General features: G+C 72.2%; 99 protein-coding genes (2 of these 99 only partly in view). 46 read left to right on the top strand and 53 right to left on the bottom strand.

The window, feature by feature from the left end; all coding sequences use genetic code 11:
* Window positions 1-230, bottom strand: the 5' portion of a protein-coding gene (locus ACPPVX_RS18345) for a GYD domain-containing protein (protein WP_426572025.1). It extends 73 nt beyond the left edge of the window; only the first 230 of its 303 coding nucleotides appear in the window; its start codon is at window positions 228-230; its stop codon lies off the left edge, out of view.
* Window positions 231-265: 35 nt separating this feature from the next.
* Between ACPPVX_RS18345 and ACPPVX_RS18340 the strand changes: the two genes are divergently transcribed.
* Window positions 266-2,926 (top strand): alpha-mannosidase, encoded by a 2,661-nt coding sequence (locus ACPPVX_RS18340; protein ID WP_426572024.1) that lies wholly within the window; start codon window positions 266-268, stop codon window positions 2,924-2,926.
* Window positions 2,927-3,139: 213 nt separating this feature from the next.
* On the opposite strand, the gene ACPPVX_RS18335 is transcribed toward ACPPVX_RS18340, so the two are convergent.
* The 4 genes from ACPPVX_RS18335 to ACPPVX_RS18320 are packed head-to-tail and all read right to left on the bottom strand — an operon-like array spanning window position 3,140 to window position 8,232.
* Window positions 3,140-3,940: a L,D-transpeptidase gene (locus ACPPVX_RS18335; RefSeq protein ID WP_426572023.1), complete on the bottom strand. Its 801-nt coding sequence runs from the start codon at window positions 3,938-3,940 to the stop codon at window positions 3,140-3,142.
* Between the two features lie 9 nt (window positions 3,941-3,949).
* The gene (locus ACPPVX_RS18330) at window positions 3,950-5,242 is read right to left on the bottom strand and encodes an adenylate/guanylate cyclase domain-containing protein (protein WP_426572022.1); all 1,293 of its coding nucleotides are present in this window, start codon (window positions 5,240-5,242) and stop codon (window positions 3,950-3,952) included.
* The gene (locus ACPPVX_RS18325) at window positions 5,239-7,206 is read right to left on the bottom strand and encodes a hypothetical protein (protein ID WP_426572021.1); all 1,968 of its coding nucleotides are present in this window, start codon (window positions 7,204-7,206) and stop codon (window positions 5,239-5,241) included. The genes ACPPVX_RS18330 and ACPPVX_RS18325 overlap by 4 nt, the downstream gene beginning before the upstream one ends.
* A gap of 12 nt (window positions 7,207-7,218) precedes the next feature.
* The gene (locus ACPPVX_RS18320) at window positions 7,219-8,232 is read right to left on the bottom strand and encodes an NAD(P)H-dependent glycerol-3-phosphate dehydrogenase (RefSeq protein WP_426572019.1); all 1,014 of its coding nucleotides are present in this window, start codon (window positions 8,230-8,232) and stop codon (window positions 7,219-7,221) included.
* Between the two features lie 22 nt (window positions 8,233-8,254).
* Here ACPPVX_RS18320 and cofC point away from each other — a divergent pair, with 22 nt between their 5' ends.
* A complete protein-coding gene (cofC, locus tag ACPPVX_RS18315) occupies window positions 8,255-8,896 on the top strand; it encodes a 2-phospho-L-lactate guanylyltransferase (RefSeq protein WP_426572018.1) in 642 nt (213 codons plus the stop codon).
* The gene (locus tag ACPPVX_RS18310) at window positions 8,893-9,639 is read left to right on the top strand and encodes a PIG-L deacetylase family protein (RefSeq protein WP_426572017.1); all 747 of its coding nucleotides are present in this window, start codon (window positions 8,893-8,895) and stop codon (window positions 9,637-9,639) included. Before cofC ends, ACPPVX_RS18310 begins: the two co-directional genes overlap by 4 nt.
* 54 nt (window positions 9,640-9,693) lie before the next feature.
* Here ACPPVX_RS18310 and ACPPVX_RS18305 read toward each other — a convergent pair whose 3' ends face one another.
* Complete coding sequence (locus ACPPVX_RS18305) at window positions 9,694-11,097, bottom strand: CoA transferase (protein ID WP_426572016.1); 1,404 nt, start codon at window positions 11,095-11,097, stop codon at window positions 9,694-9,696.
* Window positions 11,098-11,153: 56 nt separating this feature from the next.
* Here ACPPVX_RS18305 and ACPPVX_RS18300 point away from each other — a divergent pair, with 56 nt between their 5' ends.
* Window positions 11,154-12,335: a citrate/2-methylcitrate synthase gene (locus tag ACPPVX_RS18300; RefSeq protein ID WP_426572015.1), complete on the top strand. Its 1,182-nt coding sequence runs from the start codon at window positions 11,154-11,156 to the stop codon at window positions 12,333-12,335.
* A gap of 10 nt (window positions 12,336-12,345) precedes the next feature.
* Here the strand turns inward: ACPPVX_RS18300 and ACPPVX_RS18295 are convergent, their stop codons facing one another.
* Together ACPPVX_RS18295 and ACPPVX_RS18290 are read right to left on the bottom strand one after the other, a co-directional pair.
* Window positions 12,346-13,701 carry a carotenoid oxygenase family protein gene (locus ACPPVX_RS18295; protein ID WP_426572014.1) on the bottom strand — a complete coding sequence of 452 codons (1,356 nt, stop codon included), beginning with the start codon at window positions 13,699-13,701 and terminating at the stop codon, window positions 12,346-12,348.
* Between the two features lie 111 nt (window positions 13,702-13,812).
* Window positions 13,813-14,124 carry an HU family DNA-binding protein gene (locus tag ACPPVX_RS18290; protein ID WP_426572013.1) on the bottom strand — a complete coding sequence of 104 codons (312 nt, stop codon included), beginning with the start codon at window positions 14,122-14,124 and terminating at the stop codon, window positions 13,813-13,815.
* 115 nt (window positions 14,125-14,239) lie between these two features.
* Between ACPPVX_RS18290 and ACPPVX_RS18285 the strand changes: the two genes are divergently transcribed.
* Window positions 14,240-14,455 (top strand): hypothetical protein, encoded by a 216-nt coding sequence (locus tag ACPPVX_RS18285; protein WP_426572012.1) that lies wholly within the window; start codon window positions 14,240-14,242, stop codon window positions 14,453-14,455.
* A gap of 10 nt (window positions 14,456-14,465) precedes the next feature.
* On the opposite strand, the gene ACPPVX_RS18280 is transcribed toward ACPPVX_RS18285, so the two are convergent.
* Window positions 14,466-15,053, bottom strand: coding sequence for a TMEM165/GDT1 family protein (locus tag ACPPVX_RS18280; RefSeq protein WP_426572011.1), 588 nt, complete (start codon window positions 15,051-15,053; stop codon window positions 14,466-14,468).
* 305 nt (window positions 15,054-15,358) lie between these two features.
* On the opposite strand from ACPPVX_RS18280, the gene ACPPVX_RS18275 reads away from it, so the two are divergent.
* Window positions 15,359-16,711, top strand: coding sequence for a PhoH family protein (locus ACPPVX_RS18275; protein ID WP_426572010.1), 1,353 nt, complete (start codon window positions 15,359-15,361; stop codon window positions 16,709-16,711).
* A 113-nt stretch (window positions 16,712-16,824) separates the two neighbouring features.
* On the opposite strand, the gene ACPPVX_RS18270 is transcribed toward ACPPVX_RS18275, so the two are convergent.
* Window positions 16,825-18,498 (bottom strand): copper resistance CopC/CopD family protein, encoded by a 1,674-nt coding sequence (locus ACPPVX_RS18270; protein WP_426572009.1) that lies wholly within the window; start codon window positions 18,496-18,498, stop codon window positions 16,825-16,827.
* Window positions 18,499-18,657: 159 nt separating this feature from the next.
* On the opposite strand from ACPPVX_RS18270, the gene rpmG reads away from it, so the two are divergent.
* The 3 genes from rpmG (at window position 18,658) to ACPPVX_RS18255 (ending at window position 20,717) form a co-directional block, all read left to right on the top strand.
* A complete protein-coding gene (gene rpmG, locus ACPPVX_RS18265) occupies window positions 18,658-18,822 on the top strand; it encodes a 50S ribosomal protein L33 (RefSeq protein WP_426572008.1) in 165 nt (54 codons plus the stop codon).
* Between the two features lie 215 nt (window positions 18,823-19,037).
* Window positions 19,038-19,730, top strand: coding sequence for a hypothetical protein (locus ACPPVX_RS18260; RefSeq protein ID WP_426572007.1), 693 nt, complete (start codon window positions 19,038-19,040; stop codon window positions 19,728-19,730).
* Between the two features lie 111 nt (window positions 19,731-19,841).
* Window positions 19,842-20,717, top strand: a complete 876-nt coding sequence (locus ACPPVX_RS18255; protein WP_426572006.1) for a hypothetical protein — start codon at window positions 19,842-19,844, stop codon at window positions 20,715-20,717.
* An 8-nt stretch (window positions 20,718-20,725) separates the two neighbouring features.
* Here the strand turns inward: ACPPVX_RS18255 and ACPPVX_RS18250 are convergent, their stop codons facing one another.
* From ACPPVX_RS18250 to ACPPVX_RS18230, 5 genes are read right to left on the bottom strand one after another with little or no spacing between them, the layout of a single operon-like run.
* On the bottom strand, window positions 20,726-21,484 hold the full coding sequence (locus tag ACPPVX_RS18250; protein WP_426575054.1) for a ParA family protein: 759 nt from the start codon (window positions 21,482-21,484) through the stop codon (window positions 20,726-20,728).
* A 54-nt stretch (window positions 21,485-21,538) separates the two neighbouring features.
* Window positions 21,539-23,059, bottom strand: a complete 1,521-nt coding sequence (locus ACPPVX_RS18245; RefSeq protein ID WP_426572005.1) for an extracellular solute-binding protein — start codon at window positions 23,057-23,059, stop codon at window positions 21,539-21,541.
* 20 nt (window positions 23,060-23,079) lie between these two features.
* The gene (locus ACPPVX_RS18240) at window positions 23,080-24,315 is read right to left on the bottom strand and encodes a carbohydrate ABC transporter permease (RefSeq protein ID WP_426572004.1); all 1,236 of its coding nucleotides are present in this window, start codon (window positions 24,313-24,315) and stop codon (window positions 23,080-23,082) included.
* Window positions 24,302-25,222: a carbohydrate ABC transporter permease gene (locus ACPPVX_RS18235; protein ID WP_426572003.1), complete on the bottom strand. Its 921-nt coding sequence runs from the start codon at window positions 25,220-25,222 to the stop codon at window positions 24,302-24,304. Before ACPPVX_RS18235 ends, ACPPVX_RS18240 begins: the two co-directional genes overlap by 14 nt.
* Window positions 25,222-26,325, bottom strand: a complete 1,104-nt coding sequence (locus tag ACPPVX_RS18230) for an ABC transporter ATP-binding protein (RefSeq protein WP_426572002.1) — start codon at window positions 26,323-26,325, stop codon at window positions 25,222-25,224. The genes ACPPVX_RS18235 and ACPPVX_RS18230 overlap by 1 nt, the downstream gene beginning before the upstream one ends.
* 215 nt (window positions 26,326-26,540) lie before the next feature.
* On the opposite strand from ACPPVX_RS18230, the gene ACPPVX_RS18225 reads away from it, so the two are divergent.
* Complete coding sequence (locus ACPPVX_RS18225) at window positions 26,541-27,362, top strand: hypothetical protein (protein WP_426572001.1); 822 nt, start codon at window positions 26,541-26,543, stop codon at window positions 27,360-27,362.
* 57 nt (window positions 27,363-27,419) lie between these two features.
* Here the strand turns inward: ACPPVX_RS18225 and ACPPVX_RS18220 are convergent, their stop codons facing one another.
* Window positions 27,420-27,605, bottom strand: a complete 186-nt coding sequence (locus ACPPVX_RS18220; protein WP_426572000.1) for a hypothetical protein — start codon at window positions 27,603-27,605, stop codon at window positions 27,420-27,422.
* A gap of 8 nt (window positions 27,606-27,613) precedes the next feature.
* The gene (gene bioB, locus ACPPVX_RS18215) at window positions 27,614-28,693 is read right to left on the bottom strand and encodes a biotin synthase BioB (RefSeq protein WP_426571999.1); all 1,080 of its coding nucleotides are present in this window, start codon (window positions 28,691-28,693) and stop codon (window positions 27,614-27,616) included.
* An 84-nt stretch (window positions 28,694-28,777) separates the two neighbouring features.
* Between bioB and ACPPVX_RS18210 the strand changes: the two genes are divergently transcribed.
* The 3 genes from ACPPVX_RS18210 (at window position 28,778) to ACPPVX_RS18200 (ending at window position 31,459) form a co-directional block, all read left to right on the top strand.
* The gene (locus ACPPVX_RS18210; protein WP_426571998.1) at window positions 28,778-29,458 is read left to right on the top strand and encodes a PadR family transcriptional regulator; all 681 of its coding nucleotides are present in this window, start codon (window positions 28,778-28,780) and stop codon (window positions 29,456-29,458) included.
* 137 nt (window positions 29,459-29,595) lie between these two features.
* Complete coding sequence (locus tag ACPPVX_RS18205; protein WP_426571997.1) at window positions 29,596-30,573, top strand: ATP-binding cassette domain-containing protein; 978 nt, start codon at window positions 29,596-29,598, stop codon at window positions 30,571-30,573.
* Between the two features lie 13 nt (window positions 30,574-30,586).
* On the top strand, window positions 30,587-31,459 hold the full coding sequence (locus tag ACPPVX_RS18200; protein ID WP_426571996.1) for an ABC transporter permease: 873 nt from the start codon (window positions 30,587-30,589) through the stop codon (window positions 31,457-31,459).
* 27 nt (window positions 31,460-31,486) lie between these two features.
* On the opposite strand, the gene ACPPVX_RS18195 is transcribed toward ACPPVX_RS18200, so the two are convergent.
* Complete coding sequence (locus tag ACPPVX_RS18195; protein ID WP_426571995.1) at window positions 31,487-32,539, bottom strand: LLM class F420-dependent oxidoreductase; 1,053 nt, start codon at window positions 32,537-32,539, stop codon at window positions 31,487-31,489.
* A 59-nt stretch (window positions 32,540-32,598) separates the two neighbouring features.
* On the opposite strand from ACPPVX_RS18195, the gene ACPPVX_RS18190 reads away from it, so the two are divergent.
* Window positions 32,599-33,471: an amidohydrolase family protein gene (locus tag ACPPVX_RS18190; protein ID WP_426571994.1), complete on the top strand. Its 873-nt coding sequence runs from the start codon at window positions 32,599-32,601 to the stop codon at window positions 33,469-33,471.
* Window positions 33,472-33,574: 103 nt separating this feature from the next.
* On the top strand, window positions 33,575-34,642 hold the full coding sequence (locus ACPPVX_RS18185; RefSeq protein ID WP_426571993.1) for a Rieske 2Fe-2S domain-containing protein: 1,068 nt from the start codon (window positions 33,575-33,577) through the stop codon (window positions 34,640-34,642).
* A 22-nt stretch (window positions 34,643-34,664) separates the two neighbouring features.
* On the opposite strand, the gene ACPPVX_RS18180 is transcribed toward ACPPVX_RS18185, so the two are convergent.
* The 4 genes from ACPPVX_RS18180 to ACPPVX_RS18165 form a co-directional block, all read right to left on the bottom strand.
* The gene (locus tag ACPPVX_RS18180; RefSeq protein WP_426571991.1) at window positions 34,665-35,393 is read right to left on the bottom strand and encodes an ABC transporter permease; all 729 of its coding nucleotides are present in this window, start codon (window positions 35,391-35,393) and stop codon (window positions 34,665-34,667) included.
* Window positions 35,390-36,316, bottom strand: a complete 927-nt coding sequence (locus ACPPVX_RS18175; RefSeq protein WP_426571990.1) for an ABC transporter ATP-binding protein — start codon at window positions 36,314-36,316, stop codon at window positions 35,390-35,392. The genes ACPPVX_RS18180 and ACPPVX_RS18175 overlap by 4 nt, the downstream gene beginning before the upstream one ends.
* Before the next feature lie 42 nt (window positions 36,317-36,358).
* The gene (locus ACPPVX_RS18170) at window positions 36,359-38,335 is read right to left on the bottom strand and encodes a CASTOR/POLLUX-related putative ion channel (RefSeq protein WP_426571989.1); all 1,977 of its coding nucleotides are present in this window, start codon (window positions 38,333-38,335) and stop codon (window positions 36,359-36,361) included.
* Between the two features lie 100 nt (window positions 38,336-38,435).
* Window positions 38,436-39,503 carry an oxygenase MpaB family protein gene (locus tag ACPPVX_RS18165; RefSeq protein ID WP_426571988.1) on the bottom strand — a complete coding sequence of 356 codons (1,068 nt, stop codon included), beginning with the start codon at window positions 39,501-39,503 and terminating at the stop codon, window positions 38,436-38,438.
* An 89-nt stretch (window positions 39,504-39,592) separates the two neighbouring features.
* On the opposite strand from ACPPVX_RS18165, the gene ACPPVX_RS18160 reads away from it, so the two are divergent.
* The 4 genes from ACPPVX_RS18160 (at window position 39,593) to ACPPVX_RS18145 (ending at window position 44,021) form a co-directional block, all read left to right on the top strand.
* Window positions 39,593-40,264, top strand: coding sequence for a TetR/AcrR family transcriptional regulator (locus ACPPVX_RS18160; protein WP_426571987.1), 672 nt, complete (start codon window positions 39,593-39,595; stop codon window positions 40,262-40,264).
* Window positions 40,265-40,339: 75 nt separating this feature from the next.
* Entirely contained in the window at window positions 40,340-41,095 is a 756-nt protein-coding gene (locus tag ACPPVX_RS18155; protein ID WP_426571986.1) for an AfsR/SARP family transcriptional regulator, read from the top strand.
* 203 nt (window positions 41,096-41,298) lie between these two features.
* On the top strand, window positions 41,299-42,399 hold the full coding sequence (locus tag ACPPVX_RS18150; protein WP_426571985.1) for a class I SAM-dependent methyltransferase: 1,101 nt from the start codon (window positions 41,299-41,301) through the stop codon (window positions 42,397-42,399).
* A gap of 155 nt (window positions 42,400-42,554) precedes the next feature.
* On the top strand, window positions 42,555-44,021 hold the full coding sequence (locus ACPPVX_RS18145) for a hypothetical protein (RefSeq protein ID WP_426571984.1): 1,467 nt from the start codon (window positions 42,555-42,557) through the stop codon (window positions 44,019-44,021).
* 211 nt (window positions 44,022-44,232) lie between these two features.
* Here the strand turns inward: ACPPVX_RS18145 and ACPPVX_RS18140 are convergent, their stop codons facing one another.
* The 4 genes from ACPPVX_RS18140 to ACPPVX_RS18125 are packed head-to-tail and all read right to left on the bottom strand — an operon-like array spanning window position 44,233 to window position 47,556.
* Window positions 44,233-45,402: a thiolase domain-containing protein gene (locus tag ACPPVX_RS18140; protein ID WP_426571983.1), complete on the bottom strand. Its 1,170-nt coding sequence runs from the start codon at window positions 45,400-45,402 to the stop codon at window positions 44,233-44,235.
* Window positions 45,402-46,460 (bottom strand): thiolase domain-containing protein, encoded by a 1,059-nt coding sequence (locus ACPPVX_RS18135; protein WP_426571982.1) that lies wholly within the window; start codon window positions 46,458-46,460, stop codon window positions 45,402-45,404. The genes ACPPVX_RS18140 and ACPPVX_RS18135 overlap by 1 nt, the downstream gene beginning before the upstream one ends.
* Entirely contained in the window at window positions 46,460-47,089 is a 630-nt protein-coding gene (locus ACPPVX_RS18130) for a Zn-ribbon domain-containing OB-fold protein (protein WP_426571981.1), read from the bottom strand. Before ACPPVX_RS18130 ends, ACPPVX_RS18135 begins: the two co-directional genes overlap by 1 nt.
* Complete coding sequence (locus ACPPVX_RS18125) at window positions 47,089-47,556, bottom strand: Zn-ribbon domain-containing OB-fold protein (RefSeq protein ID WP_426571980.1); 468 nt, start codon at window positions 47,554-47,556, stop codon at window positions 47,089-47,091. The genes ACPPVX_RS18130 and ACPPVX_RS18125 overlap by 1 nt, the downstream gene beginning before the upstream one ends.
* Window positions 47,557-47,858: 302 nt before the next feature.
* Here ACPPVX_RS18125 and ACPPVX_RS18120 point away from each other — a divergent pair, with 302 nt between their 5' ends.
* Window positions 47,859-51,557, top strand: a complete 3,699-nt coding sequence (locus tag ACPPVX_RS18120) for a tetratricopeptide repeat protein (protein ID WP_426571979.1) — start codon at window positions 47,859-47,861, stop codon at window positions 51,555-51,557.
* A gap of 7 nt (window positions 51,558-51,564) precedes the next feature.
* On the opposite strand, the gene ACPPVX_RS18115 is transcribed toward ACPPVX_RS18120, so the two are convergent.
* Window positions 51,565-52,062, bottom strand: coding sequence for a pyridoxamine 5'-phosphate oxidase family protein (locus ACPPVX_RS18115; protein WP_426571978.1), 498 nt, complete (start codon window positions 52,060-52,062; stop codon window positions 51,565-51,567).
* Window positions 52,063-52,185: 123 nt separating this feature from the next.
* Between ACPPVX_RS18115 and ACPPVX_RS18110 the strand changes: the two genes are divergently transcribed.
* Entirely contained in the window at window positions 52,186-52,533 is a 348-nt protein-coding gene (locus tag ACPPVX_RS18110; protein ID WP_426571977.1) for a YciI family protein, read from the top strand.
* A gap of 13 nt (window positions 52,534-52,546) precedes the next feature.
* The gene (locus ACPPVX_RS18105; RefSeq protein WP_426571976.1) at window positions 52,547-53,767 is read left to right on the top strand and encodes an RNA polymerase sigma factor; all 1,221 of its coding nucleotides are present in this window, start codon (window positions 52,547-52,549) and stop codon (window positions 53,765-53,767) included.
* 18 nt (window positions 53,768-53,785) lie between these two features.
* On the opposite strand, the gene ACPPVX_RS18100 is transcribed toward ACPPVX_RS18105, so the two are convergent.
* From ACPPVX_RS18100 to ACPPVX_RS18090, 3 genes are all read right to left on the bottom strand, one after another.
* Complete coding sequence (locus ACPPVX_RS18100; protein WP_426571975.1) at window positions 53,786-55,498, bottom strand: NAD-binding protein; 1,713 nt, start codon at window positions 55,496-55,498, stop codon at window positions 53,786-53,788.
* The gene (locus ACPPVX_RS18095) at window positions 55,495-56,016 is read right to left on the bottom strand and encodes a hypothetical protein (RefSeq protein WP_426571974.1); all 522 of its coding nucleotides are present in this window, start codon (window positions 56,014-56,016) and stop codon (window positions 55,495-55,497) included. The genes ACPPVX_RS18100 and ACPPVX_RS18095 overlap by 4 nt, the downstream gene beginning before the upstream one ends.
* 105 nt (window positions 56,017-56,121) lie before the next feature.
* Complete coding sequence (locus ACPPVX_RS18090) at window positions 56,122-57,201, bottom strand: Zn-dependent alcohol dehydrogenase (protein ID WP_426571973.1); 1,080 nt, start codon at window positions 57,199-57,201, stop codon at window positions 56,122-56,124.
* Window positions 57,202-57,368: 167 nt separating this feature from the next.
* Here ACPPVX_RS18090 and ACPPVX_RS18085 point away from each other — a divergent pair, with 167 nt between their 5' ends.
* Genes ACPPVX_RS18085 through ACPPVX_RS18065 form a run of 5 tightly spaced genes read left to right on the top strand, consistent with a single transcriptional unit; the run spans window position 57,369 to window position 62,886 of the window.
* Entirely contained in the window at window positions 57,369-58,550 is a 1,182-nt protein-coding gene (locus tag ACPPVX_RS18085; RefSeq protein WP_426571972.1) for a hypothetical protein, read from the top strand.
* A gap of 27 nt (window positions 58,551-58,577) precedes the next feature.
* Window positions 58,578-59,585 carry a hypothetical protein gene (locus ACPPVX_RS18080; protein WP_426571971.1) on the top strand — a complete coding sequence of 336 codons (1,008 nt, stop codon included), beginning with the start codon at window positions 58,578-58,580 and terminating at the stop codon, window positions 59,583-59,585.
* Window positions 59,585-60,298: a GNAT family N-acetyltransferase gene (locus ACPPVX_RS18075; RefSeq protein ID WP_426571970.1), complete on the top strand. Its 714-nt coding sequence runs from the start codon at window positions 59,585-59,587 to the stop codon at window positions 60,296-60,298. The genes ACPPVX_RS18080 and ACPPVX_RS18075 overlap by 1 nt, the downstream gene beginning before the upstream one ends.
* Window positions 60,295-61,290 carry a GNAT family N-acetyltransferase gene (locus tag ACPPVX_RS18070; RefSeq protein ID WP_426571969.1) on the top strand — a complete coding sequence of 332 codons (996 nt, stop codon included), beginning with the start codon at window positions 60,295-60,297 and terminating at the stop codon, window positions 61,288-61,290. Before ACPPVX_RS18075 ends, ACPPVX_RS18070 begins: the two co-directional genes overlap by 4 nt.
* A 48-nt stretch (window positions 61,291-61,338) precedes the next feature.
* Complete coding sequence (locus tag ACPPVX_RS18065; RefSeq protein ID WP_426571968.1) at window positions 61,339-62,886, top strand: acyl-CoA synthetase; 1,548 nt, start codon at window positions 61,339-61,341, stop codon at window positions 62,884-62,886.
* A 14-nt stretch (window positions 62,887-62,900) separates the two neighbouring features.
* On the opposite strand, the gene efeB is transcribed toward ACPPVX_RS18065, so the two are convergent.
* The 3 genes from efeB to efeU are packed head-to-tail and all read right to left on the bottom strand — an operon-like array spanning window position 62,901 to window position 66,309.
* Window positions 62,901-64,229: an iron uptake transporter deferrochelatase/peroxidase subunit gene (efeB, locus tag ACPPVX_RS18060; protein WP_426571967.1), complete on the bottom strand. Its 1,329-nt coding sequence runs from the start codon at window positions 64,227-64,229 to the stop codon at window positions 62,901-62,903.
* Window positions 64,230-64,249: 20 nt separating this feature from the next.
* Window positions 64,250-65,431, bottom strand: a complete 1,182-nt coding sequence (gene efeO, locus ACPPVX_RS18055) for an iron uptake system protein EfeO (protein ID WP_426571966.1) — start codon at window positions 65,429-65,431, stop codon at window positions 64,250-64,252.
* Entirely contained in the window at window positions 65,431-66,309 is an 879-nt protein-coding gene (efeU, locus tag ACPPVX_RS18050; RefSeq protein ID WP_426571965.1) for an iron uptake transporter permease EfeU, read from the bottom strand. Before efeU ends, efeO begins: the two co-directional genes overlap by 1 nt.
* A gap of 240 nt (window positions 66,310-66,549) precedes the next feature.
* Between efeU and nirB the strand changes: the two genes are divergently transcribed.
* The 6 genes from nirB (at window position 66,550) to ACPPVX_RS18020 (ending at window position 76,092) form a co-directional block, all read left to right on the top strand.
* Window positions 66,550-69,087 (top strand): nitrite reductase large subunit NirB, encoded by a 2,538-nt coding sequence (gene nirB / locus ACPPVX_RS18045; RefSeq protein WP_426571964.1) that lies wholly within the window; start codon window positions 66,550-66,552, stop codon window positions 69,085-69,087.
* The gene (gene nirD / locus ACPPVX_RS18040; protein ID WP_426571963.1) at window positions 69,084-69,479 is read left to right on the top strand and encodes a nitrite reductase small subunit NirD; all 396 of its coding nucleotides are present in this window, start codon (window positions 69,084-69,086) and stop codon (window positions 69,477-69,479) included. Before nirB ends, nirD begins: the two co-directional genes overlap by 4 nt.
* Window positions 69,480-69,502: 23 nt before the next feature.
* On the top strand, window positions 69,503-70,630 hold the full coding sequence (locus tag ACPPVX_RS18035; RefSeq protein WP_426571962.1) for a uroporphyrinogen-III synthase: 1,128 nt from the start codon (window positions 69,503-69,505) through the stop codon (window positions 70,628-70,630).
* A gap of 118 nt (window positions 70,631-70,748) precedes the next feature.
* Entirely contained in the window at window positions 70,749-72,254 is a 1,506-nt protein-coding gene (locus tag ACPPVX_RS18030; RefSeq protein ID WP_426571961.1) for a NarK family nitrate/nitrite MFS transporter, read from the top strand.
* Window positions 72,251-73,906, top strand: a complete 1,656-nt coding sequence (locus tag ACPPVX_RS18025) for a DmsC/YnfH family molybdoenzyme membrane anchor subunit (RefSeq protein WP_426571960.1) — start codon at window positions 72,251-72,253, stop codon at window positions 73,904-73,906. Before ACPPVX_RS18030 ends, ACPPVX_RS18025 begins: the two co-directional genes overlap by 4 nt.
* Window positions 73,903-76,092 (top strand): molybdopterin oxidoreductase family protein, encoded by a 2,190-nt coding sequence (locus ACPPVX_RS18020; protein ID WP_426571959.1) that lies wholly within the window; start codon window positions 73,903-73,905, stop codon window positions 76,090-76,092. Before ACPPVX_RS18025 ends, ACPPVX_RS18020 begins: the two co-directional genes overlap by 4 nt.
* On the opposite strand, the gene ACPPVX_RS18015 is transcribed toward ACPPVX_RS18020, so the two are convergent.
* Together ACPPVX_RS18015 and ACPPVX_RS18010 are read right to left on the bottom strand one after the other, a co-directional pair.
* Window positions 76,089-76,685: a TetR family transcriptional regulator gene (locus ACPPVX_RS18015; protein WP_426571958.1), complete on the bottom strand. Its 597-nt coding sequence runs from the start codon at window positions 76,683-76,685 to the stop codon at window positions 76,089-76,091. The two genes, ACPPVX_RS18020 and ACPPVX_RS18015, sit on opposite strands and share 4 nt — an antisense overlap.
* A gap of 13 nt (window positions 76,686-76,698) precedes the next feature.
* Window positions 76,699-77,928 (bottom strand): acyl-CoA dehydrogenase family protein, encoded by a 1,230-nt coding sequence (locus ACPPVX_RS18010; RefSeq protein WP_426571957.1) that lies wholly within the window; start codon window positions 77,926-77,928, stop codon window positions 76,699-76,701.
* A gap of 95 nt (window positions 77,929-78,023) precedes the next feature.
* Here ACPPVX_RS18010 and ACPPVX_RS18005 point away from each other — a divergent pair, with 95 nt between their 5' ends.
* From ACPPVX_RS18005 to egtB, 5 genes are all read left to right on the top strand, one after another.
* Window positions 78,024-79,550: a WS/DGAT/MGAT family O-acyltransferase gene (locus ACPPVX_RS18005; protein ID WP_426571956.1), complete on the top strand. Its 1,527-nt coding sequence runs from the start codon at window positions 78,024-78,026 to the stop codon at window positions 79,548-79,550.
* A 54-nt stretch (window positions 79,551-79,604) separates the two neighbouring features.
* Window positions 79,605-81,239 (top strand): acyl-CoA synthetase, encoded by a 1,635-nt coding sequence (locus ACPPVX_RS18000; protein ID WP_426571955.1) that lies wholly within the window; start codon window positions 79,605-79,607, stop codon window positions 81,237-81,239.
* A gap of 62 nt (window positions 81,240-81,301) precedes the next feature.
* Window positions 81,302-81,706 (top strand): PadR family transcriptional regulator, encoded by a 405-nt coding sequence (locus ACPPVX_RS17995; RefSeq protein WP_426571954.1) that lies wholly within the window; start codon window positions 81,302-81,304, stop codon window positions 81,704-81,706.
* Window positions 81,673-82,497, top strand: a complete 825-nt coding sequence (locus ACPPVX_RS17990) for a permease prefix domain 1-containing protein (RefSeq protein ID WP_426571953.1) — start codon at window positions 81,673-81,675, stop codon at window positions 82,495-82,497. The genes ACPPVX_RS17995 and ACPPVX_RS17990 overlap by 34 nt, the downstream gene beginning before the upstream one ends.
* Before the next feature lie 122 nt (window positions 82,498-82,619).
* Window positions 82,620-84,938: an ergothioneine biosynthesis protein EgtB gene (egtB, locus tag ACPPVX_RS17985; protein ID WP_426571952.1), complete on the top strand. Its 2,319-nt coding sequence runs from the start codon at window positions 82,620-82,622 to the stop codon at window positions 84,936-84,938.
* A gap of 28 nt (window positions 84,939-84,966) precedes the next feature.
* On the opposite strand, the gene ACPPVX_RS17980 is transcribed toward egtB, so the two are convergent.
* The 10 genes from ACPPVX_RS17980 to ACPPVX_RS17935 all read right to left on the bottom strand — a co-directional run bounded on the left by ACPPVX_RS17980 (window position 84,967) and on the right by ACPPVX_RS17935 (window position 94,871).
* Complete coding sequence (locus ACPPVX_RS17980) at window positions 84,967-85,776, bottom strand: crotonase/enoyl-CoA hydratase family protein (protein WP_426571951.1); 810 nt, start codon at window positions 85,774-85,776, stop codon at window positions 84,967-84,969.
* 53 nt (window positions 85,777-85,829) lie between these two features.
* Window positions 85,830-86,093 (bottom strand): hypothetical protein, encoded by a 264-nt coding sequence (locus ACPPVX_RS17975; protein ID WP_426575053.1) that lies wholly within the window; start codon window positions 86,091-86,093, stop codon window positions 85,830-85,832.
* Between the two features lie 21 nt (window positions 86,094-86,114).
* Entirely contained in the window at window positions 86,115-86,510 is a 396-nt protein-coding gene (locus tag ACPPVX_RS17970; protein ID WP_426571950.1) for a hypothetical protein, read from the bottom strand.
* Entirely contained in the window at window positions 86,507-87,232 is a 726-nt protein-coding gene (locus tag ACPPVX_RS17965; protein WP_426571949.1) for an ABC transporter ATP-binding protein, read from the bottom strand. The genes ACPPVX_RS17970 and ACPPVX_RS17965 overlap by 4 nt, the downstream gene beginning before the upstream one ends.
* Window positions 87,229-87,948: an ABC transporter ATP-binding protein gene (locus tag ACPPVX_RS17960; RefSeq protein WP_426571948.1), complete on the bottom strand. Its 720-nt coding sequence runs from the start codon at window positions 87,946-87,948 to the stop codon at window positions 87,229-87,231. The genes ACPPVX_RS17965 and ACPPVX_RS17960 overlap by 4 nt, the downstream gene beginning before the upstream one ends.
* Entirely contained in the window at window positions 87,926-90,043 is a 2,118-nt protein-coding gene (locus tag ACPPVX_RS17955) for an ABC transporter permease subunit (RefSeq protein ID WP_426571947.1), read from the bottom strand. Before ACPPVX_RS17955 ends, ACPPVX_RS17960 begins: the two co-directional genes overlap by 23 nt.
* Window positions 90,044-90,077: 34 nt before the next feature.
* Entirely contained in the window at window positions 90,078-91,487 is a 1,410-nt protein-coding gene (locus tag ACPPVX_RS17950; protein ID WP_426571946.1) for an ABC transporter substrate-binding protein, read from the bottom strand.
* A gap of 104 nt (window positions 91,488-91,591) precedes the next feature.
* Window positions 91,592-92,713 carry an acyl-CoA dehydrogenase family protein gene (locus ACPPVX_RS17945; protein ID WP_426571945.1) on the bottom strand — a complete coding sequence of 374 codons (1,122 nt, stop codon included), beginning with the start codon at window positions 92,711-92,713 and terminating at the stop codon, window positions 91,592-91,594.
* 9 nt (window positions 92,714-92,722) lie between these two features.
* Window positions 92,723-93,904, bottom strand: coding sequence for an acyl-CoA dehydrogenase family protein (locus ACPPVX_RS17940; protein WP_426571944.1), 1,182 nt, complete (start codon window positions 93,902-93,904; stop codon window positions 92,723-92,725).
* Between the two features lie 79 nt (window positions 93,905-93,983).
* A complete protein-coding gene (locus tag ACPPVX_RS17935; RefSeq protein ID WP_426571943.1) occupies window positions 93,984-94,871 on the bottom strand; it encodes an alpha/beta fold hydrolase in 888 nt (295 codons plus the stop codon).
* Window positions 94,872-94,914: 43 nt separating this feature from the next.
* Here ACPPVX_RS17935 and ACPPVX_RS17930 point away from each other — a divergent pair, with 43 nt between their 5' ends.
* Window positions 94,915-96,114 carry a cytochrome P450 gene (locus tag ACPPVX_RS17930; RefSeq protein WP_426571942.1) on the top strand — a complete coding sequence of 400 codons (1,200 nt, stop codon included), beginning with the start codon at window positions 94,915-94,917 and terminating at the stop codon, window positions 96,112-96,114.
* Here ACPPVX_RS17930 and ACPPVX_RS17925 read toward each other — a convergent pair.
* A complete protein-coding gene (locus tag ACPPVX_RS17925; RefSeq protein WP_426571941.1) occupies window positions 96,111-98,258 on the bottom strand; it encodes a beta-propeller domain-containing protein in 2,148 nt (715 codons plus the stop codon). The genes ACPPVX_RS17930 and ACPPVX_RS17925 overlap by 4 nt on opposite strands.
* Before the next feature lie 43 nt (window positions 98,259-98,301).
* Window positions 98,302-99,960, bottom strand: coding sequence for an acyl-CoA synthetase (locus tag ACPPVX_RS17920; protein ID WP_426571940.1), 1,659 nt, complete (start codon window positions 99,958-99,960; stop codon window positions 98,302-98,304).
* A 96-nt stretch (window positions 99,961-100,056) separates the two neighbouring features.
* On the opposite strand from ACPPVX_RS17920, the gene ACPPVX_RS17915 reads away from it, so the two are divergent.
* The gene (locus ACPPVX_RS17915) at window positions 100,057-101,751 is read left to right on the top strand and encodes a hypothetical protein (RefSeq protein WP_426571939.1); all 1,695 of its coding nucleotides are present in this window, start codon (window positions 100,057-100,059) and stop codon (window positions 101,749-101,751) included.
* A gap of 3 nt (window positions 101,752-101,754) precedes the next feature.
* On the opposite strand, the gene ACPPVX_RS17910 is transcribed toward ACPPVX_RS17915, so the two are convergent.
* From ACPPVX_RS17910 to ACPPVX_RS17900, 3 genes are all read right to left on the bottom strand, one after another.
* A complete protein-coding gene (locus ACPPVX_RS17910; RefSeq protein WP_426571938.1) occupies window positions 101,755-102,249 on the bottom strand; it encodes a DUF4262 domain-containing protein in 495 nt (164 codons plus the stop codon).
* Between the two features lie 20 nt (window positions 102,250-102,269).
* Window positions 102,270-103,013 (bottom strand): hypothetical protein, encoded by a 744-nt coding sequence (locus ACPPVX_RS17905; RefSeq protein WP_426571937.1) that lies wholly within the window; start codon window positions 103,011-103,013, stop codon window positions 102,270-102,272.
* 62 nt (window positions 103,014-103,075) lie between these two features.
* Entirely contained in the window at window positions 103,076-104,254 is a 1,179-nt protein-coding gene (locus ACPPVX_RS17900) for an amidohydrolase family protein (RefSeq protein ID WP_426571936.1), read from the bottom strand.
* 238 nt (window positions 104,255-104,492) lie between these two features.
* On the opposite strand from ACPPVX_RS17900, the gene ACPPVX_RS17895 reads away from it, so the two are divergent.
* Together ACPPVX_RS17895 and ACPPVX_RS17890 are read left to right on the top strand one after the other, a co-directional pair.
* A complete protein-coding gene (locus tag ACPPVX_RS17895; protein ID WP_426571935.1) occupies window positions 104,493-105,728 on the top strand; it encodes a CaiB/BaiF CoA transferase family protein in 1,236 nt (411 codons plus the stop codon).
* A gap of 112 nt (window positions 105,729-105,840) precedes the next feature.
* Window positions 105,841-106,497 (top strand): alpha-ketoglutarate-dependent dioxygenase AlkB family protein, encoded by a 657-nt coding sequence (locus tag ACPPVX_RS17890; RefSeq protein ID WP_426571934.1) that lies wholly within the window; start codon window positions 105,841-105,843, stop codon window positions 106,495-106,497.
* Between the two features lie 141 nt (window positions 106,498-106,638).
* On the opposite strand, the gene ACPPVX_RS17885 is transcribed toward ACPPVX_RS17890, so the two are convergent.
* The gene (locus ACPPVX_RS17885) at window positions 106,639-108,444 is read right to left on the bottom strand and encodes a M3 family oligoendopeptidase (RefSeq protein ID WP_426571933.1); all 1,806 of its coding nucleotides are present in this window, start codon (window positions 108,442-108,444) and stop codon (window positions 106,639-106,641) included.
* 2 nt (window positions 108,445-108,446) lie between these two features.
* On the bottom strand, window positions 108,447-108,836 hold the full coding sequence (locus ACPPVX_RS17880; protein WP_426571932.1) for a DUF2237 family protein: 390 nt from the start codon (window positions 108,834-108,836) through the stop codon (window positions 108,447-108,449).
* Window positions 108,837-108,871: 35 nt separating this feature from the next.
* Here ACPPVX_RS17880 and ACPPVX_RS17875 point away from each other — a divergent pair, with 35 nt between their 5' ends.
* The 3 genes from ACPPVX_RS17875 to ACPPVX_RS17865 are packed head-to-tail and all read left to right on the top strand — an operon-like array spanning window position 108,872 to window position 111,171.
* Entirely contained in the window at window positions 108,872-109,342 is a 471-nt protein-coding gene (locus tag ACPPVX_RS17875; RefSeq protein ID WP_426571931.1) for a nuclear transport factor 2 family protein, read from the top strand.
* Window positions 109,343-109,345: 3 nt separating this feature from the next.
* Window positions 109,346-109,654 (top strand): DUF1905 domain-containing protein, encoded by a 309-nt coding sequence (locus tag ACPPVX_RS17870; protein WP_426571930.1) that lies wholly within the window; start codon window positions 109,346-109,348, stop codon window positions 109,652-109,654.
* 26 nt (window positions 109,655-109,680) lie between these two features.
* Window positions 109,681-111,171 (top strand): protein adenylyltransferase SelO, encoded by a 1,491-nt coding sequence (locus tag ACPPVX_RS17865; protein WP_426571929.1) that lies wholly within the window; start codon window positions 109,681-109,683, stop codon window positions 111,169-111,171.
* Between the two features lie 19 nt (window positions 111,172-111,190).
* On the opposite strand, the gene ACPPVX_RS17860 is transcribed toward ACPPVX_RS17865, so the two are convergent.
* Entirely contained in the window at window positions 111,191-112,009 is an 819-nt protein-coding gene (locus ACPPVX_RS17860; protein WP_426571928.1) for a class I SAM-dependent methyltransferase, read from the bottom strand.
* A gap of 236 nt (window positions 112,010-112,245) precedes the next feature.
* Between ACPPVX_RS17860 and ACPPVX_RS17855 the strand changes: the two genes are divergently transcribed.
* Window positions 112,246-114,110, top strand: partial view of an acyl-CoA dehydrogenase gene (locus ACPPVX_RS17855; RefSeq protein WP_426571927.1) — the 5' portion only. The gene runs 439 nt beyond the window's last position; 1,865 of the gene's 2,304 nt are visible here — the first part of the coding sequence; it begins with the start codon at window positions 112,246-112,248; the stop codon falls past the right edge of the window.

Genomic DNA, 114,110 nt, shown 5'->3' with positions numbered 1-114,110 from the left:
TTGAGGGTGCCGCGAGACGCGAGGGTGCTGGCCACCCGCGCCATGGTGCCGTCGTCGGGGGCCTCGAGGATGTTCAAGAAGTCGTAGGGGCCGAGCAGGGCGAACTGCTCGAGCACCTTGACGCCCATGGATTCCACGTCGGCGTTGACCTCGCGGAGCCGCTCCGGGTTCTCTCGCAGCCGGGCGTGGCCATCGGGTCCCAGCGTGGACAGCATCACGTACTTCGGCATGGCCGCAGGGTAGTGCGACCTCGTAGCGTTGGGCCATGACCGCCGCCACCCCCCGCCAGGTGAACATCGTCCCGCACACCCACTGGGACCGTGAGTGGTACAAGCCCTACCCGTTGTTCCGCATGCAGCTGGTCGAGCTGCTCGACGACCTCCTGCCGCGGCTCGAGGGCGACGACTCGTTCGCCCACTTCCAGCTCGACGGCCAGCTGGCGGTCATCGACGACTACCTGGAGATCCGCCCGGATCAGGGCGAGCGCATCACCGCGCTCAACGAGTCGGGCCGGCTCTCGTTCGGGCCGTGGTACACGCTGCCCGACGAGTTCCTCGTCTCGGGCGAGACCCACGTCCGCAACCTGCGCCTCGGCCTGGCCACCGCGGAGCGCTTCGGCGGCTCGATGCAGGTCGGCTACCTGCCCGACATGTTCGGCCACGTCGCCCAGATGCCCCAGATCCTCGCCGGGTTCGGCCTGGCCGACGCCGTCGTGTGGCGCGGCGTGCCCGAGGCGATCGACGCTCCCGGCTTCTGGTGGGAGGCCCCCGACGGCACCCAGGTGCGCGCCGAGTACCTCACCGACGGCTACGGCAACGGCGCCCGCATGCCCGAGCACGGCAAGGAGCTGCTCGAGAAGATCGAGGCCTTCCGGGAGGCCCAGGGCAACAAGGTCGGCGACTCGATCCTCTGGATGAACGGCACCGACCACCTCCTCCCCCAGGCCCACCTCGGCCGGGTGGTCGCCGAGGCCAACGATGCGTCGAGCGACTACCACCTGACGGTCACCTCCCTGGCCGCGCACATCGCCGGCATGCCCCGCGTCGACCTGCCCACGTGGCGGGGTGAGCTGCGCTCGGGTGCCCGGTCCAACCTGCTGATGGGCGTGGCGTCGTGCCGCGTCGACGTGAAGCAGGCCGCGGCTCGCGTCGAGCGCTGGCTCGAGCGGGTGGCCGAGCCCCTGGCCACGCTGTGGCAGCCCGCCGAGGCGTACCCGGCGGCGTTCCTCGACTACGCGTGGCGCGACGTCATCCGCAACGCCGCCCACGACTCCATCTGCGGCTGCTCCGCCGACGAGGTCAACGACGCGGTCCTGCACCGCTACGCCGAGTCCACCCGGGTGGCCGAGGCCATCGCCGAGCGGGCCCTCATCCGCGTGCTCGCCACGTCCGGCCAGGCCGCCGTGGTGGTCAACCCCACCAGCCGCGAGCGCGCCGGCATCGTCAGCGCCGTCATCGCCGGCGACGTGCCGCCGCCGCACGCCCAGCAGCTGTCGGTGCGCGACGCCCTCGAGCGCACCCAGACCATCAACCGCACCACTGCGGTGCCGGTGGTCCAGCGGGCCATCATCGACGACCCCAAGCTGAGCAGCGCCACCGTGGTGGAGCAGCCCGATGGCACGGTCATCGCCACGTTCACGGCCGACAACGGGCCCAAGCTCCAGGACATGACGGCCCTGCGCCTCCAGCTCGAGGCCCTGGCCGAGGCCGACCCCGAAGGCACCGTGCACCTCGAGGTGGCCCGCTCCCGCGCCACCCAGGAGGTGCTGGTCCGCACCGAGCCCGTGCCCGGGTTCGGCTGGCGGGGCCTCACCCCCGCCGACCTCGGCGACTTCGCCGTGCGCCCGAGCGGCCAGGGCATCACCAACGGGATCCTTACCATCGTCCCCGATCAGAGCGACGGGACGTTCTCGGTCAACGGCGTGGCCGGCCTCGGCAAGATCGTCGACGACGGCGACGCCGGCGACACCTACAACTGGTCGCCCCCCGAGTTCGACGGCATCATCGAGCGCCCCCACAGCACCGACGTCCTGGTCACCGAAGCCGGCCCGGTGCGGGGCCGCATCGAGATCACCCGCTGCTACCGCTGGCCCACCCGGCTCGACCACGGCCGCCGCGTCGGGCCGATCGACGTGTTCATCTACACGTGCGTGGAGCTGCGCGCCGGCGAAGACCTGGTCCGCGTCAACGTGCGCTTCGACAACCCGTCCACCGACCACCGCGTCCGCATGTGGTTCCCGCTGCCCGAGCCCGCGTCCGAGTCGGTCGCCGAGTGCGCGTTCGGCACGGTCACCCGCGGCCTCACCGCCGAGGGCGGCCCGAACGAGATCGGCCTCCCCACCTTCCCGTCCCGCCGGTTCGTGCAGGCCGGCGGCCTCACCGTCGCCCACGACGGGCTGTGCGAGTACGAGCTGGTCGACATCTACGGCGAGGGCGACGACGCCCGCGCCTCGTCGGTGGCCCTCACGCTGCTGCGCTGCGTCGGCCTGATCTCCGCCGGCCCCATGGCCATGCGGGCGCTCCCCGCCGGGCCCCCCACGCCCACGCCCGCGGCCCAGATGATCGGCCGCCACCAGGCCGACCTCGTGCTGCACTTCGGCGACCGAGACCCGTACGCCATCGCCGACGACGCCTTCACGCCGCTGCTCACCGCCCGCTTCCCGGGCAAGAAGGACGGCCTGGGCGATGCCGACGCCACCGGCAGCGCCCTGAGCGTCGACGGCGCCGAGGTCAGCGCCCTCACCCGCCGCGCCGACGGCCGCATCGAGGTCCGCGTGGTCAACACCACCGACGAGCCCACCACCGTCACCATCCCCGGCCGCGCCGGCGAGCTCACCGACCTCAACGCCGCCCCCACCGGCGCCAGGTTCACTGGCACCCTCGAGCTCCGCCCCCACCAGATCGCCACCATCGCCCTCGACGAGTAACCCCCCGACCAGACCGAGCCACGAGCGCGAGGAAGGGGTTCCGAGCGAAGCGAGCCCGAGGGGTGTGGGGGGCGGAGCCTGCGGACCCCCCCCCACTCGAAGGGGTGCGACGAAGTCGTGCCCCTGAGCGAGGACAGCGACGTCAGGAGTTCCGACAAGTTCGAGGAACGGAGTGAGCGCCAGCGAACGAGTGACGAGAGGCCGCTAGGCCGCCTAGGCCACCACGTCGACGGGGGTTCCCAACGGGGCGAGACCGACCATCCTCGTGATGACGTCGTTGTTCATGCGGATGCAGCCGTTGCTGACGGCCTGGCCGATCTTCTCGGGGTGGTTGGTGCCGTGCATGGCGATCTGGCCGACGCCGCCGCCGAAGCTCTGGAGCACGTTCGAGAAGCCGCTGACGCTGACCTGGAACGGGCCGTAGGCGCCGCCGGCGTTGGAGACCTTCACCACGCCGTCGACGAAGAAGTTGCCGGTCGGGGTGGGGGTGCGGTCGATGCCTACCGCGATGGGCTCGCGCAGCAGCACCTCGTCGCCGTGGAAGACGGTGACCCGCCGGGCCCCGACCTCGACCAGCACGTGGTTGGGCACCTCGCGCAGGCGCACCTCGGAGCGCTGGACCCAGCCGGTGAGGTCGTTGGGCCGCGACGACACGCGCACGTGGAGCCACTCGCCCTTGTCCTCGAGCACGAGGAAGACCACGGGCAGGCGCTCCCAGGTGGGGTTGGCCAGGGTGGGGCGAGCGGCCAGGGGCACGCCGGGCGACTCGAACACGTGCACCAGGTCGACGGTGGCGTCGGCCACGGTGAACGAAGTGGGGGTGGCGGGCTTCGACGCGGCCCAGGCACCGCGGATCGATGCCGCCTTGGGCGCGGCGGCGGTGAGGGTGACCGACCCGGGCACCACGGGCGGCTCGGCTCGGCCGAACCCGAGGGCGGCGCCCACGGCGACCACCGCCACCGCGGCTGCGATGGGGATCGCCTTGGGGATCGCCTTCCACCAGCCGCTCGCCATGGGCAGAGGTTAGGTGGCGTCGCCGTCGGTTGTCGCTGGCGATCCGTCGGCGTCGGCCGCGGCCCGGCGCGCCCGGCGCTCGTTGCGGCGCTCCTCCATCTCGGCCACCCGGGCCTCGCGCCGCTCGGCCCGCCGGGACTCCGCTTCTTGCCGCGACGACTTGGTCGGCTGCTCGGCCGAGGCGCGCCGCACGAGGAAGAGCGGGACCTTGCCAATGTCCTTCAGGTTGCGCGAGCCGATCGACTTCCAGGTGAGCCCCTCGACGTCGGCGAGGGCATCGACCAGCTCACCCGACGCCACGACCGACCCGGGGAACGCGATGTTGACGATGCGGCTGGCCCGGTTGACCACCGGGCCGAACAGGTCGGCCTCGCGCTGGAGGACGGGCCCGGCCGACAGCCCGACGCGGACGTCGGAGAGCTCGTCGTCGTCGCGGTAGGTCTCCGACAGGGACAGGGCGATCTCCACCGCCGATGCCTCGTCGGGCACCGAGAACATGACCTCGTCGCCGATCATCTTCACGACGCGGCCGCCGAGCCGGTTCACCGTGTCGTAGGCGATCGTCTCGAACCGGTCGACCACCGCGGCCAGCTCGTGGGCATCGATCTGCTGGCTGAGCGCGGTGAACCCGACCAGGTCGGCGAACCCGACGACGCGGTGGTCGGGGTCGCCGTCGGCGTGCTCGCGGGCCATGCGGGCCCGGGCCTCGGCCTGGACGTGGCGGCGCCACACGTAGTCCATGACCTGCAGGAGCATGGGGAGCAGCAGCGGCGCGATGGCGGCGAACCCGTCGTCGCTCTGGGGCCGCCCGACCCGCGGCTCGTCGGGGTCGATGCTGTCGATGAGGGCGGTGGCGACGCGTGAGAGGGACGACCCGATGACCCGGGCCATCTGGACGGTGAGCTCCTCGTCGATCCAGCCCATCGACACGAGCTGCCCGATGGTGCGCAGCATGTCGACGTCGACATCGGTGAACAGGTGGTCGCCCGGCTGCGGCTCGGCGAAGCCCAGCGAGCGCCAGAGGCGGGTGATCTGGTCGGGGGTGAGCCCGCTGACCGCGGCGATGCCGTCGAGGTCGTAGTCGGCCGGCTCGGGCAGCACGAGGTGCTCGATGGCGAGCAGCTCCAGGTGCCGGTCGGCCCGCGCCCGGCTGATGGCGTCGTCGTCCATGCCGGCGGACCGCAGCAGGTCGGTCATGTCGCCGGCGTTGAGCGCCGGACCGAGGTCGGGCACCTCGGGCTCCACCGGATCGGTGGGATCGGTCGGATCGGTCGGATCGGTCGGATCGGTCGGATCGGTCACGAGAACATCCCGCCCTCGGGCAGCTCGGGCGGCGGCGCGGGGGCGTCGTCGGCCTCGGGACGCATGTGCTCCTGCACGCCGGGGTGCTCGGCCACCTCGCGGATCAGCTCGAGGCCGACCGGTGCCGCCACCTCGGCGAGCAGGGCGTCGCCCCGCGCCTCGGTGGTGGACCAGGTGGGATCGAGCCCGGGGACGCTGATGCGCACCGGTCCGAGGCCCTCGTGGGGCTCGAGCTCCCAGAGCAGGGCGGGCCGCATGCCGTGCCACCGTACGGCGAACGAGAGCCGCCCGAAGGTCGTAGGGGCGTCGTGGAGCTCCACGCCGCCACCGAACCAGCCGTCGGGGAACACCGGCAGCAGGGCCAGGCCGTCGGGTCGCTCGGCCACCAGCAGGGCGCGTCCGGCCTGGATCACCGCCGCGGCCGCGGCCAGGTCGTGGCCGATGCGGCGGGGGCGGCGGCCGGGGCCGGGCCAGGCGCCCGTGGGGCTGACGGCGACCAGCTCGCGGTCGAGCGCCTCGATGCCTTCGCGATCGCCCTCCGCGATGTGCCACGCCGCGTCGACCAGGCGATCGGCGGGGTCGGGGCCCACGGCGAGGGGCGCGGCCGACGAGCGGAGGCGGTCGACGAGCGCGACGACCGATGCGGACGCGGCCGCCTGGCCCGACGTCTGCAGCAGCTCGGCGGCGGCCGCGAGCGCACGGATGGCCCGACCCCGGGTGACGGGGTCGGTGAGGCGACCCCGGCGGTCGGCGCGGTCGAGGCGCTCGACGGCGGCCGCCACCTCCGGGAGCATCCAGTCGAGCAGGGCATCGATGCGGTGCAGCGACCAGTGGCGGGCCACGGTGGCGAGCACCAGGGCGTCGACCCCCGGCTCGGCGTCGATCAGGCGCTCGGTCCAGCGGGCCACGACGGTGCCCACGTCGCTGGGCCGGTCGAGCAGGTCGAGGGCGCCGAGGATGACCTCGGTGGCCCCCGGGTCGAGGTCGGGGGCGCGTCCGCCGTCGCGGTGGACCGCCTCGCCGTCGTGGGCGAGCAGCACCTGCGTGCGGGCCCGATCGATGGCCCCGTGCAGCCGGGAGTCGGGGAGCTCGAAGCGGGGCCCGCGCCGGTGCACCTCCCAGCCCGATGCCACCGTGGCCGAGTCGGGCACGACGGCCGGGAACCCGACCGCCTCGCGGTCGTCGACGGTGCCCACGGGCAGGGCGACGCGGATGGTTGCGGTGTGGGGCACGGGGTAGACGAGGGCCATGGTGGCCAGGCCGTCGGGGCACTCGGCGGCCAGCAGCGGCGCGTCGGCATCGAGCAGGCGCCCGGCGTCGACCGTGTCGACCACGTCGCCGGTCGCCCGGTTCCCCACCGCCAGCACGAGCGGCCGGCGCGGCACCACGAGCGCGGGGCGGCCGTCGACGCGCACCAGGTGGGCGACGTCTCGGCCGGTGCCGCCGGCGACGGGCTCGATGGTGATCGAGCCGATCGAGCCGATGCCGTCGGCCATGAACGGGCGGATCACGAGGGCGACGCCGACGGGCACCGGGGTGCGGTTCTCGATCTCGGTGATGACCCACTCGTCGCCGGTCCCGCGCGGCGAGCGGATGCCGTAGGCGCGGTGCACCGCGTCGCCTCCGGGGATCCTCAGGAGCGTCTCGGTGATCGGCACCTCGTCGGCCACGCCCTGGCGCACGCCGTGCTCGCGGGCGGGGTGGTGCCACCGGTCATCGGCGCCGATCCACCAGTCGAGGCTCCAGCCCTCGCCCACCACCAGGCCGCTGGGGTCGACGGCGGTGGCCGTGGGCGAGCCCACCGTGCCCACGAGGGTCCATGCCGGGTCGCCCTGCGCCCGCCCGGGGGCCAGGCCCTTGGGCACGATCCAGCCCGCGTCGGCCAGCTCGGCAGCCGACAGCCCCGCTGACCTGGGGTTCTCAGCCGACGACGGCTCGAGCGCGGTGGTGCGACGACGGAACATGACCCACGGGGTCTATCTGGCCGGGCTGATCCCGTCCATCTCACGGCCCGTCCCGCGCCGCAGGAGGCCCGTGTAGGCCTCGGCGGCGCTACGGCCTTCGTGGCAGCAGGCGAACACCTCCGAGGCGATGGGCATGTCGAGGCCCAGGTCGGCGGCGATCTCCATGACCACCTTCGACGTCTTCACGCCCTCGGCGACCATGTTCATCGCCTCGATGATCTCCTCGATGGTCTGGCCCTTGCCGAGGCACTCGCCCACGTGCCGGTTGCGGCTCTGGGTGCTGATGCAGGTGGCGACCAGGTCGCCCATGCCCGCCAGGCCCGAGAACGTGAGCGGCTCACCGCCCAGGGCCACGCCCATGCGGGTGACCTCGGACAGGCCGCGTGTGATCACCGCGGACCGGGTGTTGTCGCCCGCGCCCAGGCCGTCGGCCATGCCGGACGCGATGGCGATCACGTTCTTCAGGACGCCGCCCATCTCGCAGCCGATGATGTCGTGGTTCGTGTACACCCGGAACAGCTCGGCCTCGAAGATGCGCTGCACCGCGGTGGCGATGTTGTGGTCGTCCATCGCCACCACGCTGGCGGCGGCGTGGCCGGCCAGGATCTCCTTGGCCAGGTTGGGCCCGGTGAGGATGCCGACGGGGTGGCCGGGCAGCACCTCCTCGATGAGCTGGCTCATCCGCAGGCGGGTGCCGAGCTCGAGGCCCTTCGACAGCGAGATCACCGGCACCCACGGCCGCAGGTAGGGCTTGACCGACTCGAGCGCGCCCCGGAACCCCTGCGACGGGACCCCCATGACCAGGAGGTCGGCCTGGCGGACGGCCTCTTCGAGGTCGGCGGTGGCGCGCAGCTGCGTGGGCAGCCGGTACCCGGCCAGGTAGTCGCCGTTCTCGTGGTCCTGGTCGATCTGCTCGGCCAGGGTGGCCCGCCGGGACCACAGCACCGTGGGCGCGTTGTGGGCGGCGAGGGCGGCGACCGTGGTTCCCCACGAGCCGGCGCCGATGACGGAGACCCGGATGTCCATGGGGCCGCAGGCTAGGCACGTCGTGACCGACGTCGCTCTGGGAACCGGCCCTCCCCGCGGCGCCGGTAGCGTGGCGCTCGTGAACGTCGCCGTCGTGATCCCGGTGAAGGCGTTCCACGAGGCCAAGCTCCGGCTCGCCCCCGCGCTGTCGCCCGAGGCCCGGGCCGTGCTGGCCCGGGAGATGGCCACGCGGGTGGTGCGCGCGGCCGGCTCGATGCCCGTCACGGTCGTCTGCGACGACGACGCCGTCCGCGCCTGGGCCACCGAGGTGGGCGCGGCGGTCCACTGGACGCCTGGCCTGGGGCTGATCGGCGCGGTCGAGGCCGGCGTGGAGGCGGTGACCCTCCAGGGCGCCGGCCGGATCCTCGTGGCCCACGCCGACCTCCCCCTCGCCACCGGGCTCGACCACGTCGTGGGCAGCGATGGCGTGGTGATCGTGCCCGACCGCTGGAACGACGGCACCAACGTCATCACCATCCCCGCCGGCTGCGGGTTCCGCTTCGCGTACGGCGCCGGGTCGTGCGAGCGCCACCGCGGAGAGGCCGCCCGCCTCGGCCTCCCCGTGGCGATCGTCGACGACCAGGTGCTCAGCTGGGACGTCGACCTCCCCGACGACCTCCAGCTCCCCGGGGGCGAGGACCTCGCGGCGGGGCTCGCCTCGTGAGCCCCACGTCGGCACCGCTCCCGATCCCCCATCGAGCGCTCGCCACCGGCGCCCACCCCGACGACATCGAGTTCGGGGCCGGCGCCACCCTCGCCGGGTGGGCCGCCGCCGGCTGCGAGGTGTCGCTGCTCATCTGCACCGACGGCTCCAAGGGCACCTGGGACCCCTCGGCCGACCTCGATGCGCTCGTCGCCACCCGCCAGGCCGAGGCCCGTGCCGCGGCGGCGGCGCTCGGTGCCACCGGTCAGGTCGTGTTCCTGGGCCGGGTCGACGGCGAGCTCGAGAACGACCGCGCCACCCGCTCCGAGCTGGCCCGCTGGATCCGGGAGCTGCGGCCCGACGTGCTGCTCGGCCACGACCCGTGGAAGCGCTACCGGCTGCATCCCGACCACCGCGCGGCCGGGTTCCTGGTCTGCGACGCGCTGGTGGCCGCCCGGGACCCGCACTTCTTCCCCGAGCACGGCATCGCCCACCACCGCCCCGACGCCCTCCTGCTGTTCGAGGCCGACGAGCCCGACCACGCCGAGCCCGTCACCGAGGCCGGCCTCGCCGCCAAGGTGGCGGCCCTCGAGTCGCACCGCTCCCAGTACGAGTCGACGATGTTCATCACCGACGACCCCGTCGCCAGCGCCGCCGAGGAGCTCCGCTTCCGCGCCGAGGTCCGCCAGGGCCTCGTCGATGCCGGCTCCTGGGCCGGCACCCCCTTGGCCGAGCGCTACCGCTTCCTGCCGACCGACCGCTGACCCCACCCCACCCCACCCCACCCCACCCCACCCCACCCAAACCGCCGACCGGGCTCAGGGGTGGGCGGTGAACTCGGCGGGGTGGCGGCCGAGGGGGCCGGCGTCGATCGGCCACGACGGGCGGTGGCCGGCGATGCGGCCGGCGAGCGGTACCCGCCGGACCGCGCCCCAGGCGGTGGCGCCCGGCACCAGCTCGGCGGCGGTGATCGATGGTCCTCCCGCCGGCGCGGGCCCGAACGAGGGGTTCGCCTTCACCACGTTCGACGCGCCCACCAGCGAGCCGCGCACGTCGGCGGCCGCGCCGTCGCGGACCTGGCGGACCAGCGCCCGGCAGGTGGCCGCGGCCAGGAGGTGGCCGATGCCGTGGTCGAGCGCCTGGGCCGGCAGCGGCGTGGGCCGATCGGCGCCGGCCGCCTCGGCACCGGCGGCGGCGATGCCCGTGCTCATCTGCACCAGGCTGTCGAAGCCCCGGCGCCCGGCCCACGGGCCGCGCCAGCCGTAGGCGTCGTGGGTGACGGTCACGATCGACGGGTTGAGGGCCCGCAGGCCGTCGGGGCCGTAGCCCAGGCCAGCCATGGCGCCCGGCCGCAGGCCGCCCACCACCACGTGGGCCTGGGCGACGAGCCCCTCGAACCGCTCCCGGTCACCGTCGTCGGTGAGGTCGAGGGATGCGCAGCGCTTGCCAGCGGTCGATTCGGGGAGCAGGGCCGGCACCTCGTCGAAGCCGGGCGGGTCGATCCGGAGCACGTCGGCCCCGTAGGCCGCGAGGTACCGGGTGGCGACCGGCCCGGCGATCACCCGCGTGAGGTCGAGGATCCGGATGCCGGAGAGCGGCAACTGCCCCACCGGCTGGGAGAGGTCGGGCCCGGTCCCCCCGGAGAAGGGGACCGGGGCACCGATGACCACGGGACGCTCGTGGGCGGTCGCCTGACCGGCCGGGTGGGCCTCCCACTCGTCGATCGTCCGCAGGGCGGCGGCGCATCCGCCGGCCGCCACGACCGCCGCCTCCAGTTCGTCGGCCTTCCAGCGCGCCACCTCGGCGGCCACCGCCTCCCGGTCGGCGGCCGTGCCGAGCACCGCCAGGGCGGCCCGCAGGTGGTGGCGGTAGTTGGTGTGCAACCGGATCCATCCGTCGGCCGAGCGGTAGTCGCCCGCCACCGGGTCCCAGATGGGCGGCAGCTCCCAGCCCACCGGGGTCAGCAGGCCCTCGAACCAGAACGAGGCCGACGCGGCGAGCCGGTCCACCGTCACGGCTGCCGGGGCGGCCGCACCCGTCCGGGCCGCGGCCAGCTCCGACACGGCCAGGGCGGCGACGCCCACGGTGGCGGCGGCGAAGCCGGTGACGTCGTAGATCGAGGGCAGCACCGCCGTGGGCCCGGTGATCTCGAGGTGTTCGAGGGTGGCGGCGTCGCCACCGAGGTCGGTCCACAGCGGCATCGTGAGGTCGTGATCGGTCATGCCTCCATCGTGCGGGCCCTTCCCTTTTTGATCAACGTTGATTATCGTCAACGTTGATGAGTGGACGACTGACCGCCAACGAGGTGGCCGAGCGGCTCGGCGTCGAGCTGGCCACCGTGTACGCCTACGCCAGCCGCGGGTCGCTGACCCGCCACGCCGGCCCCGACGGCCGCAGCTCGGCGTACGACGCCGACGAGGTGGAGCTGCTGGCCCGCCGGGCCCGGCCGCGCTCGACGCGCCGGCGCCCCGGTGCGGTCGACGTCGTCATCGGCACCACCGTCAGCGAGATCGGCGACGGCTGGGTCCGCTACCGCGACCACGACCTCATCGACCTGGTGACCTGGGCCCGGTTCGAGGACGCCTGCCAGCTCCTCTGGACCGGCGACCTGGCCGAGCCCGAGCCGACCCCCGATCCGTCCGACGGCAGCGAGCGCGACCGGCTCGCGGTGGTCGCGGCCGTGGAGCGCGCCACCGCCGCCCTCCCCTCGCAGGCTCCCGTCACCGCCCGGCTGGTCACGGGGGCGGCGGCGGCCTCGCCGTGGATCCCCCGGGCCACCACCACCGAGTCGTCGGTGCTCGGCGCGTCGCTCGTGGTCGAGGCCCTGATCGCCTCCCTCCCCCTCCTGGGTCGCGCCGCGCCCGACGGCGCCTCGGTGGCCGGCCGCCTGTGGCCCCGAGTGTCGGAGCAGGCACCGACGCCGGCTCGGCTCCGAGCCCTCGACACCACGCTGGTGCTGCTCGCCGAGCACGAGCTGGCCACCAGCACCCTGGCCGTGCGCGTGGCCGCATCGACCCGGGCCAAGCCGGCCGAGGCCGTGATGGCCGGGCTGGGAACCGCGAGCGGTCCGTTCCACGGCCGCGCCGCGGTCCGGGTCCACCGCCGCCTGGCCGAGGGGCTGGGCCCCAGCTCCGCCGACGCCCTGGGCGGCTTCGGCCACCCCGTCCACGAGGTGGGCGACCCTCGCTTCGCCCCCATGCTGGAGCGCGTCCTCGCCATCGCCAGCCCCCGTCGCCGTGAGGTCATCGAGCGCTACGTGGCGACTCCGCCCGGCGCCGAGCCGCCCAACTGCGACGCCGCGCTGGGCGCGCTGGGCTTCGCCGCCGCCGGCGAGCCCGGGATCACCGAGGCCATCTTCGTGATCGCCCGCACCGCCGGCTGGCTGGCCCACGCCTTCGAGGAGGCCGACGAGGTGCCGGTGCGGTTCCGCGGCCGCACGCTCTACCGCGGGCCGCGCTGAGCGCGGCGCGCTACCGGGCGGTGGGCACCCAGTTGCCGTGGAACCCGAGCGGGATGCGCGCCGGGATGTGCACGCGGGCGACGGGGCCCTCGGTGGGTGCCGACGCGTCGAGCACCACCAGCTCGCTGGTGCCGTGGGCCACGTCGGTGACGAGCGTGAGGTACCAGCCGTCGTCTTCGGCGGCGGTCTGGTGGCGGGGCACGAACACGGCCTCGCCCGCGGTCTGGCCGGGGCCGAAGTCGATGATCTCGCGGCCGCCGTTGGCGCGGTCGTAGCGGACGAGGGTGCTGGTGGGCCAGGCCAGCTCGTCGTCGGTGTAGCCGAGCCCGGCGGTCAGGGCGTAGCGGTGGCGGCGGCCGACGAGGCGCTCGTCGACGCGCGGGAACTCCACGGGGTGGTCGTCGAGCTGCTCCTCGTGGGCCTTGCCGCTGGTGCGGTCGAAGGTCCAGCGCCAGAGCTCGGGCACGCCTTCGTCGGGGCCGTTGCGCACCTTGTCGAACATGCGCGGGTGGCGGGCGACGTCGATGACCACGGTGTCGCCGTCGTCGAACGCGTTCACCGGGTGGAACACGTAGCAGGGCTCGACCTCGAACCACTGCACCTGTTCCGGGCTCCCGTAGAGCGGCATGATCCCCACGCGGGCGCCGTAGCCGGGGTCCCAGGCGTACGGGAAGCGGGCCCCGCCCATGGCGTCGTCGAGGTTGAACGTGACGGGCAGGTCGTAGATGACGACGCTGGTCTCGGTGATCGAGCAGTCGTGCACCATGGGGTTGCCGGGGACGGGCACGTCGACGCGGTGGCGCATCGTGGCGTCGGGCCCGACGACCAGGTACTCCACCACGTCGGGGCGGGCCCAGTAGTAGTTCACGGCGTGCAGGTCGCCCGTGACCGGGTCCTTCTTGGGGTGGGCGGTGAAGCCGTTCGGAAAGGTGCCGTCGAAGGTGCCGAAGCACACGGTGTCGAGCTCGTCGGTGAGCTCCGCGGGCGGGCCCCCGGCCTCGACGATGGCGAAGGTGCGCCCGGCCAGCCCGATCACGTTGGTGTTGGCCGTGTCGCCGAACGACCCGGCTCCCGGCACCCGCTCCTCGCCCAGGGCATCGGCCACGGCGGCGCCGCGCACCCAGCGGTTGCGGTACCAGTCGGCCTTGCCGTCGCGGAGGCGCAGGCCGTGGACCATCCCGTCGCCCAGGAACCAGTGGTAGGTGGCCGGGTCGACCTCGCCGATCGGGTTGGGCCCGTTGCGGAGGTAGCGACCGTCGAGCTCGGGAGGCAGCGTGCCGGTGACCCGCAGGTCGACGGCCGTCTCCTCGGTGGTGACCGGGGCGTAGGGCCCCGACAAGAAGCGGTTGGTGGCGGTGTCGGTCATGGCAGTTCCCCTTGCAGCAGCCCGATCGCCCCATTGTGCCCCGAGCGCGGCGAAGGGAGGGCCGAAGCCCTCCCTTCGCGACGATCAGCAGCCGGCAGGCGCCGGCTCAGATCACTTGGCCAGCTTGGGAGCCGGAGCTTCCTTGTTGACGACCTTCTTGAAGGTGGCACCGATGGTGACCTTGGGAGCCGTCTTGGCCTTGACCGGCACGGCCTCGCCGGTGCGAGGGTTGCGAGCCGTGGTGGCGGGCTTCGCGACGCTCTGGAAGGTGAGGAACCCGGTGAGCGCGATCTTGTCGCCACCGGTGACACCGGCGAGGACGACCTCTTCGAAGGCCTTCAGCACGGCAGCGGCCGTGGTCTTGTCGGTGCCTGCCTGAGCGGCGACCTGGTCAACGAGCTCGGCCTTGGTGATGTTGGCCACAGCCAACCTCCTGGTTTGTAGGGGTAATGCGACCCGCACCGTAGGCGCGGGGCCGTCAGACGCCAGTATTTCCAGCTGCTGACCCGTTTTGGGGGATACCCCTACGATTGCGGCCGTGCTGGAGGACGGGACCTACGACGTGATGGTGGTCGATGCGACCGAGGGACCGCAGGCGATCAGCGTCGAGCTGACCGTCCTGAGCGGCCCCCACAAGGGCGAGCTGATCACCGTGAACGCCATCGGCCTGCAGCGCGATCCGCTCGACCTGCTGGCCGTGCCCGGCACCGTGCTGGTGGTCGGCGGCCAGCCGCACCTCACGCTCGAGGGCTGACCGTCCGGCGTCAGAACAGCAGCTCGAGCAGGGTCCAGGTGCCGAGCAGGGCGAAGATCGCGGCACCCACGTAGTTGACCCGGTGCAGCGGCACCCGCCGCACCAGCTCCTGGCCGAACACCACGGCGATGCCGGCGACGCACGCCAGCGCCAGCCACGCCCCGATGGCGGTGGCCACCGGCTGGCCGCTCTTCGCCGCCAGGCTGGCGGTGGCGATCTGCGTGAGGTCGCCCCACTCGGCCAGCAGGATCACGCCGAAGCTGCCCACGACCGCAGCCCGCACGGTGGTCCGCTCCGCCACGGCCTCCTCCTCGGGCTCGGCCTCGGCTCGGCGCCCGGCACGGAACAGCAGGACCGCGCCGCCCACGAACAGCACCCCGACGATCAGCTGCACCAGCGTGCCGGGGAGCAGCCGCAGCAGGCTCCCCGCGGTGACGGCCACCACCACGTGCAGGGCGAAGGCGGCGACCACCCCCAGCCAGACCCAGCCCGGCCGGCGGAAGCGGGTCACCAGCACGATGGTCGCGAACATGCTCTTGTCGGGCAGCTCGGCCGGGAAGATGGTGACGAAGGCTTGGAGCAGGGCGTGGATCGACATCAGTTCGGTTCTCCGATCGGACCCCGACCAGAGCTGCCTCCGGCCGAGGCCACAGCAGTGGCGCAACAGCCGAAGGTCTCGCCCGCCTGGCGGACCAGGCCCACCCGACCGGGCGCCGGAGCACCAGTGTGTCGATCGGATGATTGGGGGCTACTCCCCTTCGCAGCCGGCACGCTAGGCGCCAAGATGTCGGGAGGATGAATCGTGTCCGAGCATCCACCGCTCGCGCTCGGCCCGGGTGTTGCATGGACCCCGGTGACCCACCGCCCAGCCGTCAGCGCTCCGGTCCGTTGCAGGACCCGCAGATGCCGATGGCTGCCGACCGCCCAGGGGGCTCTGTGACCGCACTTCCCACTTCTGTTCCGTCGCGTCCTCGGACCTACGTGCTCGACACCTCGGTGCTGCTCGCGGATCCGCAGGCGCTCGAGCGCTTCGACGAGCACGCCGTGGTGCTGCCCATCGTCGTGCTGATGGAGCTCGAGGCGAAGCGCGACCATCCCGAGCTGGGCTGGGCGGCCCGACAGACCTTGCGACGCCTGGAGCGGCTGCGGGTCGAGCACGGCTCGCTCACCGAGGCGCTGCCGGTCAACGAGCACGGCGGCACCCTGCGCGTCGAGCTGAACCACCAGTCCACCGAAGGCCTGCCGCCCACCCTGATGGCCATCAACAACGACCACCGGATCCTGGCGGTGGCCCACAACCTGCGCAACGACGGGCTCGACGTCACGGTGGTCACCAAGGACCTGCCGCTGCGCCTCAAGGCCAGCATCGTGGGCCTCGAGGCCGACGAGTACCGCAACGAGCTGGCCGCCGACACCTCGTGGACCGGATTCGTCGAGCTCGATGTCGAGCCCGACGTCATCGACGAGCTGTTCGAGCACCGCGAGGTCGACCTGGTCGAGGCGGCCGAGCTGCCGTGCAACACGGGGGTCGCCCTCCACGCCGGCTCGCAGTCCGCGCTGGCCCGGGTCCACGCCGACAAGTCGCTGCGCCTCATCCGCGGCGACCTCTCGCTGTTCGACGTCGTCGGCCGCAGCGCCGAGCAGCGCATCGCCCTCGACGTGCTCGCCGATCCGTCCATCAGCATCGTGAGCCTCGGCGGCAACGCCGGCACCGGCAAGAGCGTGATGGCCCTGGCCGCCGGGCTCGACGCCGTCCTCGAGCGCCGCACCCACAAGCGCATCTTGGTGTTCCGCCCGCTCTACGCCGTCGGCGGCCAGGACCTCGGGTTCCTGCCGGGCGACAAGGACGAGAAGATGGGCCCGTGGGCGGGCGCCGTGTTCGACGCCCTCGAGTCGATCGCCGGCCCCGAGGTGGTCGAGGAGGTCATGTCGCGCAACCTCCTCGAGGTCCTGCCGCTGACCCACATCCGGGGCCGCAGCCTCACCGACACGTTCGTGATCATCGACGAGGCCCAGAACCTGGAGCGTCCCGTGCTGCTCACGGCGCTGAGCCGCCTGGGCGAGGGCAGCCGGGTGGTGCTCACCCACGACGTCGCCCAGCGCGACAACCTGCGGGTGGGACGCCACGACGGCATCGCCTCGGTGATCGCCGCCCTGCGCGGCCACCCGATCTTCGCCCACGTCACCTTCACCCGGTCGGAGCGCTCGGCCGTGGCCGCCCTGGTCACCAGCCTGCTCGACGACCCCCGCGCCTGACCCTCCCCCGGTCACCCCAGTCCCTCCGTCCCACCATCCCTCCAAGGTCACGAACGTCCTGTGCGAACCGTTGCTGGGCAACCGTTCGCACAGGACGTTCGTCCACTGCGGGGTTAGCGGACGGGGAAGGTGACCGTGGCCTCCTGCTCGGTGAAGCGGTCGAGCTTCACGGTGATGGTCAGCGACCAGGTCCCGGCCAGGGGCAGGTCGGTGGCCACGAGCTGGAAGTGGCCGGGCCCCGCCGACACCGGGGTGCGGTCGAGCGGACCGACGTCCTTGCTCGGCAGCGACAGGCTCATCTCGGCGGTCTTGTAACGGCTGTCGGGTCCGCCGCCGGCCTTGAGGATGTAGGCGTGGATGTCGTTGCGGCCCACCTTGGACGGGTCGACGATCACGTTGACCGTGCCGTCGCCGAGGGGAGCCGTGACCGAGATCGGGCCCTTGTCGACAGCGTCCTTGGCCGGGGTGACGTTGGCGAGGACCGACGTGAGCATCAGCACCACCACGATCAGCCCGACCTCGAGCCGGATCAGGCGCATGAGCGTGGTCCACGCCCGACGGTCCTCCGCCGGCGGATCCTCGATGGCCGCGGCCGCCACCCTCGGGACCAGGCGGTACCGGTTCCAGCCGGCGGCGGCGAGGATCACCAAGACGGCCGCCACCTTGGCCAGCAGCAGGCGCCCGTAGAGGGTGGTGGTGAGCGCCTTGAGCCCGCCGACCTCGATCCAGCCGAGCACGACGCCCGCCACGATCAGCACCGACGCGGTGATGGCCGCCCAGCCGGAGAAGGTCGCCACGGCCTCGGCCGCGCCCAGCGGGTCCTCCTCGGCACGCCGCCGACGAACCGCGTAGATCACCGCGACCAGGCCACCGAACCAGACCGCGGCCGCGCCCACGTGCGCGAGGTCGGCCAGGTAGCCCACCACCGCCGGCGACATCACCCTGGTGTGCCCGGTGAGCACGAAGCCCACCGGCGCGATCACGGCGCCGGCCAGCGCCACCTTGCGCGCGGCCCCCTCCCAGGGGAGCCCCGACGTGATGATGATCGCCAGCAGGCCGACCCCCACCACGAGCGCGGCCCAGCCCATGCCGTCGGCGATCGAGAGCTTCAGCACCGCCGCCTCGCCGATCGCCCCCAGGCCCCGGCCCGTGGCCAGCGCCCCCTGCAACGGGACCTGGAGCAGGATCGCCAGCAGGGCGATCACGCTGGCGATGGTGGTGCCGCGGCCGACCGGTGACGGGTCGCCGTCGCGGCGCAGCGCACTCCCGATCAGCACGTAGCCGGCGGCCCCGAGCGTCCCGATGTACGCCAGGGCGCGCAGCACCGCGTCGAGCTGCTGGTAGGTGCGGTCGTTGCCGCTGCCGAACGCCTTGTCGGCCACCCCCGCCTTGAGCGTGCTCTCCTGGCCGATCGAGAAGGTGAACGAGCTGTACACCGGGTGGCCGTCCGCGGAGACCACCCGCCAGGCCACCACGTAGGTGCCGTCGGCCAGCCCGCCCTGCAGGGGCACGGACACGTCGGCCCCCGACGCGGACGCGGCGCCGGAGTCGACGCGCTTGCCCTGGGCATCGAGCACCCGGACGCCGTCGGGGCGCAGCGAGACGTTCTCGGAGAACTGCATCGTGACCACGTCGGGGGCCTTGGCGACCACCGAGCCGTCGGCCGGATCGGTGGACAGGAGCTCGGCGTGGGCCGAGGCTGCCATCGCCGGGATCAGCGACGCGAGGAGGACCAGCGCGCCCGCTGCGACCGCACGCCGGATCCGCACTGCAGGGAAGACAGACATCGATCGGGCAGGCTAGGGCCACGACGTGGTCAGAGGGCGCCGGGACGGCTGCGACCGGCCCGAGTTGAGCAGGTGGCCCGGTCGGCCCTACGATGGCACGTCCGCACGACGAGCCTGGCCAACCAGGTCGCCGCTCCCTTTGGGAAAGATCAACACACCATGTCGAAGAGCGACAAGCGCCCGATCATCAAGCTGAAGTCCACTGCCGGGACCGGCTACACGTACGTGACGCGCAAGAACAAGACCAACACCCGTGAGCGCATCGAGCTCATGAAGTACGACCCCCGGGTCCGCAAGCACGTGATCTTCAAGGAAGAGCGCTGATCCACCCGGCCTGAGCACCGCTCGGGCCCCTCAGCACGTCGACGATCTCGCCTTCGGGCGGGATCGTCTCGCGTCCGGGCTCAGGTCGCGAGGCACCTGTCCAGGCCCCGTGGCGCGCCTGCGTTCGCGCGCCGCGTGAACCATCCACCACATGCACGCGCGCCCCTTCTACGATTTTCTGTGCAGGGGATCTCTCACGGCCGTCTGGGGAACCGATGGGGCAGCAGGCAGCGATCTACGGGCTCGACATCGAGACCGACACCACCGAGGACGGCCTCGACCCCGCCGTCGCTTCGGTCCGCGCCATCGCGCTGTCGGGCCGGGCGTTCGACGACCTGTTCGTCGGGGACGAGACCGACCTGCTCCGCGCCCTCGACGCCCGCCTGGCCGCCCTGCCCACCGGCGTCGTCGCCACCTGGAACGGCAGCGCCTTCGACCTCCCGTTCCTGGCCGACCGGGCCCGCATCCTCGGCATCGACCTCGGGCTGAAGCTCCGCCTCGACCGCCGCCTCACCCTCCACCGCGCTCCCCTGCCAGGCCACGCCGGGGCCTACCGCGCCGGCTGGCACGACCACGGCCACCTCGACGCCTTCCGCCTCTACGGCGCCGAGACCAACGCGGCCCAGCGCCTCTCCCTGCGCTCGCTCGGTCGCCTGGTCGGCATCGGCGGCTCCGCGGTCCACCCGAGCCGCACCCAGACCCTCTCCAACGAAGCGCTCCACGCCTGCGCCCCCAGCGATGCCCGGCTGGCCCGCGTGCTGGTCGAGCGCCGCTGGCCCGGTGCGGCCCGCATGATCGACCGGGTCGAGTGGGACGAGGCCGAGCCCGTGGCGGTGGCCGCCCAGCGCCTGGCGCGCCAGGACCGCCAGCCGCCCACCGTGCTGCAGCCCGCCATCGTCACCTACTGAGCCCGGGTTCGCTGTCACCCCCTCGGGGCAGACTGGCTCCACGAGGTTCGCCGTCCCCTCTGCCCATCGGGCCAGGACCGCCGGAAGTCCCCACCGCTCCGGAGGTCCCCCATGTCCTGGTCCACCCCGTCTGCTCCCGACGCGTCCTCGGCCCGCCCGCCGCTGGCCGCCATCGCCGAATCGATCCACCACGGAACCGCCGACGATCCGGTGGCCCGGTTGGTCTTCGTCCGCTTCGAGCCGTCCGAGTCGCTGAGCCTCGGCTTCTGGGACCTGCCGCCATGCGGCGGCCATCCGCTCGAACCGCTCGTGGGCTTCGTCGCCCCGCGCTCGTGGGATGCGCTGGGCGTGGTCACCAGCGGCCGGCTGCACGCGCTCGACGCGCCGCGGTCGGCGCCGCGCCCGGTGGTCTCCACGGTGCTGGCCCACCGCGACGGATCCGTGGCCAGCGTCATCGACGGTGATGCCGGCTCCCTGCAGGTGATCGAGGATCCGCCGGTGGGCCTGGTGCCCGACGTGCTGGCTCGAGCGCTCGGCCGCCCCACCCCTGCGCCGGACCACGCCGTCAGCGCCTTCGTCGATGCCACCTGGCTCGACCGCCTCGCCGCCGGGCTCCTGGCGCGCCCCTCGCACGGGCGCGCGTGGCGCTGGTTGGCCGACCGCCACCCCCTGCGCGGCGGGGGCCCGGTGCCCGCGCCAGAGGAGCTGGCGGCGCGGGTGGCGGCGTACGCCCAGCACCGGTCGTGGGCCGACCTGCGCGAGCAGCACACCGAGACCCCGCTCCCGGCGGCCACCCTGGGCCCACCAGACGGCACCGTGCTCGCCGCCGGCGCCTGGTTCGACGACGGCTCCCTGTCTCGGTGGTCCATGCGCCACCTGCCCCCGCCCGAGGCGCTGGTCCCCGACCTGCTGGCCGTCCTCCCGGCCGACACGGGCGCGGCGCTGCTCACGGCCCTGGGCGGCGACTGCGCCGCCTGGGCCTCGTGAACGGGGGCCTAGAGCCCGGCGCGCTCCATGGCCTCGGCCCAGAGCTTGCGGTACTCCGACGCCGCCAGGCTGCGCGGCGCCCCGAGCACCGCCGGCACCTGCTCCTCACCCATGCGGGCCACGGCCGAAGACGTGGGGATGGCGGCGTTGAGGAAGCGCCCGCTCGTGAGCACCTCGGCCTCGATGCGCCGGTGCATCGGCAGGTTGCGGTCGACCATGCTGAGGAACGGCGCCACGATCTTCGGCGACGCCGCCTTGGTGTCGGTGAGGAACTCCTCGTAGCGGGCCAGGGCCCGGAACGGCAGCGGCTCGGGCACCACGGGCACCAGCAGCAGGTCGGCCACGTTGGCCACGGCCTCCACCACCGGGCTCAGGCCGGGCGGGCAGTCGATGATCACCACGTCGGCGTCCTTGTCCACGCCTGCGATCAGCCGCCGCACCAGCTTGGTGGGCTTGGTGCTGGCCCACAGCACCTTGTCGACCTCTCGCACCGACGAGTCGGCGGGCACCACGGCCAGGTTGTCGACATCGGTGGTGCGCGCCACACCGGCCAGCCCGTCGCGCGTGCCGCGGAACAGCTTCGACGCCCCGCCCTTGAGCTTCTGCTTCAGGTTGAGGCAGTACGTGGCCGCGCCCTGCGGGTCGAGGTCCCACAGGATCACGCGCCAGCCCTCGCTCGCCGCCAGGGCAGCCAGGTTCACGGCGGTGGAGGTCTTCCCCACGCCCCCCTTCAACCCGGTCACCGCGATCACGCGCACAGGGCCCATCATGGCCGCTCGGCGGCCACCTCCGAGCGATGGGTCAGGGCGCGTCGGCCCAGGTCAGCCGTTGTAGTCCTTCAGCAGTGCCGTGGCGTCGGCCTCGGCCTTGGCCAGCGAGGAGTCGACGGGCGCTCCGTTGAAGAGCACCTTCTCGAGGGCCCCCTGGAGGATGTCCTGGAACGCTGGGTACGGGCCGATCAGCGGGCCGGAGCGGTCGGGATCGGCGGTGGCCAGCTGGTCCACCGCCGGCTTCAGCAGCTTGCCGTCGAGCGTGGTCTCCTGGAACTTCGTGATGGCGGGGCTGCCCTCGATCTCCTTGAGCACCGGAAGGTAGCCGCCCTTGGTGTGCCAGATGGTGGCGTTCTCGGGCTTCAGCATGAACTTGAGGAAGTCCCACGAGGCCGCCTGCTGGGCGGGGCTCGAGGTGTTCATGATGTAGAAGGCGCCGCCCGATGCGTAGATCTGGCCGGGCTGCTTGATGCCCGGGTACTCACCCGAGCCGGGCACGATCTTCTTGCCGTCGAGCGCCGTGGTGTCGATCTTCACCCCGCTCGTGTTGTTGAGGTCGCCACCCAGGGCGGCGGCGATGGTGCCCGACGCCGTGGAGGTCTCCACCAGCATGGAGCTGTCCTCGTTCACCAGCGCGAGGTAGTGGTCGATGCTGCCGTCGGTCACCGGGAAGGCGTTCAGCAGGCCCTCGTCGTCCATGCGCTTGAGGTCGCCGAACACCTCCTTGGCGGCCGGCGAGTCGAAGGTGGCGGCGGTGGCGGGCTTGGTGCGCCCGTTGTTGTTGTTGACCATGTCCTGGCCCACGCCCGACAGCCACGTGGAGATGAACCACTGGTCGGCCTTGAACGAGAACGGCTTCTTCGAGACGCCCGCGGCCTTCAGCTTCTTGGCCGCGGCCTCGATCTCGGCCAGGGTCGTGGGCGGGTTCTCCGGGTCGAGCCCGGCCTTCTTGAAGTGGACCTTGTTGTAGTAGAGGATCGGCGTCGAGACGTTCATGTAGCCCGGGTAGAGCACGCCGTCCACGCTGTAGGCGGCACGGGCCGCCGGGGTGATCTGGGTGGGGTCGTAGCCGTCGGCCTCCATGCACGCTTCGGCGGGCAGCACCTGGCCCTTGTCGACCAGCTCGCCGAGCATGGTGTCCTCGAGGTACTGGATCTGCGGCACCTGCGAGGGCGTGGCCGCGGCGCCCTCGTACTTCTTCAGGCCTTCGGCATACGCGTTGCCCTGGTTGTTGGCGGTGACCACCACCTTGTCCTGGCTGGCGTTGTAGCGCTTGGCCATGTCGGTGAGCACGCCGAGGGCCGGGTCGACCAGGCCGCTGAACCACATGTTCACCTTGACCTTGCCCGAGGCCTTGGCCAGGGCGGCCACCGGGCACTCCTTCGGATCGACCTTGGCCGGGGTGTCGGTCCGGCCGGCACCGGTGCCCTTGGTGGTGGGCGGCGATCCGCAGGCCACCAGGCCCAGCAGGCCCGCCGCGATGATGCCCGCCACCACCCGACGGGTCTGGCGCACCCGGCGATCGGGACAGGGCGACGTCGATGGGTTGGCGTTGGCGTTGGCGACAGCCATGGGAACCTCTCGGGGATGGGTCACTTGACGGCGCCGGCCGTCAGGCCACGGATGATCTGACGCTGGAAGGCGATCAGCAACAAGATGACCGGCACCGCGGCCACGAGGGCCGCGGCGATGGCTTGGTTGGCGTTCGCCACCTCGCTGGCCGAAGCCAGGCGCAGTTGGATCTGCAGGGTGTTGAACGAGTTGGTCTCGATGACCGACCGCGGCCAGAGGTACTGGTTCCAGGCGGCGAGCGCCGAGATCACGGTGAACGCGGCGATCACCGGTCGGGTGAGCGGCACGGCGAACTTGGTGAGGAACGCCACGTGGCCGTAGCCGTCGAGCCGGGTGGCGTCCTGGATCTCCGACGGCAGGCCGCGGAAGCCCTGCCGGATCAGGAACGTGCCCAGCGCCGCCGCACCGAACGGCAAGACGAGGGCCTGCATGGTGTCGGTCCAGCCGAGCTGGCGGATGGTGGCCACGTTGCCCACCAGGGTGACCTCGATCGGCAGCAGCAGGGTGGCCATGAACAGGGCGAACAAGATGCGCTTGAACGGGAACCGCAGGAACACGAACGCGTAGGCGGCCATGATGGCGGTGGCCACCTGCAGCACGGTCACGCAGATCGTCATGATGAAGCTGCGCCACATGGCCGGACCGAGGTCGAAGCGGGTCCATGCCAGGGTCCACACCGTCGGCCCCACGAACAAGATGCACAGCGCGACGATGCCGAACGCCGTGAACGCGGCCATCACGAGCGCCACGCCGATCGACCGGCCGCCCGACGAGTAGCCCCACACCTGGGTGGCGGCCACCACGGCCATCGCCACCGCCACCACCACGGCGGTGCCACCGTCACCCTTGTGGAACGACTGGAACACGGGGCCCATGGCGACGGCGAGCACCACGGTGCCGCCGATGATGGCCACCAGGCGGGCCGGCGCCAGCAGCGACCGCCACGAACCACCCGACGCCACCTTCTGCAGCCAGGCGAACAGCAGCAGCACGATCACGGTGCGGAACACCAGCGATGCGATGCCGCCGGTGAACCACGTGCGGTCCTGCCACGACACCGCCACCGGGTGCAGGGGCCGGCCCTGGTCGACGTAGGTGAACGGGGGCGACAGGGCCTGGATCACGGTGAGCGCGATCGGGCCGAGCACCAGCAGCGAGAGCAGGGACAGCGACAGGTACGTGCCCGCCTTGCCCAGGGTCTTGCGCGCCGGGCTCTGGCCCATCTGCAAGACGGCGGCACCTTCACTCGTCGCCATAGTGAACCCTCCGATCCAAGATGGCGAACTGGAAGAAGGTGACCACCAAGGTCACGAAGAACAGGCCGACCGACAGCACGGCGCCCTTTCCGTAGTCCTGGCTCTGCTTGAAGATCTTGAACACGAGGGTCTCGGACGCTCCGGCCGGGCCGCCCTTGGTGATGATGTCGATCTGGGCGAACGCCTGGAACCCGTAGATCACCAAGATGACCAGCAGGAACATCAGCACCGGCGAGATCAGCGGCAGCGTGATGCGGGTGAGCCGGCGCCACGGGCCGTAGCCGTCGAGCTTCGCCGCCTCCATCACCTCGTCGGGCACCGCCTGCAACCCGGCCAGGACGATGACGAACGCCAAGCCCAGGTTCTGCCAGATGGCCGGCAGGGCGGCGGCGAACATCGCCATGCTCGACTCGGCCGCCCAGTTGACCCGGAAGTAGCCGACCGCCGGGTTGAACAGGAAGAAGAAGATGACCGACGAGACGGCCACCGAGCTGGCGAGCGTCGAGGAGAAGATGGCTTGGTACACCTTGATGCCCTTGAGCCGCCGGTGGGCGGCGACGGCGAGCAGCGTGCCGAGGATGAGGCCGGCGGGCACCGTGTAGAGCACGAACTGGAGGCTGTGCCACAGGCCCTGGCGGAACTCGCTGCCGGAGAGGACGTCCTTGTACTGGCGCAGCCCCACCTCGTTGTACGACGCGCCGCCCCGGACCGACTCGTAGGTGCCCCAGCTGAGGAGCCGCGAGAACGGCAGGTAGAAGAAGGCGACGAACACCGCCAGCGAGGGCAGCAGGAACAAGAAGGCGAGCCCCACCTCCTTGGCGTTGTACTTGCCGCGACGAGACCGCTTCGGGGCTTCGAGCACCGGAGGATCGTCGCTGGGCACCGCCATCGAGTCGGTGACGCTCATCAGTCGATCCGGGCGGTGGTGTTCGGGTCGAAGAGGTGGACGTCGGAGGCATCGACCGCCAGCTGCAGCGCGCTGCCGGGCTGGATCGACGACATGCCGACCTCGCGGACCACCAAGGTGGCGTCGCCGACCGACGCGGAGATCAGGCACTCGTGGCCGAGCCACTCGACGGCCCGCACGACCACGCCGAACGAGCCGGCGTCGGCGGTGCGCAGGTGCTCGGGGCGGACGCCGACCGTCACGGCGGTGCCGGCGGGTGGCGGCGACTGGATCCCCGCGGGCAGCGGCAGGGTGCCGCCCTCGATGTCGACCTCGGTGCCGCTGGCGGAGATGGTGCCCGGGAAGCAGTTCATGGGCGGCGTCCCGATGAACTGCGCCACGAACGTGTTGACCGGACGGGCGTACACGTCCTGGGGCGTGCCCACCTGCTGCAGCTTGCCCATCGACATGACCGCCACCCGGGTGGCCATGGTCATGGCCTCGACCTGGTCGTGGGTCACGTAGACCACCGTGGTGCCGACCCGGGCGTGGAGCTCGACGAGCTCGATGCGGGTCTGGGCCCGGAGCTTGGCGTCGAGGTTGGACAGGGGCTCGTCCATCAGGAAGACCTTGGGCCGCCCGACGAACGCCCGGGCGAGCGCCACGCGCTGGCGCTGGCCGCCCGACAGGGCCGCCGGCTTGCGCTTGAGGTACGGCTCGAGGTCGAGGACCCGCGCCGCCTCGGCCACCCGCTCGGCCCGCTCGGAGGCGCTCAGCTTCCGGAGCGCGGTGCCGGGACCGTCGACCTCGTACTTGCGCACGAGCAGCGGCGACTCGATGTTCCGCTGCACGGTCATGTGCGGATAGAGGGCGTAGGACTGGAACACCATCGAGATGTCTCGACGGGACGGGTCGACGTCGTTGACGATCTCGTCGCCGATCGAGAGCTTCCCCTCGGTGATGTCCTCGAGCCCGGCGATCATCCGCAACGCGGTGGTCTTGCCACAACCCGACGGGCCGAGGAGGACCATGAACTCGCCGTCTGCGATGGCCAGGTCGAGGTCATCGACCGCGGTGACCTCTCCGTAGCGCTTCGACACGTCGTCGAAGGTGACGCTGGCCATGCAACCCTCCCTGTCTGGACACCTTGGAGACGGACCCTACGGACCGTCGTGGAACCGCGGATGACGTGCGGGTTGCCGTGGCGTGACGACCGGCCAACCTGCTGGCGGTCACCCTAGGCCCTCGCGATCGGGTCGACGGTGAGCCTGTGCAGCACGGACGAGGGCCTTCGGTAGATTCGTGGGAGATCCAGCCCCCCAGATCACCCCCGGTCCCCATGGTCTCCTCCGCACTCGCCGATCGCAGCTACCACCCGCACGGGGGTGGGTACTCGCTCGAACCGGCGGCCGCCGGGCTGTACGCGGCGTTCGACCACGTCCCGGCCGACCCTCGTTCGCCGCGCTGCCCCCACTGCGTCTCCGGTGCCGACGTGGCCGCGCTGGCCGGGCCCGTGGTGGGGCTCTCGCCGGAGCTGGTGTCTCGGTTCGTCCGCAAGTTCGGCACCACGTGGGGCACCACCGAGGACCTGCGGCGGGTCACGCCGCGGATCCTCACGCTCGCTGCCGACCACCGCCTCGATGTCAGCCGCGCGCTGGTCTGGCACCAGCTGCGGGCCGCCGGCTGGACCACCTGGCCGCCCGACGAGGCCGACGCCGTCAACCAGTTCGTCCTGGCCGAGTTCACCCGCATGCTGCGCGTCGCCCCGCGCCCGGCGCACGTCGCCCACCGGTGGCTGGCCCAGGTGTCGGCGGGCATCGACGACATCTCCGGCTTCCTCACGGTGTGGCACGACTCGATCGGCCCGTTGCCCGACCCGGCGGTCTCGCGCACCGCGGTGGGCCACCTGGTCGAGCTGCTGACATCGAGCCCGCTGCGCCCCGACCTGCCCGCCACCATCGCCGACGTCTTGCCGCTCAACGCGGGTGCCGCCCACCAGCTGAGCGCGTTCCTCACCGGCCCGGGGATCGACCTCGACCTCCGCCGCGCCGCATCCGACCTGGCCGACACGCCGTCGTCCCGCCGGGTCAACGTGGCGGTCGAACGACTCCGCCGCTTCCGCTCGGCGTCCGAGCAGCGCGCCGTCCCCCAGGCGTTCTGACCGTCGGTCCCTGACGGCCGGCACCCGATGACGGGCGCCGTGGCGGTTCGTGTCGGACTAGCGGGACGAGACCTCGCCGTGGGCCTTGCACCGGGCGCGCCAGCCGTTGGGGCTGACGTTGACCGCGAGGCGCGTGCCGCACTGCGGGCAGAAGTGCGGCGGGTCGTACTCCCAGAGGCACCCGGCGCACTCGGCGACGGGCCGGCCGCAGCCCGGGCAGAAGGCGGCCGAGGCGTCGGTCATGGGACGGGTCAGATGACCTTGCTGAGCAGGCCGACGGGCATGCGCAGATCGTCGAGCATCTTGAGGTCCTCCTGCGGCGAGCGGCCGAGGTAGGTGAGGTAGTTGCCGATGATGAGCGCGTTGATGCCCGACGTCATCCCCATGGCCTGGAGGTCGCCGAGGGTGAACTCGCGGCCGCCGGCGTAGCGGAGGATCACCGTGGGAAGGGCGATGCGGAACATGGCGATCCAGCGGATGGCCTCGAGCGGCTCGACCGCGGGCAGGTGGGCGAACGGCGTGCCGACCATGGGCTTGAGGAAGTTGAGCGGGACCTCGGTGGGGTCGACCTCGCGGAGCTGGCCCAGCAGCTCGAGGCGCTGGTCGACGCTCTCGCCCATGCCGAGCAGGGCGCCGCAGCACAGCTCCATGCCGTTCTGGCGGACCAGCTCGCAGGTCTCCTCGCGCTCGGTCCAGTCGTGGCTGGTGACCACCTGCGGGAAGTAGCTCTTGGCCGTCTCGAGGTTGTGGTTGTAGCGGTGGACGCCACCGTCGGCGAGGCGCTTGGCCTGATCGGGCGTGAGGATCCCGGCGGAGACGGCCACGTTCAGCCCGGTCTCCTCGTTGATGATCGGCACCAGCTCGAGCAGGCGCTCCATGGTGCGCTCGTCGGGACCGCGCACGGCGAGCACGATGCAGAACTCGCTGGCACCGAGCTCGGCCGTCTCCCGGGCCGCGGTGAGGACCTCGTCGGTGTCGAGGAAGGGGGTGGCCTTCACGACGGTGTCGAACTTCGACGACTGGCTGCAGAAGTGGCAGTCCTCGGGGCAGCCGCCGGTCTTGGCGGAGAGGATGCCCTCGACCTCGACCTCGGGACCGCACCACGCCAGGCGCACCTCGTGGGCGAGCGCGGCGAGCGACGGCACCGATGCGTCGGGCACGTAGGCCAGCGCCGCGAGCTCGTCCGCGGTGAGCATGCGCCGCTCGTCGAGCAGCGCGGTCTCGGCGGCGCGGATGATCCGCCGGGCCTCGTCGGCGCTGAGCGGCTCCCGGGAGCCCTCGGCGGGGCGGGGCTTCCGCTGGATCTGGACCGGCTGCAGGGTGTCCGACATGGAGCCGGATCCTACCGACGCCACCCCGACCGACCCCAATGGGGACCGACCGTGTGACGAAGTACTCGTTGACAGATACTCCACATGGAGTATCTACTGTGGGACATGGCCCGGCGACAGCGCTCCAACCCCCTCGCCCTGGCGATCCTGACCGTGCTGCACGAGCAGCCGCGCCACCCCTACGACGTCGCCGCCACCCTCAAGACCCGCAAGAAGCACGAGAGCATCAAGCTCAACTACGGCTCCCTCTACAACGTGGTGGAGGCGCTCGAGCGAGACGGCTTCATCGAGGTGGTCGAGACCGTCCGCGAGGGCCGCCGGCCCGAGCGGACCATCTACGGCATCACCGACGCAGGCATGCGGGAGATGACCGACTGGCTGGCGGAGCTCGTCGCCAACCCCCAGAAGGAGTACACGCAGTTCGAGGCGGCCCTGTCGCTGCTGCCGGCGCTGCCGCCCGAAGACGCCGCCGACCTGCTCGAGGACCGGGTCCACGCCATCGACGTGGAGCTGGCCCGCTACCGGTCCGACCGCCACGTCTTCCAGGTGGAGCTGGGCCTCCCCCGGCTGTTCGCCCTGGAGGCCGAGTACAACGAGGCCCTCCTCGCGGCCGAGCGGGCCTACGTGTCCGACCTGCTCATCGAGATCCGCAAGGGCACGCTCGACGGCATCGACCTCTGGCGCACCTGGTACGGCCCCGGCGCCGTCTACGGCGAGCTCCCCGTCCCGTGGGAGCGCTCGGTCGCCCTCCCCGAATCGACCTGACCCGGCTTCGCTGTCAGACCCCCTTCGTACGATCGACCTTCCGGTCGAACAGTTCTGGTCCTCCACACCGTCCACCTCCCGAACACCACGCCCGACCTACCCGTCACCCATCCACACGCCACTGCAGGAGCACCCCCATGGCCCCCATCATCGAGGCTCGAGGCCTCACCAAGACGTTCGGCGACACGCATGCGCTCGCCGGGCTCGACCTCGTCGCCGAGTCCGGGCGCGTCACCGCCCTGCTCGGTCCCAACGGCGCCGGCAAGACCACCTTCATCAGCGCCGTCGCCACCCTGCTCCGCCCCGATGCGGGTGAGCTGCGGGTGGCCGGGATCGACGTCTTGGCCAACCCCAAGCAGGTCCGCCAGGTCATCGGCCTCGCCGGCCAGTACGCGTCGGTCGAGCCCGCCATGACCGGGCTCGAGAACCTCCAGATGGTCGCCCGCCTCTTCGGCCTCAACAAGACCGATTCGGCGGCCGCCGCGGTCGACGTGCTGGGCCGCCTCGGCCTGAGCGATGCCGGCGACAAGCTGGTGCGCGACTACTCCGGCGGCATGCGCCGCCGGCTCGACCTGGGCGCCAGCCTGGTGGGCCGCCCCCACCTGCTCCTGCTCGACGAGCCCACCACCGGGCTCGACCCGCGCAGCCGGGTCGAGCTGTGGGAAGCCATCCGCGGCCTCGTGGCCGACGGGACCGACGTCCTCCTCACCACCCAGTACCTGGAGGAGGCGGACCAGCTGGCCCGAGACGTGGTGATCGTCGACCACGGCCGGGTCATCGCCTCGGGCACGCCCGACGAGCTGAAGAACATGGCCGGCAGCGACGTGATCGAGGTCCGCCCCCGCAGTGCCACCGACCTCGATGCGGTGCGAGACGTGCTCGCCACCATCGGCTCCGAGGCCCCCCGAATCGACCGCGACACGCAGCGGGTCACCGCCGCCGTGACCGATGGCGCCAACCAGCTCAGCACGGTCGTGCGCCTGCTGGACGAGGGAGGCATCACCTCCGACGACATCGGCTTGCGCCGCCCCACCCTGGACGAGGTCTTCCTCGGCCTCACCGGTCAACCCATCGACAGTGCCGGACCCGACGACGACGCCGCCGACGCGGCCTGAACGGAGCACCACCATGACCACCACCTCCATCGACGGCACCATCCCCGGGGTCGCCGACACCACCACGGCCCGCTCCCCACAGGCTCCCGACACCACGACCGGCGCCGGCTTCGCCACCACCGCGGTCACCACGTCGCGCCGCACGGTCCTGCAGTTCTTCCGGACACCGCAGATCCTGTTCATGGGCAGCATTCAGGGCGCGCTGTTCCTGTTCATGTTCCGCTACGTGTTCGGCGGGGCCATCAACCTCGGCCAGAGCGGGCTCGAGTACGTCGACTTCCTCGTGCCCGGCTTCCTCGTGACCGTGATCCTCTGGACCGGCATGAGCGCCGCCGCCGGTGTGGCCGAGGACGCATCGACCGGCGTCCACGACCGGCTCCGTTCCCTCCCCATCCCCCGGGCCGCGGTCATGGCCGGTCGGTCGATCGCCGACGGCGCCCTCGTCGCCTGGGGCATCTTCGTCACCGCGATCATCGGCGTGCTCATCGGCTGGCGCCCCGACGGCGGCGCCGGCAAGGTGATCCTCGGGTTCGGCCTCATGCTGGTTGCCGGGTACTGCTTCACCTGGATCTTCATCACGATCGGCCTGATCTCGGGCAACGCCCAAGCGGCGCAGGGCATGTCGATGCTGGTGATCCCGTTCTCGTTCATCTCGAGCGCCAACGTCCCGGTGCAGAGCATGCCGGGCTGGATGCAGCCCTTCGCGGCGAACCAGCCGGTCAGCGTCATCGTCAACGCGGTGCGCTCGCTGATGGTGGGCGGGACCGACAAGCTCGGGATCGGCCACACCACCGGCTACTGGGTCCTGGTCAGCCTGGCGTGGTGCGTCGGGATCGTGCTGGTGTTCGGCTTCCTCGCCGTGAAGCGCTTCTCGAAGATGAAGTAGTGCCGGGGTCGCCGGCCTGGTGGACGGTCAGCCGTTCACCAGGTCGGCCACCAGGCGGAGCTGGGCGGGGTCGCCGTTGACCAGGAGCGTGGTCATGCAGGTCTTGCGCCACTTCTGGTCGAGCTCCTCGCGGACCTTGTCGAGCGGGCCCACCATGGCCACGTCCTCCACCAGGGCCAGCGGCACCCGCTTGATGGCCTCGTCCTTGCGGCCGGCCAGGAACAGGTCCTGGATCTCCTCGACCTCGTCGCCGTAGCCCATCCGGGCGAACAGGCTGGCGTGGAAGTTGACCTCCTTGGCCCCCATCCCGCCGATGTAGAAGCCGAGGAACATCCGCACCAGGTCGGCCGCCGCCTCCACGTCGTCGTTCACCACGATGTTGACCATGTTCGGGATCTCGAAGTCGTCCATGGTCCGCCGGGCCCCCGGACGGGCGAAGCCCTCCGCCAGGCACTCGCGGTAGTGCTTGTCGAGCTCGGGCGACAAGAAGATCGGCAGCCAGCCATCCGCGATCTCGGCGGCCATGGCCACGTTCTTCGGGCCCTCCGCCCCGAGGAGGATCGGGATGTCGGGGCGCCGGGGATGGGTGATGCTCTTGAGCGGCTTGCCCAGCTCCATCGTCCCCGGACCGCGGTTGGGCAGCTGGTAGTGCTCGCCCTGGAAGTCGAGCGGCTCCTCGCGGGCCAGGACCCGGCGGATGATCTCCACGTACTCACGGGTCCGCGCCAGCGGCTTGGGGTACGGCTGGCCGTACCAGCCCTCCACCACCTGCGGGCCCGAGGCGCCGAGGCCCAGCTGGAACCGGCCCTCGGAGAGGTGGTCGAGCGTGAGCGCGCTCATGGCGGTGGCCACCGGCGTGCGGGCCGACATCTGGCACACCGCGGTGCCGAGCTTGAGGCGAGAGGTGGCGGCGCCGTACCACGCCAGCGGCGTGAAGCAGTCCGAGCCGTAGGCCTCGGCCGACCACACCGAGTCGAAGCCCAGGTCCTCGGCGGCGGCCAGCGCCTCGGGCACGCCGACGGGCGGACCCGCGAACCAGTATCCGAGCACCAACCCGAGCTTGAGATCGTCATCAGCCATACCCGCAAGGTAGTGGCCCGAACGAGAACACGTTCTACTTTTGCGGGTAGCCTCGCCGGATGACCATGCCCACCGACATCGGCATCATCGACCTCATGCTCGACATCCCCTCGGGTGATCAGACCGAGTGGTACGAGTTCATGCGGCCGCAGCTGCGCGAGTCGTCGAAGGACCACGAGTTCCCGGCCCAGTACATGTTCGGCGATGTGCCCCACCCCGAGGTGGGCGACGACCCCATCGAGGCCGTGCTGGCCCAGATGGACCACTTCGGCATCGAGAAGGCGATGATCGGCGTCGGCTTCGAGGAGGGCCGGGTCGACAAGAACAGCGCGGTGGTCCGCTACCCCGACCGGTTCATCGGTTCGTTCAGCGTCGACCCCAACCGGGGCATGGCCGGCGTCCGAGACCTGGTGAAGGCCTACGAGACGCTCGGCATCAAGAGCGCCATCGCCTTCCCCGCCGGGCTCCACCCGCAGGTCGCCATCAACGACAAGAAGTTCTTCCCGATCTACGCCAAGTGCATCGAGCTCGACATCCCGATCTGCTGCACCACCGGCATCTGCGGGCCCCGGCTCCCCTCGGCGTGCCAGGACACCATGCTGATCGACGAGGTCTGCTGGTTCTTCCCGGAGCTCAAGTTCGTGATGCGCCACGGCGCCGAGCCGTGGGCCGACCTGGCCGCCAAGCTCCTGCTCAAGTGGCCGAACCTCTACTACTCCACCTCGGCGTTCGCGCCCCGGTACTACCCGCAGGCCATCGTCGACTACGCCAACACGCGCGGGGCCGACAAGGTGATGTACGCCGGCTACTTCCCCATGGGCCTCAGCCTCGAGCGCATCTTCGCCGACCTCCCGGGCGTGCCCTTCAAGGCCGAGGTGTGGCCCAAGTTCCTCCGCGAGAACGCCATGCGGGTCTTCAAGCTCGACGAGTGACCCGGCACCGGCGCCCCGCCGGGACCTTCGGCCCTTTCGCCAGGCGGGACGAGACCGCTACAGTAGAACACGTTCTAGTTTTCGCACGGATGCAGGTGGCCTGATGACCGAGACCAACGCGCAGAGCCGGTACCCCTTCGGCATCCCGTCCGGATGGTTCGCGGTGGCCGAGTCGCCCGACCTCGAGGTGGGCCAGACCAAGGCCGCCTACTACTTCGACACGCACCTGGTGCTGTGGCGCGACGACGAGGGCGGCGTCCACGTCCAGGACGCGTTCTGCCCCCACCTCGGCGCCCACCTCGGCCACGGCGGCAGGGTCGAGGGCTGCGAGATCATGTGCCCGTTCCACGGCTGGAAGTTCGACGCCGAGGGCGCCAACAGCGACATCCCCTACTCCGAGCGCACCAACAAGAAGGCCAAGGTCCGCACCTACCCGGCCCAGGAGCGCAACGGCTTCATCTACGCCTGGTACCACCCGCACGAGGAGGCCCCCACCTGGGAGGTCGAGCCCGTGCTGGAGATCGACGGCGGCGAGTTCAGCGGCCCCAAGAAGACGCACCACATCGTGCAGGCCGGCATCCAGGAGATGGCCGAGAACGCCGTCGACTCCGCGCACTTCCGCTACGTGCACAACGTGGCCGAGGTCCCGGTCATCGAGAAGTACGAGTCGGTCGGGCACAAGGCCTACATGGAGTCGAGCCAGAAGTTCCCCACGCCCCGCGGCGTCGTCGACGGGCGCATCGACTCCATCGCCGACGGCCCCGGCGTGAGCATCGTCCGCTTCAGCGGCATCATCGACACGCTCCTCGTCACGGCCTCCACGCCGATCGACGACCAGCAGACCGAGACCCGGTTCCACTTCTACGTGCGCAACCTCGGCGACGAGGGCACCAACTCCACGGTGGGCCAGGCGTTCGCGAACGAGGTCGACAAGCAGTTCGCCGAGGACATGCCGATCTGGGAGCACAAGGCCCACCTGGCCCGTCCGGCGCTCGCCGACAACGACGGCCCGTTCATGAAGTTCCGCAAGTGGTACGCCCAGTTCTACGTCGACGCGGCCACCGAGGTGCAGATCGCCGACACCCGCACCGTCTTCCCGCCGCCGTACTGGCCCGAGAAGATGGACGAGTCGCCCGCCAAGGCCACCGCCAGCGCCAAGCACGGCGAGTAGCGGGCAGCAGCGGCTCGCCAGCTCAGGCCTTGGCCGTGTCCCGGCGGTAGGCCCACGACGCCAAGACGGCCATCGCCACCGACCAGGCGGCCACGACCAACCAGCCCTTCACCGGCCAGACGTCGCCCCCCACCGCGGTCTTGCCCGCCTCGACCAGCCAGTACGACGGCATGGCCTCGGACACGGTGTGCAGCGCGCCGCTCGTCGCGATCGGGCCCCACGCGCCGCCGAGCAGGGCGAGGATCGACGTCAGCCCGCCCATCAGCGGGCCCAGTGAATCGACCGACACCAGGTGGCCGATGGCGATGCCCATGGCCGCGAACGGGATCAGCCCGATCAGGACCAGCACCACGAGCGTGGCCCACTCGCCCACCGAGAGCCGGACGCCGATCAGGGTGCCGGCCAGGCTGATGAGCAGGATCGACGTGGCCGCCATGGCGTAGCCCGTCAGCACCTTGGCCGAGAGGTAGGCCCGGGCCCGGAGCGGCGTGATCCGCAGCTGCCGGTTCCAGCCGATCTGGCGCTCGGCGGCGATGCGCCCGCCCGACGACACCACGGCGATCATCGTGCCGAAGGCCATCATCCCGGTCATGAAGTAGAGGGGAAGCGGGATGCCCGACACCTCCTGGTGGCGGTTCGGCCCGGCGATCAAGAAGTACAGGACCAGCGGGAAGCCCAACGAGAAGACGAAGAACCGGAAGTTGCGGAACGTCCGCTGCAGCTCGGAGCGCGTGTACATCGAGGTCTTCACGGCGCCACCTCCACGTCGTGGTCGACCGGCTCATCGGCGGTCAGCTCCAGGAACGCGGCCTCGAGCCCCGCGCTGGTCACCTCGATGTCGCAGGCGGTGGGGTGCGCTTGGAGCAGGGCCCTCAGGGCCTCGTCGGACTGGGAGCACGTGAGCACCACGGTGCGGCCGTGGAGCTCGGCGGTGGTGACGCCCGGCAGGCGGCGCAGCTCGTCGAGGTCGGCGTCGAGCGTGGCCCTGATGGTGCGCGACCCGACCATGGCCTTGATCTCGCCGGTGGGCCCGTCGGCCACCACCGCACCCCGCGCCATCAGCACGATCCGGTCGGCCCAGAGGTCGGCCTCCTCGAGGTAGTGCGTGGCGAACAGCACCGTCTTGCCCCTCGCCGCGAAGGCGCGCATGGCGTTCCAGAACCCGTGCCGGGCCGAGACGTCCATGGCCACCGTGGGCTCGTCGAGGACCAGCAGGTCGGGGTCGGAGACGATGGCGATGGCGAAGCGCACCCGCTGGGTCTCGCCGCCCGACAGCTTGTCGGTGCGGCGGTCGGCCAGCTCGCCGATGCCGGTGAGCTCGAGCACGTCGTCGACGTCGAGCGGGCTCGGGAACAGCGACGCCATCACGACGAGGAGCTCTCGCACGCTGATCTCGCGGATCAGGCCGCCGGTCTGGAGCATGGCGCCCACGACCCCGTGGTCGATGGCCTCGCGCGGGGTGCGGCCGAAGATGGCCACCGAGCCGCCGTCAGGCTCGCCCAGGCCGAGGAGCAGGTCGATCGTGGTGGACTTGCCGGCGCCGTTGGGCCCGAGCAGGGCCACGATCTCGCCGGGGGCGACGGTCAGGTCGATCCCCTTGACGGCCTGCACCGGCCCGAACGAACGGGTCAGGCCGTGGAGGGCGATGCCGGGAACAGGATGGTCAGGAACCATGACCACACCCTTGCACCCCGACGCCCCGCCGTGGAACCAGGTTCAGCGGGCGCCGAGCACCAGCACCTGGTCGGAGGCGCCCAGCACGACGCGCTGCGACTTCGGCGGGTTGACCACCACCTCGGCGGTGTCGGCGACCCGCCAGCCGAACGCGGTCTGCCCGCGGTGCGACGCGGCGGTCACGATCTCGGCGAACGTCACCTCGGTGCCCGGCGCGTAGAGCGGCGCGGGGTGCAGCGAGATGAACGCACCCTCGACGTCGAACAGCTCGTCGAACACCTTGTGGAGCTCGAGCCGCTCCGACAGCTGGGCCATCATCAGGCTCGACAGCTCGTCGCTGACGATGAAGTCCTCGACGCCGGTGGTCTGGGCGACGGCGACGTTGGCCCGGTCGAGCATCTCGGCCACGATCCGCGGGCGCACCTCGAGCCCGTGGAAGGCCTTGTCGAGCGTGAGGAGGGTGAGCATGGTGCGGGCATCGGCCTCCGACACCGGCACGGGATGGCGGTAGCCCAGCACGATGGCCTGGTCGTACCCCGATGACGCCATCGCCATCAGCGCCTCGGGCCCGCGCCCGCCGCGGTGGACCGACAGGGCGCAGTTCACGGTCTCGGGCAGCGGCGGGTGCAGATCGTCGAGATCCGACACCACCAGCGCGGGGTCGACCACCAGGTCGATCGACGACCCCGCAGCGAGGAACTCGTCGAGCTCGCGCAGGACGCCGGGCCCGAGGTCGCTCCAACCGATCATGATCACGCGCTGGGGCTCCTCGGTGAACGCCAGACCGGGGTCGACCGCCACCGCCGGCGGCTCGACGATGCCGGTGAAGATCACCTTGTCGTCGTCCTCGGCCACCGTGATGATCTCGAAGCCGGGACCGAAGGTGGCCTCGGCCGGTGGGTTGAGCTCGACGACGCCGTCGGGGCGGATCCACCCGAGCACGCTGCACGCCTCGAACGCCAGGAGCGCGTCGCGGTAGGTCGCCCCGTCGAGCTCGGGGACGGGCGTGAAGTAGATCTCGTCGCCGTCGAAGTCGAGCAGCTCCCGGAACACGGCGGCCAGGCCGGCCTGGTGGCAGGCCTGGGCGGTGAGCTCCGCGATGATCTCGTCGGCCTGGATGGTGACGATGCGGCCCTCGGTCAGCGTGCGGAGCGTGGCGGCGTGGCCGGGGTTGTCGAGCTCGGCCACCACGTGGGCGTTGCTGAACAGGGGGTCGATGCTGCGCACCGCGAGCACGGCCTTCACCACGCCGGCATCGCCGTCGTCGCCGGCGAGCACCACGATGGAGCGAGCGCCCCGCACGTTCACCATGGCCAGGTCGGCGGGGCTCGCCGGGTCGCCGGTGCGGCACACCACCCGGGTGTTGCGGGTGTCGGGCACCCGGACCCGCAGCTCGTCCTCCATCTCGTCCTTCGGCACAGCGGCGAGCACGACCACCGCCGCCCGCTTCAGGTTGTCGTTGGCCTCGACCAGCTCGGCGAGGATCGTGGCCAGCCGCGGCGACCACCCGAGCACCAGCGTGTGGTTGTCCTCGAGCACGGTGGAGCGGCCCTTGCGGAGCTCTTGGATCTGCTGGTCGACGGCCGTGGCGATGAGGCCGATGAGGCTGCCGGCCAGGAAGATGCCGGCGATGGTGATGAGCAGGCCGAGGAGCCGGGTCGGCCAGGTGGCGTCGGCCGCGAACGTGCCCGAGTCGACCACGCGGAGGAGGGCCTGCCAGAACGCGTCGAACGGGCTGCCGATCGGCCCGCCGCCGTTCACGCCCTTGAGCTGGAGCGCCCAGATGACCATCGACGCCAGGGCGATGATGATCAGCATGACGACGCCGAGGTACCCGATGACCACCATCGGGCCCCGCGACAGCGCCAGGTCGAACCGGTAGCGCGCCTGGGCCGTGAGCGTCGGCGCCGGCCGCTGCGGAGGACCGTCGTCGACGGCGACCGGCAGGGACGACGGGGCCTTTCCGCTGCCCGGCTTCAGCGGCGCGGCGGTGCGGCGTCGCTTCTCGGCGTTGACCATCGGGGTGCCCTCCACGCTGCGCCGAGACCGGCGTCGGATCCGGGCAACCTACTCGGGACCGCCCGGCGTCCGATATGGGCCGAGCGGCCCGTGCCGCCGTTCAGAAGGTGGCTTCCACCTCACCCCGGTCCATCGGCGCATCGGGCACCGGCACCAGGGCGCTGCGGAGCGCCTCGTCGAGGGCGACGACGGTTTCGGGGCCCGGTGCCGCGGCCGCCCGGGCCTCGGACTGGCGGAACTCGCGCATCGGGCCGGTGGTGGCGTGGAGGCCGTTGAGCAGCGCCCACACCGCCTGGCGCCGAGCCACCACCGCCACGGGGTTGGGTCGCCGGTACAGGTAGAGGCGCTGGGCCCACTCGGGGAGCAGGTCGCGCTGGGCCCAGTCGACGAACCAGGTGAGCGGCTGCTTGGACCGCGGCTCGTGCGCGCCGACCAGGGGCCACGTGCGGCCGGCGGCGATCGGGGTGAGGGCCAGCCGGGGCAGCTCGGCCTCGAGGCACTCGAGGACCTCGCCCTTCGACGCCGGCAGGTCGGTGCCGCCGAGGGCCTCGCCCACCCTGGTGAACTGCCGGTAGTACTCGTCGAGGTCGGCGCCCTTGAGGGCCTTCGGGTGGTAGCGCTCGTGGGCGGTGCCGATGCCCCACACCACGGTGGCGTAGTTCCACCGGATCCACTCGGGCGAGTCGGCGTCGTAGACCACGCCGTCGGGCCGGGTGCCCTTGATGGTGTGGTGCATGGCCCGCACCGCCCGGGCGGCGCGCTCGGCGGTCTCGGTGGGGCCGTAGGCCGTGGCGGTGAAGAACGCGAGCGAGTGGGCGAAGCGGACCTTGGCCCCTTCGAGGTCGACCCGGCCGGTGGGGACGCCATCGACCCGCTCCACGATCCGCGAGTGGTCGTAGCCCATCCACGCGATGCCCGGGTCGAGGTTCTCCATGAACGCGGCGCACGACAGGCCGAAGAACATGAGCGGCATGTGGGAGTGGACGTGCCAGACCGGGCTGTCGGGGCCGAACCAGCCGGGATCGCCGGCGGGCGCGGTGAAGTCCATCTTCTTGAAGAAGCGAGGCCGGACCTCGCGGTCGAGCAGCGCGTCGAACCGCTCGGCGAACGGGTTGGGCGGCACCAGCGGCGACGGGATGAGGTTCGACGGGATGAGGGGCACGGGCACTCCTGGTCGTCCGACGCGCCGCGTCTGGCTACGCGTGTGACCAACATAGGGTCTGGCAACGCCCGTGTCCAGAACCTAGATTGGTCGCCATGCCCGACGAGGATGCTCCCCCGACCCGGACCGTGAAGCCGTCGCGCTGGGCCGGGATCCCCGCCGACGAGCGCACCCGCGACCGCCGGGTGCTGCTCATCGCCGCCGCCTTCGACCTCTTCGGCACCGAGGGCGACGCCGCCACGTCGGTCCGGGCCGTGTGCCGGAGCGCCGACCTGAACGCCCGCTACTTCTACGAGAGCTTCGTCGACCGCGACGAGCTGCTCGGCGCCGTCTACGACGAGGTCGCCGTCGAGCTGGCCGACCGCCTCGGCACGGCGCTGCTCGCCGCCCCCGACTCCCCCGCCGCCCGCACCCGGGCCGGCATCGACACCGTGCTCCGGTTCATCACCGACGACCCCCGCCGCGCCCGCGTCCTGTTCACCGAGGGTCGCGGCAACCCGGTCCTGGCCGACCGACGCCGGGTGGCGCGCCAGGCGCTCGTCGAGGGCACCGCCGCGATGGGCCAAGAGGAGCTCGGCCGACGCTCGGCCGCCGCGTCCGCATCCGCGGCCGCCGTCGCTGCCACCCTGTTCGGCGGGGCCATGGAGGAGCTGGCCGAGGCCTGGACCGACGGCCGCCTCGGCGACGACCTCGACCAGGTCATCGACGACGCCACCGAGCTCAGCCTGGCCATCTTCGAGCGAGCCCGGACCCTCGGCCACCACTGACCAGCGCGGCTCGACCCGCTGCCTTTTGCCTGGTCACGGTTTTCGCCCCGGGCGTACGGCGCGACAATCAGAGGCGTGGCCACCGACGGCTCCCTGCGCGTGCACCTCCTCGGCGGTCTCGACGTCGAGGGGTTGACCGACCGCGAGGTGGCCAGCCGGAAGGGCCGGACGCTCCTGAAGGTGCTGGCGCTCGCCGAGGGCACCCCGGTCCCGGTCGGTCGGCTGAGCCTGGCGCTCTGGCCCAGCGAGCCCCCGTCGCACCCGGCCGACCAGGTCTGCGTGCTCGTCTCCCGGCTCCGCCACGTGGTCGGCGCCGACCGGATCGTGCGGACCGACGGCTGCTACCGGCTCTGCACCGACTGGCTCGACATCGAGGAGGTCGAGCAGCGGGTGGCCGCCGCCGAGCGCGCGCTCGACGACGGCCACCACGAGGCGGCCCTCATGGAGGCCACCCGGGCGATCAGCCTGGTGCGCGGCCCCCTTCTGCCCGACGATGACGGCGACTGGGTCGACCCGGTCCGCACCCACGTCGCCGGCACGATCGCCCGGGCCCACCACGCCGCGGCTGCGGCATCGGCCGCCACCGGCGACCACGTCACCGCGGCGCGCGCCGCCGATGCCGCCCTCACCCACGACCCCTACGACGAGCTGGCCCTGCGGGCGCTGATGCGCGCCCACGCTGCCGCCGGCCGCCCGTCGGCGGGCCTGGCCCGCTACGTCGAGACCCGCGACCGGATCAGCGACGACCTGGGGGTCGAGCTGGCGGCGGAGACCGAGGCCGTGCACGACGACCTGGTCCTCCAGCGCGGGATACCGACCGACCTCCGCTGAGGCGTCAGCACCCGTCAGCCCCGGTTCGGTACGTCGTACCGATGCCGGCGGCGGCGGCGACCCGCACGATGGTCGGCGTGGCCCGCGACCGCGGGCTGCGATCCCCCCAAACCGACCGACCGGGGCACCCCGGTCCCGCTGCAAGGCCGCTGCAAGGCCGCGGGCGGAACCTGGACGCCCCCGTCCACACCCAGGAGGACGCCATGTCCACCACGCACGCCCCGCTCCAGCTCGCCGAACCCGATCCGGCCGAGGTGGAGGCCTTCGTCGGCCAGTTCGCCACCGATCTCGCCGCCGTGCTCCACGCCACGACGGTCGTCATCGGCGACCGCCTCGGGCTCTACACCGAGCTCGCCCGCTCCGGCCCGTCGACGGCAGCCGACCTGGCCAAGGCGACCGGCTACGACCCGCGCTACCTGCAGGAGTGGCTGAGCGCCCAGGCCGCCGCCGGCTACGCCCACTTCGACCCGGCCACCGGCCGGTTCCACCTCGATGCCGCGCAGGCCGCGTGCCTGGCCGACGAGACCCTGCCCACCTTCCTCGCCGGGGGCATGGCCGTGGGCTCGTCGACCCACCGCGACCAGGACGCCATCGTCGAGGCCTACCGCTCGGGCGACGGCGTGGGCTGGCACCAGCACCACGCCGACCTGTTCACGGGCACCGAGCGCTTCTTCCGACCGGGCTACGCCGCCAACCTGGTGGCCGAGTGGATCCCGGCGATCGAGGGGCTCGACGCCCGGCTCACCCAGGGCGGGACGGTCGCCGACATCGGCTGCGGCCACGGCGCCTCGTCGATCCTCCTGGCGAAGGCGTACCCGAAGCTGTCGGTGGTGGGCTTCGACTACCACCCAGAATCCATCCGCATCGCCACGGAACGGGCCGAGAAGGCGGGGGTGTCCGACCACGTCCGGTTCGAGGTGGCCAAGGCCGATGACATCCAGGCCGCGCCCGGTGGCTACGACATGGTGTGCATCTTCGACGCCCTCCACGACATGGGCGACCCGCTCGCGGTGGCCAAGGAGATCCGCTCCCGCATCGCCCCCGACGGCGTGTGGCTGCTGGTGGAGCCCAACGCCAACGACGCCCTCGAGGACAACCTCAACCTGATCGGCAAGATCTTCTACTCGGCGTCGTCGACGATCTGCACCCCGGCCAGCCGCTCCGACGGCGGCTCGAGCGCGGCGTGCCTCGGGGCCCAGGCCGGCGAGGCCCGCCTCCGGGACCTCTGCATCGAAGCCGGCTTCAGCTCGGTCCGCCGCGCCGCCGAGACCCCGTTCAACATGGTCCTGGAGGTCCGCCCCTAGCCCCCGTAGGGGTCGGCCCCAGAGCGCGCCCGGCAGGCGACCGCCTGCCGGGCATAGCTCGCGTCGATGGATCCGCAGGTGGTGATCACCAGAAACCATGGAGACATCTCGAAACGATCGAACACCTGTTCGCTCGGCCCGGTATCCTGATCTCCATGCTCCCTCCGCCCACCGGACCCGACGTCGATCAGATGCGCCGCTACGACCAGATCTGCGGAGAGGTCGCAGTGGTGATGGGGGCGGTCAACGTCGGGCACGGACGTCTCGTCGAGCTGGCCCGCTACGCCATCGATGAGGGGCTGACCTCGGGCACCGGCATCCAGTCGCCGGCGCACTGGGTCGCCTGGCGCTCCCGGGTGTCGCTGGCACGCGCCAAGGACATCGTCCGCCTCGCCGCCCGGGCCGACGAGGTGCCGTGCGCGGTGGCGGCGCTCGTCGCGGGCGAGCTGACCCTCGACCAGGCCGCCATGATCGCCCGGCACGTCCCCGCCGAGTTCGACGAGTCCTGCACCCGCTTCGCCAAGATCGCCACCGTCTCCCAGCTCCGCAAGGCACTCCCCCGCTACGGGTTCGACAAGCCAGAGAAGGCCGACACCGAACGCCGCGAGTGCGCCACCGGTACCGACGACGCGTCGTGGTGGCTCCACGGGCGCCTACCCGAAGACCAGGGCGCCGTCGTCGACCAAGCGCTCCGGGCCAAGCGGGACGACCTCTACCGGCAGCGCCGGGCCGACCGGCCCGAGGGCACCGAGGTTCCACCCGTGTCGCTGGCCGACGCGCTCCTCGCCCTGGCCGAAGACGCGCTCGACGCCGGGGGCGCGGCTCGGCCCGGCTCCGATCGGTACCTCGTCCACGCCCACCTCGAGGCGGGGCCCGATGGCACCCTCCAGCTGGCGACCCACCTCGGGCTCCCCTTGCCCGATCACCAGCGCCGGCTGATCCTGTGCGACTGCTCACTCCGCGGCATCGTCCGTGACGGCCTGACCCCGCTCGGGGCGGGTCGCAAGACGCGGGTCATCAACCGCCGGATGCGACGCGCCGTCGAGCACCGAGACGGCGGGTGCGCGGTGCCCGGCTGCGGCCGCACGGTCGGGTTGGAGATCCACCACATCTGGCACTGGGAGGACGGCGGTCTCACCGAGACCCACAACCTCGTCTGCCTCTGCCGCGCCCACCACCGCAGCCACCACCTCGACGAGCTCGCCATCACCGGCAACCCCGACCTGCCACGCGGCACGCCGGGCGCCCTCGAGCTCCACGACCAGGCGGGCCGCCTGCTGAGCCCCACCGGCACGCCCATCCCCCGCATCCCCCAGGCGAGCAGCCGACCGGCCACCACCACCCCCGGCGACGGCGCCACCGAGGCGGCACGCGCCGCCGGCCTCCGTCCCGGGTCGTACCAGCCACCCGTCGGCGAGCCGATGCGCCTGCGAGACCTCTACTTCCACCCGGACGAGTCCCCGTCCCGTCCGACGGACGGCGATGCTCCGCCGCCCGAGGATCGCCCCCCCACGCCGGGGCCCGGCCGTCCCTCCACCCCGAGGCCTGAGCACCGCGCCCGGCCTGAGAGCACCGAGCCGTCCGGTCCGCCCGAAGCCAACGGCCCACCCCAGGCCGCCTGAGCCGCCGGGCCCCGTGCGCCCATCCCACCGATCGACCTCCCGGCAGGCACCCCCTGCCGGCACATCAGCGCGCCCGCGCCGCCAGACCTAGGAGCGAGGAGGCGAGGAGGCGAGGACCGCCTGCACCAGCTCGGGACACGTCGAGCGATCGCGGATCGCGATCAACGACGGCGCGCCCGTCGAAGGGCGCACCGTCGTCCGGGCACCGGCCCTAGGGCTTGTCCTTGCCGACGACCCACATGGCGAAGAACTGCGAGCCGCCGCCGTAGGCGTGGCCCACGGCCTTGCGGACCGAGTCGACCTGGTGCTCGCCGGCGGTGCCGCGCACCTGCATGGCCGCCTCGGCGAACCGCAGCATGCCGGAGGCGCCGATGGGGTTGGTGCAGAGCACGCCGCCGGACATGTTGACGGGGAGATCACCGTCGAGGGCGGTGACGCCGTCCTCGGTCATCTTCCAGCCCTCGCCCGGCTCGGCGAAGCCGAGGTTCTCGAGCCACATCGGCTCGAACCAGCTGAACGGCACGTACATCTCGACGGCGTCGACGTCCTTGCGGGGGTTGGTGATCCCCGCCTGCTTGTAGACGTCGGCGGCGCAGAGGGCGCCACCGAGGGGCAGCACGGTGTCGCGCTCGGCGGACAGCGTGGGCTCGGAGCGCATGGCCGTGCCCTGGATCCACGCCGGCTTGCGGCCCTGGGCGGCGGCCTCGTCGGCCACCTTCTCCGAACCGAGCACCAAGGCGCAGGCACCGTCGGACGACGGGCAGGTCTCGGCGTAGCGGATCGGATCCCACAGCATCATCGACTCCTTGATGGAGTCGAACGAGATGTCGTGCTCGTGGAGGTGGGCGTACGGGTTCTTGAGCCCGTTCTGGCGATCCTTGAGGGCGACGAGCATGCCGACGTGGTCGGGCGCCTTCGACCGGCGGATGTAGCTGCGGATGTGCGGGGCGAAGTAGCCGCCGGCACCGGCGTGCAGCGGCGGGGTGAACGGGATCGGCAGCGAGAGGGCCCACATGGCCTCGGACTCGGACTGCTTCTCGAACGCCACGGTGAGCACCCGCTCGTGGATGCCGGCCGCGATGAGCTGGCTGGCGACGATGGCGGTGGAGCCGCCGACCGAGCCGGCGGTGTGGACCCGGAACATCGGCTTGCCCGTGCAGCCCAGCGCGTCGGCCAGGAACAGCTCGGGCATCATGACGCCCTCGAAGAAGTCGGGAGCCTTGCCGATGACGACGGCGTCGACGTCGGACCAGGTCATCTCGGCGTCGGCCAGCGCCCGGCCGGCGGCCTCGCGGAGGAGGCCGGCCACGGAGACGTCACCGCGGGTTGCTTCGTGCTTGGTCTGGCCGATGCCGACCACGGCTACGCGTTCGTGGCCCATCAGTTCTCACCTTCCAGGACAGCGACGAGGTTCTGTTGCAGGCAGGGGCCGCTGGTGGCGTGCGCCACCCCACGGTTCGCCTCGCCGGCGGAGATGCGGTTGGCCACCTCACCGATCCGGATGAGGCCGGCGGTCATCATGGCGTTGGCGGCGAGGGCGCCGCCGGAGGGGTTGATCGCCGTGTCGGCACCGAGGCCGAGAGCCTCGGCCAGGATCAGCTCCTGGTGCGAGAACGGGGCGTGCAGCTCGGCCACGTCGACCTGGCCGCCGGCCACGCCGGCCTTCTCGCCGGCGATGCGGGTGCTCTCGCTGACGGTGAGGTCCCGCAGACCGAGGTGGATGGGCTCGACGCGGTGGTCGATGCCCCGGATCCACGCCGGGCGGGAGACCCTGGAGCGGGCCACGTCGCCGGCCGCCAGGATGATGCAGGCGGCGCCGTCGGTGATCGGGGCGCAGTCGCTCTTGCGGAGCGGAGCGATGTGGTACTCCTCGGCCAGCAGGTCGGCGGCCGGGCGGTCCCACGCCAGCTGGGCGTTCGGGTTGCCCAGGGCGTCCTTGCGGCTGCGAGCGACGACGTCGGCCAGGTCGGCCTCGGTGGCCTTGCCGCTGTCGAGCAGGGCCCGGGCCTGGAGGGCCGCGAGGCTGACCGAGTCGGCCCACAGCGGAGCGACGGTGATCGGGTCGAGCTGCCGGGTCAGCACCATCGGCAGATCACCGGGCGACGACTTGGCGTAGGCGTACACCAGCGCGGTGTCGAGCTCGCCGAGCTGGAGCTTCACCCAGGCCTCGTAGAGGGCCCACGCGCCGTCCATCTCCACGTGGCTCTCCTGGATGGGAGGCCACGGGCCGACGGCGTCGAGCGTCGACACGAAGCTGAACGCCGTGCCGGCGAGGTAGTCGGTGGAGCCCGAGCAGGTGAACCCGATGTCGTCGATGGTCATGTCGACCTGCGACAGGGCATCGTGGACCGCCGGCATGAGCATCTCGACCTCGTTGAGCTCGGGAACCGAGCGACGGGCCGGGGTCTGGGCAAACGAGATGACCGCGATGTCGCGCATCAGTTCTCTCCTCCGAACTCAGCGGTGCCGCCCTCGCCGGTGCGCGGGTTGCGCACGGTGAGCTCGGTGGGGGGAACGCCGTCGACCCACGAGCCCAGGCCGGTGCCCCGGATCTCGCCGGGGATGCGGACGTTGAGGTCATCAGGCTCGCCCGTGGGGCGGAACCACTTGATGGACTCGAGCGTGGGCTCGATGTCGGCATCGTCGCGCCACACCGCTTCGACCCGCATGCCGATGCGGACCTGGTCGGCGGGGATCTCCTGGATGAGGTGCATGATCGAGAGGTCGGCCCCGTCGAGCATGATCAGGGCGCTGGTGTACGGGATCTCCATGCCGGACCCGTAGAACTGCAGGTTCACCACGCAGAACGAGGTGACGGTGCCCACCTGGGCCACCTCGACCTCGATCGGCGTGGCCGCACCGAGCTCCGGATCGGCGCCACGGGCCGGCACGTACACCCGGCTCTCGGGGGTGGCCTGCTGACCGATGATCTTCTTCTGGGTGATGCCCTTGAGGAAGCGGGTGGTGGCGTCACCGGCGGTGAACGTGTAGTCGAGCTGGGCGGGGGTGCGGACGGACCGCACGGCCTCGACGCCCTGCAGCGACGCGGGGAGTTGGATCTCGGGCATCAGGCTGCTCCTCCTTCGACGAGCACCCAGTGGGCGATGTCGTCGATGTGGCCCTCGCGCTCGTCGGCCCACACGGGCTTCACGCGAGCGCCGGTGGCGACCGCATCGATGCTGTCGGCCTTGAGGGCCCCCAGCATCGGCGTGTCGGCCCCGTCGGGCTTCACGAGGATCCAGGCGAACGGATCGTCGAGCGGGTGCTTGGCGTGAGGCGCGGTGACCCATGCCCACGTGGTGATGACCCCCTCGGGGCCCACCTCCACCAGCTCGGTGAGATCGTTGCCCGAGACCGGGTCGAACTCGGCGGGCGGAACGATCACGCGACCGTCTTCGGCCTTCGACCCCACCAGGACCTGCTCGCGCAGGCCCGTGAGGAAGGCACCGATGATGGGTCCGGTGGTCCGCTTGAACGGGTACTCGATGATGAGCGGGGCTGAGAGGATCTCCCCGGCTTCTGTCTGATCCGTCACGGGGCGCACACTAGAACACGTTCTCGTTTTCGCAAACCCGGCGCTGGTGGACCGTTCGTCGTTCATCCCGGGGGGTGACTGGGTCTCACCCCTCGGGCCGAGGCCCGGAGGCCGATCGGTTGCGAAGGTGGTTCCGACATCGAAGGGTTCGAGCAGGGCACCATCGACGCAGCCGTGCCGCTCGAACGCTGAGCTGATCGCGGCACGCCTCGGACCGGCAGGGTCCGAGGCGTGCCGACGCGTCACGGCGTCGGTCGGCGGAGCGCGTGTGGGTCGGTCCGGGCGCTGGCAGGATCTCCGCCATGGCTGGGGCTGAGGTGGGGTTCGGGAGCGAGCGGGCGATCCGGGTGTTCGTGTCGTCGACGTTCCGCGACATGCAGGACGAGCGCGAGGAGCTGGTCAAGCGGGTCTTCCCGCAGGTCCGGCGGCTGTGCGAGGAGCGCGGCGTCGGCTGGTCCGAGGTCGACCTGCGCTGGGGCGTGACCGACGAGCAGAAGGCCGAGGGCGCCGTCCTGCCCATCTGCCTGGCCGAGATCGATCGCAGCCGGCCGTTCTTCCTCGGCCTGCTCGGCCAGCGCTACGGGTGGGTGCCCGAGGAGCTGCCGCCGAACCTCGTCGAGCAGCTGCCCTGGCTGGGGACCCTGCCCGGCACGTCGGTCACCGAGATGGAGGTGCTGCACGGCGCCCTCAACGACCCCGATGCCGCCGGGCACACGTTCTTCCACCTGCGCGACCCATCGTGGATGGCGTCTCGGCCCCCGGCGGAGCAGGAGCTCCTCGGAGAGGCGGAGCCCGAGAACGTCGCCAAGCTCGACCAGCTGAAGGACCGGGTCCGCGCCTCGGGCCATCCGTGCGCCGACTACCTGTCGCCCGAGGACCTGGGCCGCCAGGTCCTCGTCGAGCTGACGGCCATGGTCGACCAGCTCTTCCCCGCTGACGACGTGCCCGATCCGCTCGAGCGCGAGGCCGACGCCCACCGCGCGTTCGGCGCGGCGCGCCGCGCCGGCCACATCGATCGGCCAGGGGTCGTGGCCGCGCTCGACCGGTACGTCGACGGCACCGCTCCCCCGCTGGTCCTCCACGGCGAGCCCGGGTCCGACGTCACCCCGCTCGTCGCCCGGTGGGGCGGTGACCGGAGCGCGTTCGTCCACCACGTCGGGGCCACCTCCGACGCGTCCGACTGGCGCGCCATGGCGGCCCGCCTCGTCGGCGCGCTCGATCCGTCGGTCGACGTGGCGCTGCTCCCCGACGATGCCGCCGGCCGCCGAGCCGCGCTGTTCTCGGCGATCGAGCGGGCCGGCGCGGACGGGACCCGGCCGATCGTGGTGGTCGACGGGGCCGAGCTGCTGATCGACGTCGACGGCGCGCCCGACCTCACGTGGCTGCCGGTCCAGGTGCCGGCGACCGTGCGGGTCATCATCACGACGGCGGACCAGCGGGCGGTCGACGAGGCGGCGCGCCGCGGCTGGCCGGTCGGCGAGGTGCCGCCGCTGGACGACACCGAGCGGCGGCAGTTCATCGCCGCCTTCCTCGGGCGGTGGTCGAAGGGCCTCGACGCGGCCCACGTCGACCGGCTGGCCGGCGCCGCCCAGACCGGCAACCCGCTGTTCCTGCGGACGGTGCTCGACGAGCTCCGCCAGTGGGGCGACCACTTCACCCTCGGCGAGGTGATCGAGCGGTACCTGGCGGCGCAGACCGTCGACGACCTGCTCGAACAGGTGCTCGACCGCTACGAGGCCGACTTCGAGCGCGAGCGCCCGGGCCTGGTCGGCGACGCCATGCGCGCGCTGTGGGCGTCGCGGCGAGGCCTGTCCGAGCCCGAGCTCCTCGAGCTGCTCGGCGCTCCGGGCGGCGAGCCGGTCACCCACGCCGTGTGGTCGCCGCTGGTCCTGGCCGCCGAGGACGGGCTCGTCACCCGCTCCGGCGTCCTCGGGTTCGCCACGCCGCTGCACCGCCAGGCGGTCGAGGACCGGTACCTCCGCACCGACGAGGCGCGCCGAGCCGCTGCCACCACCGTCGCCGGGTACTTCGCGACCCAGCCCCTCGGCCCTCGCGTGGTCGAGGAGCTGCCGTGGGCCCAGCTGGCGGCGGGCGACACCGACGGCCTGGTCCGCACCATCTCGGACCTCGCCTACCTCGACGTCGCCTACCCCATCGCCCACGCCGACCTCCGTCGCCAGTGGGCCCGCGCCGAGGAGGCGGGGCGCTCGGTGGTCGACGGCTACCGGCCGGTCCTCACCGACCCCGCCGCCCACCCCGAGCAGGCGTGGGCCGTGGCCCGGCTCGTGACCGACGCCGGCCACCCGACCGAGGCGCTGGCCCTCAACCGCTTCCTCGTCGATCACTACCGGGCCGGCGGCTCACCCGGCGAGGAGAGGGCGCCGGCGCGCCTGCGCGCGTCGCTGGTCAACCTGGGCGCGGCGCTCTGGCTCCAGGGGCAGCTCGACGAGGCCGAGGTGCCGCTCACCGAGGCCGTCGCCCTCAGCCGCGCCGCGGGCGACGACGTGCTCCTGCAGGCCGCGCTCGGCGACCTCGGGCTGGCGCGCCGCGACAGCGGCGAGCTCGAGGCGGCCGGCGCCGCCTTCACCGAGGAGACCGAGCTGTGCCGTCGGGCCGGCAACACGTGGGGACTGCAGGCCAGCCTCGGCAACCACGCCGGTGCCCTCCGCCAGCTCGGCGAGCACGACCGGGCGATGGTGCTGCTCGCCGAGCAGGAGGTCCTCTGCCGATCGGTCGGCGAGGCCTCCGGGCTCGGGGCCGCGCTCGTGGGCCAGGCCGCGATCCTGGCGGACCGGGGCGACCCCGCCGCGGCGGTGGAGCGCTTCGACGCGTACCGGGTGTGGGCCGTCGAGGCGGGCGACCTCCGTGCCCAGGCCGAGGCCCTGCTCAACCTCGGCACCACGCTCCGGCAGCTCGGTCGTCGGGACGAGGCCGCGGCCCGCAACGCCGAGGCCGAGGCGCTCGTGCGCCGGATGGGCGACGGCGCCCTGCTGGCCCGGGTGCTCGACGGCGAGGCGCGGGTGGCGTCGGAGGAGAGCCGTTGGCCCGACATGGCCCGCCTCGCCGACGAGGCCGTCCTCACCGCCAAGGAGGCCAGCGCCACCGGCGCGCTCGTGCTGGCGCTCGGCAGCCAGGGCACGGCTCGCCGGGAGCTGGGTGACCTTCCGGGCGCCGCGGCCGCCCACCAGGAGGAGCTGGCCGTCGCCACCCGGCTCGGCGACCCGGCCGCGGTGGCCACCTCGCAGGTGAACCTGGGCAACGTCGCCATCGCGGGCAACGACCTGCCGAACGGGCTGGCCTGGTACGACGCGGCCGAGCCGGCGCTGCGCGAGCGCAACCTCTGGATGGTGCTCGTCCCCCTGCTCAACAACCGGTGGCAGGTCCACAGCGTGCTGGGCGACGACACGTCGGCCACCGACGACCTGGTGTCGTGCACGCACGCGTGCGTCCGCTGCGGCGCGTGGCAGCAGGCCCAGCAGGTGGGGGCCCAGGCCCTCCAGCACCTCAACGGCACCGGCCGATCCGCCGAGGCCGGCCCGGTGTTCGACGACCTCACCGCCGCGGCCCGGGCCCTCGGCGACGACGACGCCCTCCAGCAGGCGCTCGGCGACCACGCGCTCGTGGTGCTGGCCCGCGGCGACCTGGCCGGCGCATCCGCGCTGCTCGACGAGCAAGACGAGGTGTGCCGCCGCACCGGCAACCAGATCGGCCTGGCCGCATGCGTCGGCAACCGGGCCATCGTCAAGCAGCAGCAGGGCGATCTGTCCGGTGCACTGGCCTGCGTCGACGAGCAGCTGCGGCTCAGCCAGGCGGTCGGCAACGCGCAAGGGGTGCTGTTCGCCACGGCGAACCGCGGCGAGCTGCTCGGTCAGCTCGGCCGCACGCCCGAGGCCCTCGCCGCCCTCCAGGAGGCCCGGGCCATGGCCGCCCGGTACGCCGTCGCCCCCATGGTCCAGCAGCTCGACCAGATGATCGCCGCGGTCAACGCCCCCCAGAACTAGGCAGCGGCTACAGGAACTCGGCGGTGGTGCCGCCCAGCGGGATCGGGTCCATGCCGAGCTTGCGGTGGTCCCAGCTGCGGGTGCGGGTGACGTCGACGCGCACGGCCACGCGCTTGTTGAGCATGAACTCGACGAGCGGCTTCATCTCGTCGGTGTAGGGGCCGTTGTAGCGCTCCCACACGCTCACGCCGACGGCCCACAGCGCCTCGGGATCGTCGACGATCTCGGCGGTGCCCTCGAGCGAGACGCCGCGCAGGGTGTCGTAGGTGTGGCCGTCCTCGATGAGCACGGTGATCTTCGGGTCGCGCCGCAGGTTGGTGGCCTTCTGCGACTTGGCCTTGGTCTCGAACCAGATGGCCCCGTCGACGACGGCGTACCACATGGCCACGGCGTGCGGATGGCCCGACGGACCGTTGGTCACCATGGTGGCGGTGCGGCTCCGATCGAGGTACGCCTCGATCTCGTCGTCGGTCATCTCGATCTTGCTGCGCTCGTTGGTCCCCATGGCTGCGGACCCTATCGGGAAAGAAATCTGCGAATCCTCGGCCGACCGGTCGATCCGAGGCGCCGGCGTTCGTAGTAGTGCTGAGGGCCGGCAACGGGCCGGCCTCGATCGAAGGATGAGCACATGACCCAGTACCTCCTCTCCGTCCACTACGTCGACGGCCAGGCCGCCACCCCCGAGGCCGAGCAGCAGGCCGCGTACGAGGCGGTCGACAAGTTCAATACCGAGCTCCAGGCCAGCGGCGCCTGGGTGTTCGCCGGCGGGCTCCACACCCCCGACATGGCCACGGTGGTCGACGCCACCGGCGCCGAGACCATCACCACCGACGGCCCCTTCGCCGAGGCCAAGGAGCAGCTCGGCGGCTTCTGGGTCGTCGAGGCGCCCGACCTCGATGCTGCGCTCGCCCTGGCCGCCCAGGGCTCGGCCGCCTGCGGCGGCCCCGTCGAGGTCCGCCCGTTCCAGGGCGAGTGAGGCTCCGGCCCCCTTGCCCACGGCCGACGAGATCGCACGGATCTTCCGCCAGGAGTCCGGCCGCGCCACCGCCACCCTGATCCGCACCTTCGGCAACATCGACGTTGCCGAAGATGCGGTCCAGGAGGCGTTCGTGGTGGCGCTGCGGACCTGGCCCGAGACGGGCCTGCCGCCCAACCCCGGCGGCTGGATCACCACCACCGCCCGCAACCGCGAGATCGATCGCCTGCGGCGGGAGTCGACCCGCGACGCCCGCCAGGCCGAAGCCACCGCCATGGCCACCCCCGCCGACCCCATCGACGATGCCGGTCTCCCCGACGACCAGCTCCGCCTCATCTTCACGTGCTGCCACCCCGCGCTCGCACCCGCGGCGAGGGTGGCCCTGACCCTGCGGCTGATCGGCGGGCTCCAGACCCCCGAGATCGCTCGCGCCTTCCTGGTGCCCGAGGCCACCATGGCCCAGCGGCTGGTCCGGGCCAAGCGCAAGATCGCCGTCAACAAGATCCCGTACCGGGTCCCCGTCGGCTCCGAGCTGCTGGTGCGCCTGCGGTCGGTGCTGGCGGTCGTGTACCTGATCTACACCGAGGGCCACCAGGCCTCGACGGGCGACGCCCTGGTCCGCACCGACCTCTGCGACGAGGCCATCCGCCTGGCCCGGCTGCTGGTCGCCCTGCTCCCCGATGAGCCCGAGGCCCTCGGCCTGCTGGCGCTGCTGCTGCTCACCGATGCCCGCCGCGCCACCCGGGAGGACGCCGACGGCAACCTCGTCCTGCTGGCCGACCAGGACCGCGAGCGGTGGGACCGGGCCGAGATCGACGAGGGCCACGCGCTCGTGAGGCGGTGCCTGCGCCGCAACCAGCCGGGGACCTACCAGGTGCAGGCAGCCATCGCCGCCGTCCACACCGATGCACCCACGGCGGCCGCCACCGACTGGGTCCAGATCCTGGCGCTCTACGGCCAGCTGCTGTCGTTCTCGCCCACACCGGTCGTCCAGCTCAACCGGGCGGTCGCCCTGGCCGAGGTGGCCGGGCCCGAGGAGGCGCTCGCCGAGGTGGACCTCCTCGATCTGCCCGACTACGTGCCGTACCACGCCACCCGGGCCGACCTCCTGCGCCGGCTCGGCCGGCCCCACGAGGCGGCCGAGGCCTACGACGCCGCGATCGCCCGGTCCGGACCGGGGCCCGAGCGCCGGTTCCTGGAGGGCCGCCGGGCCGAGGTCCGAACCACCAGCTGACCGGGCGGGCCGATCCGGCTAGCGGCGAGCCGCCTCGAAGCCGTTCCGGGCGAGCATCGGGAGCAGCTCGTCGGCGGTCGCCCGGTTGAACGATCGAGCGTCGTCGGGCAGGTCCTCCCAGGGCACGAGCAACGGGTTCCGCTTGTCCTCGTCATCGCGGACCTCGCCGTGGCGCCAGCCGGCCGCGGTGCGGTCGTCGAACCAGCGCTGGTGGTCACGGCCGGCGAGCTGATCGACCTCGTCGGCGGTGAGCGTGACCTCGGGTGCCCCCCACCGGCGCAGGGGGACGAGGTCGAGGCCGAGCGCATCGAGGTCGGCGGTGATGCCGTCGACCCGCTTGCGGCTGAGCTCGCGGTCGGCGTCGGTCAGCTCCGCCCACGGCCGCGCCAAGGAGGAGGTGGGCGCGTCGGGGGCGAGGTGGGCCAGGTAGTCCTCGTGCACGGCCTCGGCGAGCTGCTCGCGCACCCCGCCGTCGACCGTGGCGATCGTGCAGGTGCGGTCGAGGAACGGGAACAGCTCCACCCCGGGCAGGGCGGGCGCGCCGTCGGGGAGCGGCTGGAGGAGACCCCCGAGACCGGACTGCGTCCGCATGCGCACGACGATCGGAACCTGGCCCCACGCCAGGTGCTGGTGCATGAAGCCGGCCTGGGCGAGCGCGGTGGTCTCGTCGGCGACCGCGATGGCCACCCAGCTGGGCGGATCCTGGGCGAGCAGGGCGAGGAAGTCGTCGATCGCGTCGGGGTCGGGCACCTCGAGGTCGAGGTCGACCAGCGTCGGTTCGCACACGTCGTCCAGCGCCGGGTGCTGGAGGCGAAGGGCCTCCCACTTCCCGCGGGCGCTCGGGTCGACGAGCGTCGGGGTCAGCTTCACGCCGGGGTGGGCGTCGGCCCACTGCTGCGCGAGCGCGAGCACCAGGCTGCGCCCGAACTGGCCGAGCCCGAGGATCATCAGGTGCGGCACCGCCTGCTCCTCGACCGCGGGCGGCCCGTCATCGGCGAGGAGGGCGCGGGCGGCCCGCTCGTGCAGGTTGAAGTAGCTGATCCGGGCGCCGCCGCGGCTCTCCAGGTCGGCCGACCGCAGCAGGCCGGTCAGGTTGGCCGAGCCGAGCTGCACCGCGCACCGCACCGGCGCCTTCGCCCGGGACGCGCTGACCCGAGCGATCACCTGGGTGATCTGCACGTTGACGGCGTCGCTGCCCGAGCACACCACGATCCGCCGCGCCCGATCGATGCCCGCCGTGCGCAGGAGCGCCTCGTCGGTGCCGCTGCCCTGGAGGACGTGGTCCACCTGCTCGGCCACACCCGACCGGGCGGCGACCGCAGCGTCGGGCTCGATCGCCACCACGTGCTGGCCGGCGGCGACGAAGGCCGTGGCCAGGCGGGCGCCGGTCTCGCCGAGGCCGCAGATGATGACGTGGTCCTTGGCGTAGCGGAGCCGGTAGCGCCGGAACTCCTCCCGGAAGACCACCGACGCGGTCTGGAGGATGGTGCTGGCCGCCAGGATGGGCACCACGAAGCGGGCCAGCTGGAGCTGCCAGTTCATCGGGCCCGAGCTGCCGCTGTAGTCGATCGTCGCCAGCTGCAGCGTCAGGTACAGGTTGTCGAAGGTCCCCCGATCGACGCCGTGGGCCGAGCCCTGCTTGATGAAGCCGGTGATGCCGATCACGAGCATCGCCGCCCACAGCAGCGCCAGCAGGAACCACCGCTTCCGGGTGTCGGACAGGAGGCTCACCGCCCGCGCTCCACCGGGATGACCTCGACGCGGCGGCCCAGCAGCGTGGCCTCGGAGACCAGCTCCGCGGTGCCGCCCCGACCCCGCCCCGGCTGGCCGTCCCAGAGGGCGAGCAGCACGTCGCAGCGATCCAGGACGGCACGGCCGGCGCGCTCGTACGCCGCCTCACGGGTCGAGTCGTCTGCGGGGGCGCCGAGGATCACCTCCCTCTCATCGGCCGCTGCGACCAGATCGGTGAACTCCTGCACCGAAGCCACGGTGGCGAAGTCGGCGATGTAGTCGACCGGCGCGAACGGCAGCAGGGCGATCAGACGGCCGCCGCGTGCCATCACCCGCTGCGCCACCAGGCGATCTGCGCCCTCGGCCAGGCTCGAGACCACCACGAGCGACGCGTCGGAGCCGGCGGTCAGGCGGTCGAGCACCAGGTCGACGCCGGCGAGCACCTTGGGCCGGTCGGCCAGGGTGCGGTGGCCCGTGACCCCGATCCACAGCTCGTCCGCACCGCCCGCGTCGCCCACCCTCACGATGTTGGCACGCGACGCGGAGCAGCCGAGGCCCGAAGGCCCCGGCTGCTCACGTGCGATTCAGGTGGACCCGCGACAGATCAGGTCTGAGACGAAGTCTCAGAACGTGATGACGGTGCGGATGGCTTCGCCCTTGCGCATGATGTCGAAGGCGTCGTTGATCTCGTCGATCTTCATGCGGTTGGTGATCATGCCGTCGAGGTTGAGCTGGCCGCTCTTCCAGAGGCTGAGCAGCCGGTGGAAGTCGGAGCGCACGTCGACGGAGCCGTAGTAGCTGCCCATGAAGTTCTTCTCGGAGAAGAAGATCTCGAAGCCGTTGAACGAGACCTCCTTGTCCATGGCGCCCACGCCGATCACGCAGGCGGTGCCGCCGCGGCGCACGGCGTCGTAGGCGGCCCGCATGGTGACGGGGAGGCCGATGGCCTCGAAGGCGTAGTCGAAGCCGTCGCCGGTGAGCTCGGCCTGGAGGGCGGCGAGGTCGTCGGGCTTGCAGCCGTGGGTGGCGCCGAAGGTCTTGGCCAGCTCGAGCTTGTCCTCGTTGAGGTCGACGGCGACGATGATCGACGCACCGGCCACGTGGGCGCCCTGGATGGCGGCGATGCCGACGCCGCCGCAGCCGAACACGACGACCTTGGAGCCGGGCTCCACCTTGGCGGTGTTGATGGCCGCGCCCACGCCGGTGGAGACGCCGCAGCCGATGAGCGAGGCGATCTCGAAGGGGATGTCGTCGTCGATCTTCACGGCCGCTTCCTGCGGCACCGTGAGGTACTCGGCGAACGTGCCGGTGCCGGCCATGCCGAACACGGGCTCGCCGTTGCGGGTGAAGCGGGGGGTGCCGGCGATGGCGAACTGGATCATCACGCACAGGTGCGGCTGCTTGCGCTCGACGCAGTTGTTGCACTTGCCGCACGGCGGGCTCCAGGCGACGACGACGTGGTCGCCGACCGCCAGGGCGGTGACGCCGTCGCCGACGGCGGAGATGATGCCGGCGCCCTCGTGACCCGGGACGAACGGAGCCGGCTGGGGCAGCGAGCCCTGCATGGCGTGGAGGTCGGAGTGGCAGACGCCGGTCGCCTCGATCTTGATGGTCACCTCACCGGCGTTCGGTGCGTCGACCTCGAGGTCGTCGACGATGTCGAGCTTCTCGTCACCGGTGTTGTGCAGCAGCGCAGCGCGCATGTCTTGTGCTCCTTGGTTTCCCCTGGGATTGGCCTGAGCGACCTTAGTAGAACGTGTTCCAATTTCCATTCGGGGCCGGCCCTGCCGTGGCCCGTACCATGGACGGCGGGCGAGCTGAGGAGCCGGGGGTGGGGTCAGCCACAGCGCACAACCGACGGTCGGGGTCGGTGACGGTCGCCGTCACGGTCGCGGCCGAGGTCGTGGCGGAGGTGACCCTCGGCCGGCACCGCCACCCGTGCGTGAGCACCGGGCTCGAGTCCCGGCCGGTCGGCGGCCCGGTCGCCGCGGTCGCCGCGCTCGACACCGGCCGGTTGAGGGACGCGGCACCGGCCGTGGTCCCCGACGACGCGGCCTGGCCGGCTCGATCGGCCGATCGGGCCGCAGCCGAGCGCTGGGGAGAGCGCCACCGCGGCGTCCTCACCGTCGAGCGCCTGGCCGTGGCCGATGCCGCGGACCACGTCCTCGCCACGGCCGCGATCGAGTGCGCCGGCCGCGCCCTGGTGCCGGACGGGGCCCGACGCCTCGACATCCTCCTTCCCGCCTCCGGTCCGCTGGCCCCGGCCCTGCGCGCCGCCGGTTGGATGGCGGGATCGACCGCCGACGGCACGGTCCTCAGCCTGCCGCTGCGCTACCCGTGGCGGCTGGTGACCGATCCGCTCCCGGTCCCGGGGCGGGTCATCGCCCGCCTCCCTGCCCGGACGCGGCGGACCGTCCGCCGCCTGGCCGGAGCCGACTGGCGAGCGGCACCGGAACTGGCCCGGACCGCCATCGCCGAGGGCCGCGAGGCCGTGCGGCACGCCTCCACCCCCGGCCGCGCCCGCCAGGAGCCGGTGCCGGGCGCACCGGCGGGCACCACGCCGTTCGCCGTCACCCGCTACCGCACCCTCCAGCGCGCCTTCGCCCTGGTGCCGCCGCCCCTTTGGGCCACCCGGTTCGTCGACATCGGGGCAGGCGACGGCCGCGTGCTCGAGGCGGCCGAGCGCGCCGGGGCTGCCGCCGTGCTGGGCCGCGAGCTCGACGCGGGGCTGGCCTCCCGGGCCGAGGCGCGACTGGGGCGCGCCGGTGCGGTCGAGGTCGGCGACGCCCTGGACGCGCCGCTGCCGCTCGACACGGGCGTCCTGTTCCTGAACAACCCGTTCGGGGTCGCATCGGTGGAGCGCCTCGCGGGCCTCACCGCAGCCGCGCTCGCCGCCCGGCCGCGTCCGCTCCTCGTGATCTACATCAACCCCCCGACGGTCGTCCCGTTCACCGATGCCGGGCTGGCGCTCGTGCACTGCGCGCCGACCCACTCCGTGCTCGCGACGGTGGGCCGGCCACCCCAGGGGCCGAACGGCCGCCCGCTATCGTGACGCCCCACCGACTGCTGCGAGGACCGCTTGACCCCTGATCCCCGGCCTGGCCCGCGCTGGCCAGGGGGCGCCGCCTTCGCCTTCTCGATCTTCGACGACACCGACATGACCACGTTGCTCAACGGTCCTCCGGTGTACGACGCGATCACCGCGGCCGGGCTCCGGATCACCAAGACGGTCTGGCCGGTGCTGCCCGACGGCCCTGCCCGCACCGGAGGCACCACCTGCGACGACGCCGACTACCGCGCCTGGGCCCTCGACCTGCAGGCGGCCGGTCACGAGATCGGCATCCACAACGCCAGCGACCACCCCTCGAAGCGGCCCACCACCGAGCGGGCCCTCGACCGCTTCGCCGAGATCTTCGGCCACGACCCGCGCATCGGCGCCGACCACGTCGGCAACTTCGAGGCCATGTACTGGGGATCCCGGCGCCTCACCGGGCTGCGGAGCCACGCCTACGCCTTGGGCACCCGGGCGGCGCGACCGAACCGCCGCCCCACCGAGGGGGAGATCCCCACCAGCGAGTACTTCTGGGGCGACCTGCTCCGCGACCGCGTCGACTACTGGCGCAACTTCACCTACCACGACATCGACACGCTCCACGCCTGCCCTCCCATGCCGTACCACGATCCGGTCCGGCCCTACGTGAACTGGTGGTTCGCGGCGAGCCACGCCCCCACCGCCGACGCCTTCGTCGAGCTGCTCGCCCCGGAGCGGCTCGACCGCCTCGAGGCCCAGGGGGGCGCCTGCATCCTCTACACCCACCTGGGGCTGAAGTTCACCGACCCCGACGGCGTGCCCGATCCCCGCGTGGTCGAGGCGCTCCAGCGCGTCGCCGAGCGCCGGGGCTGGTTCGCCCCGGTGTCGGCGATCCTCGATCACCTGCGGACCGAACGAGCCGGCGATGCCCCGCTGACCGGGCGGGAGCGGAGCCGGCTGGAGAACCGGTGGATCACCGACCAGGTGAGCACCCGAGCGGGCGCCGAGACCCGCCGCGTGCTGCGGCGGGTGCGCGGCATCCGGGACCCGTACTGATGGCGGAGGCCATCGACGGCGAGGTGGCGGTCCGATCGGTCAGGACCGGCGAGATCGACGACCTCATCCCGTACCTGATCCGCAACCGCGCCCACATCTCCGGATCGCGGCGCCCCGCCGTCTACCGGGCGTTCCTGGCTGACGCCGTCCGGCCTCGCCCCCTGACCACCGTGGTGATCGCCGAGGTCGACGGCCAGTGCGCCGGCACCGCGCTCGTGGTCAACAGCGACCTCCCCGCGTACTACCGCGCCTGGATGTGGCGGCACCCGGTCGCCGCCGCCCAGCTGGTCGGGCACCGAGCGAGGAAGCTCCCCTACCGGCTCCGCCGCCGGCGCCGGCTGCGCGCCGCCACCCACACCGCTCCTCCCGCCCCGCTCGTGCCGCCGGCCGGCCCCCCTGGGTCTGGGGCTGACGCCCCGGAGCCACCGGCGTGGGGGCCACGGCCCGAGCAAGGGCCCGGCGTCGCGTTCTGCGTGTACGTGCTGGTGGACCACGATCGTCGGGGCCACGGGATCGGCAAGCTCCTGGTCGAGGCGGCGCTGGGCAACACCAGGGCCCTGGGGTCGACCCGCTTCGATTGCAGCTTCGACCTGACGGATCCCGCCGCCTCGCGCCTGTACCCATCGCTCGGGTTCACGGTGACCCGCACGCCGACCGGCGGGTTCGCCAGCCTCGCCCTCGCGGGGCTGACCGGCCGGCGGCTGGCCGCATGACCATCTCGTTCGAGCGGGTGGCGCTCCCCGTCGTCCCGTGGGCCGACCTCGATCAGCGGGCGACGCGCACGGTGTTCCAGACCCGGGCCTGGCTCGACTTCCTCGTGGAGACCCAGGGGGCGGAGCCGGTGGCGGCCCGCATCGTCGATGGGACCACACCGGTCGGGTGGTTCACCGGCGCGACGATCCGGCGGGCCGGGCTCACGTTCCTCGGCAGCCCGCTGCGGGGGTGGACCACCCCCGCCATGGGCTTCGACCTGGAGCCGGGCGCCGACCCGACGGCGGTCCTCGAGGGCCTGGCCCGGTTCGCGTTCCGGGACCTCCGTGCCATCCACCTGGAGGTGGCCGACCGCGAGCTGCTCGACGAGCAGGTGGTCCCGCAGGGCTACGTCATCGGGCGCCTGCCCGGCTACCAGCTCGACCTGGCCCCCGACGACGACCTCCTGGCGACCATGAAGCGCAACGGGCGGCGCGACGTGCGCCGAGCCCTGCGCAACGGGATCGTCGTCGACCCGGTCGATCCGGCCGATCCCGGCACCTTCGCCGCCGACTACTACGCCCACGTGAGCGAGGCGTTCGCCAAGCGCGACCTCACCCCGACCTACCCCCAGGCGCGGGTCGAGGCCCTCATCCGCCACCTGGGGCCCACGGGCCGCCTGCTGCTCCTCGAGGCGCGGACCGCCGACGGGGAGCTGGCCGCCACCGGCATCTTCCCCGGCATGGCCGGCGGCACCGCGGAGTACTGGATGGGCGGCAGCGAGCGCCGCCTCCAGCACCTGCTCCCGAACGAGGCGCTGATGTGGAGCGCGCTGCGCACCTGGCGCGACCGCGGCGCCGTCCGGTTCAACTTCGGCGGCGGCGGCTCCTACAAGGCCAAGTACGGCGGCGAGCCCCACGTCCTCCCCTGGCTGCGCCGGTCGCGCTTCGGCGTGCTCGAGCACGCCCGCAGCACCGCGTACCGCCTCTACCGGCGGCGGCTCCAGATCCGCTGATCGCCGAGAACTAGAACGCGTTCTCGTTTTCTCGTACAGTCCCCGCCCATGGGAGATCTTGGATTCTGGAGACTGGCCGAAGCTGACCCGGGGCACCTCGCGCTGGTGGGTCCCGAAGGCACCGAGCTGACCGCGGGCGAGCTGCTCGAGCGGGCCAACCGGGCGGCCCACGGGTTCCGTGCGCTCGGGCTGCAGGGCGGCGACACCGTCGCCGTGCTGATGCCCAACTCGACCGAGCTGATCGAGCTCTACCTGGGCGCCCTCCAGGTGGGCCTCTACTTCACCCCGGTCAACTGGCACCTGGTGGGGCCCGAAGTGGCCTACATCCTCGGCGACAGCGACGCCAAGGTGTTCATCGCCCACGAGCGCTTCGCCGAGGTGGCCACCAACGCGGCGGCCGAGGCCGGCTTCTCCGCCGAGGCGTCGTTCGCCGTCGGCACGATCGAGGGCTTCCGGCCGGTCGCCGAGCTGACCGACGGCCAGCCGTCCACCGACCCCGAGGGGCGCAGCACCGGTGCCGCCATGCACTACACCTCCGGCACCACCGGCCGCCCCAAGGGCGTGAAGCGCGGCCTGTTCGAGATCGACCCCAGCGACATGGGCGAGCTGCTCGCGTACCTGCCGAACCTGTTCGACATCCAGGCCCACGACGGCCACGTCCACCTCACGGTGTCGCCGCTCTACCACACGGCCGTGCTGATGTGGACGGGCAACGCCCTGCACCTCGGCCACACCGTCGTGCTCATGGACAAGTGGACCGCCGAGGAGACCCTGCGGCTGATCGAGACCTACAAGGTCACCTACAGCCACATGGTCCCCACCCAGTTCGTCCGGCTCCTCGACCTCCCCGAGGACGTCCGCGCCGGCTACGACGTCAGCTCCCTGCGCAACATGATCCACGGCGCTGCCCCGTGCCCGCAGGAGGTCAAGCGCACCATGATCGAGTGGTGGGGCGACACGATCCAGGAGTACTACGCGGCCACCGAGGGCGGCGGCACGGTCATCGGCGCCAAGGAGTGGATGGCCAAGCCCGGGTCGGTCGGCCTCCCCTGGCCCGGCAGCGAGATCCGCATCTACGACGATGAGGGCAACCAGCTCGGCGCCGGCCAGATCGGCACCGTCTACATGCAGCTCATGGCCGACTTCGAGTACAAGGGCGACTCGGCCAAGACCAAGGCCAACCGCATCGAGAACTTCTTCACCGTGGGCGACCTCGGCGAGCTCGACGACGACGGCTACCTCTTCCTGCGGGACCGCAAGGCCGACATGATCATCTCGGGCGGGGCCAACATCTACCCGGCCGAGATCGAGGGCGAGCTCATCAACCACCCGGCCATCCAGGACGTCGCCGTGTTCGGCATCCCGAACGCCGACTGGGGCGAGGAGATCAAGGCCGTGGTCGAGCTCCACCAGGGCTTCGAGCCCAGCGACGAGCTCACGGCCGAGATCATCACCTGGGCCGGGACCCGCATGGGGAAGTTCAAGCTCCCGAGGACGATCGACTACGTGGAGACGCTCCCCCGCGAGCCCAACGGGAAGCTGATCAAGCGCAAGCTGCGCGACCCGTACTGGGAAGGCATCGACCGCCAGATCTGAGGCGGTCGACCGGGTCAGCCCTCGAACAGGGACTGGCCGATGTAGGCGTCCTTGCGCGTGATCCCGGGCGGGATGGCGAACAGCGCCGACCCGGTGTGCTGGAGGTACTCCGACAGCGCATCGTCGCGGGCGAGGGTGGTCTGCATCGGCACGTACTGCTTGACGGGATCTCGGAGGTAGGCCAGGAAGAACAGGCCGGCGTTCAGCCGGCCCAGGCCGTCGCTGCCGTCGGTGAAGTTGTAGCCGCGGCGGAGCATCTCGACGCCCGCGTTCTGATCGGGGTGGGCCAGGCGCACGTGCGACGTCTTCGAGATGATCGGCTTGTCGTCGGCGCCCTGCATGTCGAAGTCGGGCTCGGTGAACTCGGTGCCGCCCGACAGCGGCGCGCCCTCGCCCTTGTTGCGCCCGATGATGGTCTCCTGCTCCTGCAGCGACGTGCGGTCCCAGGTCTCGATGTGCATGTTGATCCGCCGCGCCACGAGGTAGCTCCCGCCGGCGAGCCAATCGGCCTTGGCGTCGTCACCCGGACCGACCCAGACGTGGGTGGCCACCTCCTTCGGGTGCTCCGCCTTGAGGTTGGCCGTGCCGTCCTTGAAGCCGAACAGGTTCCGCGGGGTGCTCTGCGCCGTCGATGTGGAGGAGGTGCGTCCGAACCCGAGCTGGGACCAGCGCACCCCGGCGGCGCCGAAGGCGATCCGAGCGAGGTTGCGGATGGCGTGGACCGCCACCTGCGGATCGTCGGCGCACGCCTGGATGCACAGGTCGCCGTTGGAGCGGAGCGCATCGAGCTTGTCGCCCGGGAAGTGGGGGAGGTCGATCAGGGCCTTCGGGCGCTTGGCGGCCAGGCCGAAGCGGTCGTTGCCATCTGCGTCGGTGAACAGCGAGGAGCCGAAGCCGAACGTGATGGTGAGCCGCGAGGGCGGGAGCCCGAAGGCCTCGCCCGTGTCGTCGGGCGGGGCCTGGTAGGGACCGTCGACCGGTCCGTACGTGCCAGCCGGGTCGCCCTGGGTCATGCGGGCGGCGGCCGCGGTCCACGCCTTCAGCAGCTGCACCAGCTCGGCCCGCGACGTGGTGGTCACGTCGAAGGCGGCGAAGTGGAGCCGGTCCTGGGCCGGCGTGACGATGCCGGCCTGGTTGGCGCCGTAGAACGGGTACGACTCCGCCTCCCCCGGCCCCGCCTCGGCCGACCCGCCATCGTCGCGGCTGACCGCCACCCCGCCCACCGCCACCGCACCCGCGGCCACCACGCCGGCGCCGGCGTAGCCGAGCAGGCGGCGGCGCGACACGCGGGGTGCCTGCGCCCCGGTGGGCGGTGCGGTGTCGGGAGGGGTCGGGGTGTCCACGGCGTGCTCCTCTGGCCGCGTCAGAGGACGACGGCGGCGGTGAGCTTGGAGAGCGGCTCGCTCAGGGCGTTGACCGAATCGGCCAGCTCCTTGACCTGGGCCTTGGTGAGCTCGTCGTAGTGCTTGAACCCGTCGCCCACCGCGTACTGGTCGAGCAGGACCTGCAGGGCGGCGAAGCGAGCAGCAAGCGTCTTCGCGAGCTGGGGATCCTTGAGCTTCAGCGCCGGCTCGAGGTTCTCGAAGGCGATGCGAGCACCGTCGACGTTGGCCTGGAAGTCCCAGAGGTCGGTGTGGCTCCACGCCTCCTCTTCGCCGGTGACCTTTCCGGTGGCCACCTCGTCGAGGAGCTCCTTGGCCCCGTTGCCGAGCTGGGTGGGCGTGTAGGTGAGCTTGCGGGTGCGGCTGTAGAGCTCCTGGGTGTCGGCGACCAGCTGGTCGGCGAGCTCCTTGCGCTGGGCCTGCGTGGCGGGGGTGTAGCCGGTGGCGTCCTGGGGCCACAGGTCCTTCTCGATGCGGTGCCAGCCCGTCCACTCCTGGCCGGCTTCGAGATCGGCCTCGCGGAGGTCGAGACGAGGGTCGAGGTCGCCGAACGATTCGGCGACGGGCTCGATGCGCTCCCAGTGCATGCGGGCGGAGGCGTAGAGGGCACGGGCCTTGTCGTCGTCGCCGGCGCGGTAGGCCTCGGCGAACGCCTTGGTCTGGGTGACGAGCTGCTCGGTCTGGTCGCGCACGTAGGCCGCGTACTGCGACGTGGCGGTGGCGAGCAGGTCGGCGGCCTTGCCGGTGGCCTGGTCGGAGGAGCCCGACTTGGTCACCGTGAAGTCGGAGCGGATGCCGTCGCCGACCATGCCGGGCTTGCACGCCGCCGTGTACTTGCCGGGCGCGGCCTGGACGACGAGGTCGCGGGTGAGGCCGGGGCCGATGTTCTCGACCTCGCCGACGATGCGGAGACCGTCTTCGCCCAGCAGGTAGAACTCGGTGACCTGGGATCCCTTGTTGGTGACCTTGAACACGAGGGTGCCGCTCGGGGCGGTGGTGCCCGAGACGGTGCACTTGTCGCCGGTGCTGGTCACCGTGAGCTTGCCCGAGTCGGATGACGGGCCGTCGGACGACGCTGACGAGGAGTTGTTGTCGGTGCAGGCCGAAGCCACGGGGACGAGGAGCAGCAGCGCTCCGAGCAAGCCAAGGGAACGCCTCGACATCAGGGACCTCCGACGATCTGGGGTTGGTTGGTGGTGGTGTTGCTTTCGCCCGCAGGGGCCGTGGGAGCCGCCGACATCGGCTTCCTGACCGTGCGGAAGAACAGGTAGAGCACCGGGAACACGTAGAGCACCCAGGCGATGAGCTGCAGCCACGTGGTGGTGGGGTTGAAGTTGACCGTGCCCTTGAGCAGGGTGGCGTACCAGCTGCTCGGCGGGATCTGGGCGCTCACGTCGAAGGCCACGTTGTTGATGCCGGGGAGCACCCCGGCCTCTTGCAGGTCGTGGATGCCGTACGAGAGCACGCCACCGGCGATGACCACCAAGATGGCGCCGGTGTAGGTGAAGAACTTGGCCATGTTGAGCTTGACGGCGCCCCGGTAGATGAGGACGCCGAGCACCACGGCGGAGATGAGGCCGAGGACCGCACCGATCAGCGGCTGGGTGGTGTCACCGGTGGCCTGGGCCGCGGCCCACAGGAACAGGGCGGTCTCGAGGCCTTCGCGCCCGACGGCGAGGACCGCCAGGAGGACCAGCGCGACGGCGCCACCCTCCGCGGCCACGCCCATGCGGCTCTCCAGCTCGCCCTTGAGCCCGCGAGCCGTGCGCGCCATCCAGAAGATCATCCAGGTCACGAAGGCCACGGCGATGATCGACAGCGTGCCGCCGAGGGCCTCCTGCGCCTCGAAGCTCAAGCCCCGGGGGCCGTAGGTCAGCAGCGCACCGAAGCCGATCGAGATGGCGACGGCGATGCCCACGCCCAGCCAGATCCACGGCAAGAGGTCGCGCCGACCGGTCTTGACCAGGTACGCCACGAGGATGCCGACGACGAGTGCCGCCTCGAGACCCTCACGCAGGCCGATGAGGTAGTTGGCGAACATCAGAGGCCGCGCACGTGTCGGACAGGATCGTTGACCACGACGGAACCGTAGACCTACACCCTCTTGTAAAGCAACCTGAACATCGCCCGCCTCATCACGGTCGCGCGCCAGGTTCCGCACACCGGCTCCCAGGGGCTGTGCGCTGACGCACACCCTCGGGGCCGCGGCGCCCCGCTGGCCGACCCAACCGGTTCACAGGAGGGAAACCGCGGGGCAACGCCCAGCGGGTTTGGTGGTCCCATGCCATCAGCGCCCGGATCTCCGCTCCGCCTCGTCGTCATCGGCAACGGCATGGTCGGCCACCGGCTGCTCGTCTCGCTGGCCGAGGCGGGAGCCACGCGGGCCATGGCCATCACCGTGGTCGGCGGCGAGACCCGCCCGGCCTACGACCGCGTCGGGCTGTCGTCGTGGTTCGCCGGCCGCGACGCCGGGGCGCTCAGCCTGGTCGAGCCGGGGTTCTTCGGCGACCACGGCATCCGGCTCCTGCTGGGCGACCCGGCGGTGGCGATCGACCGCGAGGCGCGCACCGTCACCACGGCATCCGGCGAGGTGCTCCGCTACGACCGGCTGGTCCTGGCCACCGGCTCGCGGCCGTTCGTGCCGCCGGTCCCGGGTCACGACGGCCCCGGCTGCTTCGTCTACCGGACCATCGACGACCTGGAGGCCATCGCGGCGGCCGCCGACCGGCCATCGGTCCGGCGGGGCGTGGTGGTGGGCGGCGGGCTGCTCGGCCTGGAGGCGGCCAACGCCCTGCTCCAGCTCGGGCTCGAGACCCACGTGGTGGAGTTCGCGCCCCGCCTGATGCCGGTCCAGCTCGACGAGGGCGGCAGCGCCACCCTGCTCCGCCACATCGAGCGCCTCGGCGTGCAGGTCCACACCTCGTGCGCCACCCAGGCCATCGAGAACGACGGCACGCAGCCCACGGCGCTGGCCTTCGACGGCCGCGAGCCGCTGGCCACCGACCTGGTGGTGTTCTCGGCGGGGATCCGGCCCGACGACGCCCTGGCGCGGAGCGCCTCGCTCGACGTGGGCGAGCGCGGCGGGGTGCTGGTCGACGACCAGCTGCGCACGTCGGACCCGGCGGTGCTGGCGGTCGGCGAGTGCGCGGTGGTGGCAGGACGGCACTTCGGCCTGGTGGCGCCCGGCTACCAGATGGCCAGGGTCGCCGCCGTCCACCTGGCCGCGGCGGCGTTCGGGGCACCCGAGCCCGAAGACCGGTTCGTCGGGGGTGACCTCTCGACCAAGCTGAAGCTGCTCGGGGTCGAGGTGGCGAACGTCGGTTCGGTCCACGAGGCCGAGGGCGGCCACCGGCTGGTGTGGGACGACCCGGTGGCCGGCACGTACCAGCGCCTCGACGTCGACGATGGCGGCCGGGTCCGGGCGGCCGTCCTGGTGGGCGACTCGTCGGCGTTCGGGCCGATCCTCGACCGGTTCCGCTCGGGCCGCGCCCTCGACGATCCCGGGGCGCTGCTCAAGCCCGCCCCGACCGGCGCCGTCCCCGCCGCCGCCGATCCGTCCGCCGGGATCTGCTCGTGCGAGAACGTGAGCCGGGGCGCCGTGTGCGGCGCCATCGCCGAGGGCTGCGACACCCTCAAGGCGCTGAAGGCCACCACCCGTGCCGGCACCGGGTGCGGCGGATGCGTGCCGATCCTCGAGGGGCTGCTGCGCACCGAATCGGCCACGGCGGCCACGGGCCTGTGCGAGCACTTCGGCCACAGCCGCGTCGAGCTGTACGACCTGATCCGGGTGCGGCGCCACGCCACGTTCGCCGAGGTCCTCGACCGCTACGGCGTGGCCCCCGGCGGCTGCGAGGTCTGCAAGCCGACCGTGGCCTCGATCCTGGCCTCGCTCGACAACGGCTACATCCTCGACGGCGAGCAGGCGGCGCTCCAGGACAGCAACGACCACTTCCTGGCCAACATCCAGAAGGACGGCACCTACTCGGTGGTGCCCCGGGTCCCCGGCGGCGAGATCACGCCCGAGGGCCTGATCGCGATCGGTGAGGTCGCCCGCGACTTCGACCTGTACACGAAGATCACCGGCGGCCAGCGCATCGACCTGTTCGGCGCCCGGGTGGAGCAGCTGCCGGTCATCTGGAGGCGCCTCGTCGACGCCGGCTTCGAGTCGGGCCACGCCTACGGGAAGTCGCTGCGCACCGTGAAGTCGTGCGTGGGGAGCAACTGGTGCCGCTACGGCGTGCAGGACTCCACCGCCATGGCGATCCTGCTGGAGGAGCGCTACCGGGGCATCCGCTCGCCGCACAAGATCAAGATGGCGGTGTCGGGCTGCGCCCGCGAGTGCGCCGAGGCGCAGAGCAAGGACGTCGGCGTCATCGCCACCGAGAAGGGGTGGAACCTCTGGGTCGGCGGCAACGGCGGCATGCGCCCCCGCCACGCCGAGCTGCTGGCCGAGGACCTCGACGACGAATCGCTGATCCGCTCGATCGACCGCTTCGTCGAGCTCTACGTGCGCAGCGCCGACCGACTGCAGCGCACGGCGTCGTGGATCGAGGCGCTCGACGGCGGGATCGATCACGTGCGAGCGGTGGTGATGGACGACTCGCTCGGCCTGGGCGCCGAGCTGGAGGAGGCCATGGAGGCCCACGTCGCCGCCTACGAGTGCGAGTGGGCGGCCACGCTCGAGGACCCGCAGCGCCTCGCCCGGTTCGTGACCTTCGTCAACGCCCCCGACGAGCCCGACCCCACCGTGGTGTTCGTGCGGGAGCGCCACCAGATCCGACCCGCCCGACCCGACGAGCTCGTGGGAGCGATGGCATGACCCTGATCGACACCGAACGGCAGACCTGGGTGGGCGTGTGCGCCCTCGACTCGATGGTCATCGGTCGCGGCGTCGCCGCCCTGGTGGACGGCGAGGCGGTCGCCCTGTTCCGCACCGGCGCCGGCACCGTGCTCGCGATCGCCAACCTGGATCCGTGCTCGGGCGCCTCGGTGCTGTCGCGCGGCCTGATCGGCCAGACCCAGGTCGACGGGGAGGTCGTCACCTACGTGGCCTCCCCCCTGCGCAAGGAGCGGTTCGACCTGGTCACGGGCGCCTGCCTCGACGGGGACCGGCGCATCGCCACCTGGCCGACCCGGATCGACGGGGACGGCACGGTGCTGGTGGGCGCCGAAGCATCACCTCCGAGCAACGGGCCCGAAACGACCCCGTAACCGTCCCCGTGGACACTGCACCGGTGCCCCTGGGAACCTTGAGCGGCTTCACCATCGCGGTGACCGCAGACCGACGCAGCGAAGAGCAGGCCTCCCTGCTCGCGCGCCGCGGTGCCGAGGTGCTGCACGGCCCGGTCATCAAGACGCTCCCCCTCGGCGAGGAGGGCGGGACGGAGGAGGCCACCCTCGCCCTCATCGAGCAGCCGCCCGACGTCGTCATCCTCTCGACCGCCCTGGGGGTGCGCGGCTGGTTCTCGGCCGCCGCCGGGCTGGGGCTCGAGGAGGCGCTGCTCGAGGTGTTCGCCGGGGCCGAGCTGGTCGCCCGCGGCACCAAGGCCATCGGCGCCATCGTGTCGGCCGGGCTCGGGGCCGGGCTCCCGCTGCCCAGCCCGACCTATGCCGCGATCGTCGAGACGTTCACCGCCCGGCCCGCCCGGCACCCCGACGGGCGGCCGGTACGTGTGGCGGTGCAGCTCGACGGCGAGCGGTCGAGCGACCTCCCCGCCCTCCTGGCCGACCTCGGCTTCGACGTGGTGGCGGTGCCCGTGTACCGGTGGGTGCTCCCCGACGACCTCGCTCCCGCCGAGCGGGTGGTGCTCGCCGTCGCCGACCGCCGCGTCGATGCGGTCACGTTCACCTCGGCCCACGCCGTCGCCAACTTCACGACCATCGCCGAGCGCCTGGGCGTGCTCGACCGGGTCCGGGCCGCGTGCGGTGACGGGCAGGTCGCCGTGGTCTGCGTCGGTCCCGTCACCCGGGCCCATGCGGCCGCCGCCGGCCTCACCGGCCTGCTCGAACCGGCGCAGCCCCGGCTGGGCGCCATGGTGCAGTGCCTCGCCGCGGCGTTCGATGCGCGGGCGGTCGACCTGGAGCTCGACGACCACCCGGTGCGGCTCCAGGGCAACCTCGTCGTGGTGGGCGGGGAGGCACCGGTGTCGCTGACCGACCGCGAGCGCTCGGTGCTGGAGGTCCTCTCCGAGCGCCAGGGCGTGGTGATCTCGAAGCAGGCGCTCCTCCAGCGGGTGTGGAACGACGACAGCGACGAGCACGCCGTCGAGGTGACCGTCGGCCGGCTGCGGCGGCGGCTCGGACCGGCGGGGAGCTCGATCGAGACCGTGATGCGCCGGGGCTACCGCCTGGCCACCGGCTGAGCCTGACCCCAAGCTGACCAACCCCTCTCAGCGCCCCGGAGCCACCGTGCGGCTGCCGTTCGGATGACGTAATGCCAGGCACACGGCGGGGAAAACCGAGGAGTGGACGATGCGGGGCATGACCACCACCGGCACGCGCGACCTCCTCCGATCCGTCTTCCGGGCGGGGCCCTCCACCCGGATCCTGCACCTGACCTGGCTGGCGTTCTTCACCACCTTCGTGGTGTGGTTCAACTTCGCCCCGTTCGCCACCACGATCGGCAAGCAGTTCCACCTGTCCAAGGGGCAGCTCGTCACCCTCGGGCTCTGCAACCTGGCGCTCACCGTGCCCGCCCGGCTGGTGGTGGGGAGCCTGCTCGACCGGTTCGGGCCGCGGCGGACCTTCTCGGCGATCCTCGTCTACGCCGCCATCCCGTGCCTGGTGTTCGCCACCGCGCAGAGCTTCACGATGCTCGTGGTGGGCCGGCTCCTGGTCGGCGTGGTCGGGGCCGGGTTCGTCGTCGGCATCCGCATGGTCTCCGAGTGGTTCGACCCGGCGGAGGTGGGCACGGCCGAGGGCGTGTACGGCGGCTGGGGCAACTTCGGTGCGGCCGCGGCCACCTTGTCGCTGCCGGTGATCGCCGACATCGTCGGCGGTCCCGATGCCTGGCGCTGGGTGATCGCCGGCACCGGCGTCATCGCGGCGGTCTACGGCCTCGTCTACTTCCGGTCCGTGACCGACACGCCCGCCGGCGTCACCTACCAGCGCACCAAGAAGGCCTCCGCCCTCGAGGTCACCAGCCCCGGGGCCGTGTGGGGCCTGATGGCGCTGTCGATCCCGCTGGCCATCGCCCTCGGGGTCATCGGATGGCGGGTCTGGAAGGTCGACGTCATCACCACCGCAGGGCTGGCGGTGGTGCTGGCCGGCGCGGCCGCCCTCCTCGCCGTGCAGCTGGTGGCGGTGCGCCGGGCCAACGTGGTCGCCCGCGCCGACGGCTACCCCGCCGAGGAGCGCTACCCGTTCTCGTCGGTCGTCGTCCTCTCGGTGGCGTACGCCTGCACCTTCGGCTCCGAGCTGGCGGCCGTCTCGTTCCTCCCCACGTTCTTCGAGACCACTTGGGGGCTCTCCACTGCGGTCGCCGGCGCGGCCGCCTCGGCGTTCGCGGTGATGAACCTGGTCAGCCGGCCGTTCGGCGGCATGGTGTCCGACCTGGTGAGCAGCCGCCGGCGCTGGCTGACGCTGCTGCTCGGCTGCCTCGGCGCCGGCTACCTCGTCCTCTCCCGCCTCACCGGCGCCTGGCCCCTCGGCCTGGCGATCGCGCTGGTGATGCTCACGTCGCTGTTCGGCCAGGCCGGCAACGGCGCCGTGTACGCGATCGTGCCGCTGGTGAAGAAGCGGGTCAGCGGCCAGATCGCCGGCATGGCCGGGGCCTACGGCAACGTCGGCGGCATCGCCTTCCTCACCGCCCTGCTGTTCGTCTCGGTGCAGGGCGTGTTCGCGGTGATGGGCGCGGCGGCGCTGGTCGCGGCCGTGGCCTCCCGCTGGCTGGTCGAGCCGGCCTCGGACCACGCCGGTGCGCCGGCCTCCGTCGCCCCGGCCCCGACGGCGGTCGCCGGGCGGTTGGCTCCCGCGGGTGGCGCATGACCGCCGTCCTCACCGAGCCGACCCCGATCGACACCTGGCTGCTCCGGCAGCAGGACCTGTCGGCCGTCGAGCGGTTCTCGGCATCCCACGACCAGATGGAGGCCCACGGCGTCGCCGTCCCCCAGGGGCGGTGGCGCGACCGGCTCCCGGCCACCGCACCCGGTCCCGGTCAGCAGTACGCCTTCGAGGTCGACCTCGACTCGTGCACCGGCTGCAAGGCCTGCGTGGCGGCGTGCCACAACCTCAACGGGCTCGACGAGGGCGAGTCGTGGCGCCGGGTGGGCTCGCTCCACGATGCCGGGGCCGGACCGGGCCCGGCGGGGTCGGTGACCGTCACCAGCGCCTGCCACCACTGCGTCGACCCCGCCTGCATGAAGGGGTGCCCGGCCCAGGCGTACGAGAAGGACCCGGTCACCGGCATCGTCCGCCACCTCGACGACGCGTGCATCGGGTGCAGCTACTGCACCCTCACCTGCCCCTACGAGGTGCCCGTCTTCAACCAGTCGCTGGGGATCGTGCGGAAGTGCGACCTGTGCTCGGACCGCTTGGCCGAGGGCGAGGCGCCGGCCTGCGTGCAGGGCTGCCCGCAGGGGGCCATCACCATCACCCTCGCGTCGGTCGACGATCTGATCGCAGCGGCGGCGGCACCCGACGCGGCCCTGGTCCCCACCGCGCCGCGGTCCGATCTGACCGTGCCGGCCACGGCGTACGTGAGCCGCAAGCCGGTGCCCGCCACCTGGGTGGCGGCCGACCGGTCGTCGGTCCACCCGTCGCACGGCCACACCCCGCTCGCGGTGATGCTGGTGCTCACCCAGGCCGCGGTGGGCATGACGGTGGCGGCGGCCTGGCTGCGAGCGACCGGGCGGCTCGACGGATCGGGCCCGGGCACCCTCGGGTCGGTCGGGCTCGTCACCGGCCTGGTGGCGATGGGCGCCTCGGTGCTCCACCTCGGACGGCCGATGCTCGCCTGGCGAGCCATCTTGGGCCTGCGCCGGTCGTGGCTCAGCCGGGAGATCCTGGCCTTCGGCACCTTCGCCGGCGCCGGCGTGGCCACCACCGCGGCCCACGTGCTCGGCCTCCCCACCTTGCTGGTCGACGGCGCCCAGGCGGCCACGGTGGCCGGCGGCGTGGCCGGCGTGGCGTGCTCGGTCCAGCTGTACGCCGTGACCGGCCGGCGCTGGTGGCGGGCGCGCACGAGCGGCCCCCGCTTCGCCGGCACCGCGGTCACCTGCGGTGCGCTCGCCACCGCGGCGGTGCTGGCGCTGTCGGACCCGGCCGCGGCCGAACCGCTGCTCCCCCTCTTGACGGCGATCGCCATCGCCGGCCTGGCGGTGTCGGTGGCCGCTCCCCTCCTCCCGCTGGTCGCGCTCGACCGGCGCCGCGGCTCGGGGGTCGACGAGCTCCGCACCACGCGCCGCCTGCTCGGCCACCAGTTGCAGGCCCGCCTCGCCCTCCGCCTCGGCGCGGCTGCCGCGGCCCTGGTGCTGCTCGCGGTCGCGGCTGCTGCCACCGACTCGCTCGCCGACGGGTCGCTGCGGGTCGGGGTGGCGCTGGTGCTCGCCACCGTGGTCACCGGCCTCGGCGAGTACCACGACCACCGGCTGTTCTTCCTGGCGTCCGTGGCGCCCCGGATGCCGGGATCGCCCCGATGAGCCGGCACCTCGCCGACCTGCTCGCCCGCGAGCCCGCCGGGTTCGGCATCGGGCAGGTGCCGGCCGCTCGCGTCCCCAGCGCCACCACGCGGCTGGTGTGCGGGTTCTGCTCCACCGGCTGCGGCCTCGACGTCCACCTCAAGGACGGCCGCGCCGTCGGCCTCACGCCCAGCGCCTCGCACGTGGTGAACCGGGGTTCGGCCTGCCCCAAGGGGTGGGAGGCGCTCACCCCGCTCGCCGCCCCCGACCGGGCCACCACGCCGTTGCTGCGCAACGCCAGGGGCAAGCTCGTCCCGGTCGGCTGGAGCGAGGCGCTCGAGGTGTTCACCACCCGCTTCAAGGCCAGCCAGGCCGCCCACGGCGCCGAGTCGGCGGCGTTCCTCTCGACCGGCCAGATCCCCACGGAGGAGATGGCCCTGCTCGGTGCCCTGGCCAAGTTCGGCATGGGCATGCGCCACGGCGACGGCAACACCCGCCAGTGCATGGCCAGCGCGGTGGTGGCCTACAAGGAGGCGTTCGGCTTCGACGCCCCGCCCTACACGTACGGCGACTTCGAGCAGTCCGACGTGATCGTCCTCGTCGGCTCGAACCTGTGCGTGGCCCACCCGATCATGTGGGAGCGGATCACGAGGAACCCGAACGATCCCGAGATCGTCGTGATCGACCCCCGTCGCACCGAGACCGCCGAGGCCGCCACCCTCCACCTGGCGCCCCGGCCCAAGTCGGACCTGTCGCTGCTCTACGGCGTGGCCCGCAACCTGATCGAGCGGGGCGCGGTCGACCGGGACTTCGTGCACGACCACACCAGCGGGTTCAGGGAGTTCGCCGAGTTCGTGGGCGCCTTCACCCCCGAGCGCGTGAGCGCCGACACGGGCCTCGCCGCCGGCCAGGTGGACCGGCTCGCCGCCCTGATCGCCGACGGCACGGCCGTGTCGTTCTGGTGGACGATGGGCGTGAACCAGAGCCACCAGGGCGTCCGCACCGCCCAGGCCCTGATCGACCTGGCCCTCATGACCGGCAACATCGGGCGGCCGGGCACGGGCGCCAACTCGATCACCGGCCAGTGCAACGCCATGGGCTCGCGCCTCTTCTCCAACACCACGTCGCTGCTGGGCGGGCACGACTTCGCCGACGAGGGCCACCGCGGCAAGGTGGCGGGCATCCTCGGCATCGACGCCACGCTCATCCCCGACGGGCCGAGCCTCGCCTACGACCGGATCATCGAGGGGATCAGCACCGGCCAGATCCGCAGCCTCTGGGTGGTGGCCACCAACGGGGCCCACAGCTGGATCAACCACTCCGACATGAAGGAGCTGCTCGGCCGCCTCGACTTCCTCGTGGTGCAGGACATGTACGGCACCACGGAGACGGCCCAGCTCGCCGACCTCGTCCTCCCCGCCGCGGGGTGGGGCGAGAAGGACGGCACGTTCATCAACTCCGAGCGACGGCTCGGCCTGGTCCAGCGGGTCTCGCCGGCGCCGGGCCAGGCGCTCGCCGACTTCTTCATCTTCAAGGCGGTCGCCGACGCGTGGGGGTGCGGGCACCTGTTCGAGCGGTGGTCCGATCCGGAGGCGGTGTTCGAGATCCTCCAGGAGCTGTCGGCGGGCCAGCCCTGCGACATCACCGGCGTCGGGGGCTACGAGCACGTCGCCACCGGTGCCGTGCAGTGGCCGTACGCGACGGGCGCGGCGGGCGCCGAGCCGACCGGGCGGGTCCCGGCCGAGCGGCGCCTCTTCGCCGACGGCCGCTTCTTCACGCCCGACCAGCGGGCCCGGTTCCTGTTCGAGGCGCCCGTGGCGCCGGGCGAGCGGCCCGGCGGCGCCTATCCGCTGGCGCTGCTGACCGGCCGGGGCTCCGCGAGCCAGTGGCACACCGAGACGCGCACGTCGAAGTCGGCCACCCTCCGGGCGCTGGCCCCCGAGGGCCTGTGGGTCGACATCCACCCGGCCGACGCCGCCGCCCGTCACCTGGCCGCCGGCGACGAGGTCGTGGTCCAGACCCGCCGGGGCGCGGTGCGGGCGCGAGCACAGGTGACGACCGGTGTGGGCGAGGGCAACGTCTACCTGCCGATGCACCACCCGCAGGTGAACGCCCTGACGTTCCCGGCGTTCGACCCGCTCAGCCGCCAGCCCAGCTACAAGCACTGCGCCGCCCAGGTGCGGGCGGCCGAGGCGTCAGATCCCTAGACCTGGGCGCCGTACTGGTCGAGGACCAGGTGGGTGGCGATCTCCAGCTCGTCGGCCACCTTCTCCATGCCCGACCAGCCGTTGACCCAGCCGATCAGCGCCGAGAACCACACGTGGCCGAGGGTGCGGGTGGCCTGCACCTTGAACGCCGGGTCGAAGTCGTCGCCCAGCGCCGTGGAGAGGATGCGGGTCATGGTGGCCGACACCTCCTCCTGGCACGAGGCCGCACCACGGTCGGGCGACAGCAGGGCGGTGACGACGGCCTCGGAGAGCTTGGGCTCCTTCTCCATGGCGCGGGTGGCCCGGCGCAGCACGTCGGAGACCCGTTCGGAGATGGTGTCGCCCTTGGGCGGGCGCTGGCCCACCCGGCGCTCCAGGTCGTGGGTCCACTCGACCATGGCTGCGGCCAGCAGGTGGTCCTTCGACGAGAAGTAGCGGTAGATGGTGCCGAGGGCGACGCCGGCCGACGTGGCGACGTCGCGCATCTGGACGGCGTCGTAGCCGCCGGTGGCGCCGAGGTCGAGCGCGGCGCGGATGACCCGCTCGCGCCTGGCGGCCTGGCTCTTGGTGAGCGTCGTGGTGTCGGCGTCCATCTGGCCCGTCACCCTACGATCCGGCGCGCCCGAGATCGCGGAACGGCGTGTCGCGGTCGGGGCGGGGCTCGCCGGGGAGGCCGAGGACCCGCTCCGCCATGATGTTGCGCTGCACCTCGTTGGAGCCGCCGGCGATGCGGATGGCGGGGGCGAACAGGAACCGGGCCTGCCACTCGGTGCCGGCCGGGGCGTGGTCGTCGAGCAGCTGGCCCTCGGGCCCGAGGACCTCGAGCGACGTGTTGCCGAGGCGGCGCAGGTACTCGGCCGCGAACAGCTTCATGACCGACGTCTCGGGGCCGGGCGGGACGCCCTTGCTGAGCGCCGTCTGCAGCCGGTAGCCGTGGAAGCGCTGGATCTGCTGGCGGATCCAGCAGTCGACCAGGTGCTGGCGGATGATCGGATCGTCGGAGACGCCCCGCTTCCGGGCCAGCTCGATGAGGGCCATGGTGTCGCTGCTCTTGTTGGCGCCGGCGATGAGGCCGCGCTCGTTCGACAGCGTGGTGATGGCGCAGCCCCAGCCGGCGTTGACCTCGCCGAGCACGTTGCCGACCGGGATGCGGACCTCGTCCATGAACACCTCGGAGAAGTGCTCGGACCCGGTCATCTGCTTGAGCGGCCGGACGTCGAAGCCCGGGGTGGTCATGTCGACGAGGAAGTAGGTGATGCCCTTGTGCTTGGGCACGTCGGGGTCGGTGCGGGCGAGCAGGATGCCCCAGTCGGAGTCGGCGGCACCCGAGGTCCACACCTTCTGCCCGGTCACCACGTACTCGTCGCCGTCGCGGATGGCCCGCGTGGAGATGTTGGCCAGGTCGGAGCCGGCGTCGGGCTCGCTGAACAGCTGGCACCACACCTCATCGCCCCGCAGCATCGGGAGCAGGTAGCGCTTCTTCTGCTCGTCGGTGCCGTGGCGCAGGATCGTCGGGCCGGCCATGCCGATGCCCACCGCGTAGTTGTTGACGGTGACGCCGAACTGGCCGGCCTCCTGGCCCCAGATGGTGTTCTGCATGGCGGTGCCGCCCCGGCCGCCGTACTCCTTGGGCCACGTGATGCCCGCCCAGCCGTGGTCGACGAGGAGCTCCTGCCACTGCTTGACGCGGCGGTGGAACTCCTCCTCGGTCATCGTCTGCTCGAGGAACCCCGTCGAGAAGTCCTCGGGGCCGCCCTTGGCCGGGGCGTTGGCGACGAGCCAGCTCCGCACCTCGGTGCGGAAGGCTGCCTCTTCTGGGGTGTCATCGAAGTCCACGGCCGCAAGACTAGAACACGTTCTCGTTCCGACACCCGGCCACGGGGTTGTCGGAAGCTGGCAGAATGCCCGCGGACCAGAAGTGGGAGCAGCAGATGGAACGCTTGACCGGGCTCGACGCAGCCTTCCTGTACCTCGAGAACCCCACCAACCACATGCACGTGGCGATGACGATGGTGGTCGATCCCTCCTCGGTTCCGGGCGGCTACACGTTCGAGAACCTCAAGGAGTTCATCCGGAGCCGGCTCCACCTGGTGCCGCCGTTCACCCGCCGCCTGGTCGAGGTGCCGCTCAACCTGGCCCACCCCGTCTGGGTCGAGGACCCCGACTTCGACATCGACTTCCACATCCGCCGCATCGGCTGCCCGGCACCCGGTGGTCGCCGGGAGCTGGGCGAGATGGCCGGCCAGATCGCCAGCACGCCGCTCGACCGGTCGCGGCCGCTGTGGGAGCTGTGGGTGATCGAGGGCCTCAAGCAGGACCGAGTGGGCGTCGTCACCAAGGTGCACCACTCGGCCATCGACGGCAGCTCCGGCGCCGACCTCATGGTCCACCTGTTCGACCTCGAGCCCGAGCCGGCCGACCCGCCGCAGGTCACCGAGCGCGAGGCCGAGCACATCCCGAACGACATCGAGCTGCTCGGCTACGCGGCCGTCTCCCGGTTCCGCAAGCTGGTGGCCCTCCCCCGGCTGCTCGGCGACACCGTCGGCGCCGTCAACCGCGTGGCCCAGGGCCGCCGAGACCCCACCAAGGCGGTGGGCGCCGCCCCGCTGACCGCCCCCCGCACCTCCTGGAACGGCGCCCTGTCGCCCATGCGCTCGGTCGGCTTCGCCCGCGTGACGCTCGAAGACGTGAAGGCGGTCAAGACCGCCTTCGGCTGCACGGTCAACGACGTCGTGCTCGGGCTGTGCGCCGGCACCCTGCGCTCCTACATGCTCGCCCACGGCGACGTCCCCGACACCCCGCTGGTGGCGGCCTGCCCCGTCTCGGTGCGCACGGCCGAGGACTCGGCGCCCGGCAACAAGGTGTCGGCCATGTTCGCCTCGCTCGACACCCAGCTCGAAGACCCCACCGAGCGCATCCGCGCCATCCAGGCCTGCACGGTGGGGGCCAAGGAGGAGCACCAGGCCGTCGGGGCCGACATGCTCCAGAACTGGGCGGAGTACGCGGCACCGAACACGTTCAACCTGGCGTCGCGCCTCTACTCCAGCTGGGGGCTGGCCGACAGCCACCGGCCCATCCACAACGTGATCATCTCCAACGTGCCCGGCCCGCCGTTCCCGCTGTACTACGCGGGCGCCGAGATGGTGGCGGCGTACCCCATGGGCCCGGTCATGGAGGGCGTCGGCCTCAACATCACCGTCATGAGCTACCGCGGCTCGGTCGACTTCGGGTTCATGGTCGACCGGGAGCTGGTCCCCGACGTGTGGGACATGGCCGACCGGGTCAAGGGTGCGCTCGAGGAGCTCCAGGAGGCCGCCGCCCGGCTGCCCCTCGAGGTGATCGACGAGGCCGCGGCCGACGCCCCGGAGGTCGCGGCCACCCGGCGCGACGAAGTGGCCCACGTCGCTACCGATCTCCCGCCCGCCAACCAGGCGCCGATGCGGTCCGACCTTTCCTGACGGTCCGTCAGGAGACTTAGAACCTGTTCTCATTCGGGTGGTAGAACCTCACCCATGGGGTTCAACATCGCCGACCTGTTCGAACGCGCCGTCGACGCCGTTCCCGACCGCATGGCCCTGGTCTGCGGGGAGCGCCGCCTGACCTACCGCGAGATGGACGACGAGGCCGACCAGCTGGCCAACCACCTGCTCGCGGAGGGCTTCGGCCACGGCGACCACATCGGCATCTACGGCCAGAACACGGCCGAGTGGCTGATCGCCATGGTGGCGGTGTTCAAGATCCGCGCCGTGCCGATCAACATCAACTTCCGCTACGTCGAGGACGAGCTGGCCTACCTGTTCGACAACGCCGACCTGGTGGCCCTGGTGCACGACCGGGAGTACATCCCCCGCATCGCGGCCGTCACCGCCAAGGTGCCCGGCCTGCGGCACTTCATCATGATCGACGATGGCAGCGACGCCGATCCCGCCGAGATCGGCGCCATCTCGTGGAGCGACGCCATCGCCGGCGCCTCCACCGAGCGGCCCGTGCTCCCCCGCACCGACGACGACCACTACGTCATCTACACCGGCGGCACCACCGGCATGCCCAAGGGCGTCGTGTGGCGCCACGAGGACGTCTTCTACGCCCTCGGCGGCGGCGTCGACGCCTACACCAACGAGCGGATCACCCACGGCCACCAGCTCGCCGAGAAGGCGGCCGCCACCGAGACCCCGATGGTCAGCCTCAACATCCCGCCGCTCATGCACGGCGCCGCCCAGTGGGGCGCGCTGCGGTTCCTGTTCGAGGGCGGCACGGTCGTGTTCGTCCCCCGGTTCAAGGCCGAGACCGTGTGGGAGCTCGTGGAGGCCGAGAAGGTCAACACGATGATGATCACCGGCGACGCCATGGCCCGCCCCCTGATCGAGACGCTGCAGGAGGATCCCGACCGCTGGGACCTCTCCTCGCTGTTCGTGACCTCGTCGAGCGCCGTGGTGTTCTCGCCGTCGCTCAAGGACGCCATGCTCGAGCTGCTGCCCAACATCATGGTCATCGACGCCATCGGCTCGTCCGAGAGCGGCATGAACGGCATGGTCATCCAGACCAAGGGCCAGACCGCCAACCACGGCGGCGGCGGCCCCACCGTGAAGGCCGGGCGCGACGCGGTCGTGCTCGACGAGAACCTCGAGCCGCTGCCCGCCGGCACCGGCGTCGTGGGCAAGCTCGCCCGGGGCGGCAACATCCCGATCGGGTACTACAAGGACCCCGAGAAGACCGCCGCCAACTTCGTCCACGCCCCCGACGGCACCCGGTACGTGGTGGCCGGAGACTTCGCCCTCCACGAGGCCGACGGCAGCATCACCCTGCTGGGCCGGGGCTCGGTCTGCATCAACTCCGGCGGCGAGAAGATCTACCCGGAGGAGGTCGAGACCATCCTCAAGGCCCACCCCGAGGTCTACGACGTGCTGGTGGTCGGCGTGCCCGACGAGCGCTGGGGCCAGGCCGTGTGCGCCGTCGTCCAGCCCCGCCACGCCGACACGCCCCCCACGCTGGAGGAGCTCGCGGCCCACTCCCGCACCCAGCTGGCGGCCTACAAGACCCCTCGCCACCTGGTGATCGTCAACGAGATCCAGCGCTCGCCCAGCGGCAAGCCCGACTACCCGTGGGCCGCCGGCGTGGCCGAGGACGCCATCAGCACCACCGCCTGAGCCATCCGGCGTGCGTCCGGGTCCGTTGACACCTAGCTATCCTAGGCATAGGTTGGCTAGGTATGAGCGACGCCGATGCCGAACCCGCTGCTGCGGGCACCGCTGAGGGCACCCGCGGCAGCGCCGCGGTGAAGGGCCACCTCGACATGCTGCTGCTGGCGATCCTGGCCGACGGCGCCCGGCACGGCTACGGCGTGATCGAGCAGCTGCGCGACCGCAGCGGGGCGGCGTTCGACCTGCCCGAGGGCACCGTCTACCCGGCCCTCCACCGCCTGGAGCGCAACGGGCTGCTCAGCAGCGACTGGGACCGCTCCGGCGGTCGGCCGCGCCGCGTCTACCGCCTCACCCCCCCTGGTCAGGCCCGGCTGCGCGAGCAGCACGCGGCCTGGACCGAGCTCTCGTCTGCCATCACCACCATCTTGGAGGGAACACCATGGCCGAGCACCACACGGGCGATCACCGCCTGATCGAGGAGTACCTGTCGGGCCTGCGCCCGGCGCTGGACCGCCAGCCCGACGCCGACGGCGTGATCGTCGAGCTGCGCGACCACCTGCTGGCCACGGCCGAGCGCCACGAGCGCAGCGGCGCCACGCCCATCGAGGCGGAGCGGCGAGCGCTCGCCGAGGTGGGCGACGCCGACGTGGTGGCCGACGCCTTCGCCCGCAACGCGCACGGCGGCGCGGCGGTCGCCACCGCGTTCACCCGGGCGGCCGGTGTCGCCGGCTTCATCGCAGCGGGCGCCGGTGCGATCGCCGTGGCGTCCTTCGCCATCGGCGACCGCATCGAGGAGCAGGACGGCTTCTGGTCGCCGGCGTCGCAGGCGTGGGGGTCCGTCGGCGCGGTCGGCACGTTCATCGCCACGCTCAGCGCCCTCGTGCTGCTGATCGGTGTCATCCGCCGCCACGGTGGCATCGGGTGGGCCGGGCCCATGGCCATCGGCCTCGCCGGATCGGGCGCGTTCGTCTCGATCGCCGCCTGGGCCGTGCCGGTGTGGGCTGGGCTCGTGGGGGCCTCGTGGCTCGTCCTCGCCGTGGCCACCCACCGATCGGGCAGCACCCCGTGGGCCGGCGCCCCGCTGCTCGCCACCGGGGCCCTGGCCCTGTCGGTCGCCGCGGCGACCCATCCCACCTGGACCACCGGTGCCACGGTGCTCGACAGCGCGGCGATCGTCGCGGCCGGTGCCGGTGCCGTGGTGCTCGGCCGGGCGCTCGTCGCGGAGCAGCCGGCGGCGGCGGGGCCCGTGGCGATCGCCGCCTGACCAGGTTCACCTCCCTTACGGGGAGGTGAACTCGCGGCTCGATCGGCGCGATCGCCGTCTCGCTGTCACTCCCCCTGGGTACGGTCCTCGGAACGACTTCACCGATCGGGAAGGGCTCAGCGATGACCACCACCGACACGCGCACCGCCGGCGGCGTGATCGATCGGCTGCGCGCCACGCGCCGGCTGACCGAGTCGCTCGCCGCCGCCCTCACGCCCGAGGACCAGGTGGTGCAGTCCATGGCCGACGTCAGCCCCACCAAGTGGCACCGCGCCCACACCACGTGGTTCTTCGAGACGTTCGTGCTCACGCCGCACCTGGCGGGCTACCGGCCCGTCCACCCGGCGTACGACTACCTCTTCAACTCGTACTACGAGCAGGTGGGCGATCGGCACCCCCGGGCCGAGCGGGGCCTGATCTCGCGGCCCACCGGCGAGGAGGTCGCCGAGTACCGCGCCGCGGTCGACCAGGCGCTCGACGAGCTCATCGACGGCGCCGACGGCGAGCTGCTCGCCGCCATCCTCCCCCTCCTCGAGCTCGGCACCAACCACGAGGAGCAGCACCAGGAGCTGCTCCTCATGGACATCAAGCACGTGTTCTCGTGCAACCCCATGCGCCCGGTGTACCGGCTGGGCACCGCGCCGCTGAGCGGGCCTCCGGTCGAGGACGTGCGCTGGATCGAGGTCGATGCCGGCCGGATCGAGGAGATCGGCGCCCGCGGCGACGGGTTCTCGTTCGACAACGAGGGCCCCCGCCACCAGGCCCTGATCCACCCGTTCCGCCTGGCCGACCGCCTCGCCACGGAAGGCGACTGGCTCGCGTTCATCGCCGACGGCGGCTACCAGCGGCCCGAGCTGTGGCTGTCCGAGGGCTGGGCCACCGTCAAGGCCCAGGGCTGGGAGGCCCCGCTCTACTGGGACCGCGACGGCGACAGCTGGTCGGTCTTCACGCTCGGCGGCACCCGGCCGGTGCTCGCCGCCACCCCCGTCGTGCACGTCAGCTACTTCGAGGCCGACGCCTTCGCCCGGTGGTCCGGCACGCGCCTCGCCACCGAGGCCGAGTGGGAGGTGGCCGCTGCGCTCGTCGGCGCCCACGACGCCCCCAACGACCTCGGCGCCGGCGCCCTCCACCCCCGCCCCGCGGCACCGGGGTCGGCCGGGCAGGGCGTCCGCCAGCTGTTCGGAGACGGGTGGGAGTGGACCGCCAGCCCCTACGGCCCCTACCCGGGGTTCCGTCCGGTCGACGGCGCCATCGGCGAGTACAACGGCAAGTTCATGTGCAACCAGATGGTGCTGCGCGGCGGCGCGGCGGTCACGCCGTCGGGCCACACCCGCGCCACCTACCGGAACTTCTTCCCGGCCTCGGCCCGCTGGGCGTTCAGCACCGTCCGCCTCGCCGACGACGTCGCCGCTCCGCCGAAGGTCCACCACCGCCACGTGCTCGCCGCCCAGCCCGCCTCGGTCCCGTCCGTGATCCCCCCGGTGATCGACGTGCACCTCGGCGCCGCCGACCTGGGCCGGGCGCTGCGGGCCGACGTGGTCGCCGGGCTCGCAGCAGCCGAGCCGTCCCTCCCGCCGAAGTGGTTCTACGACGACCGCGGCAGCGAGCTGTTCGATCAGATCACCCGGCTCGACGAGTACTACCCCACGCGGCGCGAGCGGGAGATCCTCCAGCGCGAGGCCGCCGCCATCGCCGAGGCGTCCGGGGCCGACACGCTGGTCGAGCTGGGCTCGGGCACCTCCGACAAGACGCGCCTCCTGCTCGACGCGTTCGACGCCACCGGCCAGCTCCAGCGGTTCGTGCCGTTCGACGTGTCCGAGGGCATCTTGCGCTGGTCGGCCCACACCATCGCCGAGCGCCACCCCGGCGTGGCCGTCCACGGCGTCGTCGGAGACTTCGACCACCACCTCGGGTGCATCCCGGCGGGGGGCCGGCGCATGGTGGCGTTCCTGGGCGGCACCATCGGCAACTACGAGCCCGGGCCCCGGGCCCGGCTCCTGGCCGGCCTGGCGGCCACCCTCGCCTCCGGAGACTCGCTCCTGCTCGGCACCGACCTGGTGAAGGATCCCCAGCGCCTGGTGCTGGCCTACGACGACCCGGCCGGCGTCACCGCCGAGTTCAACCGCAACGTCCTGCGGGTGCTGGCCCGGGAGCTCGACGCCGAGGTCGACCCCGACAGCTGGGAGCACGTCGCCCGCTGGGACGCCGGGGAGGAGTGGATCGAGATGCGCTTGGCGGCGCTCGGCCCCCAGCGCATCGCCGTGCCGTCGCTCGGCGTCGAGCGGTCCTTCGGGCCGGGCGAGAGCCTGCGCACCGAGGTCAGCGCCAAGTTCCGGCGCGAGACGGTCGAGGCCGAGCTGGCCGCCGCCGGCCTCGAGCTCACCCACTGGTGGACCGATGCCGCCGGAGACTTCGCCCTGAGCCTCAGCACCAAGCCCTGACCGTTCGGCCGACGGGCCCGCTCCCCGATCAGGTGCCGGTGAAGTTGGGCTGACGCTTCTCCTTGAAGGCGCGGGGGCCCTCCTTGGCGTCGTTCGTGTTGAAGATGATCGGCTCGCCGATGGTGAGCTCGTGGGCCAGGCCGTCGGCCTCGGTCATCGCCGCGGTCTCCCGCATGCTCTTGAGCACGGCCTTGACCGCCAGGGGGCCGTTGGCAGCGACCCGGTCGGCCAGCTCCCGGGCCTTGTCGAGCGCCTGGCCGTCGGGGACCACGTGGCCGATCAGCCCGATCTCCTTGGCCTCCTGCGCCGAGATCAGCCGGCCGGTGAGGAGCAGGTCGGCGGCCATCGTGTACGCGATCTGGCGCTGCAGCCGGACGGTCGAGCCGCCCAGGGGGAACAGGCCGCGCTGCACCTCGGCGATGCCGAGCTGAGCCGACTCGCCCGCCACGCGGATCTCGGTGGCCTGGAGGATCTCGGTGCCGCCGGCCACGCAGTAGCCCTCGACCGCGGCGACGATCGGCTTCATCGGCCGACCGTGGCGCAGCAGTGCCTTCCAGTGGAGGTCGGGGTCCTCGGCCATGCGGTTCATCTCCTCCTCGGAGAACCCGGCGGCCAGCGCCTTGAGGTCCATGCCCGAGCAGAAGTCGCCGCCGGCGCCGGTGAGGATGCCGACGCGGAGCTCGTCGTCATCGTTGAGCATCTTCCAGGCGTCGGCCACCCCGACGAGCATCGTGGGGCTGAAGGCGTTCTTGGCCGCCGGCCGGTTCAGCGTGACCGTGAGGACGTGGCCGTCCCGCTCGGCGAGGAAGTGCGGCTCTTCTGCGATGACGTCTGACATGCCGTCAGACTACGACGCGAACGAGAACACGTTCTACTTTCCGGGAGCAGGGCTCATGGAAGGTCCACGAGGTCCGACAGCACCGATCGGATCTGGCTGACGGCTGCGGGGCCCACGTTCAGGTCCCCTGATCCGGTACCGATCCGCGCCGTGCTCACGGCCGTGCCCAGGTGCACCTGGGCCGCCGACGGCTGGAGGGCGCCTTCCGCAGCGATCGGCACCTCCGCCCAGAGCCCACGGGTGAGGTTGGCGGTCAGTGGAACGACGTGGACGGTCCGCGGCCCAGCGGCCGGCACCCGGTCTGCGGTGATCATGATCGCCGGCCGCGGGGCGGCGAGCTACTTCTGGAGGGCGTCCTCGATGCGGGCGAGGGCCTCGACCACGCGGTCGGTCTGGGTCTGCTGCTCGAGCACCATGCGGGCCAGCCAGAAGCGCAGGAGGCGGGCCATCGAGAAGCGGATGAACAGGCCGACGCCGATGATGGCCAGGCCCAGCCCCAAGATGCCGCCCGAGATGAGCATCGGCACCTGGTCGGCCACGTACTTGGAGCCCGAGGCGTTCCAGTAGGCGATCAGGATCAGGACCACGCCCAAGATGGGCAGGGCCAGGCCGATCTTGAGCAGCAGCGACTCGGCGTCGGCCGACGGCTCGGGGACGTGGATCTCCTCCACGCCCAGCTCGAGGCGGTCGGCAGCGCTCTGCTGGGCGGCGGGGGACACGGTGGTATCGGTCATGTGGAGGCTCCGAGGTAGGCGGCCGACAGTTCGGCCTCGAGGTCTGCAGGGGCACCGGCGGCGATGACGTGGCCGTGCTGCATGATCACGGCATGGTCGGCGACGCCGAGGACGGTTCGGGCGAACTGCTCGACGACCAGGATCGACACCCCTTCGGTGGCGATGCCGGCGACGATCTCGTACAGCTCGGCCACGACGAGCGGGGCCAGGCCCATCGACAGCTCGTCGATGATCAGCAACCCGGGATCGGTGGCCAGCCCGCGGGCCATGGCGAGCATCTGCTGCTCGCCGCCCGAGAGGGTGCCGGCGACCTGCCCGATGCGCTCGCCCAGGCGGGGGAAGCGGGCGACGGCCGCTTCGATGATCGCCTCGGCGGGCATCCCCCGGTAGCTGGCCATCACCAGGTTCTCCCGCACGGTGAGGCTGCGGAACACGCCGCGCCCCTCGGGGATGGTGCAGAGGCCGAGGCGGGCCAGGGCGTCGGGCTTGGCTCCGTTGACGTGGCGGCCGCCGATGTGGACGCAGCCCGACGACGCCGGGTGCTGGCCGGTGGCGACGAGCAGCGTGGTGGTCTTGCCGGCGCCGTTGGGGCCCAGCAGCGCCACCACCTGGCCGCGGGGCACGACGAGGTCGACGCCGTGGAGCACCTGGATGCGGCCGTAGGCGGCGGTGACCTTGCGCAGCTCGAGCAGCGGCGGCGCGGGGTGGGTGTCGGCGCTCATCCGGGCGCTCCCGGGTCCTGGCCGAGGTAGGCGTCGACCACCTCGGGGTTCTTCTGGATCTCGATCGGGGTGCCGGTGGCGAGCACCTCGCCGAAGTTGAGCACCGTGATCTGGGCGCACAGGCGCATCACGAGCGGCACGTCGTGCTCGACGAGGAGGATGCCGAGGCCGTCGGTGGTGAGGTCGAGGAGGATCTCGGCGAACCGGTCGGTCTCGCCGTCGTCGAGGCCCGACGCCGGCTCGTCGAGCAGCAGGACGCGTGGCCGGCAGGCCAGCGCCCGGGCCAGCTCCACGAGGCGGGCCGAACCGGTGGAGAGCGAGTCGGCGCGCTGGTGGGCCACCGCGGTGAGGCCCACCCGCTCGAGCAGCTCGTCGGTGACCCGCTCGGGGTCGGAGCCCCGGAGCTCGGCGGCGGTGCGGACGTTGTCGCGCACGGTGAGCGACCCGAACAGCTCGAGGCGCTGGAACGTGCGGGCGATGCCGCCGCGGGCCCGCTGGTGGGCCGACACCTTGGTGATGTCGTCCCCGTCGAGCCGAACCGTGCCCCGCGTGGGGGCCTGGAGCCCGGTGATGACGTTGAACGTGGTGGTCTTGCCGGCGCCGTTGGGGCCGATCAGCCCGGCGATCTCGCCTTCGCCCACGGTGAGGCTCACGCCGTTGACGGCCATGTGCCCGCCGAAGCGGACGGAGATCTCATGCGTCTCGAGGATCGGCATGGCACCTCCCCCAGTCGAGGCCCAGCTCGCCGTCGATGGCGGCGCGATCGGCGGCGGACACGGAGGCTCCCGTGAGGACCAGCTCGGGCACCAGCTCCGGCACCGGCGGCGAGAGCAGGTCCACGGCGCGGTTGCGGTCCGGGTCCTTGCCGTCGGCACCGGAGCGCCGCCGCCGGGCCGCCCGCAGGTGGTCGATGGTCTGGGCCACGGCGCCGTCGGGGTTGGCGGCGAGGCTGATGCCGGCCAGACCCGGGAGGATCGTCATGACGTTCTGCAGCGCCGGGAGCGAGTCGCCGATCAGCGGGAACATGGCGTAGAGCATCGCCCCGAGCAGGACGCCGGCGATCGCCGCGATGCCGCCGACGACGGCCATGAGCACGAGGGGCAGGCCGGGCAGCGCGCCTTGGAGCAGCGAGAACTGCTCGGTGCCGACCTTGCCGCGCCAGCCGCCCAGCAGGGCGCCGCCGAGGCCGGCGATGGCCGCCGAGAGCGCGAACACCTGGAGCTTGAGGCGGGTGAGGTCGAGGCCCAGGGTGGCGCACGCGGCCGGGCTGTCCTTCATGGCCTGGAGGCGCCGGCCGAACGGGCCCCGGCGCAGGTAGGTGACCAGCAGGCCGAGCAGCACGAACACCACGGCCATGAGCACGAGGTTGGCGCGGTTGCTGCTGGTGTCGATGGGCCCGAGGTGGATGCGTTCGTAGGACGCGTCGCCCTGGGCGAACACCGGCACGCCCGCGAACACGGCCTTCTCGCAGAACAGGGCGAACGCCATGGTGGACAGGGCGAGGTAGAGCCCCTTCAGGCGCAGCGCGGGCAGGGCGACGAGGGCCCCGACCACACCGCAGATGACGACCACCAGGATGAGGGCGAGCGGGTTGCCGTCGCTGCCCCACTCCCACATCACCAGGGCGCCGATGCCGGCGAAGGCGAGCGGAGCCAGGGAGATCTGGCCGCCGTAGCCCATGAGCGGGACCAGCGACAGGGCCACGATGCCGAGGGCCAGGCCGTAGCCGACCTGGTCGAGCGCGGAGCCGTGGATGATCGACGGGACGATGAGCGCCACGGCCACCAGGCCCGCCGAGGCGAGCAGCACCGTGCGCATCGCCGGGTTGGGCACCCGGCTGCGGTCGGGCTGGCGGTTGAACAGCGACGCCTTCTCCTGGGGCAGGACCAGCAGGGCGATGAACAGCATGATGACCGGGACGGTCTCGACGTTGATCCAGCCGGCCATGGTGTGCAGCAGCCCGGCCACCCGGTCGGGCATCCACCCGGGGGCGGTGCCGGGGGCGAACCAGCCGTTGATGTCGGTGGAGTAGCGGGCGGCCGACTCGCGCAGCAGGCCCAGGATGAGGGCGCCGAGCGCGGTGAGCGGCAGGCTCCGCAGCCGGCCGACCACGGCGGCGGCGTAGGCGTTGATCACCAGCAGGGTGAGCGTGGTCTGGTCGAGGGTGAGGATCGGGGCGATGAGGACGCCCGCCACGGCGGCCAGGGTGCAGCCCACCGCCCACGACAGCGACGAGATCACGTCGGGCGACACGCCGTTGAGCGCCGCCAGGTCGCGGCTGTCGACGACGGCCCGCATCGCCGTGCCGACCCGGGTGCGGTACAGCAGGATCCGCAGGCCGACGGCGACGAGGATCGCCACCACGAAGACGACGATCTGGTGGTAGTCGACGCCCACGCCGAGGATGCGCACCACGTCGCCCTCGAAGAAGCGCGGCAGCGTCCTCGACTCGGCCGGCGACCAGACCACCGTGGCCAGCTGGATCAGCATGACGAGCAGGCCGATGGGCACGACGATGCGGGTGATGGGCGACGCGTCGTGGAGGCGGCGCATCAGCACCTTGTCGATCAGGAACCCGAACGCCGGCGCGAACACCAGCAGCGTCAGCACGAGCGAGAGCCAGACCGGCAGGCCCCACGCGTCGGGCGAGCTCAGCTGCCAGTAGACGAACGCGGCCCACATGGCCACGGCCCCGTGGGCGAAGTTGAAGATGCCCGACGTCTGGTAGGTGACGACGAGGCCGCTGGCCGCGACGGCGTAGATCGCCGCGCTGGCCAGGCCGAAGACGAGGAGGCCACCGAGCTCGCTCATGGGCGCGCGCCGCCTCGCGCGTGGGGGGCGGGCATCAGTTGGACTTCTTGGCGCCGCCGCCGAAGTCGTTCTTCAGGTCGTACCGGTAGGCCGGGTCGCAGTCGAACTTGGTGGCCTCCTTGGGCCACAGCCGCACGAACTTGCCTGCCTTGACCTGCATGTACATGAAGCAGTCGGAGCTGAGGTTGGCGCCCGGATCGGCCAGGAAGTGCAGGCCGCCGCCGTCCCACTTGTGGATCGAGTGGAGCTCGTCGAGGAGCTTCGGGCGGGTCAGGTCGTTGCCCAGGGCCTGCGCGGCGGTGGAGAACAGCAGGCCGGCAGAGAACGCCTGCACACCGAGCGATGTGGGCTGCACCTTGGTGTTCAGCTTCTTGTACGCCGCCAGGTACGCCTGGAGGGCCGGCGAGTCGTCGGCCTCCTCGAAGGGGACGGTGTTGAGCTGGACGATGGCGCCCTCGGAACCGGGCTCGGCGAGGAGCTCGGGGTCGTAGTACTGCTGGCCGAGGTCGACCACCTCGGGCTTGAAGCCCTGCGTCTTCATGTCCCGGAGGAGCTTGGCCGTCTCGGACGTGGCCGACACCATGGTCACCCACTCGACGCCCTTGGCCTTCATCTCGGCGGCCTCGGTGGCGTAGCTCTCCTGGATGACGCCGGTGTCCTTGCGGTACACGAACGTGTAGCCGGCGGCCTTGTAGGCCTGCTCGATGCGGTCGGCCTGCACCTTGGCGGTCTCGATCGACGAGGCCAAGATGGCGGCCTTCTTGATGGCCTTGGGGTGCTGCTTCGCCACCCAGTTGGCGCCGCCGATCGGGTAGAAGTTCGACGGGTTGGGCAGCGGGGCGACCAGGTTGTCGCTCAGCCCCTTGGCGGCGGTGGCCGTGTAGGCCGGCACCTCGACGAGACCGCAGTCGACCATCTGCTGGGCGCCCTGGTTGTCGGTGACCGAGCCCGATCCCACCAGGGCGAACACCCCGGCGTTGCAGGCTTCCTTGGTGGCCTCGAGGTGGCTGAAGAGCTTCGAATCGATCTTGGTGAGCTCCAGCTTGCGCCCGTTGATGCCGCCGAAGCCGTTGCACCAGTCGACGTAGGCCTGCATCGATTCCTCGATGCTGGCGGTGGGGACCTTGACCTGGCCGGCCTTGTCGGAGATCACCGCGATCTTGATCGTGCTGGCGGTGACGCCGGGCGTGCCGGCGGGCGGGGCCGTCGGGGCCTTGTCGCCCTTGCCGCAGGGCACTGCGAGCGTGCCGATCTTGGGCCCGTCGGTCCCGCCGGAGATGCCGGCCCCCGCGGCTCCGGTGCCGGACCCGCCGTCCGAGGCGGTGGCGGCCGCGCCGCTCCCCGTCCCTCCTCCGGTGGCCAGTTCATCGTCGGACAGGCGGCTTCCGCACGCCGCCGCGACCACGGCAAGTGCGCAGCACAGCGCAACGACACGAATCTTCACAAGCAGGTCCCCTTTTTTGCTCGGCTCGGAATGTAGCGCGCTCCTGAGCCACGACCTGACGACCCGTCAGATTCGCAGCAGGGAGCGACCCCTACGGTCCGGTTTCAGCCGGCGGCGAGCAGTGCGCCGAGCCGGCGGAGGTGCGTGGTGCCGCCCCCGAGGCTCAGCTCGATGTGCTTGGCCCACCGGAACGTGCGGTGGACCGGGTAGTCGGTGTCGAGCCCGATCCCGCCGTGCAGGTGCTGGGCCGCGTGCACCACGCGGTGGGCCCCGTCGGCCGCCCAGTACTTGGCGATGGCCAGCTGCTCCGCCGCCGGCAGGCCCTCACCCAAGCGCCAGGCCGCCTGGTAGGCGGTGAGGCGGACGGCCTCGGTGTCGATGTAGGCGTCGGCCACGCGGTGGGCGACGGCCTGGAACGTGGCGATCGGCGTCTCGAACTGCTTGCGCTCGCTCGTGTACGCCGCGGTGGTCCGCAGCGCCGCCTCGCACACCCCGGCCTGCACGGCGCAGTAGGCGGCGATGGCCCGGTCGGTGATCCACGCGGTGACCGCCGCCCCGCCGTCGACGTCGCCCAGCACGTCACCCGCCCCGACGGCGACACCGTCGAACGCGAAGGTGGTGAGCGGCTCCAGGTTGGGGCCGGTGTTCTGCACCGCGGTCACGCCGGCTGCTGCCGGGTCGACCAGGAACACCGTCGAGGTGCCGTCGCCGGTGCGGGCCGGCACGAGGATCCGGGCCGCGTGCACCGCGCCGGGGACCAGGGGCTTGGTGCCCGAGATCGTCCAACCGTCACCGGACGCGGTGGCGGTGGTGGCGGGCACCTCGGGCGGCAGGCCGTCGTGGCCCTCCGACAGGGCGGCGGTGAGCAGCACCGATCCGTCGATCACACCGGGCAGCCAGGCGGCCCGCTGCTCGTCGGAGCCGAACTCGGCGATCGGCAGGGCGCCGAGCACCAGCGTCGACAGCACCGGGAGGGGGGCCACCGTGCGGCCGACCTGCTCGAGGATCAGGGCGAGCTCGAAGAAGCCGTAGCCCCCGCCGCCGTCGGCCTCGGGCAGCGCCAGGCCGAGGAGGTCGGCCTTGGCCAGCTCGGCCCAGGTGTCGGGGGCGAACCAGTCGTCGCCGGCCTCGATGTCGCGGAGGCGATCGGCCGGGAGCTGCTCGCTCAGGATCTGCGCGGCGAGGTCGCGCACCGAGATCTGCTCGTCAGAGAGGGCGAAGTCCATGGGTGTCTCCTACATCCTGGGCATGCGGGGCATGCCGAGGCCGAACATGGCGATGAGGTCGCGCTGGATCTCGTTGACGCCGCCACCGAAGGTGAGGATCAGCGAGCCCTGGGCGCCGCGGTTGAGGCGGGAGGCGAGGAGCGCGTCGGGCGAGCCGTCGACCAGGTTGGCGGCCTGGCCCAGGATCTCGGCCAGCAGCTGGTAAGCCTCGGTGAAGAACTCGGTGCCGAACACCTTGATGGAGCTGGCGTCGGCCGGGTTGACCTGCTCGCCGGCGGCCTCGAGGGCCGCCACCTTCCAGTTGAGGAGGGTGAGGTACTCGATCCCGGCGCGGACCTTGGCCAGGTTGAGCTGCACCCACTCCTGGTCGATCACCCGCTGGCCGTCGGCCGTCGTGTTCTCGCGGGCCCAGTCGAGCGTGTCCTCGTACGACCGCTCGATCATCCCCGGCGGCGCCAGGCCCACCCGCTCGTAGTTGAGCTGGTTGATGATCAGGCCCCAGCCGCCGTGGAGCTCGCCCAAGATGGCCGAGTCGGGCACCTTGACGTCGTCGTAGAACGTGTTGAAGGTGCTGGCGTTCACCATCGTGTGGATCTTCGAGTACGAGTACCCGGGATCGGTCGTGGGCACCAGGAACATCGTGATGCCCTTGTGCTTCGGGGCATCGGGGTCGGTGCGGGCGGCCAGCCAGATGTAGTCGGCGTAGTTGGCCAGCGACGTGAAGATCTTCTGCCCGTTGATGACCCACTCGTCGCCGTCCTTGACGGCCTTGGTGGTCAGCGACGCCAGGTCGGTGCCGGCGTTGGGCTCGGTGTAGCCGATCGAGAAGTGCAGCTCGCCCGCCAGGATCTTCGGGAGGAAGAAGTCCTTCTGCTCCTGCGTGCCGAACTGCATGATCGTCATGCCGACGGTGTTGACCGACAGGAACGGGGTGGGCGCTCCGGCCCGCCACGACTCGTTCATGAAGATGAACTGCTCGACGGGGCCGAAGCCGCGGCCTCCGTACTCCTCGGGCCAGCCGACGCCGAGCCAGCGGTCGCGGCCCATCTGCCGGACGGCCTCGAGGCACTCGGGGCTCCCGGTCTCCCCGGCTGACGCCGCGGCGATGACCTCGGGGGTCATCAGCTCGGCGAAGTAGGTGCGCAGCTCCTTGCGGAGAGCTTCCTGCTCGGGCGTGTACGCGATCTGCACGGCAACTCCTGACGGTCCATCAGAACTAGAACACGTTCTAGCAGAGCCCCCCGGACCGCCCCCAGCCGCAGCCGGTTTCTCAGTCGGCGTCGCCTTGGACGGTGAGGCAGGCGTCGAGGACGGCGCGGCCGAAGCTGGGCTTGGCGCACCACGTGTGGCCCTCGTCGTGGAGGTGGACCTGGGCGTGCGGGATGGCGAGCAGCAGCCGGAGCTGCTCCTGGGCGGGGACCGCCCGGTCCTTGGCCGTGACCACCAGGGTGGTGGGCACGTCGACCGGGTTGAGCCACTTGCGGCTGTCGAAGCTGGACGACGCCACCAGCGCCTCGGTGACCATGCGCACGTCGTGGCGGCGCACCTCGGCGCCCGCCCAGCGGGTGAGGCTGTCGGGGCGGGCGCGCACGGCCGGCGGGATCTGGTTCTGCCACACGGCGACGGGGATGCGCGTGGCGAGCTGGCCGACGCGGGTGGAGCCGGCCACCGCCGACATGGCGGTCACGAAGGCCAGGCGCTCACGGACGCCGGGGACGAACCGGTTGGAGGTGGCGCACAGGACCAGGCCCGACACCTTCTCGGGGTGGCGGTGCCACAGCAGCTGGGCGATCGGCCCACCCATCGAGTAGCCGACCGCGATGGCCTGGTCGATCCCCAGCACGTCGAGCAGGGCGGCGGCGTCGTCGGCGCAGTCGGCCAGGCGGAAGCGGCTCCACGACCGGATGCCGCGGGCGTGGCCGCGGTGGTCGATCGCCAGCACGCGGTAGTGGGCCGCCAGCGGTTCGAACGCCTGGAACCAGTTGAGGCCCCCGCTCGCCATCAGCCCGTGCAGCAGCAGCACCGTGGGGGCGCCCGGAGGGCCGGCCACCTCGCGCACGAACGTGGTGCCGCGACCGGGCAGCTCGACGCGCCGGCCGAGCGGGATCGGCGGCCCGCCAGGGGCTTCGAGCACGGGCTCCGCTGTCGCTACGGTCACGCTGCCACAATATGACGACCCGTCAGATCCTGGAGGCCATCCGGTGCCCACCCACCCCACGCGCGACGACATCGACTTCACCGCCGGCGAGTTCTGGGGCCGCAACCCCCACGATTCGTTCGCTTGGATGCGCGCCAACGCGCCGGTCTACTGGGACGGCAAGCAGTGGGGCGTCACGCGCTACGACGACCTCAAGGCCGTGTCGAAGGATCCGGGCACGTTCTCCAACGCCCAGGGCATCCGGCCCGACTCGGGCCCGCTCTCGATGATGATCGACATGGACGATCCGGAGCACTTCCGGCGCCGCAAGCTGGTCAACAAGGGCTACACGCCCCGCCGGGTCCGCGACCGGGAGGACGAGGTGCGCCAGGCCTGCACCGACATCCTCGACGCCGTGTGCGAGCGGGGCGAGTGCGACTTCGTCACCGACATCGCCGCCTGGCTCCCGCTGATCATGATCGGCAACGACCTCGGCGTGGCGCCCGAGGACCGGGCCCAGCTGCTCGAGTGGAGCGACGCCATGCTCTCGGCGCTCACCGGCCACCCCGAGTCGCTCGAGCCCGCCACGCTCGCGTTCATGGGGTACACCGAGTACGCCAGCGCGGTCATCGCCCAGCGGATGGAGACCCCCACCGACGACCTCATGAGCGTGCTGTGCCACGCCGAGGTCGATGGCGACCGCCTCGACCACCAGGCGATCATCGACGAGTCGCTCCTGATCCTGATCGGCGGCGACGAGACCACCCGCCACGTCATCTCTGGCGGGGCCTACCAGCTCCTCGCCAACCGGGAGCAGTGGGAGCGCCTGCAGGCCGACCGCGGGCTCCTCACCACCGGGCTCGAGGAGATGCTGCGCTGGGTGAGCCCCATCAAGAACATGAACCGCACGGTCACCACCGACGTCGTCCTCAACGGCCAGGAGCTCAAGGCGGGCGACAACGTCCTGCTGCTCTACCCGTCGGCCAACCGCGACGAAGACGTGTTCGCCGACGCGTCGACGTTCGATGTGGGCCGCACCCCGAACGACCACGTGGCGTTCGGGTTCGGCACCCACTTCTGCCTCGGCAACAGCCTCGCCCGGCTCGAGCTGAAGGTGATGTTCGAGGAGCTGCTCGACCGCATGCCCGACCTCGAGGTCGTCGGCGGCGAGGAGCCCGGCTACCGCGGCGCCAACTTCGTGAGCGGCTACGAGCACATGCCCGTCCGCTTCACGCCCAGCGCTCCCGTGGGCGCCCGCCGCTAGCCCAGGTCGATCGTGGCCCGGGTGGTGCCGTCGTGGCCGACGATGGCGATGCCGGTGCCGCCCAGGAGGGCCCACCCGCCATCGCCGCGGACGGGGATCACCCGGGACGCCTGCTCCGGGAGCCGGGCGGTCACCCACTCGACGTCCCGGAGCTGGGAGCCCGCCACCCGGATCTCCACCGCCTGGCTCTCGATCCCCACCGGACCGGTGCAGTTGCCGTTGACCGGCGCTCGGCACGGCACGGGCCCGACCGTCGCCGAGGGCGCGCAGCCGTAGTCGACCGCCGGCCCGACCGGGGCGTCGGGCGGGATCGCACAGGGGGGCACCTCGTCGGAGGACCAGGTGGTCACGGGCACGGCGAACCGGCCGTCGCCGAGGTCGGTGAACGCGTGGTGGTCGGAGGTGACCGGCGACGAGTCCCCCAGCGCCAGCGAGTCCTGGAGCACCGGGCGGGAGGGATCGGAGACGTCGAAGAGCTTGGCGCTCACCCGGCCGTCGTCACCGGGCCCGAAGCCGACGACCTGGTGGTGGCCGATCGGGTGGAGGTACGAGCTGAAGCCGGGGAGCTGGAGCTCGCCGGCCACCTTCGGGTCGGTCGGGCTGGACAGGTCGAGCACGTAGAACGGGTCGGTGTTCAGGTAGGTGACGGCGTAGGCGCGGTCCCCGTCGAAGCGGATGCCCTCGAGCCGCTCGCGCGGGTGACCGAACCACGGGGTGGCGCCCACCACGTCGAGGTCGCCGTCGGTGTCGAGCACCACCACCTTGTTCAGCGGGTCGCCGGGCTGCGGACCGGGGATCGTGACCGGGGCCGACGGCGCCGTGGTGCTCGTGGTCGACGTGGTCGTGCTCGTGCTCGACGGCGCCGTGGTGCTCGTGGTCGACGTGCTCGTGCTCGTGCTCGACGGCGCCGACGTGCTCGTGGTCGACGTGGTGGGCACGGTGCTGGTGCTCGACGTGCTGGCGGTCGACGTGCTCGCGGCCATGGGGGCCACCGTCGGGGTGGGCGGGACCGCCTCGGCGCCATCGCTCGCCGAACCACCGTCGGCCCCGGAGCCGATGCCGTCCACCATCTCCGTGGCGGGGTCCGCGGTGATGGCCACGCGGAGGTGGCCGTCATCGTCGGACATCGAGTAGTCGTTCAGCAGCGTCCCCGGCACGGTGCCCGATCCGGTGTGGGTGAGCGACGCCAGGTCGAAGCGGTGGATGGTGGTGGTGGCGGCGCCGTCGCCGGACCACTGCGGCGTGGCGAGGTAGGCGGCCGCGGTGGTCACGTGGACGAGCTGGCCCGCGCCCACCACCTCGGCGGCGTGGACGGGACGCAGCGCGCCCTCGACGGGGAGGGTGACGATCAGGGTCGCGTTGGCATCGGAGGTGCCGGCCGGGTGCAGCACCTGGTCGCACGGGACCGGGCCGCCGGCGAACGGCGTCCGCGCGGACGCGCCCTCGGCCACGACCCGGAAGGCATCGGTGGCCACGAGGTGGAGGCGGCCGCCCACGCGCCGGGCATCGACGAGCTGGCCCGGCGTGCTCCACGAGCCGACGGTCTGCAGGTCGTCCGTCCCGACCGCGATCCGCTGCACCGAGACGCTCATCCCGTCGGCCGAGGTGCCGACCGCCCACGCTCGGCCCGCTTCGCCGTCGTAGGTCACCTGGGCGCCGAGCGGCACCTGGTGGCGGGCCACCACCTTGGCGGCACCGAGGTCGACGATGGCGAGCGTGCTCCCTGCCACGACGAGCACGCGATCGCCGTCGAGGTGGTCGATCAGGTCGAGCTCATCGACGCCGTCCACCACCACGTTGGTGGCACCGAGCGCACCGGGCGCACCGGCGGCCGGCGCCGGCCCATCGAGCGCCGCCTTGGCGGTGGTGGCGGCCGAGGAGGCGGCTCCACCGGCCACGGCGACGTCGGAGCTCGCCTCGACGATCTGGCGCTGCGACAGGCCGCCCATCGGTCCGGTCATCGCGTCGACGCCCCACTCCTGCAGGGCCTGGCACGACGAGAACGCCTGCAGCCCCGAGGCGTCGGCGCGGTCGGGCGTCGCCAGCACGGCCGCGCCCGTGAGCAGGGCCGCCACGGCCAGGGCGCCGAGCGCCACGATGGCGGCCTTGCGGGGGCGGTTGCCTGGGTTCAGCGACGGTTCCATGGTCGGTGCGACGAGCGGCGCGCCGACCTGGTTCCCGGGCCCGTCAGGCGGAGGGGCCCACGGCCTCTTCGGCGACGGCCTTGGCCCAGCGGTAGTCGGCCTTGCCGGCGGGCGACCGCTCGACCTTGTCGACGATCACCAGGTGCTTCGGCAGCTTGTAGCCGGCCAGCGTCGACCGGAGGTGGCTGCGGATGTCGTCGACCGTCGGCGGGGCCGCCGGGTCGGTGGGCGCCACGACCGCGGTGACCGCGCTCCCCCACCGTTCGTCGGGCACGCCGACGACCAGCACGTCGAGCACGGCCGGCAGGTCCACCAACGCAGACTCGACCTCTTCGGGGAAGACCTTCTCGCCGCCCGTGTTGATGCACTGCGAGCCGCGGCCGAGCAGCTGGATGGTCCCGTCCTCCTCCACCGTGGCCATGTCGCCGGTGAAGCAGTAGCGCTGCCCGTCGACCTCGAGGAAGGTGGCCGCCGTCTTTTCGGCATCGTTGAGGTACCCCACGGGGAGCCGGCCGGCGTTGGCCACGCGGCCCACCACGCCCGAGCCGGGCTTCACCGCCTGGAGGTCGTCGTCGAACACGCCGGTGGTGGGGCCGGGGGCGAACCGGGCCAGGCCGCTCGGGTTCTCGCCGGCGGTCAGGCGCTGCGACCCCTGCACGCCGCTCTCCGACGAGCCGAACCCGTCGATGATCGCCCGGCCCTCGAACAGCTCACCGAGGCGGGCCTTGAGCGTGGCGGACATCGGGGCGCCGCCGTTCGAGATGGCGAAGAGGCCCGCCGCCTGCCAGCGCCCGGGGTTGGCCTCCCATGCGCTCACCAGCGGTCGGGCGACGGCGTCGCCCACGACGGTGAGCGAGTTGACCTGGTGCTCGTCGACGGCGTCCCACACGGCCTCCGGGTCGAGGGCGCCGGGCATCAGCACGGTCTTGCCCCCGGCGAGCAGCCACGAGAAGGTCGTCCACTGCGCCGCCGCGTGCATGAGCGGGGCCAGCGGGAAGTAGCAGAACGCCTCGACCATCCGGGCGGGCAGGTCTTCCGGCGCGTCGACGGGACCGCCCAGGCGCATGGGGTCGCCGCCCCCGATGCAGGCGAAGAACGCGTCCTCCTGGCGCCAGACCACGCCCTTGGGGCGACCCGTCGTCCCCCCCGTGTACATCAGGTAGGTGTCGTCGCCGGAGCGGCCTTCGGTGACGACGGGCTCGGCCGACGCGGCGGCCAGCGCCTCCTCGTACCCGACCGCTCCGGGCAGGTCGGCCACCTCGCCGGACACGCTGGACGGATCGGGGTCGGGCACGATCAGCAGCGAGCGCAGCCCATCCACACCGGCGGGCACCGACGCGACCGCGCCCGTGAGCGTCTCGTGGACGAGCAGGGCCGCGGCATCCGAGTCGGCCAGCAGGTAGCCGAGCTCGTCGCCCGTGTAGCGGTGGTTCATGTTGACCGGCACGGCCCGCAGCGAGAACGCCGCCAGCATCGCCTCGAGGTAGGCCGAGTCGTTGCGGAGGAACAGGCCGACGTGGTCGCCGGGGCCGACCCCCGCCGCCCGCAGGTGGTTGGCCAGGCGGGTGGCCCGATCAGCCAGCTGCGCGTAGGTGCGGGTCTGCGGACCGCACACCAGCGCCACCCGATCGGCGCAGCGCGGCCAGATCGACTCCCAGAGATCAGCGAAGTTGTAGGTGCTCGAAACAGGTCCCTCGGTCACATCTGACAGTGTGTCAGAAACCGCCGGGTCCGCACCCGGTGCCTCGGCTGCGGCGGGCGCGACGGCGATCGGGGCAGCGGTGGGTACCGTGCCCGGGTGGACCAACGGGCGGCGGACGGAGATCCCGGGTCCGGTGCCGCACCGGGGCGGTGGGTCCGGCTCCGGCGGCGAGCCGCCATCGACGCCGTCCCCCTGATCACGTTCGCCATCTTCGTGGTGGCCGGGCTCGCCTGGGCGACGCAGACCTGGCACCCCGTCGAGGACCTCGCCATCACCGAGCTGATGGTCCGCCAGATCGGGCACCACACCCCGCTCTCGGGGGCGTACTCGAGCCTCCCCTTCCACCACCCGGGCCCCCTCCTGTTCTGGTACCTGTGGGGGCCCTACGAGCTCTTCGGGGAGCGGTCGTCCGCCCTCCTGACCGCCACGATCTGGTTCAACGGCGCGGTGCTGGCGCTGATCCTGGCGGTCGCCCGCCGCCTCGGCGGCAGGGTGCTGGCGCTCGTGGTGGCCGGGGCCGTCCTGCTCTGGGCGCTCGACGACCACATCCCTCGCCTGCTCCAGCCGTGGAACCCGTACGTCGGCGCGCTCCCGATGGTCGCCCTCGTGCTGCTCACGTGGGCGATGGTCGAGCGGCGGTCCTGGGCGCTGCCCCTCTCGGTCGGCCTGGCGTCCTGGGCGGTCCAGGCCCACGTCCAGTACGCCCCGGTGGTGCTGCCGCTGCTGGTCGCCGGCACCGTGGGGCTGGTGGTGCAGGCAGCACGCCACGGCGGACGGGTGGGCGTGCGCTCGCTGCTCCGGCCCGTCGCCATCGCCGTCGCCGTCGGCGTGGCGTTGTGGCTCCCCGCCGCGGTCGACCTCGTGCTGCACGGCAGCTCCAGCAACGTGGCGGCCATGGCCCGCTACTACACGGGCGATGCGCAGCAGGCCCGCCAGATGGACCCTCGCGACTTCGGGCTGGTCCTGCGGTCCACGTTCTCGCTCCACCCGATGTGGGCCGGTGGGCCTCGTGCGTACCACCTGCTCCTGCTGCCCACGGCCCGCGAGACGCCCTGGGGCGTGCTCGTGCTGGTGCTGGCCATCGCCGGCGCGGCGTGGCGCCGCGCCGCCGACGAGCTGCGCGGCATCGCGGTCGCCCTGCTCGCGGTGGCCCTCGCGTTCCTGGCGCTCACCCAGATCACCGGGAAGAACCTGACCCAGTGGTACCTGATCCCGGTCGGCGCCACGGGCCTGGCGCTCGACGCCATCGTCGTCGCCTCCGTCATCGCCACCGTCCGCCGGCTGCTCGCCGGGGCGATCGTCCGGATCCCCGCCCCGGTTCGCGCCGCCGCGCCCCGGGTGGCCATGGCCGCCACGCTCGCGCTCGTCGTCGCCATCCCGTTCTCGTTCCAGCGCCAGCGGGCCGAGGAGGTCCCGGCCGCAGTCGCCCAGCAGATGCTGCCGACGATCGAGCAGACCATCTCCGACGGGCAGCCGATCTTCTTGGAGGCCCGCTACGGCGTGGGCGGTTGGGTCCAGGCCGCGCTCGCCCTCCAGCTCCAGAAGGCCGGCTACCCCGTGTACGCGAAGGGGAGCATCCCGGGGAAGTTCCCGCCGTCGATGGACACCACCCCGCCCGACGACGCCGTCCGGTTGATCTTCCTCACCAACCCGTCGAGCACCGACTGGCTGCCCGGGATCCACACCGTCGCCGAGGCCAGCTTCGGGCTCAAGCCCGGCGACGTGCCGATCCACGTCGTGGTCGTGGAGGCTCCGCTCGATGCGACGGCCCTGACCACCGCCGGCACCTGAGGCCTACTCCGTGAACTCGCCCAGCAGCAGCTGCACGGCGGCGAGGGCGGGATCGAACCCCGGCTCCCAGGGCAGCCAGCCGGTGCGGTCGGGCCAGGCCAGCTGGACCAGCCGGTAGGGCTCATCGCCGTACCAGGCATCGGCGCCGTCGAACATCCCGCGGAGCTCGACCGGGTCGAGCGGGACGAGCGCGGCGCGCTGCTCCCCGTCGTACAGGCCGCGGAACAGCTCCCCCACCGGGATCTGGGTGCCGCCGCGCAGCAGGTCGGCCATGAGCCCGGCCAGGCCCTTGGCGGCGACGGGCTTGAGGCCGACGATGACCACCTCGGGGAACCCGAACGTCTGCTCGAAGCCGATGGTGTAGCCGTACCCGGGGAACGGCGGATCGGTGGCGACGTTGGCGGCGACGGGCTCCAGCAGCCAGCCGGCGGTCTCGATCATCCACGCGAACTTGTCTCGCAGTGCCATCGACCGGTCCGGGAAGACGTCGTCACCCATGGGCCGAACCTACCGCTGGGTCAGTCGCAGCCGCTGATGATGCCGCTGAACTCCTCGCTCGTCATCAACCGGTGCTTGCCCGCCTGCTCGGTGAACTTCTGGCGGAGGCAGGCGACCCCGGACGACGAGTAGGTGTAGCCGGCCTTCTGGGCCTCCACGAGGGTGACCGCGACCTGGTAGTCGGGGCACTCCTCGGTCGAGAGCGAGATGGCCGAGTAGGCGCCGTCCGTGAACGAGCCGCCCACGGTCCCCGACCAGTTGTCGACCACCATCGAGGCGAGCCGAGGCGTGAGGTGGCCCACCGCGCAGTCGACGAACGGGGTGACGTCCATCGACTCGTACCCGGTCTTCATGAAGTCGGTGGCCAGCTTCCGGCTGGTGCCGCACGCCTCGAAGGCCGTGGTGGCGGCCTGCTCGAACGCGTCCCGATCCTTCTGCGTGACGTGGATCAGGGTGAACATGACCGGCATCGTGAACTGCTCGGGCGTCACCTTCGCGGCGTTGAGGCGCTCGACGCCCACGGCGTCGACCATGCGCCCCGACACGCAGCCGTCGTCCTGACCGATCGGCGCGATCAGCTTGTCGTTCATGGCGAAGGAGTACGACGATCGGCTCGGCCCGGGCTTGGGCGCGACGGTCGTCGACGTGGATGAGGTGGTGCTGGTCGCCTTGGTGGCGCCCGCCTCCACCCCGCCCTTCGAGCAGGCCGCGAGCACGAGGACGAGCGCGCTGCCGATGAGGATGAGGTCTGTTCTCCGCCGCATGGCGGCAAAGGTAGATCGGTGGTGTCGTCGGGCAGCAACCCGGCCGGCGGTGATCCGTCGGGTCAGGCGGGAGGCTTGCTCAGGGCCTCGGCGTTGGTGCGCATGATGCGGTGGATCTCGTCGTCGGTGAAGCCGTGGAGGTCGTCGATGAACGACTTGGGCTCGGCGAGGCCCTCGGCGTGGGGCCAGTCGGATCCGAACAGGACCCGCTCGGCGCCGATGGCGTCGGCCAGGCTCCGGATGTCGTCCTCGTAGTACGGCGCCACCCACACGTGGTCCTTGAACGCCTGGACCGGGTCGGACTCGAACGCGCCGGGGGTCATCGAGTGGGCCTTGGCCAGCTTCTTGATGAGCGGGTGCACCCACTCGGACCCGCTCTCGATGGTGGCCACGCGCAGCGACGGGTGCCGCTCGAACACGCCGTGGCAGATGAGCGCGGCCATGGTGTCGGAGATGGCCCGGTCGGAGGTGAGCACGCCGTAGAGCGGGGTGCGGCGGAACGCCTCGAACTCGGCGGACTCGCCCCAATCCACCACGTAGCGGCCGTAGCCGGCCTCACCGGAGTGGTACGCCACGGTCACGCCGGCGTCGGCCAGCACCGACCACATCGGGTCGTAGACCACGTCGCCGGGCGAGCGCCCGCCGGTGGGCGCCATGATCGGGCCGGCGCGCAGGACCACCACGCGAGCACCCTGGGCCACGGCCCAGCGGGCCTCGTCGACCGCCTGGTCGGGGTCGAGCAGCGTGAGGTACGGCGCCCCGAAGATGCGGTCCTGGAAGTGGAGGCCCCAGTCCTCGTCGAGCCAGCGGTTGAAGGCGCGGAACGCGGCGTGGGCGGCGTCGGGGTCGCCGACCAGGCCCTCCTCCATGCCGACGCCGAGCGTCGGGAACATGAAGCAGCCGGTGATGCCCTGGCGGTCCATGACCTCGAGGCGCGCCTCGGGGTTGCGGTACGCCGGGCTGATCGGCTCGAGCTGGCCGAACGCGCCGCGGATGTCGTCGGCCGGGGAGCGGCCGCGGAAGTAGTCGTCGAGGCAGCCGGGCTTGGCCACGGGGTCGAACCGCGGGTTGGGGATGAAGCGGTTGATGCGACCGCCCACCACGAGGCGCTCCTTGCCGTCGACGTTCGCCCACTGCATGGCGCGCTTGGCCATCCGTGGATCGAGGTGACGGGTGAAGGCGTCGGTGGCCTCGTAGTAGTGGTTGTCGGCGTCGAAGACGTCGAAGTCGACGGTGGTCATGTGGATCCCCTGGTGAGCGGGACCGGGCTCCCCCGGTCAAAACGAGAACACGTTCTCGTTTCAAGCTACCGCCGCGGCGCACCGTTCGCAGCCCGACGGCCACGACAGCAAGAGCGGGTCGTCCGAAGGCACCAGCCTCGACGGGGCCACCAACGTCTCCGGCACCTTCACCTGCTGACCCCCGGCGCCGGGGCGCTAACCTGACGACCCGTCAGAAACCGTCGTCGCAAAGGTCGTCATGGGAACCAACTCCGGCCCCCTCTCCGGTGTCCGCATCATCGAGAGCTCGATGCTCGGGCCCGCCGCCATCACCACCCAGCTCGCCGACCTCGGCGCTGAGGTGATCAAGGTGGAGACGCCCTCGGGCGACTACATCCGCCAGATGACGTGGCCCATCGTCGAGGGCGTGTCGCTGATGCACCTGCACCTCAACCGCGGCAAGAAGTCGCTCGTGCTCGACCTGCGCCAGCCCGAGGCGGTCGAGACCTACCTCGACCTGGTGCGCGACGCCGACGTGGTCATCGAGGCCATGCGCCCCGGCGGCCTCGAGCGGCGCGGCCTGGGCTACGACCAGCTGCGCGAGGTGAACCCCCGCATCGTGTTCTGCACCATCTCCGGCTACGGCATGACCGGCCCCTACGCCGAGCTGCCCAGCCACGGCGTGGCCTACGACGTGTGGGCCGGGCTGGTGAAGCCCGAGATCACCGAGGACGGCTTCGCCGCCATCCCCGAGCACCCCTCGATGGGCATCCACGCCGGCCCGCTGTTCGGCGCGCTCGGTGTCCTCGCCGGCGTCATCAAGGCCCGCGCCACCGGCGAGGGCTGCCGGCTGGAGATCGCCCAGTCCGACGCCGCGGCCGCCATGGACTGGTACCGGTCCGAGACGTGGAAGGCCTACGAGCGGCCGGAGTCCGAGGTCACCGGCAACGCGTCCGACGACTACGTGCGCCGCGCCCCCGGCACCGCCGGCATGCGCGACGGCGTCCGCTACCAGTTCTACGAAGCATCCGACGGTGCGTTCGTGCTCCTCCAGGCCTCCGAGCGCGAGTTCTGGGAGAACTTCTGCCGCGGCATCGGCCAGCCCGAGCTGTTCGAGGCCAACCCCGGCGCCAAGTTCGCCGACCACGCCGTGGGCAACGTCGAGCTCCGGACGAAGCTCAAGGAGATCTTCGCCACGAGGACCGCCAAGGAGTGGGTCGACCTCGGGCTCGAGATCAACGTCCCGATCATCAACGTCAACACGCCCCAGACCCTGGCCGACGACCCCCAGTTCCAGGCCCGCTTCGAGTGGATCCCGGCCGAGCGCCTCGGCGCCGAGCAGCAGCCGTCGCCCATCAAGTACCTCGACATCGAGGTGCCCGTGCCCACCAAGGCGCCCACCGTCGGCCAGCACACCGACGACGTCCTCCGCGACGTCCTCGGCTACGACGACGACCGCATCGGCGCCCTCCGCGAGTCCGGCGCCCTCGGCTGACCCGACCCCCCTCGCACCGAACTTGTTGCAGTCAGTGCTCCCTGCAGCACTGACTGCAACAAGTTCGGGTGGCAGGGGAACATGTGTTCGGTTCGGTGGATACCATGCGGGCGTGGTCTCGCTCCCGGCAACGCTCCCCGACCTCACCTGGCAGGGCACCCTGCTGGGCCACGGCGAGCCCGCGATCGACCCGTCGTTCGGCGGGGCGCGCCGCGTCGAGCTCACCGAAGGGGCCTGGGTCGACGTCGTCCCCGGCTGGCTGACCGGCGCCGACACGCTCTTCGCCACCCTGCTCGACACGGTGGCGTGGAAGGCCCACGAGGTCCCCATGTACGAGAAGGTGGTGGCCGAGCCCCGGTTGTCGGCGTGGTGGGGATCGGCCAGCGAGCAGCCGTGGCCCGAGGGGGTCCGCCCGCTCGCCGCCGCGCTGGGCGAGCGCTACGGCACCCCGTTCGACTCGTTGGGCGCCAACCTCTACCGCGACGGCACCGACAGCGTGGCGTGGCACGGTGATCGGGTGCTGCGCGAGCAGCCCGACGCACTGGTGGCCGTCGTGAGCCTCGGCTCCACCCGGCGGTTCCTGCTGCGGCCGAAGGGCGGCGGGGCGTCGGTCCGGCTCGATCCCGCACCGGGAGACCTCCTGGTGATGGGCGGCAGCTGCCAGCGCACCTGGCAGCACTGCGTCCCGAAGTCCGCCGCCGCCCGCGGTCCGCGCCTGAGCGTGACCCTGCGCCCCCGCTCGCGGCGGCCGGGCGCGGCCCGTGGCTGATCGTCCTGGCCGTCGTCGCGGTGTGCGCGGTGGCGCTCGGGGCGACGGGGCTCGCCCTGCGGTGGGCGTCGAGCGGCGCCACGGCCCAGGAGCAGACCGGCTCCAGCACCTCGCCCGTGGCCCACCCTCGACGGGACCTGATCAGCCCGCCGCCGCCGCCACGAACTCGTCGATCCGGTCGGTGAGCACCTGCAGGCTGGCGGCCCAGAACGCGGTGGCGGCCACGTCGATGCCGAAGCGGGCGGCCAGGGTGGCGGCGTCGCCCAGGCCCGTGGCCGAGAGCAGGTCGTCGTAGCCGGCCCGGAAGCGCTCGGGATCGCGCTGGAACTCGGCGTAGAGGCCGATGCCGAACAGCAGCCCGAAGGTGTACGGCCAGTTGTAGTAGGCGGTGAAGTAGTGGCCCTTCACGGCCCACATGTCGTGGTGGCGCGACTGCGGGTCGACCCCGTCGCCGTAGGCCTCGGCCTGGGCGTCGAGCATCAGCTCGCGCAGCCGGTCGACCGAGAGCACGCCGTTCTGGCGCTCCGACGACAGCGCCCGCTCGAACAGGAAGCGCGAGTGGATGTCGACGACCACCTGGCAGGCGCCGGACAGGTCGCCGTCGAGCAGCGCGAGGCGGCCCTCGGCGTCGTCGCCCACCGCGGCCAGACCGGCCTGGACCATGATCGTCTCGCAGAAGATGCTGGCCGTCTCAGCCAGCGCCATGGGCGTGTTGCGCTGCATCGGCGTGCGGTCGCCCAGGTTGACGTTGTGGTAGGCGTGGCCCAGCTCGTGGGCGAGCGTCTGCACCGAGTCGAAGCTGCCGTCGAAGTTGCACAGCACCCGGCTGACGCCGTCGGTGACGCTCATGCAGTACGCCCCGCCCACCTTGCCGGCGCGCGGCTCGGCGTCGATCCACGCCTCGGCCACGGCCGTCTCCACCAGGCCGGCCAGGCGGGGCGAATAGGTGGCGAAGGCGGCGTGCACGGCGTCGGTGGCCTCGGGCCAGGCGAAGCGCTTGGGCCGGCCGACCGGGGCGATGAGGTCCCACCAGGGCAGGCCGTCCGGATGGCCGAGCAGCTCGGCCTTGGCCCGGAGGTAGCGGTGCCAGTGCGGCAGCGAGTCGACCACCGCGGTCTGCATGGCGGCCAGGATCTCGGGGCTCACGCCGTTGTTCTCGAGCGCCGGATCGAGCGAGTCGGCCCAGCCCCGGCGGCGGTTCAGCACGTTGGCCTCGCCCTTGAACGCGTTGAGCGCGGTGGCCAGCGGCACGGTGACGGTGTCCCACGCCTCCAGCTCGGCGCGGTACGCCGCCTCCCGCTTGGCGGCACTCGGATCGGTGGCCAGGCCGCGCACCATGCTCATCGGCAGCACCTCGCCGTCGACCGTGGCGGTGAGGCGGGCGGTGAGGTCGCCGTGGAGCTTGGCCCAGGCCCGTCCCCCCGTGAGCGACAGCTCGGCGGCCAGGTCCTCCTGGTCCTCCGACATCTGGTGCTTGGCGGCGTCGGCCCCGCGCTGCAGCGCGTAGGCGTGGTCGGCGGCGGTGGTGCTGCGGGCCGTGAGCGCGGCCAGGTCGAGGCGGGCCAGCCACGCGTCGAAGCGGCCGTCGAGCGTGCCGAACGGGGCGACGCTGGCCTGGTAGCGGCTGAGCGCGCCGGCCGCGGTGGCATCCGTGGCGTCGGTGGTGGTGTGGCCGTACAGGTAGCTGCCGACCATGCGCATCCGGGTGAGCAGGCGGTTGAACGCTCCGATCACCTCGTCGGCGGTGGCCACCACCTCATCGGTGATCTCGATGGGCGCACCGGCGCGCACGTCGAGCTCGTCGAAGCGCCGCTGGAGCCGACCCACCTCGGCGGCCACCTCCTCACCGAGGCCGCCGAACTGGCGCGACTCGATGGAGGGGAAGAACGGCGTGAGGTCCCAGTGCGGCAGCTCGCCCGCGGTGGCAGGTCCTGCGGTGACGGTCATCGTCAGCCCTCCAGGTCGGGGTAGTCGGGCACGTCGACGGCGTGGGCCTGCAGCGCTTCGAGCGGGACGAGGTCCAGGACGGCCTCGTTCGTGGCGGCCAGAACGACGGGAGCGGCGGCGCCGTCGTTGTAGGCGATGGCCCAGTTGCGGGCGGTGACGCACCACCGGTCGCCGGGGACCAGGCCGGGGAACCGGTACTCCGGCATGGGCGTGGACAGGTCGTTGCCGATCGAGCGCTGGTGGGCCAGGAACTCGGCGCTGACCACCGCGCAGATGGTGTGGCTGCCCTGGTCCTGGGGACCGGTGGCGCAGCACCCGTCTCGGAAGAACCCGGTCATCGGATCGGTGCCGCAGGGCTCCAGCTCGCCACCCAGCACGTTGCGTTCGGCCATCCGGCGAGTATCGCAGGCGGGTACGGTCCTGCCCCATGGCATGGGATCGGGCAGAGATCGAAGCGGCGTTCCAGAAGTACCAGGACGCCGCCAACGAGGCCGGCCGCACCGGCGACTGGGGGCCGTGGGTCGACTGCTTCACCCCCGACCTCCACTACATCGAGCACCTCTACGGCGAGTTCCACGGCCGCGACGAGGTGCTGGCGTGGATCACCAAGACCATGACCGTGTGGCCCTTCACCGAGATGCAGCTGTTCCCGTGGGACTGGTACACGATCGACGCCGAGCAGGGGTTCCTGGTTGGCCAGGTCGAGAACCGGTTCGTCGATCCGGGTGACGGGCAGGTGTACGAGGGCGCCAACTGGACCCGCCTCGTCTACGCCGGCGACGGCCTGTTCTCGTCGGAGGAGGACGTCTACAACCCCGCGCACTTCGGCCCGATGCTCGAGGGCTGGCTCGCCGCCTACGCCGCGCACCACCCCGACGCGCCCAACGGTCCTGCCTGATCCGTGCCCCGCGACGGCTACTCGTTCTCCGCCGAGGTCTGGCTCTCCACGGGGAACAGCACCACGTGGCACTTCCTCAGCGTGCCCGAGGACGTGGCCGACGACATCGACGAGCGCTACGGCCACCTGGCCAAGGGGTTCGGCTCCCAGAAGGTCGAGGTGACCATCGGCGCCACCACCTGGCAGACCTCGGTGTTCCCCGACACGAAGCGCGGCACCTGCATCCTCCCGGTCAAAGCCGCGGTGCGGAAGGCCGAGGACCTGAGCGACGGCTCGGTCGCCGAGGTCCGCCTCCTCGTCATCACCGAGTGACCGCCTCTCCCCGCCGATAGGTTCGGATGGTGGACGCGGACGACCGACCCCTGTTCGAGCTGACCCACCGGTTCGCCGACGAGCTCCCCGAGCTGTGCATGGCGTGGACGGGCGCCACCGTGCCCGACCCGCAGGTGCTGGTGGTCGACGACGAGCTGGCCAAGGAGCTCGGCATCGACCCCGCCGACCTCCGGACGTCCGCAGCGGCCCAGGTCCTGGTCGGCTCGCTCGTGCTCCCTGGATCCGAGCCGGTGGCCATGGGCTACGCCGGCCACCAGTTCGGCGGGTACTCCCCGCGCCTCGGCGACGGGCGGGCGCTGCTGCTCGGCGAGCTCCACGACACCGACGGCCGCGAGCTCGACCTCCACCTCAAGGGCTCGGGCCGCACGCCGTTCTCCCGCGGCGGCGACGGCAAGGCCGCCATCGGCCCGATGCTCCGGGAGCACGTGGTCAGCCGGGCCATGCACGCCCTCGGCATCGCCACCACCCGCTCGCTCGCCGTCACCACCACGGGCGAGGACGTCCGCCGCGACGAGGGTCTGCTCCCCGGCGCGGTGCTGGCCCGGGTGGCGGCCAGCCACCTGCGGGTCGGCACCTTCCAGTACGCGGCGGCGATGGACGACCCCGCGCTCGTGCGCCGCCTGGCCGATCACGCCATCGCCCGCCACCACCCCGCGGCCGCCCGCGCCGAGCAGCCGTACCTGGCGCTGTACCAGGCGGTCTCCGACGCACAGGCCGCCCTGGTGGCCCAGTGGATGCTCGTGGGCTTCATCCACGGCGTCATGAACACCGACAACACCACCATCTCCGGCGAGACCATCGACTACGGCCCGTGCGCCTTCATGGATGCCTTCGATCCGGCCACGGTGTTCAGCTCGATCGACCACGGCGGCCGCTACGCGTTCGGCAACCAGCCCCAGATCGTGCAGTGGAACCTCGCTCGCCTCGCGGAGGCGCTGCTCCCCCTCCTGGCCGACGATCAGGACGAGGCCATCGCCCTAGCCACCGAGGTGCTCAACAGCTTCCCCGAGCACTACGTGGCGGCGTGGAGCGCGGGCATGCGCACCAAGCTCGGCCTCATCGACGAGCACGACGACGACACCCAGCTCTTCGACGACCTGCTGCGCCTGCTCCACGAGCAGCAGGTCGACCACACCTCCGCGCTCCGTTCGCTGTCGGCCAGCGTGCGGGGCGACGCCGAGCCCGCCCGCTCGCTCTTCCGCGATCCCGGCGCGTTCGATGCGTGGTCCGCTCGGCACCTGGCCCGCGTCGACGACGCCAGCGCCGACCGCGGCGCGGTGGCCTCGCACATGGACCGGGTGAACCCGATCTACATCCCGCGCAACCACCTGGTCGACGAGGCCCTCGCCGCCGCCACCACCGGCGACCTCGCGCCGTTCGAGCGACTGGTCGACGTGATCAGCCAGCCCTACGACGAGCGCCCCGGGCTCGAGCGCTACGCCCAGCCCGCGCCTGCCGGCTTCGGCGACGGCTTCCAGACGTTCTGCGGCACCTGACCAGAGCGGCGGCCACCGGTCAGCGCTTGTAGGCCACGGTGACGCGAGCTCGCTGGACCAGCTCGAAGCCGCCGTCGACGCGCATCGTCTCGAGGTGCTCGGCGAGCCGGGTGCGGTAGAGGGCGAGCTGCTGGTCGTCGAGCGAGTCGAGGAGCAGGCGGGCGAAGTGGCTCCGGTGCCAGCGCTCCACCTGCTCGGCCGAGTCGAAGCGGAACCGCTCGGTGACGTCGATGCCCTCGGGCCGGTCGAACCCGGCGTGGACGAGCGCGGGGTCGAGCACCTCGGAGCGGTCGAACGCTTCGGCGGCGCGAGCGTCCTGGGCGCCGAACAGCTCCTCCCCCACCTGCCGGAGGAGCTGCGACGGAGTGCTGCCGTCGAAGATCGTGAGCGCCACCACGCCGCCCGGCTTGAGCACGCGGGCGAACTCGGCCAGCACCCGGTCGGGATCGGGCGCGAAGAAGATCATGAACCCGGCCAGCACCGCATCGAACGAGCCCGCCGGGAGGTCGAGCGCCTCGGCGTCGCCCACCTGCACGGAGGCGTTGGCGATCCCCCGGGCGGCCAGGTCGGCGGCGAGCGCGTCGACCATCCCCGGGGCCAGGTCGATGCCGACCACGCTCCCCTCCGGCCCGACCGACTCCAGGGCGCGGAACAGGCACGCGCCCCGGCCCGACGCCACATCGAGGACCCTCGCCCCGCGGTTCAGGTCGGCCGCCGCCACGAGCGCCCGTCCGAACGGTGCGAAGAACGGGATCACCTGGTCATAGGTCTCGGCCGCGGCCGAGAACGTGCCCCCGACCACCGCCTTGGGATCGGGCGGGCCGCTCGGTGCATCCATCCGGGCAAGGTAGCGCCCCTTCCCCGAATCGAAGGCTCCGATGGGCTTCGAGCGAAGCGAGCTCGGGGGGTTCGGGGGGCAGAGCCTGCGGAGCCCCCCGAAGGAGGAGGTGCGACGCAGTCGTGCCTCCGAGCGAAGGCGGCGGCGTCAGCCGTTCGATCAGCTCGAAGGCACGGAGTGAGCGCAGCGAACGAGTGAGTTCGAAGAACAACTAGAACCGGTTCTATTCTGGACCGATGCACCTCCAGATCACCGAGGAACAAGACGCCCTGCGAGACGCGGTCACCGGCTTCTTGGACAAGGCGTCGTCGCCGGAGGCGGTGCGCGAGGCCGAACCGCTCGGGTGGGACCCGAAGGTGTGGTCCGGGCTCACGGACATGGGCGTCCCCACGCTCGGCGTCGCCGAGGACCAGGGCGGGTCGGGCGCCTCGCTCCGCGACATCGCCGTGGTGGCCGAGGCCTGCGGCGCCCGCCTGGCCCCCGCACCGGTGGTCGAGACCATGGTCGCAGCCCGCCTGCTGGCGCGGTTCGCCGAGGCGGCCGGCTCCTTCCTGACCGATCTGGTGGAGGGCGGCGCGCCGGTGGCCGTCGCGCCCCGGCCTGCGGTCGACGGCACCGCTCGTCTCGTGCCCGGTGCGGCCGTGGCCGCCGCGGTGGTGGCGCTCGACGGCGACGACCTGGTCGTGGTCGCCGTGGCCGAGGGCACCACCTCGCCCAGCAACCTCGGCTCGGCGCCCCTCGCCGACGTCGACGTCACCGGCGCCGGCCGCGTCGTCCTGGCCACGGGCCCGGACGCGGTGGCGGCATACGACACCGCCGTCGACGAGTACCGGGCGCTGACCGCCCGCTGGTTCATCGGCCTGGCCCGCGAGGCGCAGGCCATCGGCGTGCAGTACGCCATCGACCGCAAGCAGTTCGGCGTGAGCGTCGGCTCGTTCCAGGCCGTGCAGCACCGCTTCGCCGACCTCGCCACCGACCTCGAGGGCGCCGACCTCCTCGCCAACAAGGCGGTGTGGGCGCTCGACGTGGGCGACCCCATCGCCGCCTCGTTCCCGTCGATGGCCTTCTGGTTCGCCGGCGACACCGCCCAGCGCGCCGCGTCGTGGGCGCTCCACGTGCACGGCGGCTACGGGTTCATGGAGGAGTACGACATCCAGCTGTACTTCCGCCGGGCCAAGGCCGCCCGCCTGCTGCTGGGCGACCCGCGCCGCCAGCTCCTGGCGCTGGCCGACCGCCTGTGGTCCGACCCTGCGGCCGGCGCCATCCCCGGCTCGGGCCTCCGCATGACCCACACCGGCCGGGCCGATGCGGCGGTCAACGGCACGCTCGTCGAGACCACCTCCGCCGGGGTCGACTCGTCCGACGGCGGCTTCGACTTCCGCCTCGGCCCCGAGGTCGAGGCGTTCCGCGCCGAGGTGCGGACGTTCCTGTCCGAGCACGTCACCGACGAGGTCATCGAGACCGCCCACCACACCGGCACCATCCACGACCACGGCCTGCACCGGGCCATGGCCGAGGCGGGCTGGATCTCCGCGGGCTGGCCGTCGGAGTTCGGCGGCCAGGGCCGCTCGCCCCTCGAGATGAACAGCCTCACCGAGGAGATGTACTTCTCGGGCGCCCCGGTCGACGGCATCGGGGTGGCGTCCCTGGTGGCCCACACCCTGCTCATCGACGGCACCGAGTGGCAGAAGACCACGATCATCCCCGAGATCCTGAGCGGCCAGGCCCTCTGCTCGCTGGGCTACTCCGAGCCCGACGCGGGGTCCGACGTGGCCGCCACCACCACCAAGGCCGTCCGCGACGGCGACGAGTGGACCATCAACGGCCAGAAGATGTTCACGACGATGGCCCACGAGGCCCAGTACGTGTTCCTCCTCACCCGCACCAACACCGAGGTGGCCAAGCACAAGGGCCTCACGATGTTCGTGGTCCCGTTCGACACGCCCGGCATCAGCATCACCCCGGTCCACACCATGGGTGGCGAGCGCACCAACATCACCTACTACGACGACGTGAAGGTCGACGACAAGTACCGCGTCGGCCAGGTCGACGGCGGGTGGGCCGTGATGATGACCGCCCTCGTCTTCGAGCGGAACAGCTC

The sequence above is a fragment of the Aquihabitans sp. McL0605 genome, from assembly GCF_049993875.1.
In the GTDB taxonomy this organism is placed as follows: domain Bacteria; phylum Actinomycetota; class Acidimicrobiia; order Acidimicrobiales; family Iamiaceae; genus Aquihabitans.
The sequence above is the reverse complement of the archived record's forward strand: the minus strand, read 5'-3'. Positions and strand labels throughout refer to the sequence as shown.

Coding starts and splice junctions, on each gene's coding strand:
- efeU (WP_426571965.1), bottom strand. CDS start 66,309: ATGTTCGCCAACTACCTCATCGGCCTGCGTGAGGGTCTCGAGGCGGCA.
- ACPPVX_RS17970 (WP_426571950.1), bottom strand. CDS start 86,510: ATGACCGATACCACCGTGTCCCCCGCCGCCCAGCAGAGCGCTGCCGAC.
- ACPPVX_RS18225 (WP_426572001.1), top strand. CDS start 26,541: ATGGTCTCCTCCGCACTCGCCGATCGCAGCTACCACCCGCACGGGGGT.
- ACPPVX_RS17925 (WP_426571941.1), bottom strand. CDS start 98,258: ATGGAACCGTCGCTGAACCCAGGCAACCGCCCCCGCAAGGCCGCCATC.
- ACPPVX_RS18205 (WP_426571997.1), top strand. CDS start 29,596: ATGGCCCCCATCATCGAGGCTCGAGGCCTCACCAAGACGTTCGGCGAC.
- ACPPVX_RS17990 (WP_426571953.1), top strand. CDS start 81,673: ATGGCCGAGCACCACACGGGCGATCACCGCCTGATCGAGGAGTACCTG.
- ACPPVX_RS18275 (WP_426572010.1), top strand. CDS start 15,359: ATGCCGATGGCTGCCGACCGCCCAGGGGGCTCTGTGACCGCACTTCCC.
- ACPPVX_RS18020 (WP_426571959.1), top strand. CDS start 73,903: ATGAGCCGGCACCTCGCCGACCTGCTCGCCCGCGAGCCCGCCGGGTTC.
- ACPPVX_RS17885 (WP_426571933.1), bottom strand. CDS start 108,444: ATGACCGTCACCGCAGGACCTGCCACCGCGGGCGAGCTGCCGCACTGG.
- ACPPVX_RS17905 (WP_426571937.1), bottom strand. CDS start 103,013: ATGCGGCGGAGAACAGACCTCATCCTCATCGGCAGCGCGCTCGTCCTC.
- ACPPVX_RS18090 (WP_426571973.1), bottom strand. CDS start 57,201: ATGCGCGCTGCGCTGCTGCACAACACCGGTGACGAGAAGCTCGACATC.
- ACPPVX_RS18115 (WP_426571978.1), bottom strand. CDS start 52,062: ATGGGGACCAACGAGCGCAGCAAGATCGAGATGACCGACGACGAGATC.
- ACPPVX_RS18070 (WP_426571969.1), top strand. CDS start 60,295: ATGACCATCTCGTTCGAGCGGGTGGCGCTCCCCGTCGTCCCGTGGGCC.
- nirD (WP_426571963.1), top strand. CDS start 69,084: ATGACCCTGATCGACACCGAACGGCAGACCTGGGTGGGCGTGTGCGCC.
- ACPPVX_RS18150 (WP_426571985.1), top strand. CDS start 41,299: ATGTCCACCACGCACGCCCCGCTCCAGCTCGCCGAACCCGATCCGGCC.
- ACPPVX_RS18210 (WP_426571998.1), top strand. CDS start 28,778: ATGGAGTATCTACTGTGGGACATGGCCCGGCGACAGCGCTCCAACCCC.
- ACPPVX_RS17965 (WP_426571949.1), bottom strand. CDS start 87,232: ATGAGCGCCGACACCCACCCCGCGCCGCCGCTGCTCGAGCTGCGCAAG.
- efeO (WP_426571966.1), bottom strand. CDS start 65,431: ATGTCGAGGCGTTCCCTTGGCTTGCTCGGAGCGCTGCTGCTCCTCGTC.
- ACPPVX_RS18005 (WP_426571956.1), top strand. CDS start 78,024: ATGGAACGCTTGACCGGGCTCGACGCAGCCTTCCTGTACCTCGAGAAC.
- ACPPVX_RS18340 (WP_426572024.1), top strand. CDS start 266: ATGACCGCCGCCACCCCCCGCCAGGTGAACATCGTCCCGCACACCCAC.
- ACPPVX_RS18110 (WP_426571977.1), top strand. CDS start 52,186: ATGACCCAGTACCTCCTCTCCGTCCACTACGTCGACGGCCAGGCCGCC.
- ACPPVX_RS18170 (WP_426571989.1), bottom strand. CDS start 38,335: ATGGTCAACGCCGAGAAGCGACGCCGCACCGCCGCGCCGCTGAAGCCG.
- ACPPVX_RS18320 (WP_426572019.1), bottom strand. CDS start 8,232: ATGGACATCCGGGTCTCCGTCATCGGCGCCGGCTCGTGGGGAACCACG.
- ACPPVX_RS17880 (WP_426571932.1), bottom strand. CDS start 108,836: ATGGCCGAACGCAACGTGCTGGGTGGCGAGCTGGAGCCCTGCGGCACC.
- ACPPVX_RS17980 (WP_426571951.1), bottom strand. CDS start 85,776: ATGTCAGACGTCATCGCAGAAGAGCCGCACTTCCTCGCCGAGCGGGAC.
- ACPPVX_RS17875 (WP_426571931.1), top strand. CDS start 108,872: ATGGCATGGGATCGGGCAGAGATCGAAGCGGCGTTCCAGAAGTACCAG.
- ACPPVX_RS18270 (WP_426572009.1), bottom strand. CDS start 18,498: ATGTCTGTCTTCCCTGCAGTGCGGATCCGGCGTGCGGTCGCAGCGGGC.
- ACPPVX_RS18260 (WP_426572007.1), top strand. CDS start 19,038: ATGGGGCAGCAGGCAGCGATCTACGGGCTCGACATCGAGACCGACACC.
- ACPPVX_RS17895 (WP_426571935.1), top strand. CDS start 104,493: ATGGGAACCAACTCCGGCCCCCTCTCCGGTGTCCGCATCATCGAGAGC.
- ACPPVX_RS17960 (WP_426571948.1), bottom strand. CDS start 87,948: ATGCCGATCCTCGAGACGCATGAGATCTCCGTCCGCTTCGGCGGGCAC.
- ACPPVX_RS18185 (WP_426571993.1), top strand. CDS start 33,575: ATGACCGAGACCAACGCGCAGAGCCGGTACCCCTTCGGCATCCCGTCC.
- ACPPVX_RS18240 (WP_426572004.1), bottom strand. CDS start 24,315: ATGGCGACGAGTGAAGGTGCCGCCGTCTTGCAGATGGGCCAGAGCCCG.
- ACPPVX_RS18220 (WP_426572000.1), bottom strand. CDS start 27,605: ATGACCGACGCCTCGGCCGCCTTCTGCCCGGGCTGCGGCCGGCCCGTC.
- ACPPVX_RS18075 (WP_426571970.1), top strand. CDS start 59,585: ATGGCGGAGGCCATCGACGGCGAGGTGGCGGTCCGATCGGTCAGGACC.
- ACPPVX_RS17945 (WP_426571945.1), bottom strand. CDS start 92,713: ATGGACTTCGCCCTCTCTGACGAGCAGATCTCGGTGCGCGACCTCGCC.
- ACPPVX_RS18000 (WP_426571955.1), top strand. CDS start 79,605: ATGGGGTTCAACATCGCCGACCTGTTCGAACGCGCCGTCGACGCCGTT.
- bioB (WP_426571999.1), bottom strand. CDS start 28,693: ATGTCGGACACCCTGCAGCCGGTCCAGATCCAGCGGAAGCCCCGCCCC.
- ACPPVX_RS18200 (WP_426571996.1), top strand. CDS start 30,587: ATGACCACCACCTCCATCGACGGCACCATCCCCGGGGTCGCCGACACC.
- ACPPVX_RS18175 (WP_426571990.1), bottom strand. CDS start 36,316: ATGGTTCCTGACCATCCTGTTCCCGGCATCGCCCTCCACGGCCTGACC.
- ACPPVX_RS17955 (WP_426571947.1), bottom strand. CDS start 90,043: ATGAGCGAGCTCGGTGGCCTCCTCGTCTTCGGCCTGGCCAGCGCGGCG.
- ACPPVX_RS18145 (WP_426571984.1), top strand. CDS start 42,555: ATGCTCCCTCCGCCCACCGGACCCGACGTCGATCAGATGCGCCGCTAC.
- ACPPVX_RS17865 (WP_426571929.1), top strand. CDS start 109,681: ATGGTGGACGCGGACGACCGACCCCTGTTCGAGCTGACCCACCGGTTC.
- ACPPVX_RS18245 (WP_426572005.1), bottom strand. CDS start 23,059: ATGGCTGTCGCCAACGCCAACGCCAACCCATCGACGTCGCCCTGTCCC.
- ACPPVX_RS18305 (WP_426572016.1), bottom strand. CDS start 11,097: ATGACCGATCACGACCTCACGATGCCGCTGTGGACCGACCTCGGTGGC.
- rpmG (WP_426572008.1), top strand. CDS start 18,658: ATGTCGAAGAGCGACAAGCGCCCGATCATCAAGCTGAAGTCCACTGCC.
- ACPPVX_RS18190 (WP_426571994.1), top strand. CDS start 32,599: ATGACCATGCCCACCGACATCGGCATCATCGACCTCATGCTCGACATC.
- ACPPVX_RS18120 (WP_426571979.1), top strand. CDS start 47,859: ATGGCTGGGGCTGAGGTGGGGTTCGGGAGCGAGCGGGCGATCCGGGTG.
- ACPPVX_RS18295 (WP_426572014.1), bottom strand. CDS start 13,701: ATGACCGACACCGCCACCAACCGCTTCTTGTCGGGGCCCTACGCCCCG.
- ACPPVX_RS18195 (WP_426571995.1), bottom strand. CDS start 32,539: ATGGCTGATGACGATCTCAAGCTCGGGTTGGTGCTCGGATACTGGTTC.
- ACPPVX_RS17995 (WP_426571954.1), top strand. CDS start 81,302: ATGAGCGACGCCGATGCCGAACCCGCTGCTGCGGGCACCGCTGAGGGC.
- ACPPVX_RS17860 (WP_426571928.1), bottom strand. CDS start 112,009: ATGGATGCACCGAGCGGCCCGCCCGATCCCAAGGCGGTGGTCGGGGGC.
- ACPPVX_RS18130 (WP_426571981.1), bottom strand. CDS start 47,089: ATGCCCGAGATCCAACTCCCCGCGTCGCTGCAGGGCGTCGAGGCCGTG.
- ACPPVX_RS18325 (WP_426572021.1), bottom strand. CDS start 7,206: ATGTTCCGTCGTCGCACCACCGCGCTCGAGCCGTCGTCGGCTGAGAAC.
- ACPPVX_RS17910 (WP_426571938.1), bottom strand. CDS start 102,249: ATGGGTGACGACGTCTTCCCGGACCGGTCGATGGCACTGCGAGACAAG.
- ACPPVX_RS18030 (WP_426571961.1), top strand. CDS start 70,749: ATGACCACCACCGGCACGCGCGACCTCCTCCGATCCGTCTTCCGGGCG.
- ACPPVX_RS18235 (WP_426572003.1), bottom strand. CDS start 25,222: ATGAGCGTCACCGACTCGATGGCGGTGCCCAGCGACGATCCTCCGGTG.
- ACPPVX_RS18135 (WP_426571982.1), bottom strand. CDS start 46,460: ATGCGCGACATCGCGGTCATCTCGTTTGCCCAGACCCCGGCCCGTCGC.
- ACPPVX_RS18025 (WP_426571960.1), top strand. CDS start 72,251: ATGACCGCCGTCCTCACCGAGCCGACCCCGATCGACACCTGGCTGCTC.
- ACPPVX_RS18250 (WP_426575054.1), bottom strand. CDS start 21,484: ATGGGCCCTGTGCGCGTGATCGCGGTGACCGGGTTGAAGGGGGGCGTG.
- ACPPVX_RS18255 (WP_426572006.1), top strand. CDS start 19,842: ATGTCCTGGTCCACCCCGTCTGCTCCCGACGCGTCCTCGGCCCGCCCG.
- ACPPVX_RS18280 (WP_426572011.1), bottom strand. CDS start 15,053: ATGTCGATCCACGCCCTGCTCCAAGCCTTCGTCACCATCTTCCCGGCC.
- ACPPVX_RS18335 (WP_426572023.1), bottom strand. CDS start 3,940: ATGGCGAGCGGCTGGTGGAAGGCGATCCCCAAGGCGATCCCCATCGCA.
- ACPPVX_RS18065 (WP_426571968.1), top strand. CDS start 61,339: ATGGGAGATCTTGGATTCTGGAGACTGGCCGAAGCTGACCCGGGGCAC.
- ACPPVX_RS18140 (WP_426571983.1), bottom strand. CDS start 45,402: ATGGGCCACGAACGCGTAGCCGTGGTCGGCATCGGCCAGACCAAGCAC.
- nirB (WP_426571964.1), top strand. CDS start 66,550: ATGCCATCAGCGCCCGGATCTCCGCTCCGCCTCGTCGTCATCGGCAAC.
- ACPPVX_RS17900 (WP_426571936.1), bottom strand. CDS start 104,254: ATGACCACCGTCGACTTCGACGTCTTCGACGCCGACAACCACTACTAC.
- ACPPVX_RS18160 (WP_426571987.1), top strand. CDS start 39,593: ATGCCCGACGAGGATGCTCCCCCGACCCGGACCGTGAAGCCGTCGCGC.
- egtB (WP_426571952.1), top strand. CDS start 82,620: ATGACCACCACCGACACGCGCACCGCCGGCGGCGTGATCGATCGGCTG.
- ACPPVX_RS18230 (WP_426572002.1), bottom strand. CDS start 26,325: ATGGCCAGCGTCACCTTCGACGACGTGTCGAAGCGCTACGGAGAGGTC.
- ACPPVX_RS18300 (WP_426572015.1), top strand. CDS start 11,154: ATGAGTGGACGACTGACCGCCAACGAGGTGGCCGAGCGGCTCGGCGTC.
- ACPPVX_RS18015 (WP_426571958.1), bottom strand. CDS start 76,685: ATGGACGCCGACACCACGACGCTCACCAAGAGCCAGGCCGCCAGGCGC.